Source organism: Pseudomonas sp. Z8(2022) (assembly GCF_025837155.1).
Lineage (GTDB): Bacteria > Pseudomonadota > Gammaproteobacteria > Pseudomonadales > Pseudomonadaceae > Aquipseudomonas.
On sequence record NZ_CP107549.1, the window covers coordinates 729,174 to 840,515 of the forward strand.

The following is a 111,342-nucleotide window of genomic DNA, read 5'->3' on the forward strand; positions in this document are numbered from 1 at the left end:
GCGTCATAGGCACTCTGCATGGCGTGAGCCCAGTCCTGCACGCGCATGTCGCGGTGCAGTGGCGGCAGACCGTTGGCGCTGCCGTCGAGCATGTCCAGCTTGTGCGCCAGTTCGTGAATCACCAGGTTGTAGCCTTCCCAGCCGCCGCTGGACTCGACGCCGGGCCAGGCGAGGATGACCGGGCCCTGTTGCCAGGCTTCGCCGCTGCGGGCATCGTCCCATTCATGCTCGATGCCGCTGGCGTCGCGGTGGCGCTGCGGGCTGACGAAGTCGTCCGGGTAGAGGACGATTTCGTGAAAACCCTGGTACCAGTTCAGATCACCCAGGTGCAACAGCGGCAACTGCGCCTGGGCGGCCAGCAGCAGGCGCTCGACCGGGCCCAGCTCCAGGCCGGACAGGGCAGTCAGGTGCTTGTCATGCAGGAACAGTACGGAGCGTTCGCGCAGTTGCTGCTCTTCACGTGCGTCGAGGCCATCGAGAATGGGCAGGCACCTGCGCACTTCGGCCCAGTGGACGGGATCGACTGGGTTGCGTTCGAGGGTGCGCCGACGGCGCCAGGCCTTGAGTGACCACATCAGGAGTGCTTCGCTAAGGAAAACCCGGCCACCTTAAGTGGGGTGGCCGTTCACGGCAAGCCGGCGTGAGCGCCTGTTCGGGGGCTGCGCGCGTTGGCTGTTCAGTCCCCGTTGATCGGCAGGACGTAGTTCTTGAACTGCTCGTCCTCACGGAAGCCGATGGACTCGTAAACCTTCTGCGCCACCTCGTTGTCGCGGCTGGTGGCTACGCGCATGCGCACGGCGTTGGTGTCCTTGGCCATCTGCTTGGCGGTGTGCAGCAGGCGGTCGGCGACCAGTTGGCGGCGGGCATCCTCGGCCACGTAGATGTCGTTGAGAATCCACACGCGTTTGAGCGAAAGCGAGGAGTAGCTGGGGTAGAGCTGGCAGAAACCGAGCAGCTTGTCTTCATCGTCAGCCAGGGCCAGGTAGATCACCGATTCCTTGCGCCGCAGGCGCTTCTCGAGAAACTTGCGCGACGACTCGGGGTAGGGCAGCTCGTTGTAGAACTCGCGGTACTTGACGAACAGCGGGGTCAACAGGTCCAGGTGCTCCAGGGTGGCTTGGACGATGCGCATGGTGGGCCTCGGCTTCTCTCTGTTATGGGGCAGGAGTGGCGATGCAGCTGTTGTGCCAGCGGTCAGCCGATGCTGCCTCAAAGCCAGTTGAAAGCGCAATCCAAGCAAGCGTTTGATTTGTTGTGAACGGCAACTTGGTCGGCGTGCGTCTGTCTGAGCAGGTCGCAGCAGTCGCCTGACGGGCGCTGTGCTAACCTGCCGCCATCGCTTCATGCCCCTGTGTCGGGCTTTCTCAGAGGTCATCAATGCACATCCACATTCTCGGCATCTGCGGCACCTTCATGGGTTCGCTCGCCGTTCTGGCCAAGGAACTCGGCCACCGCGTCACTGGCTCCGACGCCAATGTCTACCCGCCGATGAGCACCCAGCTCGAGGCGCAGGGCATCGAACTGATGCAGGGTTATGACCCGGCGCACCTGCAGCCGGCACCGGACCTCGTGGTGGTGGGCAACGCCATGAGCCGTGGCAATCCGGCAGTCGAGTATGTATTGAACAAGGGGTTGCCGTACGTTTCCGGTCCGCAGTGGCTGGCCGACCATGTGCTGCAGGGGCGCTGGGTGATGGCGGTGGCCGGCACCCACGGCAAGACCAGCAGCTCCAGCATGCTGGCCTGGGTGCTGGAGCACGCCGGCATGGCGCCGGGCTTTCTGATCGGCGGCGTACCTCAGAACTTCGGTATCTCTGCGCGTCTGGGTGACACGCCGTTCTTCGTGGTCGAGGCCGATGAGTACGACAGCGCCTTCTTCGACAAGCGCAGCAAGTTCGTCCACTACCGTCCGCGTACTGCCATTCTCAACAACCTCGAGTTCGACCATGCCGACATCTTCCCGGACCTGGCCGCCATCGAACGGCAGTTCCATCACCTGGTGCGGATCATCCCCAGCGAGGGCCTGGTCATTCATCCGGCCAGCGAAGCTGCGCTGGCGCGGGTGATCGAGATGGGCTGCTGGACACCGGTGCAGACCACCGGCGAAGGCGGGCAATGGCAGGCGCGCCTGCTCAGCGCCGATGGCTCGCGCTTCGAGGTGAGCTTCGACGGCAAGGTCGAGGGCGTGGTGGACTGGCAACTGACCGGTCAGCACAATGTCGCCAACGCTCTGGCGGTGCTGGCGGCAGCGCGCCACGTTGGCGTGGTGCCGGCGCTGGGCATCGAGGCGCTGGGCAAATTCATCAACGCCAAGCGGCGCATGGAAAAGGTCGCCGAGGTGAACGGCGTGACCATCTTCGATGATTTCGCTCACCACCCGACCGCCATCGCCACCACTCTGGACGGCCTGCGCAAGCGCGTCGGCGACGACACCCAGGTGATCGCCGTCATCGAACCGCGTTCCAATTCGATGAAGCTCGGTGCCCATCGCGACGGTCTGGCTGAATCCGCCGAACAGGCCGATGCGGTGTTCTGGTATGCGCCGCCGAATCTGGGCTGGGATCTGGCCGCCACCGTGGCGCAGGCGCGCAACCCGACGCGTGTGTGCGACTCGCTGGAGTCGATCATCGACGGCGTGAAGGCCCTGGCGCGCCCCGGCACCCAGGTGGTGGTGATGAGCAACGGCGGTTTCGGTGGCCTGCATGGCAAGCTGGCCGAGGCTCTGGAGGGATAGATGTCGGGACCGGAACGCATAACGCTGGCGATGACCGGCGCCTCGGGCGCGCAATACGGTCTGCGCCTGCTCGATTGCCTGGTGCAGGAAGAGCGCGAAGTGCACTTTCTGATCTCCAAGGCCGCACAGCTGGTGATGGCCACTGAAACCGACGTGGCGCTGCCGGCCAAGCCGCAGGCGATGGCGCAGTTCCTCACCGAGTACACCGGCGCTGCGCCCGGGCAGATCCGCGTCTACGGCAAGGAAGACTGGATGGCGCCGGCCGCCTCCGGCTCCGGCGCACCCACCGCGATGGTGGTGGTGCCGTGCAGCACCGGCACCTTGTCGGCTATCGCCACGGGGGCCTGCAACAATCTGATCGAGCGCGCCGCCGACGTGGCACTGAAGGAGAGGCGCCAACTGATTCTGGTGCCTCGCGAAGCGCCCTATTCGAGCATCCATCTGGAGAACATGCTCAAGCTGTCGAACCTCGGCGTGACCATCCTGCCGGCATCGCCCGGTTTCTATCACCAGCCGCAGACGCTGGATGATCTGGTGGATTTCGTGGTCGCGCGGATTCTCAACTGCCTGGGTATTCCCCAGGACATGCTGCCCCTCTGGGGCGAGCATCACATGGTGTCGGATGACTGACGGCGTGCGCCTGCTGCTATGCGCCTTGGCGCTGCTGAGCCTGGGCGGCTGTGCCACGGTGCGCACACTGGATGCGGCCAAGCCCGGTGCCCCGGTGGTCTACGCCGGTACTCGACTGGACTGGTACTCGATCAATGGCGGCTGCTGCCCGCTGGACCGTTTCGGCGCCGAGGCGCCGCGTTATCCCGGGCTGGACCTGCCGGGCAGTGCATTGCTCGATACCCTGCTGTTGCCGTTTTCGCTGGCTACCGCGCTGGGTGTAAGCCTGGGCGTCAGCGGCGGCTTGTAGCCCGCTGCCAATCGGCGCTTAGCAGGTTTCCGCTTCCACTTCCTGACACACGTCGATCCACTCGGCGCTCACCAGTTCGGCCATGCGTTGCGGGGCGATGCGCACGGCGCTGTGGGTAGCACCGGCTGCCGGCAGCACTTCGTCGAAGGCCAGGAGCGAGCGGTCGCAGTAGACGCTCAGCGGTGTGGCCAGGCCGAACGGGCAGACGCCGCCCACCGGGTGGCTGGTCAGCTCGACCACGGTCTGCGCATCGAGCATGCGCGCCTTGGCGCCGAAGCATTCCTTCATCTTGCGGTTGTCGATGCGCGCGTCACCGCGGGCAACGATCAGAACGTCGCGTTCGGCAATGCGAAAGGCCAGGGTCTTGGCGATCTGTCCCGGCGCCACGCCGTGCGCTTCGGCAGCCAGCGCCACGGTGGCGGTGCTGGTCTGCAGTTCGATGATCGAAATGTCGGGCGCCTTGGCGGCGAAGAAGGCACGTACAGAGGCCAGACTCATGAAGCGGTCCCCAGGCTGTCGGGGTGGGCACGACGCCATGGCCAGCCGGATGCTGGTCAGGTGCAGCCCCTTCTGCGGAGGCCGGCGTGGTCGTGACCACGGCAGAAACAAGCGGCCATGCTCGCGCTGCATGGCCGGCCCGTCAAGGCCCGTTGGCCTCAGTTTTCCAGCATATTTGCGGTTTTTACCGCTTCATCGAGACCGTAGCGGCCTTTTTCGTCACTCGTTACCCGGCCCATGGCCACATCCGGATCGTGGGTGAAGACCAGTCGGCCGCCGCGGGAGAACAGATCGCTGAGTAGCGCTTCCTTCTCTTCGATGAGGCCTTCGGGGAAGCGGTCGTAGCCCATGGTGATCGGCAGATGTACCCAGGGCGCACCGGGGATCAGGTCGCCCGGGAAGACCACCGGGCCGCCCGGCATGGCGACTTCCGGCAGCAGCTGGCCCGGGGTGTGGCCGTCGCTCCAGTGCAGGCGCCAGTCCGGGCCTAGCAGCTCGCAGTGGCTGCCTTCGTCGATCAGCTCCAGACGGCCGCTGGCCTCCAGCAGGTCGAGCAACTCCGGAATGTAGGAGGCACGGTCACGGGCGTGCGGCTGGCGCGCACGTAGCCATTGACGACGGCCGGTGAGAAAACGGGCGTTGGGAAACAGCAGGCGCGCCGGCTGGCCTTCTTCCCAGGCCGCGAGCAGGCCACCGGCATGATCGAAGTGCAGGTGGGTCAGCACCACGATATCGATGTCGGCATCGCTCAGGCCGAGCTTTGCCAGCTCGTCGAGCAGTACGTGATGGTCTTCCTGCACGCCGAAGCGCTGCTTCATCTCGGGGCTGAAGAAGGCGCCGATGCCGGTTTCCACCAGGATGTTGCGTTCATCCTCCTGCACCAGCAGGGCGCGGCAGCCGAGGTCGATGCGGTTCAGCTCGTCGGCCGGCATCCAGCGCTGCCAGAGCGCCTTGGGCGCGTTGCCGAACATGGCGCCGCCATCGAGTTTCTGGCTGTTGCCGGTCAGGGTGGTCAGGGTTCGCATGGGGTCTCTCTTGTTCTTGTCAGTGAAGGAAAGGGGCGGGGGATCGGCAACTGCGATCCACCCGGGTTGGCGATTGTTTCAGCGTTCGACCGCCAGTGCCACGCCCTGGCCGCCGCCGATGCACAGAGTGGCCAGGCCGCGGCGAGCGTCGCGGCGCTGCATTTCGTGGAGCAGGCTGACCAGGATGCGGCAGCCGGAGGCGCCGATGGGGTGGCCGAGGGCGATGGCACCGCCGTTGACGTTGACCTTGGCGCTGTCCCAGTGCAGTTCGCGGCCGACGGCAATGGCCTGGGCGGCGAAGGCTTCGTTGGCCTCGATCAGGTCCAGCTGCTCCAGGCTCCAGCCAGCACGCTCCAGCGCCTTGCAGCTGGCGAACACCGGGCCGATGCCCATCACCGCCGGGTCTACCCCGGCGCTGGCGTGAGCAGCGATGCGCGCGAGCACCGGCAGTTGCAGTTCGGCGGCCTTCTCGGCGCTCATCAGCAGTACGGCAGCGGCGCCGTCGTTGAGGGTCGAGGCGTTGCCGGCGGTCACCGTACCCTCACCCTTGAATGCCGGGCGCAGCTTGGCCAGGCTTTCCAGGCTGGTGCCGGCGCGCGGCTGTTCATCCCGGGCGAAGCGCAGCGGCTCGGCGCCGCGCTGGGGAATTTCCACCGGGACGATCTCGTCGGCGAAACGACCGGCCTCGATGGCGGCCTGGGCGCGCTGCTGCGAGCGCAGGGCGAAGGCGTCCTGCTCGGCGCGTGACACGCCGTACTGTTCTGCCAGGTTCTCCGCGGTGATGCCCATGTGGTAGTCGTTGAAGGCATCCCACAAGCCGTCCTGGATCATCGTATCGACCAGTTGTGCATGGCCCATGCGCAGGCCGCTGCGTGCGCCCGGCATGACGTAGGGCGACAGGCTCATGTTCTCCTGGCCACCGGCGATGACGATTTCTGCATCGCCGCCGCGAATGGCCTGGGCGCCGAGGATGACCGCCTTGAGGCCGGAGCCGCAGACCTTGTTCAGAGTCATGGCCGGCACGGTGTGCGGCAGACCGGCGAGCAGTACGCTCTGCCGCGCCGGGTTCTGCCCGCTGCCGGCGGTGAGCACCTGGCCTAGGATCACCTCGTCGACCTGTTCGCCCTCGATGCCGGTACGAGCCAGCAGTTCGCGGGTCACGGTCGCACCCAGCTGCGGTGCAGGAATACGGCTCAACGAGCCCTGGAAGCTGCCGATGGCGGTACGGCAGGCGGCGACTATCACAACTTCACGCATAACATTTCCTCGCCGATGTCCGGCGCATGCTTGGGTCGCGCGACCCACTACGGGAATAAAAAAGCGCGGCGCCGAGGCAGCCGCGCAACACGCTCAACAGTTGCTGAATCTGTTCCTGGTCTTGCGAGTCGGGGCCGACGCGCAGCTGACCATGCGCAGGTTCTCAGAATTGCTCGGCGGCCAGGCCATACAGCGGCTGGCTACCGGCACGGATGCTCGCTTCCAGGCCCAGGGTGCGTGGCAGCAGGCGGGTGAAGAAGAACTCGGCGGTGGCCAGCTTGCCGCTGTAGAAGGCTTCGTCCTCGCTCTGCTTGCTCAGCGCCACGGCGGCCATGCGCGCCCACATGTAGGCGTAGGCGACGTAACCGAACAGATGCAGGTACTCCACCGAGGCTGCGCCGACGGCATTCGGCTCGTTCCTGGCCTGTTCCAGCAGCCAGCCGCTGACGGCTTCCAGGCGCTCCAGCGCCTCGAGCAGCAGGGCGCCGTAGGGGGCTTCGTGATCATGGGCGAAGGCGCGCACCTCGGCGGCGAACAGGCGCAGCGCGGCACCGCCGTTGGCCACCACCTTGCGCCCGAGCAGGTCGAGGGCCTGGATGCCGTTGGTGCCTTCGTAGATCTGTGCGATGCGCACGTCGCGCACCAGTTGCTCCTGGCCCCATTCGCGGATGTAGCCGTGGCCGCCGAACACCTGCTGGCCATGCACGCAACTTTCCAGGCCGGTGTCGGTGAAGAAGGCCTTGGCCACAGGAGTGAGCAGGGCGACCAGTGCCTCGGAATTCTGCCGCTCGTCGGTATCGTCGGCGTACTTGGCCAGATCCAGCTGCTGGCCGACATAGCAGGCGAACGCGCGGCCGCCCTCGTTCAACGCCTTCATGGTCAGCAGCATGCGACGCACGTCGGCGTGGACGATGATCGGGTCGGCGATCTTGTCGTGGTTCACCGGCCCGGTGGCGGCGCGGCTCTGGATACGCTCGCGGGCGTAGGCCACAGCCGACTGATAGGACGCTTCGGCGCAGCCGATGCCCTGGATGCCGATGGACAGGCGTTCGTAGTTCATCATGGTGAACATCGCCGCCAGGCCGCGGTTGACCTCGCCGATCAGGTAGCCGGTGGCGCCGTCGAAGTTCATCACGCAGGTCGCCGAGGCCTTGATGCCCATCTTGTGCTCGATCGAGCCGCAGCTGACGGCGTTGCGTTCGCCGAGACTGCCGTCGGCACCCACCATCACCTTGGGCACTAGGAACAGCGAGATGCCCTTGGGACCTGCCGGGGCGTCCGGCAGTTTGGCCAGCACCAGATGGATGATGTTCTCGGTCAGATCCTGCTCGCCGCCGGTGATGAAGATCTTGCTGCCGGTGACTTTGTAGCTGCCGTCGGCCTGAGGCTCGGCGCGGGTTCTGATGATGCCCAGGTCGGTGCCGGCATGGGCCTCGGTCAGGCACATCGAGCCGGCCCAGCGGCCTTCGTACATCGGCGGCAGGTAGGTGGACTTCAGTTCCTCGCTGGCATGGGCGTCGATGGCCAGGCAGGCACCGGAACTTAGCGCCGAGTACAGCGCAAAGCTGGAGCCCGCGGCGTAGAGCATTTCCTCGAAGGCCACGGCGAGCATCTTGGGCATGCCCATGCCGCCGTACTCGGGGTTGCCGGACAGGCCCACCCAGCCGCCTTCGGTGTAGGTGGCGTAGGCCTCCTTGAAACCCTGCGGGGTGGTAACCACGCCGTCATGCCACTGCGCGCCTTCCTCGTCGCCGCTGCGGTTGAGCGGAGCGATCAGGCCGCCGGTAACCTTGGCCGCCTCTTCGAGAATGGCGTCGGCGGTGTCGGCGTCCACCGTTTCCGCCAGGGCCGGCAGGCGTGCCCACAGGTTGGGGGCCTGGAACACCTCATGGAGGACGAAGCGCATGTCGCGCAGCGGGGCGTTGAACTCGGGCATGGTGCAACCTCGACAGCTGAGGCGCCGCGACAGGCACGGCGCTGGGTGAACGGATGAACTCAGTCGGCTTCGGCCGCTTCGTTCGGTTTGTCCTTGATGCTGGTGAATTTAAGCAGATGGGTGCGCTCGACCAGGATGTACAGAGCGGCACCGGCGGCCAGGCCCCAGCCCGCGCCGTAGACGGCAAGCACTACCCCCATGGTGCCGGCGATGCCGCGCTCGGTGTTGTTGTTGAGCTGCTCGAACCCGACCATCAGGCAGATGTAACCGGTGAGGATCAGGGTCAGTGACAGGGCGATCGGCAGCACCGGCTGGAAGAAACTGACCAGCGGCAGCATGAACAGGGCGGCGAAACCGGTGATCCAGAAGGTGCCGGCGCCGCTGTAGATGGAATCCATTGCCTTGCGCCCGTACTTGTAGCGCTCGGCCATCGTCGCCGCCACTGCCGTCCACAGCGGGCCGGCCAGACCCGGGTAGGGCGCGAAGAAGGCGTGCAGGGCGTTGCGGATGGCGGTTACCAGGTGCACACGGTCGACGTTGTTTTCGATCACTTCGTCGGTACGCAGTTCATCGGCGCGCTGCATCAGCGACTGGCCGACGATGATGTCACCGAAGGCGATCACGTAGGCGATCACCGCGGTGGGAACGGCCAGCAGGAAGACATCCAGGCCGGGGAAACCGACGTTGAACGGCAGGTAGTTCCACATCTCGCCGAAGGCCGGCGCAGTGATGCCCCACTTCACGTCCGGCATCTTGTACTCGCCCACGCCGATGCCGATGAAAATGGCGATCAGCATGCCCGGCACCATGCCGTAGTTGACGATCTTGCGGGCGAAGGGAACGCGCTCGGTCAGCCCCTTGAACGACACCGAGAACATCAGGTACAGGCAGATCAGGCTGCCCAGCACCAGGGAGATCGGGGTGTTGGCCAGGCGGCCGCCGGCGCTGATCTCGCCCATCAGTGCGGCGATACCGGCACCGATGATGATGCCGCCCTTCATCGAGTTGGGGATCAGCCGTACCAGGGCGCTGCCCAGGCGGGTGACGCCAAGCACGAGGAAGATCACGAAGACCAGGAACTGCAGGGCGAACAATGCCTGGATCGCCTGCGGGCCGGGCTCGTAGTTGCCGAGAAACAGCAGTACCACGGGGATGCCGGGGGTGATCCAGCCGGGTACGAAAGGCACGCCGAGCAGCGCCGGCAGCATGAAGCCGATACCGCACACCACCACGTAGGCCAGGGCCACGTCATAGGGCAGGCCGAGGTATTTTTCCAGCAGCGGGATCATCGCCAGGCTGACCACGAACATGATCAGAGCCTGCAGCATCTCGGCGGTTTCCCAGCGGTAATGCACGAAGGGCAGGCGCACCTTGAACGGGCCGAAGGGCCAGTGCGGTTGTTCGTCGCCGTCACGGCGCTTGAAAATTTGCATGAGGGATCTCCGTCGGCCGCCTGGGCCGGTTCTTGTTGTTGTGAAAACGGTTCATTAGGCTCTCCCCCGCGAGTGGGGGAGAGCGAGAGGAGGTGTCGTTACAGCGCCTTGGCCATGTCGCGCAGGACGAACTTCTGGATCTTGCCGGTGCTGGTCTTCGGCAACTGGGTGAAGACCACGGTCTTGGGTACCTTGAACCCGGCCAGGTGTTCACGGCAGAAGGTCATGATCTCGCTGTCGCTGACCTGCTGACCGCTCTTCAGGGTGATGAAGGCGCAGGGCGTCTCGCCCCATTTCTCGTCCGGGCGGGCGACCACGGCGGCTTCCAGCACGGCAGGGTGGCGATAGAGCACGCCTTCGACCTCGATGGTGGAGATGTTCTCGCCACCGGAGATGATGATGTCCTTGAGGCGGTCGCGGATCTCCGCGTAGCCGTCCGGATGGCACACGGCCAGGTCGCCGGTATGGAACCAGCCGCCCTCGAAGGCTTCGGCGGTGGCGCTGGGGTTCTTCAGGTAGCCCTTCATCACGGTGTTGCCGCGCATGAAGATCTCGCCGATGGTCTGGCCGTCACGCGGTACCGGCTCCAGGGTTTTCGGATCGGCGACCATCACCCCTTCCAGGGTCGGGTAGCGCACGCCCTGGCGGGCCTTGATGGTGGCGCGCTCTTCCAACGGCAGTCCGTCCCATTCGGCGTGCCAGGCGCACAGGGTCACTGGGCCGTAGACTTCGGTGAGACCATAGACGTGAGTGACGTGGATGCCCATTTCCTCCACCGCGCCGATCACCTTGGCGGGTGGCGCGGCGCCAGCGACCATGGCCTTGACCGGGTGATCGATGGCCGCCTTGGCCTCCGGCGGCATGTTGACCAGGGCATTGAGCACGATGGGCGCGCCGCACAGGTGGGTGACCTGCTCGTCGCGGATCAGGGTGAGGATCTTCGCCGGGTCGACGCGGCGCAGGAACACATGCACGCCGGCCAGCGCGGTGACGGTCCAGGGGTAGCACCAGCCATTGCAGTGGAACATCGGCAGGGTCCACAGGTAGACCGGGTGGTTGCCCATGTTCCAGGTCATCTGGTTGCCCAGCGAGTTCAGGTAGGCCCCACGGTGGTGATAGACCACGCCCTTGGGATTGCCGGTGGTGCCGGAGGTGTAGTTGAGGCTGATGGCCTGCCATTCGTCTTCCGGCCACTGCCAGGCGAACTCGGGGTCACCCTCGGCGAGGAAGGCTTCGTAATCCAGGTCGCTGACCGGCTGGCCTTCGCCGTACTCGGGGTCGTCGACGTCGATCACCAGCGGCGGATGATCGAGCATGCCGATGGCGGCGTGGATTACGTCGAAGAACTCGCGGTCTGCGATCACCACCTTGGCTTCGCCATGCTGCAGCATGAAGGCGATGGCTTCGGCGTCCAGGCGTACATTCAGGGTATTGAGCACCGCGCCGATCATCGGCACGCCGAAGTGCGCTTCGAGCATGGCCGGGATGTTCGGCAGCATCACCGCCACGGTGTCGCCCTTGCCGATGCCGCGGCCGGCCAGTGCCGAGGCCAGGCGGCGGCAGCGCGCGTAGGTCTCGGCCCAGTTGCGGCGGATCGATCCATGCACCACGGCCGGGTAGTGCGGATATACCGCCGCGGTACGCTCGATGAAGCTCAGCGGGCTGAGGGCAACGTGGTTGACGGCGGCGCGGCCGAGGCCCTGTTCGTAGATCGACATGGCGGATACACCTTTGGCTGATTGTTAGCTCTGATTAATCCGGTAATGATGCAGGTATTACCGGAGCTGACTGGCGATAATGTATAGGTCATCTCTGTCATCTATGGAAGTTGTACCAAGGTTTTATAGAATAATTACTATATGGCGTTCGAAGCTCGTCTAGCCTCCGTCCCGCTGCAGTCGTGGCTGCGCATCCAGCGCGAAGCGCCGCCCGTCGGCGAGCGGGCCGTGGCATTGCGTTGTGCGCTGCTTGGCTGTCCGCAGGTACGTCAGGCCTGGTACCTGACCTGGCAGCCTGGCACCCGTACCTATGCCCAGGAAGACGACGGGCCGCGCCTGCCACCGGGCATGGGCGACCCTCTGGAGGCCAGCGACCAGGCGCTGTTCGAGGCGCTGGGCGAGCAGCCGAGTCTGTCCTTCGAGACCCTGCGCGGGCTGCCCTGCTGGCTGGCCGGACGCCTGCGCCGGGCGGCGCTGCACCATGGCCAGGCGCTGGCGCTGGAACTCGCGTCCGGCCAGCCCGGTGTGCTGCTGCTGCAGATTGAGGATAGTGCAGGGCTGGAGTGGTTGCCGTGGTTGCGCGAGCTGCTTGTCCAGATGGTCGATCTGGCCTCGGGGCTGGTGCGCAGTGCGCCGCTGCTGTCGGCCGATCCGCAGCCAACCCTGTTGCTCGACGCCGAGGCGCGTCTGCTGGAGAGCAATGCGGCGTTGCAGGGGCTGCTCGGCGAGCGCTCGCTGGCGCAGGTCGGCGAGCTGCTACCGGTCAACCACCTGCCGCTGGTGCGCGCCTGCCTGGCGCAGGGGCGGGCCGTGGAAGCCGTGGAGGCGCAGGATGGCGAGCGCATCCTGATCTGGAGTTTCATCCCCGATCTCACCGAGCGCCGGGTGCTCGCGCGCTGTCGCGAGGCCACCCGTGAGGTTCACGAGCAGCGCGAAGCCGCGCGGGCGCGGCGGTTGTACCGGCTGATCACCGAGAACACCACCGATCTGATTTCCCGGCATACGCCCGATGGCGTATTTCTCGATGCCACCCCTGCGAGCTGGACGCTGCTCGGCTACTGGCCGGAGGAGTTGCGCGGCCTGGGAGTCGACAGCCTGCTGCATCCTCAGGATCAGATGCAGCAGGCCAAGCCGGCGCGTGAGGCTCTGGAACAGGACGGTTACCACACCATGGCCTATCGCATCCGTCATCGCGATGGTCACTACCTGTGGTTCGAGACCGCCAGCCGCGCCATCCGTGAAACCTACACCGGAGCGGTGGTGGAGGTGGTCAGTGTGTCCCGTGACATTACCGCGCGCATCCAGGCCGAGGAGAACAAGCGGCGCCTGGAGGACGAACTGGCGCACACCGCACGGCTGGTCACTCTGGGCGAACTGGCCTCGGGTATCGCCCACGAGATCAACCAGCCCCTGGCGGCGGTGGTCAACTACGCCAGTGCCAGCCAGCGCTATCTGCAGAGTGTCGGCGGCGATCCGGCCGGTGTGGACAAGGTGGGTCAGGGGCTGGCGCGCATCACCGAGCACGCCAACCATGCCTCGGCGGTGATCAGGCGTCTGCGCGCGTTTCTGCGCAAGGGCCAGCGGCGCATGCAGGCGCTGGATCTGGCCGAGGTGGCGCGCGAGGCGGTGCGCCTGTGCAACTGGGAGGCCGGTTCGGCGCAGGTGGCGGTCAGTGACGGGTTGCCGGACAATCTGCCGCCGGTATTCGCTGACCGCGTACTGCTCGAGCAGGTGCTGCTCAACCTGCTGCGCAATGCCATCGATGCCAACCGCGAGCGCCACCCCGGCGCGCCGTCACAGGTGCGTCTGGAGGCCGGCGAGCGTGACGGCAGCCTGGCGATCCGGGTGATCGATCAGGGCCCGGGTGTCAGCGAGGAGCATATGAGCAAGCTGTTCACGCCCTTTTACACCAGCAAGGCGGATGGGCTGGGGCTTGGCCTGTCCATGAGTCGCAGCATCATCGAGGGTTTCGGTGGTGCGCTGGAGGCCTTTGCGGCGGAGGGTGGCGGGCTGTGCCTGGAGTGCCGCTTGCCTCTGGGCAGGGAAGAGGAACCGCTGCCGAGTGGTCGCGCCTAGCACCTTTCCCTCGTATTACCCAGGCGCTGGGCCGGGCTTTTCCCGCGACCTATGAGAGTCATAACAACAAGAGGAGCTGCACAGGGATGCAACAACGGGTTTATGTGGTCGATGACGATCAGGGCATGCTCGATTCGACGCTCTGGCTGCTGGAATCGGTGGGGCTGACCGGCGTGCCCTTTACCAGCGGTCGTGCCTTTCTCGATGCCTGCGACCCAGCGGCGAACGCCTGTGTGCTGCTCGATGTGCGCATGCCCGGCATGGGTGGGCTCAATGTGCAGGAGGAGATGCGTGCGCGCGGTATCGACCTGCCGGTGATCTTCGTCAGTGGCCACGCCGATGTGCCCATCGTGGTGCGGGCGTTCAAGGCTGGCGCGGTGGACTTCATCGAGAAGCCCTACAACGAGCAGTTATTGCTCGACAGCGTGCAACAGGCGCTGGACCGTCGCCCGGCCCGCCAGCGGCATGAGCCGCGTCTGGCCGAGGTGCAGGCGCGGCTCGATCAGCTCACCCCGCGCGAGCGCGATGTGCTGCTGCCGCTGGTGCGCGGCTACACCAACCGCGAGGTCGCCGAGCAGCTCGACATCAGCGTGAAAACCGTCGATCTCTACCGTTCACGGGTGATGAAGCGCATGCAGGCCGAGACGCTGCCGGAACTGGTGGGTATGGCGATCGCCGCCGGGCTGGTCGATCCACTGGCGCTGCGTTCCGAAGTGTGAGCGCCAGCGCACCACGCAGCGAGCCTTTCAGTCGGCCCGGCCGCGATAGACGTGGGTCATAGGCCTCGGCCCCTTTAGATAGCCGGTGGTCAATTCACGGATATGAAAGCCGCCGGCTTCGATCAGTGCCGGGATATCTCGATCCAGATGGCAGCCGCCGGCCAGCGGTTTCCACAGTGGCGTCAGGCGCTTTTGCCAGCGCACCACCGGCAGATCCGGTGCCAAGCCGTGCTCGCAGAACAGCAGGCGCCCGCCGGGCTTGAGCACGCGGCGCATCTCGCCCAGGGCGGCGGGGACATCGGGAATGGTGCACAAGGTGAAGGTGCAGACAATATCGTCGAAGCTGGCATCTGCCGCCTGAATCTGCCCCAGTTCCAGGGCAATCATCTCCACTGCTACCTGGCAACGTTCGGCCCGTTCACGGGCCAGGTCCTGCATGGCGGCGGAGGGATCGACGCCGACCACCACCTCGACCCGCCTGGCATCATAGAAGCCCAGGTTCAGACCGCTGCCAATGCCGATTTCCAGTACGCGTCCCTGCGCCATTGGCACGATCTGCGAACGCCCCTTCATCACCGCGCCCATGCCGCAGGCGAAGTCGATCAGGTGCGGCAGGATGTAGCGGTCATACAGGCCCATGGCTCAGGCTTCGTCCGGCTCTTCGTCATCCTCATCGTTGTCGCCGCGATAGGCGGCGAAACACTTGAGGGTGTGGCTCGCTTCGTTGCCTTCGATCAGCCAGCTGTCGTCCGTTTCGCTGTAGCGCGCGCCTTGCACCGACGCCAGGGAGAACGTCCACAGGCGGCGCTCGCGACCATCGATGCAATGGACCTGCAGCAGCGGTCGGGCAGCGCTGTCGCTGCCTGCCGTGCCGGCGCTGATCTGTGCCAGCAACTCGGTGTCGAGGTCGAACTGCCAGGCATACAGACCGTCGATTTCCAGCATGTCGGTGTCTTGCAGGGCCTCGATCAGGCTTGTCGGTTTCATCGTCTCATCCACGGTTTCAGCGCCCCAGGCGACGCAGGTCGGAGGACTCTATCACGCGTACGCCGTCTTCCTCTTCCAGTGCCAGACGCCAGAGGGCGCGGGCCAGGACGCAGGCGTCGATGCCGCGGTACTTGCCCGGCAGCCAGCGCAGCAGCACGGCGGCCAGGCGCTCGCCGAGGCGGAATTCACGACGTGCGCCGAGCAGCAGCGACGGACGGGCGATGGTCAGTTGTGGCCAGTCCATGGCTTTCAGGGCTTCTTCGGTTTCGCCCTTGACGCGGTTGTAGAACACCGATGAGTTCGGGTTGGCCCCCAGCGCGCTGATGACCACCAGATGCCGTGCGCCCAGCTCGCGTGCGCGGCGGGCAAAGGCCAGCACCAGATCGTGATCGACGGCGCGGAAGGCTTCCTGTGAGCCGGCGCGCTTGATGGTGCTGCCCAGGCAGCAGAACGCGGTATCGACCTGGCCGGACAACTGCGGCAGCAGGCTCTGCAGATCGCCTACCGGGTTTTCCAGATTTGGATGGGCGGCCAGTGGCCGGCGGGTCGGTGCCAGCACGCGGGCGACAGTGGGCTCGCTGAGCAGGCGGTCGAGCAGGTGTTCCCCGGTGAGTCCGGTGGCGCCAGCGAGAAGGATGTGCTGCGGAGTCAGGTACATGCAGTGCTCTCTTGTCCGTTACGGTTCAGCTTAACAGTCCGTTGAAAAAACACCTTGGCTTTGGCGTCCTCAGTCGTTTTGACGTCTGCATCCATGCAGGGTTGCCAATCTTTTCAACGCCCTGCTAGTCCCTTGCCGGGCCAATGGCCACGGCACCGAGCGCACGCTCGGCCTGGCTCTGGCGCAGTTCGCGCCAGCTCTGGAGCACGCCGCGAGGCGCCCAGATCTGCGGCTCGGAAGGTTCGAAGCCGTCGCTCTGCTCACGCTCGGCGACGCGTTCGCTGGCCAGTTCGAAGGCCCGTTCGAGGTTGTCGGTTTCACCCAGCGCCTCGGCGAACAGCGCGCGGCCGAAGTAGGTGAAGTCGTTCTCTTCGCTGCAACCGAAGGACACCCGGTCGGCGCGTGCGGCGGTCATCACCAGGGTCTTTTCGTCCTTCAGCGGCGGGATGAAGCCGCCCGAGTAGCAGGCCGAAATCACGACCACCTTGTTGCGTTGCCTGAGCGGGGCGAGCAGCGCGGCCAGCTCGCTGGCGGGCAGGTCGGCCAGTTGCAGGCGTGGCTGGTCGAGATTGAGTTCATGACGGCGCGAGCCATGGCTGGTCAGGTAGATGAAGATCAGGTCTTCCTCGCCGCTGCGCTCGGCCAGGGCCTGGACCACGCGGGTGAGGTTCTCGCGGGTGGCCAGCGGGCGGTCGGCGAGATGATCGCGGTGGTTGACCAGGCTGATGCTGCCATGGGCGCCAAAGCGCTCGCGCATCAACCGGCCGACATAGTCGGCTTCGCGCATGAACACGCTCTGCTTGCCGTCGCCCGCCAGGGTCAGTGCATAGAGTTCGCGTTCCGGTGTCGAGGCGGGGATCGCGGCGATGGCCTCGTCGAGCAATTGGCCCTGCTGCAGCAGGCCCAGTTCGAGGCTGTCCGGCAGCATTCGGCCCTGTTCGTCACGTACCAGGCGCCCGTTTTGCCAGGTGCCGGATTGACGGCTGCCGTCGGCCAGGGTCAGGGTACCCTTGCCGTTGTACTCGCCGCCGGAGAAATGCCCGCGGTATGCGCTGCCATCGGGCAGGGTAAGCAGGCCTTCGCCTTCGTACTGCCAGTCGGCGAACTCGCCGAGATAACGGGTGCCGTTGTCATCGGTATATTCACCGGGGCCCTGCATCACTCCTTCGACGAATTCGCCGGCCCAGGTCTCGCCGCCAGCACTCTGATAGCGGCCCTTGCCGTGGAACTCGTCGTTCTGAAATCCGCCGCTGTAGTTGTCGCCATCTGCATTCTGGTAGCTGCCCTGGCCGTTGAGCAGACCCTGGGCGAATACGCCGCTGAACTGGTTGCCGTAGGCATCGATACGCACGCCCTGGCCCTCTGGCTGGCCTTTGACGAACTGGCCCTGGAAGCTGCTGCCATCAGCCATTTCCAGTTTGCCCAGGCCATGAAAGCGGTCGTCGAGAAATTCCCCCTGGTAGCGCTGACCTCCCTGTTCAAGCAGCCCGACGCCGCTGAACCTGTTGCGTTCGAAACTGCCTTCGTAGCGGCTGCCATCGCTGTAGGTCAGGGTGCCCTGGCCATGGAACATGCCTTCGTGAAATTCGCCCAGGTAGTGCTCGCCGCCGGGCCCTTGCCATTCGCCGCTGCCTTCGAGCATGCCGTCCTTGAACTGGCCGATGAACCAGCTGCCATTGCGGTAGTCCAGGCGGCCCGGGCCTTGCAGCAATCCGTCGACGATCTCGCCGCGATACTGACCGCCATCGGGCAGGGTGGCGTTGGCCGGCAACAGCGGGCGTGCGTCGTCGCAACCGGCGATCAGCAGGGACAGGCAAAGAGGCAGCAGGCGCAGGGCAAGGGGATTCATGGCAGACGTCCAGGTCGGTGCTTTGCTCCGCAGTATGCCGCAAGCCTGGACGCTTGCGCTGTCGCATCGCACGCTTTGCACGATGCAGGTGCATTCCCGTTCCCGGCGCGAATGCCGGAAACGGGAACGGACGGAGGTCAGACGAAGCAGAGGGTCAGCGGTTCGGCGATGTAGGCCGGTTTCTCCTGGCCTTCGATCTCCAGTACGGCGCGTGCCTTGAGCAGCCACTGGCCGGGGTTCTTCTCGGTGGCATCGGTGAGGGTCACCACCAGGCGCACCCTGGAGTCGACCTTGACCGGCTGGATGAAGCGCACGCTGTCGAGGCCGTAGTTCACCGCCATCTTCAGGCCCTGCGGCATGATCATGATCGTTTCCATCAGCATCGGCATCAGCGACAGCGAGAGGAAACCGTGGGCGATGGTGGTGCCGAAGGGAGTCAGCCTGGCCTTTTCCGGGTCGACGTGGATGAACTGGTGGTCGCCGGTACACTCGGCGAACTGGTTGATGCGTTCCTGATCGATGGTCAGCCACTCGGACTTGCCGAGTTCCTTGCCAACATGGTCCTTGAGTTCAGCTACGGGTACGAACGGCATGGTTCCTCCTTGAGGACGCGTGTGTTTGTTCTTGTGTGCGTGAAACCGTTGCGGCCTAGATCAGCACGGGGGTGGCAACGGGTCAAGTCTGCCTAGGCGTAATGAATGACGCGGCATAGGCCAGCCTGACGAAGCAATACAGGGGCCAGCGATGGTCCATCGCGCCTATAATGGCCGACATGCCCCAACAGATGCCCGGAATCCCCTCTGGTGGGTCGCTGAAAACCGCCTGCGTTTTCAACGGCCTTTTCTTCAGGTGGTGAACGTGGCCATCGCGCGTTTTCTGGAGACTTCAAACATGCTGCTTCGCGGCCTTTCCTGGCTGGTGCTGTGCCAGTTGCTGGGCACCGTCATCAACGTCCTGCTGTTGCCGATGCTGCCCGGGCCGATCATCGGCATGCTGCTGCTGTTCGTCTTTCTCATGCTGCGTGGCGAGGTCGGCGAGTCGCTGAACGTCGCGTCCAGCAGTCTGCTCAAGTACCTGCCGCTGATTCTGGTACCGCCTGCCGTGGGCGTGATGGCCTATGCCGGTGATATCGCCGCCGATTTCTGGGCCGTGGTCGGCGCGCTGGTGCTGTCGCTGCTGGTATCGCTGGCCTTTGCCGGCTGGCTGATGCAGAAACTGATCGAGCGCCAGCAGCGCCGGGAGGACGCATGAGTCCGGATTGGCAGGGCGCCTGGCAGGCGCTGACCCATCACCCGCTGTTCGGCATCGGCATCACCCTGGGCGCCTACCAGCTGGCCATGGCTGCCTACGAACGTACCCGCTGGGTGTTCCTGCAGCCGGTACTGGTCTCGATGCTCACGGTGATCGGCATCCTGCTCCTGTGCGGTCTGGGCTTCGCCGAATATCGCAACAGCGTCGCGGCGCTGACTCTGCTGCTCGGCCCGGCTACCGTGGCCCTGGCCGTGCCGCTGTATCTGAACCTGCGACGGATCCGCCAGTTGTTCTGGCCCATCATCCTCACCCTGCTGATCGGCGGTACCGTCGCCACGCTGCTCGGGGCAGCGCTGGCCTGGCTGTTCGGCGCCGAACGGCTGATGCTGATGAGCATGGCGCCGAAGTCGGTGACCTCGCCGATCGCCATGCTGGTGGCCGACCAGATTGGCGGTATCGCGGCGCTGGCCGCGGTGTTCGTGATGATCACCGGGGTCATCGGTGCCATCGTCGGGCCGTCGATCCTGCGCCTGTGCCGGGTTCATCACCCGGCGGCGCAGGGTATGGCGCTGGGTATTACCGCACACGCCGTGGGCACGGCGCGCGCGCTGCAGGAAAGCGACGAGTGTGGCGCCTTCGCTGCGCTGGCGATGAGCCTGATGGGGGTGATCACCGCGGTGCTGTTGCCGCTGGCGATCGCCATGTTCCTGTGAGAGCCTGCCTGACCATCCCTGATGCCCCACCGGCATTGCGTCGATAACAGGCCGTGAAACCATGAAACTCCCGCTGTTCCCGCTCAACACCGTACTGTTTCCAGGCTGCATGCTCGACCTGCAGATATTCGAGGCACGCTACCTGGACATGATCAGCCGCTGCATGAAGCAGGACGCCGGGTTCGGCGTGGTGTGCATCGTCGAGGGCGAGGAAGTGGGCGAAGCCGCCAGCCGTTTTGCGGCGATTGGCTGCGAGGCCCTGGTGCGCGACTTTCAACAGCGTACCAATGGAATGCTGGGGATTCGCGTCGAGGGTGGGCGGCGTTTTCGCGTCGAGCGTGCCCAGGTTCTGCCTGATCAGCTGACCGTCGCCGATGTGCAGTGGCTGGAGGAGGGGCCAGACAGTCCGCTGCAGGCGGGGCATGCCGATCTTGCAGCGCTGCACGCCGCGTTGGCCGAACACCCATTGGTGGCGGGCCTGGCCATGGCCGGCGTGGTCACCGGCCAGCAGCAACTGGCCAATCAGCTGGCTTACCTGTTGCCGCTGGAGCCAGCGCAGAAGCTGCAGTTGCTTCAGCTTGACGATCCGGCCCAGCGCCTGGAACAGCTGCACGCGATGCTGGAAATACTTCAGGGCGATACCTGAATCAGCACGTTGGCAGGTGGTTTTCAACCGCCTGCTAGTAGGCGTAACGCAGCAGCGCGGTGGACAGCTGCCAGGTCGCCATGCCGCCCAGTACTGCAAAACAGGCAGGCAGGATGATCCACCATAGCCGCGCCGGCAGTGCCGGCAGCACCTCCTGGCGTTGGCTCAGCGCCAGGCTCAGACCGCACACGGCCGAGGCCAGCAGGGTGCCGGCGATGATGTCGCTGGGCCAGTGCACGCCCAGGTAGATCCGCGACAGGGCGATCGCAGCGGCCGGCAGGCAGGCGATCACCAGCCAGGCCAGACGCAGGCGCGCCGACTGCCCGCGTCCGGCCAGTACCCCCAGCACCAGAAAGAAGGCAAAGGCTGCCGAGCTGTGGCCGCTGGGAAAACTGTAGGTGGTCAGTGGCTCGCTCAGGACATCGGGGCGTGCCCGGGCGAAACCATACTTGAGCGCGGTGTTGCCGAGGGCCGTGATCAGCAGGGTCGATGCGGCGAACAGCAGGTGACGCCAGCGGCGTGCCAGGAGCAGCAGGGAGCACAACACCACTGCTGCCGCGAACTGGATATGAAAGTCGCCCAGTCGCGTCAGGGTGCCGATCCACTGGTCCAGGTGTGCCTGCCGTTGCTCCTGCACCAGAGTCATCAGACCCTGATCCAGCGCATCGAGATGGGGCCAGCCGATGACCATGGCTATCAGCAACGCCAGGCTGAGACCGCCGCCCAGCAGACTGGCTCGTGGTTTTTCCGCCAGGCTGGCCTGGATGGTCGGCAGCAGGACCACGCCTATGCCGGCCAGCAGTACCGCCGCCTCGGTCCAGAAACCCTCTGCCATCGGCAGGCGCAGGGCGGCGCCGGTGGCCCAGCCCGGCAGCAGATAGGCCACGGCCCAGCCGGCCGCCGCTACCAGGCTGACCAGGATGAAGCGCGGCAAGGGCATGTTCAGCATGCCGGCCACCAGCGGCAGCATCGGGCGCAACGGACCGATGAACCGACCAACCAGCAGGCTGGCGACCCCATACTGATGGAAATAGATCTCGGCGCGCAGGATCCACTGCGGGTGGTGCCGCAGCACCGGCAGACGGCCGATGTTGTGCTTGAAGCGCCTGCCCAGTGCATAGGAAAGCATGTCGCCACACAGTGCGCCGGCGTAGGCCGGCAACAGCGCCTGCCACAGCGTCAGAACGCCGCTGCCGGCGAGCAGCGCGACGCTGAACAGCAGCACCACACCGGGCAGCACGATGCCTACCAGGGCCAGGCATTCGAGCAGGGCGATAAGAAATATCGCCACGCCCAGCCATTGCGGGTTGCCGCTCAGCCAGGTGGTCAGGTCGTCCAGCCAGACGCTCATCGTTCCGCTCCCGAGACGCTCAACAATCGATAGTCACGGCCTTCGACCTGTCCACGGCGCAAAGGGTTGCGTGTGCAGTGGCGTGTGTACTGCGCGTCGACGAAGCGATACGGCAGGTGCTCATCGCGGCCTGTGGGTATGCCCAGGCGTGCGCACTGGATGATCGACTGCGCGCGTTCGCCGACGTCTTCGACGAACAGGCGCTGCAGGTCGAAGCGGCGCGCATCCCAGTCCGGCACCTTCAGCGCGAGCGCCTTGCACAGCAGCGTCTGCCCGGCGCACAGGCGTTCTGGCGCGCGGGGCTGGCCGAGGCTGTCGGGATTGTTGCGCTGCATCGCGGCGAGCGAATCGGCGCCGCTGATGGCGTCGATCCAGGGGTGAGCGGACTTGATCAGCACCGCGTTGCCAGGGCCGTGAGCGCTGAAGTTCAGCGAGTCGCCACCGCGCGCGTAGTACATGTAGATGTGTCCGCCATCGGCGAACAGCGCCCTGCGTTTCTCCGTGTAGCCGAGCGAGGCATGGCTGCCCTTGTCCGCCAGGTAGTAGGCCTCGGTCTCGATGATTCGTGCGCTCAGCCACAGCGCGCCGACGCGATGGCGAATGACCTTGCCGAGCAGCTCGCGGGCAAGCAGCTGCGCGTCACGGTCGAAGAAGGCATCCGGCAGTGGCCGGGCGCCGGGCCAGGGCAAACTGAGAGTGGATTCGGCGGGCATGATCTGTCGGAGGGGCGCAGCGATCTGATCCGGGGCTGCGAGCATAACAACAAGCGCCCTGGTTTGGGCCTGCTCTGCGGCGCTCTTCCGGCATTCTCGCGAGGTAAAGTGAACACGCCGTCTACCGCTTGCCAGACGCCGCTGGGCGCGGCCCTTCGAGATGGCTATAATCAGCCCCTTTGTCCAACTGCCAGACCTCCGCCGCCATGACCGAGTCCGTGCACGCATACATGACCCGCCTGGGCCAGGCTGCCCGCCAGGCTTCGCGGGTGCTCGCCCGCGCCAGCACCGCGCAGAAGAATCGCGCGCTGCAGGCCGCTGCCAACGCTCTCGACGCCGCTCGCGCCGAGTTGACCGCCGCCAACGAACTGGATCTGGCCGCCGCCCGCGCCAGCGGTCTGGAGCCGGCCATGGTCGACCGCCTGGCGCTGACGCCGAAGGTAATCGACAGCATGATCGAAGGCCTGCGCCAAGTGGCGACCCTGCCTGACCCGATCGGCGAGATTCAGGGCATGCGCTACCTGCCGTCCGGCATTCAGGTCGGCAAGATGCGCGTACCGCTGGGTGTGATCGGCATCATCTACGAGTCGCGTCCGAACGTGACCATCGATGCGGCCAGCCTGTGTCTGAAGTCCGGCAACGCGACCATCCTGCGTGGCGGCTCCGAGGCCATCCATTCCAATCAGGCGATTGCCCGCTGTATCCAGCAGGGCCTGGCCGAGGCCGATCTGCCGGCGGCTGCCGTGCAGGTGGTGGAAACCACCGACCGCGCTGCCGTCGGTGAGCTGATCACCATGCCGGAGTTCGTCGACGTGATCGTGCCGCGCGGCGGCAAGGGCCTGATCGAGCGCATCAGCCGCGACGCCAAGGTGCCGGTGATCAAGCATCTCGATGGTGTCTGCCACGTCTATGTCGACGTTGCCGCCGATCTCGACAAGGCCATTCGCGTCTGCGACAACGCCAAGACCCAGCGCTACTCGCCGTGCAACGCCATGGAAACCCTGCTGGTGCACCAGGCCATCGCCGCGCGCGTGCTGCCCCTGCTGGCCGCGATCTACCGCGACAAGGGCGTGGAACTGCGTGGCGATGCCGCGACCCGCGAACTGCTCGGCAGCGATGTGCTGGAAGCGAGCGAGGATGACTGGTTCGCCGAGTACAACGCGCCGATCCTGGCGATTCGCATCGTCGACTCGCTGGATGCGGCCATCGAGCACATCAATCATTACGGCTCGCAGCACACCGACTCGATCATCACCGAGAACTTCAGTGATGCGCGGCGTTTCCTTACCGAAGTGGACTCCTCCTCGGTGATGGTCAACGCTTCGACGCGCTTCGCCGATGGTTTCGAGTACGGCCTGGGGGCGGAGATCGGCATCTCCACCGACAAGCTGCACGCACGCGGCCCGGTCGGCCTGGAAGGCCTGACCAGCGAGAAGTACGTGGTCTTCGGCGACGGACACATTCGCACATAAATGAAACAGATCGGCGCCCGACGCATCGGCCTGCTCGGCGGTACCTTCAACCCGGTGCATATCGGGCATCTGCGTGCCGCGCTAGAGGTGGCCGAATTCATGCTGCTGGACGAGCTGCGGCTCATTCCCAGCGCCAGGCCGCCGCACCGCGATACGCCGCAGGCCAGCGCCGAACAGCGTCTGGCCATGGTCGAGCTGGCGGTGGCCGGCGAGGCGCGCCTGACGGTTGATGACCGCGAGCTGCGCCGCGACAAACCGTCGTACACCGTGGACACGCTGGAGTCGCTACGTGCCGAGCTGGCCGCGGGCGACCAGCTGTTCCTGCTGCTCGGCTGGGATGCCTTTTGCGGTTTGCCGAGCTGGCATCGCTGGCAGGAGTTGCTCGAGCACTGCCATCTGCTGGTATTGCAACGGCCGGATGCCGACAGCGAAGCGCCGGAGGCGCTGCGCGACCTGCTCGCCGCGCGCAGTGTCAGCGACCCGCTGAGCCTGGAAGGGCCTGGCGGACAAATCAGTTTCATCTGGCAGACTCCGTTGGCGATTTCCGCCACGCAGATTCGCCACTTGTTGGCAACTGGCCGCTCGGCGCGTTATCTGCTGCCGGACGCGGTACTGGCCTATATCCAGGCGCACGATCTTTACCGTGCGCCCAATGCTTGAAACGCCGCGCATGTGCGCTGGCGTCCATTACACGAGGCAAATGAGTTTTTATGAGCAAGCAGAACATGCCCAGCGACGAGCTGGTCAAGATCGCCGTGGCGGCGCTGGAAGAGATCAAGGCGACCGATATCACCGTGATCGACGTCAAGGACAAGACCAGCATCACCGATTTCATGGTGATCGCCAGCGGTAGCTCCAGCCGTCAGGTCAAGGCGCTGGTGGACAACGTGCTGGAAAAGGTCAAGGAGCAGGGTGTGCGCCCTATCGGTAGCGAAGGTCTGGACAGCGGCGAATGGGCCCTGCTCGACCTCGGCGACATCGTCGTTCACGTGATGCTGCCGACCGCGCGCCAGTTCTACGACCTCGAGCGCCTGTGGCAGGGCGCCGAGCAGAGCCGCGCCCAGCACTCGGCCGAGTAAGCTCCAGCCGTGCGGATCAAACTCATTGCCGTTGGCTCGCGTATGCCGCGCTGGGTCGAGGAGGGCTGGCAGGAGTACGTCAAGCGTCTGCCGGCCGAACTGCCATTGGAGTTGGTGGAAATCCCGCTCAATACCCGCGGCAAAAATGCCGATGTGGCACGGCTGATCCGCCAGGAAGGCGAGGCCATGCTCAGCAAGGTTCAGCCCGGCGAACGCATCGTCACGCTGGAGGTCCATGGCAAGCCATGGAGCACCGAGCAGCTGGCCGCGGAGCTGGATCGCTGGCGTCTCGATGCGCGCAACGTCAATCTCATGGTCGGCGGCCCGGAAGGGCTGGCGCCGGAGGTCTGTGCGCGCAGCGAACAGCGCTGGTCGCTTTCGCCGCTGACCCTGCCGCATCCGCTGGTGCGCATCCTGCTTGGCGAGCAGATCTACCGGGCCTGGACCGTATTGTCCGGCCACCCGTACCACAAGTGATCAAGTAGTCATGCCGCAGCCGATTCGCCTCAAGGATCACGAAAAGGACGCTCGCCTGGTCAAGCGCCGGGTGCTGGTCGGCGGCGTGGTGATCATCCTGCTGACCTGCGTGCTGATCATGCGCATGTATTACCTGCAGGTGATCCAGTACGAGCATCACAGCACCCTGGCGGAGAACAACCGCATCCACGTGCAGCCGCTGCCGCCGACTCGCGGGCTGATCTTCGATCGCAACGGCGTGATCATCGCCGACAACCGTCCCAGCTTCAGCCTGACCGTGACCCGTGAGCGTGCCGGTGACTGGCTCAGCGTGCTCGATACGGTGGTCGAGGTACTGGAGCTCAGCGAAGACGAGCGGGAACTGTTCGAGCGTCGTGTGCGTCAGGGGCGGCGTCCGTTCGAGCCGGTGCCGATCCTCTTCGAGCTGAGCGAGGAGCAGATCGCCCGCATTGCGGTCAACCAGTTCCGCCTGCCCGGTGTCGAAGTGGCGGCGCAGCTGGTGCGGCACTATCCGCAGAAGGAGCATTTCGCCCATTCGGTCGGTTACGTCGGACGCATCAACGAGCAGGAGCTCAAGCGCCTCGACCCGACTGACTACGCCGGCACGCACCATATCGGCAAGACCGGTATCGAGCGCTTCTACGAGGACGAACTGCACGGCGAAGTTGGCTATGAGGAAGTCGAGACCAATGCGCGCGGGCGCGTGCTGCGCGTGCTCAATCGCATCGATCCGAAGCCGGGCAAGGACATTGTCCTCAGCCTCGACGTGCATCTGCAGGAGGCCGCAGAAAACGCTCTGGGCGGCCGTCGTGGTGCGGTGGTGGCCATCGACCCGAACAATGGTGAAGTGCTGGCGATGGTCAGTCAGCCGAGTTTCGACCCCAACCCCTTCGTCACCGGCATCAGTTTCAAGGCTTACGGCGAGCTGCGCGACTCCATCGACCAGCCGCTGTACAACCGCGTGCTGCGCGGCCTTTACCCGCCCGGCTCGACCATCAAGCCGATGGTGGCGGTGGCCGGTCTGGATGCCGGGGTCGTCACTCCCACCTCGCGGGTGTTCGACCCGGGCTTCTACCAGCTGCCCAACCACAGTCACAAGTACCGCAACTGGAACCGCAACGGTGACGGCTGGGTGGATCTGAACCTGGCGATTGCCCGTTCCAACGACACCTATTTCTACGATCTGGCGCACAAGATGGGCGTCGATCGCATGCACGACTACATGAGCCGCTTCGGCCTCGGCCAGCGTGTGGCGCTGGACATGTTCGAGGAAACCGCCGGTCTGATGCCTTCGCGCGACTGGAAACGGGCGCGGTACCGCCAGCCCTGGTATCCGGGTGAGACGCTGATTCTCGGCATTGGCCAGGGCTACATGCAGACCACGCCGCTACAACTGGCGCAGGCCACCACATTGATGGCCACGCGCGGCAAATGGATTCGCCCGCATCTGGCCAAGAGTGTCGATGGCCGGCTGCCCGTGGATCCCAACCCGATGCCGGATATCGTGCTGCGTGACCCGAAATTCTGGGACTACGGCATTCATGGCATGGAAGAAGTGCTGCACGGTGCCCGTGGCACCGCGCGCAAGGTGGGTGACAGCGCGGTCTATCGCATCGCCGGCAAGAGCGGCACGGCGCAGGTGGTGGCGATCAAGCAGGGCGAGAAGTATGACCGCAACAAGGTGCAGGAGCGCCACCGCGATCACGCCCTGTTCGTCGGTTTTGCACCCGCCAATAACCCGCAGATAGCCGTCGCGGTGATGGTGGAGAACGGCGAGTCCGGCTCCGGTGTCGCGGCTCCGGTGGTCAAGCAGGTGATGGATGCCTGGCTGCTGGACGGGGAAACCGGCCAGCTCAAGACCGAGTTCGCGATGCCCAAGCCTGCCGAGGTCAGCCAACGATGATGAGCAATTTCGACCGCACCCTGTCCGACGAGGATGTACTGCGCCGTCGTGCCAGCCTGCTGCGGCGCATGCATATCGATGGCTGGTTGCTGTTGCTGCTGCTGATTCTGGGCACCGGCAGTCTGTTCATCCTCTACTCGGCCAGCGGCAAGAACATCGACCTGTTGCTCAAGCAGGCGTCCTCGTTCGGCATCGGCATGCTCGCTGTGGTGGTGATCGCCCAGTTCGACCCGCGCTTCATGGCGCGCTGGGTGCCGCTGGCCTATGTGATCGGGGTGGCACTGCTGACGGTGGTGGAGGTGATGGGACACACGGCGATGGGGGCCACGCGCTGGATCAACATCCCGGGGGTGATCCGCTTTCAGCCCTCGGAGCTGATGAAGATCATCATGCCGATGACCATCGCCTGGTACCTGTCACGACACAATCTGCCGCCGCGCTTCAAGCACATTGCCGTCAGTCTGGTGATGATCGGCATCCCCTTCGTGCTGATCGTCAAACAGCCGGACCTGGGTACCTCGCTGCTGATCCTCGCCTCCGGCGCCTTCGTCATCTTCATGGCCGGCCTGCAGTGGCGCTGGATCCTAGGCGCCGCCGCCGCCGTGGTGCCGATCGCAGTGGGCATGTGGTACTTCGTCATGCACGACTACCAGAAACGCCGGGTGCTGACCTTTCTCAACCCGGAGAGCGACCCGCTGGGGTCGGGCTGGAACATCATCCAGTCGAAGGCGGCCATCGGCTCCGGCGGGGTACTGGGCAAGGGCTGGCTGCTGGGCACCCAGTCGCACCTGGACTTTTTGCCGGAAAGCCATACCGACTTTATCATTGCCGTACTGGCCGAGGAGTTCGGCCTGGTTGGTGTCTGTTTGTTGCTGTTGATGTATCTGCTGTTGCTTGCCCGCGGCCTGGTGATTACCGTCCAGGCCCAGACGCTGTTCGGCAAGCTGCTGGCCGGGGCGCTGACCATGACCTTCTTCGTTTACGTATTCGTCAACATCGGCATGGTCAGCGGGCTGCTGCCGGTGGTTGGGGTGCCGCTACCATTCATTAGCTACGGCGGAACCCATCTGGTCACGCTGTTGTCAGGCTTCGGGATATTGATGGCGATCCACACCCACAGAAAGTGGATCGCTCAGGTTTGATTTGGGGGTTTTGAGTTAATGCATTCTTTGCGCAGTTGGGCGGCTCGTACGTTCATCGGTGTCGGTATCGCCGGCATCCTCGGCAGCAGCGCCCAGGCGTTGGCGGCTGACTACCAGAACTCTCCGCAGGTGGCCGAGTTCGTCGAGGAAATGACCCGTGACTACGGTTTCGCCAGCGAGCAGCTGTATGGCCTGTTCGCCGATGTCGAGCGCAAGCAGGCGATTCTCGATGCGATCTCGCGCCCGGCCGAGAAGGTCAAACCTTGGAAGGAATACCGGCCGATCTTCATCACCGACAAGCGCATCGCTCAGGGCGTGGAGTTCTGGAACAGGAACCAGGCTGCGCTGGAGAAGGCCGAGGCCGAGTATGGCGTCGCACCGCAGTTCATCGTCGCCATCATTGGCGTAGAGACCTTCTACGGCGCCAATACCGGTAACTGGAGAGTGATGGATGCGCTGTCCACTCTGGCCTTCGATTACCCGCCGCGTGCACCGTTCTTTCGCAAGGAGCTGCGCGAGTTTCTCATGCTGACCCGTGAGGAGCAGGTCGATCCGCTTTCGCTCAAGGGCTCCTACGCCGGTGCCATGGGCCTGCCGCAGTTCATGCCGAGCAGCTTCCGCGCCTATGCCGTGGACTTCGACGGTGACGGCCACATCAACATCTGGAGCAATCCGACCGATGCCATCGGCAGCGTCGCCAGCTATTTCAAACGTCACGGCTGGCAGGCCGGTAGCCAGGTCGCCAGTCGCGTCGAAGTCAGCGGTGCGCGGGTCGAGGAAGGCCTGACCCAGGGCCTCGATCCGGTGAAGAACGTCGCCGAATTGCGTGAGCTGGGCTGGGCGAGTCAGGACGCGCTGGCCGAGGACCTGCCGGTGACGGCGTTTCGTCTGGAGGGCGCCGAAGGCGACGAATACTGGTTCGGTTTGCCCAACTTCTTCACCATCACCCGCTACAATCGCAGCGTGATGTATGCCATGGCGGTCAACCAACTGGCTGAGCTGCTGGTCGAAGCACGGGGTAATCGATGAGTGCGTCCAAACTGCTGCCGCTGGCAGCCTGCGTAGCGGCAGCACTGTTGCTGGTGAGCTGCTCTTCCAATCGGGCACCGCAGCCTGCGGTAGTTCCCGGCCAGTCCGCCGGCATTTCCGGTCCGAATGATTTCAACCGCCCGCATCGCGATGGCGCGCCCTGGTGGGACGTCGACGTCTCGAAGATTCAGGACGCCGTTCCGATGCCGCACTACGGGCCGGTCAAGGCCAGCCCCTATGTGGTGTTCGGCAAGCAGTACTACCCGATTCAGGATGCGCGCCGCTATCAGGCAGTCGGTCCTGCCTCCTGGTACGGCACCAAGTTCCACGGTCAGGCCACGGCCAACGGCGAAACCTACGACCTGTACGGCATGACCGCGGCGCACAAGACGCTGCCGCTGCCCAGTTACGTACGGGTGACCAATCTGGAGAACGGCAAGAGTGTGATCCTGCGGGTCAACGACCGCGGCCCGTTCTACTCCGACCGCATCATCGACCTGTCCTTCGCTGCGGCGAAGAAGCTCGGCTATGCCGAGAAGGGCACCGCGCGGGTCAAGGTGGAAGGTATCGACCCCCATGAGTGGTGGGCACAGCAGGGCCGTCCGGTGCCGCTGGTGCTGGCCAACAACCAGCCAGCCAAGTCCGCCGTGGCCCAGCCCGTTGCGCAGCCGGCGCCACAGGTCGTTGAGCAGTACGCACCGCCGCCCGCCCAGCACGCCGCTGCGGTGGTGCCGGTGCAGATCGACGCAAAAAAAAACGATTCACTCGGAGCCTCTGGCCTGTATCTCCAGGTGGGAGCCTTCGCCAATCCGGACGCTGCGGAGCTGCTCAAGTCCAAGCTGACCCAGACCAGCAGTGTGCCGGTGTTCATCAGCTCAGTAGTGCGCGACCAGCAGATACTGCACCGGGTCCGAATGGGACCGATCAGCAACCAGGGCGAGGCTGAACAGCTGCAGAGCAGCGTGCGCCTGGCCAACCTCGGGCAGCCCACGCTGGTGCGCGCCGACTGATGGCAACTTAACCGGCTTTTGCCGGACTAATCCGAGACTTGCCTGCTGGCGAGTCGAAAGATGGCCCTTCGGGGCCGTACAACCCATGCAACGATTTTCGAGAGACGGATGAACATCACCAGCTTCGTGCAACGTGCTTCACTGGTTCTTACCCTTCTGGTCGCGCCGCTCGTCATGGCCAATCAGCAGGTGGTGCCTGCGGCGCCGCAACTGGCCGCCAAGTCCTACGTTCTGATGGACGCCGCCAGCGGCAATATCCTGGTCGAGAACAACGGCGACCAGCGCCTGCCGCCAGCCAGCCTGACCAAGTTGATGACCGCCTATATCGCCACCCTGGAAATCCGTAATGGCAAGATCGGCGAGCAGGATCTGGTACCAGTCAGCGAGCATGCCTGGCGTACCGGTGGTGCCGCTTCCGGTGGTTCCACCATGTTCTTGCCGCTCAACAGCCAGGCTACGGTCAGCGACCTGCTGCACGGCATCATCATCCAGTCCGGCAACGACGCCAGCATCGCCATCGCCGAATACATCGCCGGTAGCGAAGACGCCTTCGCCGACATGATGAATGCCACCGCCGAACGACTGGGCATGAAGAACAGCCACTTCATGAACGCCACCGGCCTGCCGCATCCCGAGCACTACTCCAGTGCCCATGACATGGCGATCCTGGCCCGCGCGATCATCAACGAAGACGCCGAACACTATGCGATCTACTCGCAGAAGGAGTTCCTCTGGAACAACATCAAGCAGCCCAACCGCAACCTGCTGCTGTGGCGTGACCGCACCGTCGATGGTCTGAAGACCGGCCACACCTCCGAGGCCGGCTACTGTCTGGTGGCTTCGGCCGTGCGCGATGGCGCGCGCATGATCACCTCGGTATTCGGTACCGACAGCGAACAGGCCCGTGCTGCTGAAACTCAGAAGCTGCTGACCTACGGCTTCCGCTTCTTCGAAAGCCGTACCTTCTATCAGAAGGGCACCGAGCTGGCCCAGGCCACCGTGTGGAAAGGTACCGCGAATCAGGTCAAGGCCGGCCTGGCCGAAGACCTGACCCTGACCATGCCCAAAGGCCAGTTGGAAAAGCTGCAGGCCAGCATGACGCTCAACCCGCAACTGATCGCTCCGGTCCAGCAGGGCGATGTGATCGGCAAGGTTGAAGTCAAACTGGGCGACGAGGTGGTGCGCAGCACCGACCTGGTAGCGTTGCAGTCGGTAGACGAGGGCGGCCTGCTGCGTCGCCTGTGGGACAGCATCCGTCTGTTCTTCTACGGCCTGTTCAACTGAGCGCAAATGCCGACAGCGAGCGACGTTTTCGCTGAGCATTGAAAATGGCGGAGCAGGGCCCATTTACGTACTGTAAAGGGTGCTGCTCCGCCGTTTCATTCAGCCTGCTTCGGGCTTGCCGCGCCTTGTACTGACCGCCTCGTCGAGGCGCCTGACTTATCCAGTCCGCTCCAGTCCGGGGCGGCCCTTTCTGGACGGGCCATGAGCCCGCTGATGACATGACCGATAGCGACGTTCAAGCACCCAAAATCGAGTTCCCCTGCGAGCGTTACCCGATCAAGGTAATAGGCACCGCCGGCGAAGGCTTCTCTGATCTGGTGATCGAAGTGATCCAGCGCCACGCACCGGATCTGGATGCCTCCACCCTGGTGATGCGAGACAGCCGCAACGGCAACTTCCTCTCCGTGCAGGTCCTGATCACCGCGACCAGTGTCGAACAACTGCAGGCGATTCACGTCGACCTGCGTGCGACCGGCCGCGTGCATATGGTGCTGTGATACCCATGCCCGAGCTCGTCGTCCGTCATCTCGGTCTGGTCGACTACCAGCCTACCCTGGAAGCCATGCGCACGCTGACGCGCGAGCGTGATGCGCAGACGCCGGATGAAATCTGGCTGCTGCAGCACCCCAGGGTTTTCACCCAGGGCCAGGCCGGCAAGGCTGAGCATCTGTTGGCGCCTGGTGATATTCCGGTGATTCAGGTCGAGCGTGGCGGTCAGGTGACCTATCACGGGCCAGGCCAGCTGGTGGCCTATCTGATGCTCGATCTGCGTCGCCTCGACCTTGGTGTGCGCGAACTGGTCACGGCCATGGAGCAGAGCCTGGTCGATCTGCTGGCCGGCTATGGCATCGAGGCCGCGCCCAAGGCGGATGCTCCGGGTGTTTACGTGGCAGGCGACAAGATCGCATCCCTGGGGCTGCGCGTCAGCCGTGGCTGTTCCTTCCATGGCTTGGCGCTGAACGTCGACATGGACATGACGCCCTTTCTGCGCATCAATCCGTGCGGTTACGCCGGGCTGAAGATGGTGCAGATGCGCGACCTGCTGCAAGCGCCGCCTGCATTCGACGAGGTGGCGCAAAGGCTGGAACAGACTCTGCGCCAGAGGCTGGGATATCAGTAGGCGTTAGTCCGAGGAAACAGAAAGGGGCGCCATGGCGCCCCTTTCGTTTATCCGGCAACTGTAGTCAGTTCAGATTCAGTGCCGGAATCAGGCTGGCGTCGATCTCCTGGCCAGGCACCGGTACCGGTGCGGCGAGGCCCAGGTTGTTCTTCTCGAACACGCGGTCGGCTCGGTAGCTGGAACGCACCAGCGGGCCGGCGGCGACTTCCATGAAGCCCTTCTCCAGGCCGATGTCACGCAAGCGGTTGAACTCCTCGGGGCTGACCCAGCGCTGCACCTTGAGGTGGTTGCGGGTCGGCTGCAGGTACTGGCCGAGGGTGAGGATGTCCACGCCGATGGCGCGCAGGTCATCCATGGTCTCGAAAATCTCCTCGTCGGTTTCTCCCAGGCCCAGCATCAGGCTGGTCTTGGTCAGCACGTCGGGGCGATGCTTCTTGGCGTGCTCGAGTACCTTGAGGGTTTTCTCGTAGCCGGCGCGCGGGTCGCGGACCACATGAGTGAGGCGTTTGACCGTCTCGACGTTCTGCGCGAAGACTTCCAGGCCGGAGTCGACGACGCGTTCGATGGCCTGGTGGTCGCCATCGAAGTCCGGGGTGAGAGCCTCGACCACCACATGCGGGGTGTTCTCCTTGATCGCCCGTACGCAGGCAGCGTAATGCCCGGCGCCGCCATCTTCCAGATCGTCACGGTCCACCGAGGTCAGCACGATGTAACGCAGGGCCATCAGCTCCACCGACTTGGCGGTGTTCTGCGGCTCTTCAAGGTCCAGCCAGCCATTGGGATTGCCGGTGTCCACGGCGCAGAAGCGGCAGGCGCGGGTACATACCGAACCCATCAGCATGATGGTGGCGGTACCGTTGGACCAGCACTCGCCCATGTTCGGGCAATGCGACTCCTGGCACACGGTGCTCAGGCGGTGTTCGCCAACGTTGCGCTTGACCGCCTCGAAGCGGCTGCCACCCGGCGCCTTGACCCGCAGCCACTTGGGCTTGGGCTCGAAAACCTGGGGTTCGGCCGAGGCACGGCGCTTCTGACCATCCTTGATCGCAGTGATGCCTTGGGCGGTGCGGAATTTTTCGCCGCTGGCGACGGATTTGGGCGAGGAGGTATCGGACATCGGAAATCTGGGCTCCGGTAGAGGCTCCGTGGGCAGGTGGCTTTTGGCCGCCCGCCAGTCTACCACAGAAGGTGTATGCAGACGCTGAGGCCGTCTGTCGACAAACACGGCCCTCAGCGGGTGCGCAGTTGCTGCAGCAGCTCGGCGTTCGGATAGCCGTCGGCAGGCCAGTTCAGTTGCAGCTGCAGGGCTCGGATGGCCTTGCGCGTGTTGGCGCCGATGATGCCGTCAGCCGGGCCCGGATCGAAGCCCGCCTTGGCCAGGCGCTCCTGCAGCTCGATGCGTTCGCTGCGACCCAGTTGGCGTTCGCCGCGTGGCCACTGCCCTTTGATCTCGCTCGGGCGCAGCAGATTATCGGCGAGCAGGCCGATGGCCAGCGCATAGGAGGTGGAGTTGTTGTACTTGAGAATGCTGCGGAAGTTGTCCAACAGCAGGAAGGCCGGGCCCTTGTGGCCGGCAGGTAGCTGCAGGCTGGCGCGGGCGCTGGCGGCTGCGCCGGTCGGCCCCAGCGGGCGCACGCCGAGTGCCGCCCATTCGGTGAGTGTACGGCGCTGGTCCGGGTCGGCCAGGGAGTAGTCGAAACCGGCCGGCAGATTGACCTCGAAGCCCCAGGGTTGGCCGTGCTGCCACCCTGAAGCCTGCAGGTAGTGAGCGGCCGAGGCCAGGGCGTCAGTCGAGGAGTTCCACAGGTCGCGCTTGCCGTCGCCGTCGAAATCAACCGCATGCTGGTTGTAGGTGGTCGGCATGAACTGGGTCTGCCCCATGGCGCCGGCCCAGGAGCCGATCATGCGCTCGCTGGATATGTCACCGTTCTGCAGAATCTGCAGCGCGGCCAGCAACTGAACCCGCCAGAAGCCCTGGCGGCGACCGTCGTAAGCCAGCGTCGCGAGGGAGCGGATCACGCTGTGGCTGCCGATGTTGTTGCCGAAGTTGCTTTCAAGGCCCCAGATAGCCACCAGAATCCGCGCATCGACACCATACTGCTGTTCGATGCGTTGCAGCACGCCATTGTGCTGTGCCAGCAGGACGCGACCGCGGCCAATACGGCTGGAGGAAACGGCGCCGTCGAGATATTCCCATACCGGCCGGGTGAATTCGGGCTGACTGCTGTCAGCCTTCAGTACTGCCGGGTCGAGGGTGACGCCGGCGAATACGCGATCGAACAGCGCAGCGTCGATACCGGCGGCAATCGCTTCGCTGCGCAGCGTCTGGCGCCAATCGGCGAAGCTGGGCAGCGGCGCTTCGGCCGTGGTCTGAATCGCAGCCGGAGGCATTGCGGTGGGCAGGTTCTCCGCCGGCGCCTGGGCGCAGGCCGCCAGCAGAAGGAGAGGAAGCAGAGCCAGGGCGCGACGCGGAAGCTGGTGTGGCATGTCTATCTCAAGGCGTTTAAGCATGCCGCTACCTTAGCATGCCCGGACCGGATTCTGGGCGACCTGCGCAGTGATGAAGCCCATAAAGCAAGAAGCCTCCCAATTGTGGGAGGCTTCGCGGCGGTAGCTGCCTTTGCCTTTCTGTGGTCGTTCCTGGCGGGAACGAAACAGTGGCTGGGCGACGATGGATTTGGCCTTGTTCGGCCGTTTGCCGGCTTTCTTGCTCATGGCGTTTCCTCATGCGAGTGTCTGCGCCAATGCAGACGGCGCGGACTATGCGCCGCTGTACAGAAAATGTCCAGATGGTGCCCGGCGCAGGCACTCTTGCGCAGGGCTACCCGCCGGAACCGGATTACGGATTCAGACGCAGCCGCTGACCGGCCAGTTGCAGCGTCAGCAGCGCCAGTTCACTCCACGGATCGCCGGGCGCCTGGCCCTTGATCTGCGCATCGATCAGCTGCGCCTGCTGCAGCAGTTGACCCCAGCGCTTGCTGCTGTGGCGCTGCAGGGCCTTGGAAACCAGCGGCCGGCGTTTGTCCCAGACGGGCGGGCGAGCACTGGAGAAGGCCTTGTCCAGGGGGATGCCCTGGCTCTGCTGATGGGCGATGCCGGCCAGCAGGCGAATCTCCCGGGCCAGCGCCCAGAGAATAACCGGGGTTTCCACGCCTTCGCCGCGCAGTCCTTCGAGCATGCGCAGGGCATGTGCGGCATCGCCACCCAGCGCGCAATCGATCAGGCCGAAGACGTCGAAGCGGGCACTGTCGGCCACGGCTGCCTGAACGGTTTCGGCATCGACCTGATTGCCCTCGGCGAGCAGCTTGAGCTTCTCCACTTCCTGAGCCGCGGCCAGCAGGTTGCCTTCCACCCGGGCGGCGATCATTTCCACCGCGTCGCTGCTGGCATTCAGGCCGGCCTGAGCCAGGCGCTGGCGAATCCATTGCGGCAACTGGTTGGCGTCCACTGGCCAGATCTGGATGAACTGGCTGGCCTGGCCGTCGATCAGCGCCTTGGCCCATTTGGATTTCTGCGCGCTGCCGTCGAGCTTGGGTAGGCTCAGCAGCAGGACGGTGTCCTCCGGCGGGCGGGCCAGGTACTCCAGCAGCGCTGCCGTGCCCTTGTCCCCCGGCTTGCCGGAGGGCAGGCGCAGCTCCAGCAGTCGTTTTTCGGCGAACAGCGAGAGGCTGGCGCCCGCCTGCAGCAGGTTGCCCCAGTCGAAGTTGGCTTCGGCATTGAACACCTGGCGCTCGCCAAAACCCTGCTGACGGCAGGCGTTGCGGATGGCGTCGGCGGCTTCCTGGCAGAGCAGCGGCTCGTCACCGCTGACTGCATAGACAGGCGCAAGCGAACCCTGCAGGTGTTTGCCGAGTTGCGCGGGGGCGAGCTTCATCGGGGTGCTGTCATGAGGTGAGCAGGCATGGGGCCGCAGGAGCGGCCCGGTACCTTACTGGCTCGGCAGTTCGATTGGCGATTGCTGCGGTGCGACCTGGCTCTCGCGAGCACGGCGAGCCGCTTCCAGCGCTTCTGCCTCTGCCCTGGCGCGGGCTTCGGCAGTCTGCTGCAGCTGGTCGAGTTGCTCGGGAGTGATCTGCTGCAGGTTCTGCGTGAGCTGCCGGATCATCTCGCGACGCAGTTCATTACGCAGCTGTGCTGCTTCCTGATCCGAGCCAGCCAGGTTGTTGTCATCCTGCTGATAGTAGTTCTGCACCTCGACCGTGTTGCCGGTCAGCAGCAGGTTCTGCGTGCCGCGGATCTCGTAGTCCAGCACCATGGTCAGCTCGTACTCGGCAGTGCGTGCGCCGCTGCTGAAGCTGGCGCTGCGACGGTTCTCGGTTTCACGAGTGAGCACCAGCTTGTAGGGCGCGCCGGCGTATACGCGAACACCGTTGTTCTCCAGTACTTCACGTACCTGTGTCACGGTTTCGCCGTAAGCATTGCGCGCGCTGACGTCGAGCTCCTTGAGGGCGAACTGCGCATCACCGGTGCCGCGCAGCTGGAAGCCACAGGCGCTGAGCAGGCCGGCCAGGCCGATGACCAGCAGATTCCGTTTCATCATTCTCATTTCCCCTTGGCGGATCACGGCGCCACTCTCTGTGGCGCCGAGCTTAATCAGTTGGCGACGATGTTGACCAGCTTGCCCGGTACCACGATGACCTTGCGGATGCTCAGGCCTTCGGTGAAGCGCAGCACGTTCTCGTTGGCGCGGGCGGCAGCCTCGACGTCCTCGCGGCTGGCGCTGGCCGGTACTTCGATCTGCCCGCGCAGTTTGCCGTTGACCTGCACCACCAGGGTCAGGCTGTCCTGCACCAGGGCGGACTCGTCGACCTGCGGCCACTGCGCATCGATCACCGCGTCGGTGTGACCCAGGCGCTGCCACAGCTCGTGGCTGATGTGCGGGGTGATCGGCGCCAGCAGCAGGGTGACGATCTCCAGGCCTTCGTGCACCAGTGCGCGATCCTGTTCGGTGGCGGTGGCGGCCTTCTCCAGCACGTTCATCAGGGTCATCACCTGAGCGACGGCGGTGTTGAACTTGTGGTGCTGGCCAATATCGTTGCTGGCCTGCTTGATCGCCAGGTGGATGGCGCGGCGCACGGCCTTCTGCTCGTCGTTCAGGCTGGCGACATCCAGCTTGCCCGGCAGACCGGCGCTGACGTGGCCGTGGGCCAGGCGCCAGACGCGGCGCAGGAAACGGTTGGCACCCTCGACGCCGGCGTCCGACCATTCGCAGCTCTGGTCGGGCGGCGAGGCGAACATCATGAACAGGCGGCAGGTATCGGCGCCGTACTGATCGATCATGTCCTGCGGGTCGACGCCGTTGTTCTTCGACTTGGACATCTTCTCGGTGCCGCCGATTTCCACCGGCAGCCCATCGCTCTTCAGCTTGGCGCCGATGACCTTGGCCTTGGCGTCACGCTCGACTTCCACGTCTGCCGGGTTGAACCAGTCCTTGCTGCCGTTTTCCAGGGTGCGGTAGTAGGTCTCGGCGACCACCATGCCCTGGGTCAGCAGGTTCTTGAATGGCTCATTGGATGACACCAGGCCTTCGTCGCGCATCAGCTTGTGGAAGAAGCGCGCGTAGAGCAGGTGCAGGATGGCGTGCTCGATACCGCCGATGTACTGGTCCACCGGCAGCCAGTGGTTGGCCGCTTGCGGGTCGACCATGCCCTTGTCGTAGTTCGGGCTGGCGTAGCGGGCGAAGTACCAGGACGACTCGACGAAGGTATCCATGGTGTCGGTTTCGCGCTTGGCCGGCGCGCCGCATTTCGGGCAGCTGCACTCGTAGAACTCGGGCATTTTCGCCAGCGGCGAGCCGGCGCCGTCCGGCACCACGTCTTCGGGCAGCACCACCGGTAGCTGGTCTTCCGGTACCGGAACGTCACCGCAGCTGTCGCAATGGATGATCGGGATCGGGCAGCCCCAGTAGCGCTGACGGCTGATGCCCCAGTCGCGCAGGCGGAACTGGGTCTTGCGTGCGCCATGCTCGCTGGCTTCCAGATCGCCGACGATGGTGTCGAAGGCAGCCTGGAACTCCAGACCGTCGTACTTGCCGGAATTCACGGTGGTCAGCCCGACCTTGTCGGCGTACCAGTCCTGCCACTGGCTGGCGCTGAAGTCCTTGCCTTCGGCGGCGTAGACCTGAACGATCGGCAGGTCGTACTTGCCTGCGAATTCGAAATCGCGTTCGTCATGCGCCGGCACGGCCATTACCGCACCTTCGCCGTAGCCCCACAGCACGTAGTTGGCGACGAACACCGGCAGCTTGTCGCCGGTCAGCGGGTGGATGACGAACTGGCCGGTAGCCAGACCCTTCTTCTCCATGGTGGCCATATCGGCCTCGGCCACGGAGCCGGCCTTGCATTCGGCGATAAAGGCGGCGATGGCCGGGTTGCCCTCGGCGGCGCGCTGGGCCAGCGGGTGCTCGGCAGCCACGGCCACGTAGGTGGCGCCCATCAGGGTGTCGGGACGGGTCGAGTAGACCTTGAGCTGGCCGTCGATACCGATGCTGTCGACGTCGTAGTCGAACACGATGTCGGCACCGAAGCTCTTGCCGATCCAGTTGCGCTGCATGGTCTTGACCTGTTCCGGCCAGCCATCGAGCTCATCCAGGCTGCTCAGCAGTTCTTCGGCATAAGCGGTGATCTTGAAGTAGTACATCGGGATTTCGCGCTTCTCGATCAGCGCGCCCGAACGCCAACCGCGGCCGTCGATGACCTGCTCGTTGGCCAGTACGGTCTGGTCGACCGGGTCCCAGTTCACGGTGCCGTTCTTGCGGTAGATCACGCCCTTCTCGAACAGGCGGGTGAACAGCCACTGCTCCCAGCGGTAGTAGTCCGGCTTGCAGGTGGTGACTTCGCGGGTCCAGTCGATGGCCAGGCCCAGCGATTTCAGCTGGGACTTCATGTAGGCGATGTTCTCGTAGGTCCATTTGGCCGGTGCTACCTGGTTCTTCATCGCGGCGTTTTCCGCCGGCATGCCGAAGGCGTCCCAGCCCATCGGCTGCAGGACGTTCTTGCCCTGCATGCGCTGGTAACGCGCGATCACGTCGCCGATGGTGTAGTTGCGCACGTGCCCCATGTGCAGCTTGCCGCTGGGGTAGGGGAACATCGACAGGCAGTAGAAGGTGTCCTTGCCAGGCTGTTCGCTGACGACGAAGGATTTCTGCGCGTCCCAGTGGGACTGCGCGGCGGCTTCTATTTCACGGGGCGAGTACTGTTCGTGCATGGCTCTGGCGCTGAAGGAATGGGGCTTGCGGAAAACGTCGTAGCATACATGAGCGCCGTCTATCGAGGGAAACCCAGATTGTGCGGAGGCCGCCGTTTGTCGCGGCGCCGGGCTGGGCGCATGGCCTTCGCTAAGCTTCATTCAAGGCCCGTGGTTGTCAGGGTTCGCGAGGTGGCAGATGGCGGATGCACGGCAGGCGGAACGCGGAGGTGGTCTTTACGAGCGACTGCTGCAACGGCTTGCCCTGGCGCTGGAGGAAGCCGACACCGCCAGTCGCCTGCATGCCGAACCATTGCGCGAACTGGAACTCGACGGTCTCAGCCCGGCGGAACTGGAGCTGATCCGCGCTTACCTCAACCGTGACCTGCACTGGCTGCGCGGCTGGCATGCGGCCGCCGAGGAGCTGGCCCTGATGCAGCGCCAGCCCTTGCGCGCCGGCAAAACTGCAGGGCGCAAGCCGCTGGGCAAGCTCAAGCCTTTGATGAAGCGCCGCCAGGCGCTTTGCTGCGCGCTCTGCGGTACGCCGGTCAACTGGCAGCGCGGGCAGGAGGCGCAAGCCTGTCAGGCCTGTGGTTCGAAGTTGTTTCGCTCCGGCAATTCCCGCTGATCGTACAGCCTCGGGTGGGCATTCGGTCTCACCCGGTTCTCCAGTGAGCTGATAGGCTTGGGCGCCCCGGAGGTGCCTGATGCCGATTCGCTACATCCTCAAACAACTGCTGATGCCGCCAGGCATCCTGCTTCTGCTGATGCTGCTGGGCTGGTGGCTGCGCCGCCGCTTTCCGCGTTTGGCCGGCGCCTGTTTTGCTGCCGGGTTTGGCGGGCTCTGGTTGATGAGTATGCCGGCGCTGATGCAGTGGAGCGCGGGCCTGCTCGAGCGGGAGCCGGTTCTGGACGAGGCGCAGTGGGCGACGTTGGCGCAGCGTGCCGATGCCATCGTGATCCTCGGCGCCGGGCGTGAACAGAATGATCCGGGTTGGGGCGCAACCGATCAGCCCGGGCTGCTGGCCCTGGAGCGTCTGCGCTACGCCGCCCGTCTGGCGCGCGCGTCCGGTCTGCCGCTGGCTGCCAGCGGCGGCCTGCATTATGGTCAGCCGCCCAGTGAGGCAGCGCTGATGGCCGATGCGATGAAGCGCGATTACGGTCTCGATATCCGCTGGCTGGAGGGGAAAAGTCGCACCACCTGGGAGAACGCTATGTTCAGTGCCGAGCTTCTGCAGCCGCAGGGGGTGCGTCGCGTGGTGCTGGTTACGCAGGCCTGGCACATGCCGCGTGCGCGCTGGAGTTTCGAACAGGCCGGTTTCGAGGTGATTACCGCGCCGATGGGCTATCTCAGTGCGGGCTACGAGCGCCCGCTGGGCGGCTGGCTGCCGGAGTCGCGGGTCATCTGGCAAAGCAGTCTGCTGCTCAACGAGTCCATCGGACTGCTCGCCTATCCCTGGGTATACGGCGCTGATTGAGGCTGAACGTTCGCGTAGGAGCGGCTTCAGCCGTGAACGAGGCTGGCGGAGCCTTCCTGGCTGACGCGGAGTGCCGCCCAGCCGCTCCTGCGATTCTGTGATCTGGCGGCTCGATCGCGCTTCAAGGCCTTTTCGGTGTCTCGCTCCGCTGTGTCTACAGCGTCTTGGCCATGCGGCTGGCCAGCAATGCCCAGCCGAGCAGCAGGGCGCAGAGAATCGCCAGCGGCCAGATGCGCCATTGCAGGTAGGGCGTGAGCCCCTGCATCGGCACCACTTCGCCATACAGCACGCCGCGCTCGAACTGCGGCAGCGCAGCCTGGATCCTGCCCTGCGGGTCGATCATCACGGTCATGCCGTTGTTGGTTGCACGGATCATCCAGCGACCGGCCTCCAGTGCGCGCATCTGCGCCATCTGCAGGTGTTGCAGGGGACCGATGGAGGTACCGAACCAGGCGTCATTGCTGACCGTCAGGAGAATGTCGCTGTCCGCCGCCAGCGCGGCTGCAAACTCCGGATAGACCACTTCATAGCAGATGAACGGCGCGATGCGATGACCCTTGGCCAGCAGTGGCGGCTGGTCGGCCGGGCCGCGGGCGAAGTCGGACATGGGCAGGTCGAAGAAGGCGATCAGGCCGCGCAGCAGATCCTGCAGCGGCACGTACTCACCGAACGGTACCAGCTTCTGCTTGAGATAAGTGCCCTGCGCTTCGCCGAAGCTGGTGATGGCGTTGTAATAACGAATCTCCCCGCGCTCGTTGGACTGTCGCACCGGCACTCCGGTGATCAGGGCGCTGTTGCGGTCACGGGCGAAGCGGTCCATCACGCCGATATAGCCCTGGGCCATGTCCTTGAGTACCGGGATCGCCGTTTCCGGCCATACCAGCAGGTCGACCTGTCTGGCGCTGAAGCTGAGATCGCGATACAGCGCCAGCTGCGCGTTGAGCTGGGCCGGGTCCCATTTCAAGTTCTGCTCGACATTGCCCTGTACCGCGGCGACGGTCAGGCTGTCGCCTGCTGCTCGGGTCCAATCGTGATCCTTCAGGGCCAGGCCGGCGAGCCAGGGACTCAGCAGCAGAAACAGGGCGCATAGGTAACGCGGCTTGTGCGCACGCAGGCATTCCAGGTTGATGATCAGCGCAGCCGACAGGGCAATGACGAAGGACGCCAGCCAGACGCCGCCGACCGGTACCAGACCACTCAGGGGGGCCTCGAGCTGGCTGTAGCCGGCGTAGAGCCAGGGGAAACCGGTGAGGAACCAGCCGCGAAACACTTCCTGAGCGACCCATAGCGCGGCGAACGCCAGAGCGTCGGCCAGTGGCGCTTCGCTGCGGCGTATCCAGCGCGCCCAGAGTGCGGCGGTCAGGGCGAAGAACAGACCCAGCCCGGCGACGAAGCCCAGGGTGAGGATGCCGGCCAGCGCCGGCGAGGCGGCACCATAGTCATGAATGCTGACGTACACCCAGCTGGTGCCGGCGGCGAACAGGCCGAAGCCGTAGCTCCAGCCGCGCAGCGCTGCCTGGCCTGGGCGCAGGTGACGCAGGCCGAAGTAGAACAGGGCAATGGACAGCACGGCCAGTGGCCAGAGGTCGAAGGGAGCGAGCGCCAGAGTGGTCAGGGCGCCTGCGCCACAGGCGAGCAGGTGGCCGGGCCAGCCCGGACGGGTGATCCATTGCAGCATGGGTAGATCCTTGGAGTCGGGGTGGCGCAAGGGTAGAGCGGAAACGGCGAAGGGGGAAGCGGCCGCCCTCCATCGGGAGGGCGGCAGTCCGCTAGCGGATGATCGGTGTCAGTCGCAGCAGGTGGATACGACGGCTGTCGGCGCTCAGCACGCGAAAGCGGAATTCGCCGATCTCGGTGACTTCGTTGCGCTTGGGCAGGTGGCCGAAGGCATTCATCACCAGGCCGCCGACGGTGTCGTACTCGTCGTCGGAAAAGTGGCTGTCGAAGGTTTCGTTGAAGTTGTCGATGGGCGTCAGCGCCTTGATCAGGTAGTCGCCGGACGGCAGCGGCTTGATGTAACTGTCTTCCTCGACGTCGTGCTCGTCTTCGATGTCGCCGACGATCTGCTCCAGCACGTCTTCGATGGTTACCAGACCAGCGACGCCGCCGTACTCGTCGATGACCACGGCCATGTGGTTGTGGTTGGCGCGGAACTCGCGCAGCAGTACGTTGAGGCGTTTGGACTCGGGCACGAAGGTGGCTGGACGGAGCATGTCCTTGATGTTGAAGCTGGGCTGTTCGCCCTGCAGGATCAGTGGCAGCAGATCCTTGGCCAGGAGAATGCCGATGACTTCATCGAGGCTCTCGCCGATCACCGGATAGCGCGAGTGCGCGGCGTCGATGATGGCGGGGAGGAAGTCGCGCGGGGTTTGGTTGGCCTTGATGCTGATCATCTGCGAGCGCGGCACCATGATGTCGCGGACCTGCAGGTCCGCGACCTGGATGGCACCTTCGACGATGGCCAGCGCTTCGTTGTCGAGCAGCTTGTTCTGGTGGGCTTCGCGCAGGACTTCCAGCAGTTCCTGGCGGTTTCTCGGCTCATGAGCAAAAGCCTGGGTCAGCTTGTTGAACCAGGACTTCTGCTCGTTGCTCGATCGATCTTCGCTCATGGCGTGTACTCGGGGGTTCCTTGTCAGGAGGCGTTATCAGGTCGCTGCAAGCAACCTGCGTTAATGACGGTCTGCTATTCGTCGCCTGCATAAGGGTCGGGATGACCCAGTTCGGCGAGCAATTGACGTTCCAGTTCTTCCATCTCGAGGGCTTCTTCTTCCTCGATATGGTCATAGCCAAGCAGGTGCAGGCAACCGTGGATCACCAGGTGGGCCCAGTGCGCCTCCAGTGTCTTGCCTTGCTCGGCTGCTTCGCGCTCGACCACCGGTACGCAGATCACCAGGTCGCCCAGCAGCGGAATATCCAGAATCCCGTCGGGAATCTCGGCGGGGAAGGACAGCACGTTGGTGGCGTAGTCCTTGTTCCGCCAGGTGTGGTTCAGCTCGCGGCCTTCGGCCTCGTCGACCAGGCGGATGGTCAGCTCGGAATCGGCCGTGCGCTGGCGCAGGGCCAGTTCGCACCAGCGGCGCAGTTGCGTTTCGTCCGGGTGCTGGCCGTTAGTGGCCAGTTGCAGGTCCAGTTCAAGCATCGTGGCTGTCGCCCTTGCCGTTCAGGCGTGCGTCGTGGCGCTCGTAGGCTTCGACGATGCGCTGCACCAGTGGATGGCGCACCACGTCCTTGGGCTTGAAATGGGTGAAGCTGATGCCGGGCACATCGCGCAGTACTTCGATGACGTGCGCCAGGCCGCTCCTGGTTCCGCGTGGCAGATCGACCTGGGTGATGTCGCCGGTGATCACGGCGGTGGAGCCGAAACCGATTCGGGTGAGGAACATCTTCATCTGCTCGACGGTGGTGTTCTGGCTCTCGTCGAGGATGATGAAGCTGTTGTTCAGCGTACGGCCGCGCATGTAGGCCAGCGGCGCGATCTCGATCACCTGTTTCTCGATCAGCTTGGCCACATGATCGAAGCCGAGCATTTCGTACAGGGCGTCGTACAGCGGGCGCAGGTAGGGATCGATCTTCTGCGCCAGGTCGCCAGGCAGGAAGCCCAACTTCTCGCCAGCTTCCACGGCCGGGCGTACCAGCAGAATGCGTCGTACCTGCTCGCGCTCCAGCGCATCTACCGCGCAGGCCACGGCCAGATAGGTCTTGCCGGTACCGGCCGGGCCGATGCCGAAGTTGATGTCGTTGTCGAGGATGGCCTTGACGTAGCGCTGCTGGTTGGCGCCGCGCGGCTTGATCACGCCCTTCCTGGTGCGCAGTGTCACCTGCGGCAGGTTGCTCGGATTGACCAGTTCCTCGACGCCGGACTCCTGCAGATACAGGTGCACCAGGTCGGGGGACAGCTCGGTGGCTTTGGTTTCGCGGTACAGCTTGCGCAGCAGGGTTTCGGCGGCGTGAGTCCTGTCGGCGCTGCCGAGCATCTCGAACTGGTTGCCACGGTTGCGGATTTCCAGGCCGAGGCGCTCTTCGATCAGGCGCAGGTGTTCGTCGAACTGGCCGCAGAGGTTGGCGAAACGGCGGGCCTCGAAAGGTTCGAGGGTGAAGCGATGAGGTTCTGAAGAGGCGTTCAAGGTGATGGAGTGATCGTCACTTGTCTGGGTATGGAAAAGCAGCATAACGCCGGTCGCCCACAACGCAAAGTGTGGGCGACTCAGGCTTTAGTGCAGGGTGTCGGTATCCAGCAGGGTGCCGCGCAGGGAGTGAGGCAGCGCATCGTCAATGTGCACGTCGACGAACTGGCCGATCAGGCGCGGGTTGTCGCAGCGGAAGTTGACGATGCGGTTCTGCTCGGTGCGGCCCTGGAGCATGCCCGGGTCCTTCTTCGAATAGTCGCTGACCAGTATGCGCTGCACCGTGCCGACCATGCGCCGGCTGTTCTCGAAGCCGTTCTGGTTGATGCGGTGCTGCAGCAGAGCCAGGCGCTGCTTCTTCACGTCTTCCGGGGTCTCGTCGACCAGATCGGCGGCCGGGGTGCCGGGGCGCGAGCTGTAGATGAAGGAGAAGGAGAAGTCGAAGCCGACGTCCTCGATCAGCTTCATGGTCTGCTCGAAATCCTTCTCGGTCTCGCCGGGGAAGCCGACGATGAAGTCCGAGCTGATCAGGATGTCGGGCACCGCCGCACGCAGCTTGCGAATGCGCGACTTGTATTCCAGTGCGGTGTGGTTGCGCTTCATCGCCGCGAGGATGCGGTCGGAGCCGGACTGCACCGGCAGGTGCAGGTATTTCACCAGCTGCGGAATTTCGGCATGGGCCTGGATGATCGCGTCGGAGAACTCCAGCGGGTGGCTGGTGGTGTAGCGGATGCGTTCGACGCCATCGAGGGCGGCGACGGCGTGCAGCAGTTCGGCGAAGTCGGCGATATGGCCGTCCGGGGCTTCGCCGCGATAGCCATTGACGTTCTGCCCGAGCAGGGTGATTTCCTTCACGCCCTTCTCGGTCAGGGAGGCGATCTCCATCAGCACGTCGGCCAGTGGTCGGCTGACTTCCTCGCCACGGGTATAGGGCACCACGCAGAAGGTGCAGTACTTGCTGCAGCCTTCCATCACCGAAACGAAGGCGCTGGGGCCATCGACGCGCGGCTCGGGCAGGCGGTCGAACTTCTCGATCTCGGGGAAGCTGATATCGACCTGTGCGGTCTTGGTCACGCGGGCGGCGTCGATCATTTCCGGCAGGCGGTGCAGGGTCTGCGGGCCGAATACCACGTCGACATAGGGCGCGCGATCGCGGATCGCCGCGCCTTCCTGGCTCGCTACGCAGCCGCCGACGCCGATCACCAGATCCGGGTTGGCCTGCTTCAGCTCGCGCCAGCGGCCGAGCTGGGAGAACACCTTGTCCTGCGCCTTTTCGCGAATCGAGCAGGTATTGAGCAGGATCACGTCGGCTTCTTCGGGTTTTTCCGTGACCTCCAGAGCCTGATGCTCACCCAGCAGGTCGACCATGCGCGAGCTGTCGTACTCGTTCATCTGGCAACCGTGGGTTTCGATATAGAGCTTCTTGGTCATGGCACTGTCTGAGGTGGTTAAAAAATGACCGCGCATTATAGGCGGCTGCCAAGGGCGACGCCACCGCTCGGCGTGCTCTTCAGAAAATCTGCCTGAAACCAATCCGATATCTCTCGACAGATATGGACTGTAGAACGTGCTCGCGAAGCAGTACGCCATCGACGTCTCGATAGATCGTGGTGCCGCTAGGTTCGGATGCTACAGCGCTCTGCTCGCTGCACTCGAGAGGCGGGCGCTCTGTAGGGTGACGTTTCCGGCCTTGTGCTATCCTGCGCGCCCCGTTTTTCCTGACTTCGAGTCTCCATGAGCAAGCGCGATCCCATCTACAAGGTGATTTTCCTCAACCAGGGCCAGGTATACGAGATGTATGCCAAGCAGATCTACCAGAGCGATCTGTGGGGTTTTCTGGAAGTGGAGGAGTTCGTCTTCGGCGAGCGTAGCCAACTGGTGGTCGACCCCAGCGAGGAGAAGCTCAAGGCGCAATTCGAGGGGGTTGTACGCAGCTTCGTGCCGATGCACGCGATCATCCGCATCGACGAGGTGGAGCGCCTGGGCACGGCCAAGATCAGTGAGGCCAAGGGTGGCGGCAACGTGATGCCGTTCCCCATGCCGATGCCGGAGAAGTAAGCGAACACTCGCAGGGCGTACTGGCGCCCCGGCGTTCAAGGCAGTGGCGAGAAGGGCGAGCGGCCTTCGGCGGTCTGCAGTTCCAGCAGGTAGCTGCGGAAGATCTGCCCCAGCACCTGGCTGGCAATCTCCAGTTCATCACGACGCATCTGCGCCGATACCAGATCGGCGCTGTCCATGGCTTCGTCCGAGCCATTGACCGATGCCATCTTCAGGACGATGTAGGCCTGCACGTTGTTGGCCGGTACGCCTTCACCGCGGAAGAACATGGTGCCCAGACGCAGCTGCGCTTCGGCGTGGCCCTGCAGCGAGGCGCGTTCGAACCAGGTCAGGGCCTGCTTGAAGTCGCGCGGGGTACGTTTGCCGTCGTAGTAGTACTCGCCCAGCTCAAAGGCCGCCTGCATGTTGCCGGCGCGCGCCATTTCCTGGCAGCTGGCCAGGGCGTCGGGCATTTCTTCGGGGGAGGCGTTGAGCGTGCAGCTGCCGCTGGCGGGGATCAGCAGGGAGTTGCCGCCTGCGTACGCAAACAGCGGGAGGAAAAGCAACAGGCAGCCCAGGGACAGGGTGCGGCCGGTGCGGTTCATCTGGATAACGGGACCTCGGCAGTTCAGGGCGGGTGACATGCCCGGTCGGCGCAAAGTGTGCCGACCGTCGCATTATGGAATAAACCGCCTGCCTGTTACAAAGGCTTTACCCGGCGCGCTGCGTGGCGCTGCCCGGCAGGTTCAGCAGCAGCCACGCCAGCAGCGGATAGGCTGGTGCCAGCAGCACGTGGAACAGGTCTACGCGGCGCAGTGGCCCGATCACACCTTCGGTACCGACCGCCAGGCCGGCCAGGAGAAACAGGCCGACTACCAGGGCGGCGACTGCCGCAGGTGCGCGGCGCGGCCACTGCATGGCGCCGGCATAGAGAATCAGCACCAGCGTGGCCAGATTAAGTGCCAGGCGATAGTCCTGCAGATAGCCAAGCTGGCGGAAAAGTTCAAAGAAGGCGCACAGACCAAGCAGGATGCGCCCCCAGTTCGGCCGGCTCCAGACCCAGCTCCGCCCCAGTGCCAATGCCGCGGCGCCGAGCAGCGGCAGGCCGAGAAAGCTGCTGGCCTGTGACAGCCATAGATGTGCGGCCTGCCAGCTCGGGTCGAAGCCATAGCGGACTACGCCGACGCAGGCCGCCGCAGTCGGCAGCAGGAAGCCGAGCAGGGCGCAGAACAGTGCGGGCTGATCGCTTTCGCTGTAACGCCCGCGTGCCCGGCCGATCAGCCAGACACAGGCGGCGCATGCCAGGGCCAGCAGTGCATCACTGAAGGCGGTGCTGTACTGCATCAGGCTTTTTTCAGCTCGCTGAAAGCGCGCTCGGCGGCGGCGAGGGTGATTTCCAGCTCCCTGTCGCCATGGGCGATGGAGGTGAAACCGGCCTCGAAGGCGCTCGGTGCCAGGTACACGCCGCCATCGAGCATCAGGTGGAAGAAGCGGTTGAAGCGCTCGCTGTCGCTGGCCATCACATCGGCGAAGGTGACGATGTCGTCGGCGCCGCTGAAATACAGGCCGAACATGCCGCCAGCCTGGGTGGTGACGAATGGGATGCCGGCAGCATCGGCGCGCTGTTGCAGGCCATCGAGCATGCGCGTGGTGTAGTCGGTCAGCTCGCTATGGAAGCCCGGGCGGCTGATCAGTTTCAGGGTGGTCAGCCCGGCGGCCATGGCCAGCGGGTTGCCCGACAGCGTGCCGGCCTGGTAGACCGGGCCAAGCGGGGCGATGCATTCCATGATCGCGCGCTTGCCGCCGAAGCAGCCGACCGGCATGCCGCCACCGATGATCTTGCCGAAGGTGGAAAGGTCCGGGGTGACGCCGTAGTGCGCCTGGGCCCCACCGAGGGCGACACGGAAGCCGGTCATCACTTCGTCGAAGATCAGCACCACACCGTGCTTGTCGCACTGCTCGCGCAGGCCCTGGAGAAAGCCGGGCGCCGGCGGTACGCAGTTCATGTTGCCGGCCACCGGCTCGACGATGATGCAGGCGACTTCCTGGCCGACCTGCGCCAGGCACTCGGCCACGGCGTCGATGTCGTTGAACGGCAGGGTCAGGGTGTGCTTGGCGAAGGCCGCCGGCACGCCCGCGGAATTCGGCACACCCTGGGTCAGGGCGCCGGAGCCGGCCTTGACCAGCAGGCTGTCGGAGTGGCCGTGGTAGCAGCCCTCGAACTTGATGATGCTGTCGCGGCCGGTGTAGCCGCGGGCCAGACGAATGGCGCTCATGGTCGCCTCGGTGCCGGAACTGACCATGCGCACCATTTCCATCGACGGCACCAGCGAGCAGACCAGTTCGGCCATCTCGGTTTCCAGCGCGGTCGGCGCACCGTAGGACAGACCGTGCTCCAGTTGGCGGCGTACCGAGTCGAGCACGTCCGGGTGGCTGTGGCCGAGGATCATCGGGCCCCAGGAGCCGACGTAGTCGACGTAGCGTTTGTCGTCTTCATCCAGCACGTAGGCGCCTTCGGCGTGCTTGAAGAACAGTGGCGTGCCGCCGACGCTACGGAAGGCGCGTACTGGCGAGTTGACGCCGCCGGGGATGTGCTTCTGGGCGTTGGCGAAGAGGATTTCGGAGCGGGACATGGCGGGTTCTCTCTGAAAATGGATCAATCGAACAGCGCGGCGAAGGCGCGGGCGCGGTCTTCCACCTCGAGGGCGGAGTCCGCAGCGAACAGGGCGTGGATCACGGCGACCATGCTGGCGCCGCGGGCGATCAGGCCGGGCGCGGTGTCCAGGGTCACGCCGCCGATGGCGACGATGGGCTGGGCGAAACGCGCGCGGGCCTGATCGAGCAGTTCCACGGTGGCCGCGGGCGCGCCGGGCTTGGTGTTGGAATTGAAGAAGCGCCCGAAGGCGATATAGCTGGCCCCTTCGGCGACCGCGCGTTCGGCTAGCTCGAGCTGGGCATGGCAGGTGCCGCCGATCACGACATCGCTGCCCAGGCGGGTGCGAGCAGCGGCCAGTGAGCCGTCGCTCTGCCCCAGGTGCAGGCCGACGCCCAGGCGGGCGGCCAGTTCCAGGTCGTCATTGATGATCAACGTGGCGCCGTGGCGCTGGCAGAGTTCGGCGAGCGCCTGCGCTTCATCGAAACGGCGCTGGGCATCTGCGGATTTGTCGCGGTACTGCAGCAGGCGCGCACCGCCAACCAGCGCTGCTTCGGCATAAGGCAGCAGCCTGCCGCCGGCCAGCAGCGGCGTGTCGGTGATGGCGTAGAGACCGCGCAGGTTCATGCGCCGAAGTCCAGAGGCAGGCGGCGTGGCACGTACTGGCCGTGGCCGGGTTGCTCGGCGTCGCGCAGGGTGCGCCAGGTGTAATCCAGAGCGCTCTTCACGGCACTGACCAGTTCCTCGCCGAGGGCCAGGCGCCCGGCCAGGGTGCTGGCCAGAGTGCAGCCGGAGCCGTGATAGCTGCCGGGCAGACGTGCGCAGGTGAAGGTATGACGGCTGCCGTCGCGGCTGTACAGGCGATTGTGTACCTCGGCTTCGTCGCCATGGCCCCCGGTGATCAGCAGGTGCTCGATGAAGGGCAGCAGCTTTTCCGCGCACTGGTCGGCAGTGCCTTCCGGCAGTTCGGCGAGGATGCGTGCTTCCGGCAGGTTCGGTGTGGCGATGGTGGACACGGCAAACAGTCGTTCACGCATGGCGTAACCGACATCGTTCTTGCCCAGCGAACCGCCGCCGCCGGCGCGCAGCACCGGGTCGCAGACCAGCGGTACGCCCGGCAGCCGGCTCATCACTTCGAGCACGTTCTCGACCATTTCCACCGAGCCGAGCATGCCCAGCTTGACGGCGGCCACCGGCATGTCGGCGATCACGGCGCGGGCCTGGGCCAGCACCCAGTCGCGGTCGAGCACGCGGAAGTCGGTGACGTTGACGGTATCCTGCACGGTCAGGGCGGTCACCGTCGGAGCGGCGTGGCAGCCTTGAGCCAGCAGGGCTTCGATATCGGCCTGCAGGCCGGCACCACCGCTGGGGTCGTGGCCGGACATGCAGAGCACTACGGGGCGGGAGTTTGGCGTTTTCATGGTGCGCGAGCTTATCACTAACGACCGCCTGGTCGCTGCACGGAGTAGGGTGATGGTACCGGTCTGCCGCAGTGGCGTTCGCCAGGGCTGGCCCGGATATATCGATGATGCGCGCTGCAAACTGCTGGCAGAATCTGGAAAAGCGCTTCGCCAGCCCCTAGAGTAGGGCGATTCGAATACAAGTCTGCCGTGTGTGATGACATCATCGAGGGGAAATGGGGCCCCGATGTCGTCCGATAGGGTTTGTGGGGTCGTATGTACCGGCTGCTCCTGCTCTTCGTGAGCCTCGTTTTTTCCTCGCTCGTGGGCGCCGTTACCTTCGACGAAAAAATGCGCATTCTGCCGCTGGGGCAGAGCATGTACGTCTTCGAGGACGTGCGCGGCGACGCCAGCATCGACGATGTCGCCTCGCCGGCCGTGCAGGGCAGCTTCCGTCTGCATGACAAACCCGTACTCAATGCCGGTTATTCGCGCTCGGTGTTCTGGCTGCGTCTGGACCTTGAATATCGCCCGGTGCAGGAGCAGGGCGAGCGTACCTGGCTGCTGGAGCTGGCCTACCCGCCGCTCGATCATCTCGAGCTCTACCTTCCCGGCGAAGACGGCAGTTTCTTCCTCGCGCAGCGTACCGGCGACGCACTGCCGTTCGACAGCCGGCAGATTCGCCAGAACAACTACCTGTTCGAGCTCAATCTGCAGCCGGAGCAGAGCAAGCGCATCTATCTGCGCCTGGAAAGCCAGGGGTCGATCCAGGCGCCGCTGACCCTGTGGGCGCCCACCGCCTATCTGGAAGATCAGCCCGGGCGCATCTATGTGCTCGGCATCATCTATGGCGTGCTGTTGGTGATGCTGGTCTACAACCTGTTCATCTTTCTCAGTGTCCGCGACACCAGCTACCTCTATTACATCCTCTACATCGCTTCGTTCGGCCTGTATCAGATATCGGTCAACGGTGCCGGCATCGAGTTCTTCTGGCCCGACAACCCCTGGTGGGCCAACGCTGCCACGCCGTTCCTGATCGGTTCGGCGGCCCTGTTCGGCTGCCAGTTCGCGCGCAGTTTCCTGCACACCGGCGAGCACAGCCCCTGGGTCGATCGTCTGCTGCTGCTGCTCATGGTCTGCGGCGCCGTAGTGATGATCCTGGCGCTGTGCGTCAGTTATGCAACGGCGTTGCGCCTGGCCACCTACCTGGCGCTGCTGTTCACCGTGGTGATCTTCGCTGCCGGTATTCTTGCGTGGTTGCGCGGCATGCGGGTGGCGCGCTACTTCATCTTCGCCTGGACCGCCTTTCTCGTCGGGGGAATCGTCAACACACTGATGGTGCTGGGCCATCTGCCCAACGTCTTCTTCACCATGTATGCCAGTCAGATCGGCTCGGCACTGGAGGTCGGCCTGTTGTCGCTGGCGCTGGCCGATCGTATCAACGCGATGAAGGAGGAGCGCGCGCGCATCCTTCAGGAAGCCGGACGCAAGCTCGAGGAACTGAACCAGGAGCTGGCCGACAGCAACCGTTTCAAGGACGAGTTTCTCGCCACCGTCACCCATGAACTGCGCACGCCGATGAATGGCGTGATCGGCTCGCTGGAACTGATGCAGACGGTGAGGATGGACGTCGAACTGGAGCAGTATCAGAAGACTGCCGCCGCCTCGGCGCGCGACATGATGCGCATGGTCAACGACATTCTCGTCCTGACCGAGCTGCAGGCCGGCAAGCTCTACCCGCGGCACGAGGCGTTCAGCCTGCGCGGCCTCTTCGACGGCCTGCGTGCGCAGTACGCACCACGCGCAGCGGACAAGGGGCTTGCCTTCACCCTGGAGCTGGACGACAGCCTGCCCGACATCCTCGAGGGCGACGCCGGCAAACTGGCCCAGGCGCTGGGCTATCTGCTGGACAACGCCATCAAGTTCACCAGCGAGGGCGGTGTAACGCTGCAGGTCGGGCGTGTCGGCAATCAGGGCAGTCATCTGCCACTGCGCGTCGAGGTCCGAGACACCGGCATCGGTTTCGCTCACGGAGAGGTCGATCTGTATCAGCGCTTCCGCCAGCTCGACAGTTCCATGACCCGCAAGTACGGCGGCCTGGGCATCGGTCTGGCGATCTGTCGGCAACTGGTCGATCTGCTTGGCGGCAGTCTCAGTCACGAGTCGCAGCCCGATGTTGGCAGCTGCTTTCGCCTCAACGTGCCGCTGACCCTGCCGGAGCAGCAACCGGCATCGGTCGTGCGTCTGCCCCAGCATTCGCCAAGTGGCGTTGCCCAGCGCCAGGCGCAGCAGTGCACGGTGCTGATCGTCGAGGACAACGCGATCAACCAGCTGGTGACGCGCGGCATGCTGCTCAAGCTCGGCTACCGTGTACGCACCGCCGACAACGGCGCCGAGGCGCTGGCGCTGTTGCGTGAAGAAAGCGTCGATGCCGTGCTGCTGGACTGCCAAATGCCGGTAATGGACGGCTTCGCCACCTGTCGCGCGATTCGCGCGCTGCCCGGTTGCGCCGAGCTGCCGGTGCTGGCGATTACCGCGCACAGTCATAGCGGTGACCGCGAGCGTTGTCTGGCCGCAGGCATGAGCGACTACCTGGCCAAGCCGGTCAAGTTCGAAGCGCTCCGCGTGCTGCTGCACGACTGGGTGCTGTGCCGCCCCGCATTGGTATCCGGCAGCGCGGCGCCCATCTGACGACGGGCACCCTGGCCCTCCTGATTCCCGATTCGGCGGCAGATTTGGCCGGATCGTCCCTTTAGCCATGGTCTGAATCCTGATTCACTGCATGTCAGTGAACCAGGATTCAGACCATGGCCTACCGTACTACCGACGCTCGCATAGACCGCGACCAGGCCCAGCGTCAGCGCATTCTTGCCTGTGCCCTGGAGCGGGTCAGCTCTGGCGGTTTCGCGGCGCTGACCATGCAGGCGCTGGCCGAGGATGTCGGAATTGCCACCGGCAGCCTGTATCGCCACTTTCGCAGCAAGGGTGACCTGGCCGCCGAAGTCTTCGCCGCCGCCAGCCAGCGTGAAGTGGACGCACTGGCCGCTACCTTGCGCGGGGCAGGCCGTGCCAGCGAGCGTCTGCGCGCCGGTCTGGAACAATTCGCCGCCCGTGCCTGGCATAGCCGTCGCCTGGCGTTCGCGCTGATCGCCGAGCCGGTCGATCCGGAAGTCGACGAGCAGCGCCTGCTCTATCGCGAAGCCTATGCCGAACTGTTCAGCGACCTGCTGGAGGAGGGCGCCGCTGCCGGCGACTTTGATGTCGAGCACATCGGTCTGATGGCGGCCTGCCTGGTCGGCGCCATCGCCGAGGCGCTGGTCGGCCCCCTGTCACCACCTGCTCGCGCAGCCCGCGAAGCCGGGCAACCCACCCTGGAGCTGGAACAGGTCAGTGCCAGCCTTGCCACTTTCTGCCTGCGCGCCGTCGGCGCCAAGGAGCCCAAGCGATGAAACCCAGCCTGCACGCCGAAACCCACGAGGTGTTCAACCAGGTACCGAGCCTGGACGGCGCCAATCTCTATCGTCTCGACCTGCCGCTGCAGGAGTGGATTCGCCGCTACGACGGTGCCTGGGGGGATGACCGCCTGAGCGCCTATGGTGCATTGAGCGGTGGTGCGCTGATGCAGGCCGGTTTTCTTGCCAACGAGAACAAACCGGTATTCAAGAGCCATGACCGCTATGGCAAGCGCATCGACCTGGTGGAGTTTCATCCGGCCTATCACGAGCTGATGCGCACGGCCATCGAACACGGCCTGCCGTCGCTGCCCTGGACCGACCCGCGCGCCGGCGCCCATGTCGTGCGCGCCGGTCTGACCTACCTGCACAGCCAGGCCGAGGCCGCCAGCGGCTGTCCGCTGACCATGACCTTTGCCGCGGTGCCGGCCATTCGTCTGCAGCCCAACGTGGCCGAGCAATGGCTGCCGAAGATCCTTGCCACCGAGTACGACCCGCGCAACCTGCCGATGGAGCAGAAGGCAGGCGTCACCATCGGCATGGCTATGACCGAGAAACAGGGCGGCACCGACGTGCGCGCCAACACCACCCGTGCCTACCCTGTCGGCCTCGGCGGGCCCGGGCAGGCCTACGAGCTGGTTGGCCACAAGTGGTTCTGCTCGGCACCGATGTGCGATGCCTTCCTCACCCTGGCCTACACCGACAAGGGCCTGTCGTGCTTCCTGCTGCCGCGCCACCGCCCGGACGGCACGCGCAACGCATTCTATATCCAGCGTCTGAAGAACAAGCTGGGCAACTGGGCCAATGCCTCCAGCGAGGTGGAGTACCGCGGTGCCTTCGCCTGGATGGTCGGTGAGGAAGGGCGCGGCGTGCCGACCATCATCGAGATGGTAGCCATGACCCGCTTCGACTGCATGGTCGGCTCCAGCAGCCTGATGCGCCAGGCGCTGACCCAGGCCACGCACCACTGTGCGCATCGGCAGGTGGGCGGCAAGTTCCTCGCCGACCAGCCGCTGATGCAGAACGTGCTGGGCGACCTGGCGCTGGAGAGCGAAGCCGCGCTGGCACTGACCATGCGCATGGGCCGCGCACTGGATCGCCAGCATGATGAACAGGAAGAGAAGTTCGCCCGCCTGGTCACGGCCGTGGGCAAGTACTGGATCTGCAAGCGTGCCCCGGAAATGATCTACGAGGCCAGTGAATGCATGGGGGGCGCCGGTTACGTCGAGGAAACCATCCTGCCGCGCCTGTACCGCGAAGCGCCGGTCAACTCGATCTGGGAAGGCTCCGGCAACGTGCAGTGCCTGGACGTGCTGCGTGCCCTGTCCAAGGAGCCGGGCGTGCTCGATGCGCTGTTCGCCGAATTGGGCGACGGCCATGGCGATGCCCGTCTCAGGGCGCATATCCAGCGCCTGAAGGCCGACTTCAGCGACACCGCTGATATCCAGTACCGCGCCCGCCAGCTGACCGAGGACATGGCCGTGGCGCTGCAGGCCAAACTGCTGCTGGAGGCGGGCAATGCCACCGTTTCCGATGCCTTTATCGCCAGCCGCCTAGAGGGCCGTGGCCGTGTCTACGGTACGCTGGGGCGTGGTGTCGATGTTGAGGCGCTGCTGGCGCGCAGCACGCCCCACCTGGCCTGAAGGAGAGCGCCATGCAGGCTCATCCGCGCTATCGCGAACTGGTCGAGCGGGGTTTCGCCGATGCCAACTTCATCAATGATCTGGGTATTCGGGCGACCGCGGCCCGGGTTGGGTCGAAGCGGAGCTGGAGATCCTGCCACGTCACCTGCAGCAGAACGGCTACATCCATGCCGGCGTGCAGACCACTCTGGCCGATCATGCTGCCGGCGCCGCAGCCGCTACGCTGGTGGCCGAAGGGCAGACGGTGCTGACCCTGGAGTTCAAGGTCAACCTGCTGCGCCCGGCGCGCAGCGCCCACCTGTTCTGCCGCGCCGAGGTGCTCAAGGCCGGACGCCAGGCGACCGTGGTCGAAGCCGAGGTGTTCGGCGTCGAGAACGATCAGAGGCATCTGTGCAGCAAGGCATCGGTTACCATGGCTGTGGTGACGCCGGCGGATCGTGCCTGAGCCCGTCTCGAGGTGCCTGCCGTGCTTGAAGGCTTGCCTGGAAGTTGTTGGGGGCGCGATTGGACTGCCCGAGATATCTTGATCTTTAACAAGGAAAAGTTGGTAGATTTTTAGCGGCCAGTTTTCCCCTTTTGGAACAGGTGGTTACGCAATGTGTGTTCCCCGCGCCAGCGGGGATGAACCGTGCTGAGCACTACAGCGAGCTTGACCGGCTACGTGTTCCCCGCGCCAGCGGGGATGAACCGAACAAACGTGCGTCTGCTTCAGACAGCCTGAGCCACTCGTTCAGCGTCGGCGCTGCCAGATCACCTTGCCGGTATTGCTCTCGGTGAGCAGCTTCACCGGCCTGAGCGGCGAGGCCGAACAGGGCAAGCAGCAATGGAACGATGGCGCGGAGCATGAGGCGACCCTCTAGCGGGCTGGCTGCCATAAGCCTAGCCGGCCGGGCGTCGTGCGCTATGTTTTCGTCATCGTATGCAGGCAAGATAGGCGCGTACGTTCAGCCAGGAATATGCGCCGTGAAAGCCTGCTCAGATGATTTCGTCATTGCCTACACACCCGAAGAGGCGGTCGACCGCCTTGCCGCGCTGTATCAGGAGGCCACCGCTGCCCTTGGCCAGGCGCTCAAACGCTACCTCAAGGAGCGCATTCGCCCCGATACCAGCGAGCACTGCCTGTTCCGTTATCCGGAATTGCGCCTGACCTACCTGTGCCAGGGTGAGGTGCCGACCACCGTGCGCGCCTACGCCAAGGTGCAGGTGCCGGGTACCTACGCCATCACCGTGACCCAGCCGGCGGCCTTCCGCAAGTACCTGCTGGAACAGCTGCGCCCGCTGATGAACGACTTCACCCTGCGCGTGGAAGTCGGCCGCAGCCAGCAGAACATTCCCTATCCGTACGTGGTCGAGGGTGGTGACGAGCTGGCCGGCAGTGGGGTGACTGCCGCCGAGCTGGCGCGGGTATTCCCCAGTACCGACCTGTCCGCCGCTACCGACGGCACCGCCGACGGCCTGTACGACTGGGAGAACATCGACCCGCTGCCGCTGGCGCTGTTCGACGCCGCGCGTACCGATTTCTCGCTCAAGCGCATCCAGCATTACACCGGCAGCGACTGGCGCCATGTGCAGCCGTGGATTCTGCTGACCAACTATCACCGTTACGTCGATCAGTTCATCCGCCATGGCCTGGACATGTTGGTGGGCGATTCGCGTTTCATCCGCATGGTGCTGCCGGGCAACGTGGTGGTCGAGCGCGGCATGGCCGAAGGCGAGATGCAGGCGATCATCGAGAACGTGGTCTGGCACCGCTACCAGATGCCGGCCTACCACCTGCAGGCCGAGGATGGCCACGGCATCACCCTGGTCAACATCGGCGTCGGTCCTTCCAATGCCAAGAACATCACCGACCACCTCGCCGTGCTGCGCCCGCACTGCTGGCTGATGATCGGTCACTGCGGCGGCCTGCGCCAATCACAGACCATAGGCGACTACGTGCTGGCCCACGCCTACATGCGCCGCGACGGCATTCTCGATCGCGTGCTGCCACCGCATATTCCGCTGCCGGCGCTGGCCGAGGTGCAGCAGGCGTTGCAGGAGGCCGCCCGACTGGTCACCGGCGAGCAGGGCGACGAGCTGAAGAAGCGTCTGCGTACCGGCACCGTACTGACCTACGACGACCGCAACTGGGAGTTGCGCTGGGCGCAGGAGCGGCCGTTGATCAACCTGTCGCGCGCGGTGGCGGTGGATATGGAAAGCGGCACCATCGCCGCCCAAGGCTATCGCCTGCGGGTGCCGTACGGCACGCTGCTGTGCGTATCGGACAAGCCGCTGCACAGCGAGATCAAATTGCCCGGAGCGGCCGGCGCTTTCTACGAGCGTGCGGTGACCCAGCATCTGCATATCGGCATCGCGGCGCTGGAGCTGATGCGCAGCCAGCTCAACTCGTTGCATTCGCGCAAGTTGCGCAGCTTCGACGAACCACCGTTCCGCTGAGGTTGCGAGGTGCCGGCGTGGCCTGACGCACAGTCTGGCCACGCGCTGGCGGTACGCTGCTGTGCTCTGGTTTACACTCGCGCCCGTCATGGATGAACGAGGCAGCTCGCATGGAACAGGCACGTCTACTGCTCACGGCATTGTGGGACCCCTTCAGCTTCTTCAGTCTTTTCCTCTACGCCGGTCTGGCGCTTGTGCTGGGTGCGGTTGCCGGCCTGTTGCTGGCGCTGAAGCTGCACCGCCTGGACTGGCTGGTACGCAACAAGCGCTGGCACCACTGGCTGCTCAATCTCTACTTTCTGCTGTTGCCACTGGCTGGCGGGGTTCTCGGCTTTCAGGGCGGGCTGATGTATGGCAGCCAGCAGCAGATCAATCGCCATCTCGATAGCTACGCGCCTTTGGTACAGGAACTGGCCGACGACATCTGGAGCGACTTCCAGGTCTATGTCGAGGCGCAGGAGCAGCAGGGGTTGCTGGTGTCTGTGCGTGATGTCAGCGTGCAGGAACTGCTCAATCAGCTGGCGCTGGACTATGTCCGTAACGAGCGGCTGCTGGAAGCTGCCGAGCGTGCCGAGGCTTCGACCATGGAGCGCATCGCCTTCGATCTGCTCGACCGGCTGCGTGCCAGTCTGCTGGGCAAGGCCATTGGCGAAATGGCGGTAGAGAAAACCGCGCGTTACAGCGGGCTCGACGAGAAGGTGCTGAATCAGGTACTGGATGCCCGTATCGAGCAGCTGTTTCGCGCCGAGTTTTTGCTGGGGCTGCTCAAGCAGCAGATTGGCCACATCTTCAAACCGCTCTATATCGCGCTGTTGATCCAGCTTGGCCTGTTACTGGCGTTGGTCGCGGCAGAGTGGGGCGTATCGCGCTGGCTGCGGCAGACGCCCGGGCGCCTGCCTGCCGAAGTTGTGCCGCTGGCCTGAGTCTCAGGCCGCGATTGGCGCATCGTCACGCAGCAGTTTGGCCAGCGCCGCGCGGTCGATATTGGCGCCGCTGAGCACCACGGCCACGCGCTGGCCGGCATTGAGCTCGCGCTCCTGCATCAGGGCAGCCAGTGCCGCTGCGCCGGCGCCCTCGGCGAGGTTGTGGGTGTCTTCATGATAGGCGCGGATGGCGGCGCGGATTTCCCCATCGTCGACCCGCAGGATGCGCGCCACGCCGGCGCGGATCATGTCCAGCGCCAGTTGCTGCGGTTGGCGACAGGCCATGCCGTCGGCCAGGGTCTCGGCGCGTTCGGTCTGCACCAGCCGGCCCTGCTCGAAGCTTTGTGCATAAGCGTCCGCACCAGTGGCGACCACACCGACGATTTCGGTGTCGAGGCCTAGCAGGTCGCGGGTACGAATCATCCCGCAGATGCCCGAGCCGAGGCCGATGGGTACGTACACCCGACGCAGATTCGGCACCGCCTCCAGCAGTTCCAGGGCATAGGTGGCCACGCCGCGCACCAGATCCTCATGCAGTGACGGCACCCAGTGCAGACCGTCGCGTCCGGCCAGGCGCGCGGCCTCTGCGCGGGCTTCGTCGAAGTCGCGGCCATGCTCGATCACCTCGGCGCCAAGGGCACGCATCGCCGCGTTCTTCTCGCGGGCATTGCCGTGTGGCACCAGGATGCGGATGCTCAGGCCCGCCTGACGCGCAGCCAGTGCGAGGCTCTGGCCATGGTTGCCGCGGGTGGCCGTAACCAGCCCGCGCACCTGCGGCTCACGGCGCAGCAGCGCGTCGATATAGACCAGCCCGCCGCGCACCTTGAAGGCCGCAGTGGGAGCGTGGTTCTCGTGCTTGACCCACAGATCGCAACCGGTGCGCTCGCACAGCAGCGGCCAGCTCAGCTGTGGTGTGGGCGTCATATGGCGATGAACCAGTTGCGCGCTCTGGCGCAGTTGGGCGAGGTCGAACATGGGGCGTACTCCGGGTGGCGTTGACCCCGATGCTAGTGCGGCGCATTGTATGGGTAAATATTTATATTGCATGGCAAACAATGTGGCTTCCTGATCTGCAAGACGGCTCCCTGCCGACTTATCTGGCCTTGGTCGAGGCCATCGCCACGGCCATTGGCCGTGGTGAACTCAAGCCCGGTGAACGCCTGCCGCCGCAGCGCCGCCTGGCCTGGACGCTGGGCATCAACCCGAGCACGGTGATGCTCGCCTACCGCGAGGCGGCGCGTCGGCATCTGGTTTCCGGCGAGGTCGGGCGCGGTACCTACGTGCTGGCTGGCAGCCGCGAGGCGAGCCTGTTCCGGCTCAAGCAGCCGGCCGCGCAAGGCGAGCTGATCGACCTGTCGACCAATGTGCCGGTGCATGATCCGGACAATGGTGATTTGTCCGCCAGTCTCGCCGAGCTGGCCAGGCGCGGTGAACTGGATGTGTTGCAGGCTTATCCGTCGGCAGCACTGGTCGAACGGGCGCATCTGGCGGGTGCCACCTGGCTGCGCCGTCGTGGCCTGGAGCTGGCGCCCGGTGGCCTGCTGCTCTGCGCCGGTGCCCAGCAGGGCGTTTCCGCGGCGTTGCTGGCGCTGTGCGAGGCGGGTGAGCCGATCCTGGTGGAGCGCTACACCGCGCCGGGCATCAAGGCCGCCGCACGCCAGTTGCGCCTGCCGCTGCACGGTGTGGCAATGGATGGACGCGGCATCCTGCCTGATGACCTCGACCGCCAGGCGCGTGCAACCGGTGCTCGTGTCGCGGTGCTTACGCCCTGCCTGCAGAACCCCACTGGTGCCAGCCTGGACGCCGAACGCCGCGCGGCCATTGCCGAGGTGGCGCGGCGTCGTGGCTTGTGGATCATCGAGGACGATGTCTATGGCGTACTGGGCAACGAGGCGCCGCTGGCGGTGCAGGTGCCCGAACGCTGCCTGCTGATCAGCAGCCTGTCCAAGAGTGTCGCGCCCGGATTGCGTCTGGGCTTTATCGCCGGCGCGCCGGAGCTGCTCGAACGCATCGATCCGGAAGCCCAGGCCACCCGCTGGGCGGTAACGCCGCTGGGCCTGGCACTGGCCAGTGAATGGATCGAAAGCGGAGTCGCCCAGCAGCGTCTGGCCTGGCAGATCGAGGAACTGCAGCAGCGCTGGCGCCTGGCCGCGCGGGTGCTCGGTTCGCGTATGCCGCAGGGCAGGGCGGTAGCGCCACATCTGTGGCTCGATGGTGTAGTGCCAGCGGGGCTGGCCGAGGCCTGTCGGCAGCATGGCGTCGAGGTGGTGCCGGCCGAGGTGTTCGCGGTCGAGGCCAACCCTGGGTATGCCATACGCATCAGCCTCGCCGCGGCAGCCAGCCGGGTCGAACTCAAGCAGGCACTGGAAGGAATCGTGGCGGCCTGGCCGATTTAGCTGAGTGCCATATGCAGGATTGGGAAGGGCCTCCCACCGCCATCCAGGCGCGAGCGATCGGTCACGACGAAGCCCAGGTGCTGGTAGAAACCGACGGCCTGCGGGTTCTGCTCGTTGACGTCGACCCGGGTGGCGCCCAGCTCGTCGATGGCATGGCGCATCAGCTGTCTGCCGACGCCCTGGCCGTGGCAGGCCGGATCGACGAAGAGCATTTCCACCATGCCTTCGCTGGTGCCGAGAAAGCCCAGAATCCGCCCCGACTCATCGCGTGCGCAGGTCAACTGCACGGCCGGGAAGTACTGTTCGCGCAGCAGCGGCTTGATCACCTGCAGGTCGCTTTCCGGCAGGAAGTGATGGGTGGCGCGCACGGCGGCCTCCCAGATTCCCACCAGAGTGGGCAGTTCGGCATCGGTAGGGGCGTCGAGTATCGGCGACATGGCGGCAGCATCCTGGATGAGGCGGGCGCAGAGCATGCCAGCTCTGCGCTCGTGCTGTCATTTGCCGGCGTCGAGCACCACGCGATAGCGCGCCTTGCCGCTGCGCAGATGGTCGATGGCCGCGTTCACCTGGCTCATGGGGAAGTGCTCGACCTGCGGCAGGATCTGGTGCCGTGCGCAGAACTCGAGCATGGTCGCCATGGTTTTCGGCGAGCCCACCGGCGAGCCGGACAGGCTCTTCTGCTGCGGGATCAGGTTGAATACATGCACCGGGATGGCGCTGGGCACGATGCCGACGAAGTGCAGGCGCCCCTTGCCGCGCAGGGTGCCGAGCAGGGCGAGCCAGTCGAGATCGGCGCTGGCGGTGACCAGGAGGAAATCCAGGGTGCCGGCGATCGTCTTCATCGCCGCGCTGTCGGTGGAGGCCACCACCTTGTGCGCGCCCAGGCGCCGGGCTTCGTCCTGCTTGTTCAGCGACGAGGTGAAGGCTGTCACCTCGCAGCCCCAGGCATTGAGAAAGCGCAGCGCCAGGTGGCCGAGGCCGCCGATGCCGACCACTCCGACGCGGTCGGTGGGCTTGACGTCGAACTCCAGCAGCGGGCTGAACACCGTGGAACCGGCGCAGAACAGCGGGCCGACCAGCGCCGGGTCGAGGCCGTCGGGCAGCGGCACGGCCCAGGCCCAGTGCGAGCGCAGGCGATCGGCAAAGCCGCCGTGGCTGCCGACGATGGTTGGCTGCACCGACCGGCACAGCTGATGCGAGCCTTCCATGCACGAGCCGCAGTGCATGCAGCTGCCCTTGTACCAGCCGATGCCGACACGCTGGCCCAGCTTGAGCCCGCGCGCCTGCTCGCCGAGACGGACGATGGTGCCGACCACCTCATGGCCGGGGATGAAGGGGTAGCGGGCATTGCCCCATTCGTTGTCGATCATCGACTGGTCGGAATGGCAGATGCCGCAATATTCCACCGCCACTTCCGCCTCTTCGGCGCCTAGCGGGCCGGGATCGTAGCTCAGGCGTTCCAGTGGTGCCTTGGGGGCGGTGGCGGCCCAGCCGGTAAAGGTGGCGAGTTCGGGGCTGTTGCTCATGGACGGCTCCTCGATGCTGGGGTGAATCAGCAGCTTAGCCTGTCTGGCGGGGCGTGTAAGAACCATCAGCGTCGCTTATCGTGAGTTACACTGCGCAGCCCAGTTCCGCCGAAGCTCGCCGCATGTCTCGCCCTCGTCCTCCCGCCAATCGCCGTCCTGCGGTACCTCGCCGCGTGGCCAAGGCGCCGCCTGCGCAGCCGCGCCTGCTGCTGCTGAACAAGCCATTCGATGTGCTCACCCAGTTCAACGACGAGCAGGGCCGCGCCACGCTCAAGGATTTTGTCGATGTGTCTGGCGTCTACCCGGCCGGGCGCCTGGATCGCGACAGCGAGGGTCTGTTGCTGCTGACCAACGACGGGCGCCTGCAGGCGCGTATCGCCGATCCCAGGCACAAGTTGCCTAAGACCTACTGGGTGCAGGTAGAGGGTGAGCCGAGCGACGAACAGCTGCAGCAGCTGCGCGATGGTGTGAAGCTCAATGATGGCCCGACGCTGCCGGCCGAGGCGCGGCGCCTGGACGAGCCCGAGCTGTGGGAGCGCAACCCGCCGGTGCGCTTTCGCAAGAGCGTGCCGACCGCCTGGCTGGAGCTGGTGATCCGCGAGGGACGCAACCGCCAGGTGCGGCGCATGACCGCCGCCGTCGGCCTGCCCACACTGCGCCTGGTGCGCGTGGCCATCGGCCCCTGGCGCCTGGACGGGCTGCCGCCGGGGCAGTGGCGCGAGTTACCGCCCCGGTTGGACTGATATCGGGCGATTTGTCGCAGAGGCAGCCCGGGCGAGCATGATCTGAGTCAATAACCGGCCTTGATCACGGCGATACCTTTGTTCAGCACCTCGCGCCAGGCCTGACGCACATCCGCGTTGCACTCCTTGTCGTGTTCGCTGATGGTCAGCAGCAGCGCGTCGAGCCACAGGTCGTACAGTTCAGGGCGGATGTCCAGATGCTGGCGCGAGTGCGACTCGCCGAGGGCGCGCAGCTTGGTGTCGGGCATGCCGCGCGCGTGCATCACCAGGTTCATGATGCCCTGGCGCAGCAGCTGCTTTTGCGCGCTCATGTCGGTGTCGGTGAATTTTTCGCGGATCAGCGGCGAGCTGGCGAGGAAGTGGCGGTAGAAATCGTCGAAGAAGGTGACGCTGGCGCAGCAGCGTCCATAGCTCTGCATCACCAGATTGGCGGCGCTCATGTGTAACTCCTTGAGTGGGCAGCCGGACGCATCGAGGCGGCGGCCTGGAGGGAATCAGACGTTCTGTGCGGAAGCGGGGGTACGGTGATCGCTCAACCGTGAATGCCGCGTGCGGTCTCGATGATGTAGGTGATGATCGGTTTGGCCAGGAAGGCGAACAGGCACAGACCCAGGCCAAGGAACAGGATCGCGGTTCCCAGGCGGCCTGCCTTGGACTTCTTCGCCAGATCCCAGATGATGAAGAACATGAACAGGATCAGTCCGCCCACCAGGACGTACATCATCAACGCTTCGAATTGTTCGGTTTCCATGGTGCCTCGGGATTCGGACGGAAAACGCAGGGCGGGGATTATACGCGCCCTGGCTTTGACCGCAGCATGAACCGTTCAATCCTGCGACTATCAGTCGCGCAGATGCTGCAACGGCAACTGCGTGCTGGACAGAATCTGCTGCAGCACGAAGCTTGAACGTACGCTGGAGACGCCTTCGATTCGGGTCAGGGTGCCGAGTAGCAGTTTCTGGTAATGATCCATGTCCGGCACCACCACCTTGAGCTGATAGTCGGCGTCCATCCCGGTCACCAGGCAGCATTCCAGCACCTCCGGGCATTTGCGTATCTCTTCCTGGAAATGTTCGAAGCGCTCCGGCGTATGTCGGTCCATGCCGATCAGTACGTAGGCGGTCAGGCTCAGGCCGAGCTTCTTTCGGTCGAGCAGGGCGACCTGTCCGATGATGTAGCCATCGTCCTCCAGCTGCTTGACGCGACGCGAGCAGGGCGAGGGCGACAGGCCGATGCGCTCGGCCAGTTCCTGATTGGACAGGGCGGCGTTGCGCTGCAATTCGCCGAGAATGTTCAGGTCGTAACGGTCGAGTTTGTCCATTTTTTCACTTGGCCTTTATTGGGTTGCTGTAAATAGTGATCCTTTGGTGATTAATTGCGCAAGAGGTTGAATGGAAAGCAATATTCGCAATCTTATTTCAGCGCGGCAGGCGTAAGCTTTCTCTCAGTTTCACGGCCCGGACGAAAAGTCCTACCGGCCTCGCCCAACCAGGTGAGCCAGCGCCGACGGTCCTACCGGATCGCACCGGCACCCGGGTCCGCACTGCCCAACCAGGCAGGCGACGAAAGCGGCGACAACATCGCCAGCACCGGACAGATTCCCGAAGGGGGCCGCAAGGCCCCTTTTTTATTGCCCGACGCTTTTGCTCGAGTGCAGAAGGGCCCGAGCCGGTTGGTCAGTGTCGGACCACTTCCTGCGGGTCGGCATGTACCAGCACTTCGGCACGTGGATAGTGCTCATGGATGGCCTTTTCCACTTCGACGCAATGGGCGTGAGCCACGGACAGGCTCATGTCGCCCGGCAGTTCCAGGTGCAGCTGGACGAACCAGCGCGTTCCGGAAATGCGCGTGCGCAGATCGTGCGCGCCGAGAACGCCCGGCACCGATGTGGCCAGCACGTACATGTGCTGGGTGGTTTCGCCGGGCAGTTCTTCGTCCATCAGCACGGCAATCGCGCCGCGCACGATGCTGATGGCACTCCAGAAGATGTAGAGGGCGATGCCGATGGCGAAGATCGCATCCATCTGTTGCCAGCCGAAGTGGGTCAGCAGGAGGGCCAGCAGGATGCTGCTGTTGAGCAGGATGTCGGAGCGGTAGTGCAGCGAGTCGGCGTGGACGGCGGTGGAGCCGGTTTCGCGCACCACCTTGCGCTGGAACATCAGCAGGGCGACGGTCAGCGCCAGCGACAGCAGCATGACGGCGATGCCGACACCTTCGGCTTCCAGTGGTTGCGGTGATTGCAGACGTTCGATGCCCTGCAGGCCGATGAGCACGGCGCTGACACCGATGAACAGTGCCTGGCCCAGACCTGCCAGCGCTTCAGCCTTGCCATGGCCGTAGCGGTGATCTTCGTCAGCCGGGCGCAGGGCGAAGTGCACGGCGATCAGGTTGATCAGCGAGGCGGCACTGTCGAGCAATGAATCGGTAAGGCCCGCCAGTAGGCTGACCGAGCCACTCAGCCACCAGGCGATCGCCTTGGCCAGCACCAGCGTCAGCGCCACGGCCAGCGCTGCGCGGGTGGCCAGGCGCATCAGCCTGGCATGCTGCGCGCTGTGCATCGGTTCAGGCAGCCGGGCGCAGGCCGTAGGCGGCCAGTTGCTCGGCGCTGCCGCTGTGCTGGATCAGGCGTGGATCGTCGAGCGGCAACTGATGGCCGGTGCTGGTTTCGATCAGGGTCTTGAGCGCGTACTGATCGACCTTGCCGTCATTGCCGATCAGCTGCTTGAGCTGTTGCGGATCGACCTGCGCGGTCTGGCCTTCGGGCAGGTAGATGGCGCCGGTGGCGAAGTCCACGGCAAAGGCGATCAGTCCGGGGATCACGTAGAAGAGAATGCCGATGGCGTTGGCCCCGGCGATTACCGGGTCGATCCGGCCTTCGATCTGGCCCCGGCGATCCGGGTAGAAGATCGAGCCGCAGGCGGTCAGTTGGGTAAGCAGAGTAGCGGCCATGACGCCGGCAATTACGCGGGATTTCGTGCGCATGAGCACCTCCAGAAAAAGTGGCGCAACTATAGCAGTTCGCCATTGCAAAGCCCCAAGTGGCGGGCGGTTGTCAATAAGACCTGCGGCGGCGCAGGCGGTTCTGCAGATGGAGGCTGCTCTATAATCGCCGGCCTGCTGTGGAGAAATGATGAACACCCTGCCGATCGACGCCCTGTTACCCGCCCTGCGCGACGCCTTGAGCGAGCGCCACGAAGTCGTACTCGAGGCACCGCCGGGGGCGGGCAAGACCACCCGTGTACCGCTGGCATTGCTCGATGCGCCCTGGCTGGCCGGACAGAAGATCCTCATGCTCGAACCACGCCGGCTGGCGGCGCGCGCTGCGGCCGAGCGCCTGGCCAGCGAGCTGGGCGAGCGGGTCGGCGAGACGGTCGGCTATCGCATTCGTCTGGACAGCAAGGTAGGGCCGAACACCCGTATCGAGGTGGTCACCGAGGGCATCCTGGCCCGGCGTCTGCAGGACGACCCGTCGCTGGACGGCGTCGGTCTGGTGATCTTCGACGAATTCCACGAACGCAGCCTGGATGCCGATCTGGCCCTGGCGCTGACGCTCAACGGGCGAGCCATGTTCCGCGGCTCGGACAGTGGCGAGGCGCCGCTCAAGGTGCTGCTGATGTCGGCCACTCTGGAGGGCGAACGCCTGGCCGCGTTGCTCGACGATGCTCCGGTGCTGCGCAGCGAAGGGCGCATGTTCCCGGTGGATATCCGCTGGGGAGCGCCGTTTCAGCCGGGGGAGTGGATCGAATCGCGTGTGCTGCAGACGGTGCAGCAGGCGTTGGCCGACGAGCCCGGCAGCGTGCTGGTGTTCCTGCCGGGCCAGGCGGAGATTCGCCGCGTGGCCGAGCAGCTGGGCGAGGTGCTGGCCGGCCGTGATGACATCCTGCTCTGCCCGCTGCATGGCGAGCTGGAACTGTCCGCCCAGCGTGCGGCCATCGAGCTGGCGCCAGCGGGCAAACGCAAGGTGGTGCTGGCTACCAATATTGCCGAGACCAGCCTGACCATCGACGGTGTACGTGTGGTGGTCGATGCCGGCCTGGCGCGGGTGCCGCGCTTCGATCCGGCCAGCGGCATGACTCGCCTCGATACCCAGCGTATTTCCCGCGCCTCCGCCACCCAGCGCGCCGGGCGTGCGGGACGTCTGGCGCCGGGCGTGTGCTACCGCTTGTGGTCGCAGGTGCAGCACGATCAGCTCAGTGCCTATTCCGCTGCGGAGATCCTTCAGGCCGACCTGGCCGGGCTGGCCCTGCAGCTGCTGCGCTGGGGCGTCACGCCGCAGGAGCTGAGCTGGCTCGACATACCGCCGCCGGCCGCCTATGCCCAGGCCGTCGATCTGCTCGGCCGCCTCGGCGCGCTGGATGAGCGTGGTGCACTGAATGCTCATGGCCAGGCCATGGCCGAGCTGCCGAGCCATCCGCGTATCGCCCATCTGCTGCTGCGCGGTCAGATGCTGGGCCTCGGTGCGCTGGCCTGCGACCTGGCGGCGCTGCTCTCGGAACGTGACATCCTGCGTGGTGGCGGTGCCGACCTGCACAGTCGTCTGGCCTTGCTTGGCGGTGAAAGCCGCGCCGGGCGTTCGGCTCACGGTGGCGTGCAGCGCGCCCGGCAGCTGGCGTGGCAATTCCAGGGGCTGCTCAAGGGGCGGGCGGTGACCCAGGCCGTCGGCGATCCCGAGCACCCGCGCTGGCTCGGCTGCCTGCTGGCGTTCGCCTACCCCGACCGCATCGCGCAGCAGCGTCGTGCCGGCGGCGCCGACTACCGCCTGGCCAACGGCCGTGCGGCGCAGTTCGCCGAGGCCGATGCGCTGATGAAACACGAATGGCTGGTAGTGGCCGACCTGGGCAGTCGCCAGGGCCAGCGCGAAGAGCGCATCTATCTCGCGGCTGACCTCGATCCGGCGCTGTTCGGGCGTGAGCTGGCCGAACAGGTGGAAACGCTGGATGTGCTCGACTGGGACGAGCGCGAGGGCGTGTTGCGTGCCGAACGCCAGCGCAAGGTCGGTGAACTGGTGCTGGAGCGCCAGGCGCTGGCCGCGCTGGACGAGGATGCCCGCTGTCGGGCGCTGGTCGGCCTGGTGCGGCGCAAGGGGCTGGAGCTGCTGCCCTGGACGCCGGCACTGCGCCAGTGGCAGGCGCGCGTGGCGCTGCTGCGCGAGCTGGACCTGCAGCAGCAGGGCCGGAGCGAATGGCCGGATCTGTCCGATGCAGCGCTGCTGGCCGGTCTGGAGCAGTGGCTGACGCCCTATCTGGGCAAGGTCAGCCGCCTCAGCCATTTCGCCAGCCTCGACCTGCCGTCGATCCTGCAGACGCTGCTGCCCTGGCCGTTGCCGCAACGTCTCGACGAGCTGGCGCCCACGCATCTGCAGGTGCCGTCCGGCTCGCGCATCGCCATCGACTACACGGAGAACCCGCCGGTGCTTGCGGTGCGCCTGCAGGAGCTGTTCAGCCTGGCCGCCACGCCACGTATTGCCGGCGGCCGTCTCGGCCTCAAGTTGCACCTGCTGTCACCAGCGCGCAGGCCGGTGCAGGTGACTCAGGATCTGGCCAGCTTCTGGGCCAACACCTATGCCGAGGTGAAGAAGGATCTCAAGGGCCGTTACCCCAAGCATTACTGGCCGGACGACCCGCTGATCGCCGAACCCACCGCGCGGGCCAAGCCGAGAAAGTGAGGCGCTGAGCCTGAACCTCGGGCCGTTGCCCCCGGGCGATACTCATGTGCTGCGCATTGGCAGCCGGGGGCGAGCGCTGGCCTGGTTGTGCGGCGATTGAGGTTCAGTTCAGCCAGAGCGTCTCGCCGGAACCCTTCAACTGCTGATAGGCCCGGTCGAGGTCATCACGCAGGCGTTCGGCCCCTGGTGCCTGGCGCGAGTAGATCAGCCGCAGCGGCAGGCGCTGTATCTCGACGAAGGGCAGTTCGCCCATGCCCAGCGTATACCTGGCTTGCTCGATGGGTGCCTGGTAGTCCAGCAGATAATCCCCGCGGCGGCGCTGCAGCATTTGCAGTGCGGAGGTATGGCTGGAGGTGTGGTGGCGGGTGATATTGCGCGCCGGATCTTCCAGCCATTGGTTGACGTCCTGCCAGTAGCTGTAGCCGGTGATCAGGATCACCTCCCGATTGTTGAGGCCGTCCGGAATGCGCGGTGTCGGCGTGTCGCGGCGAAAGTACAGGTTGAGTGGGATTTCCCCCAGCAGGTATCTGCCTTCGAGTGTATGCCCGGCCAACTCCGGCTTGCCTGATGCGCCAGCCCAGAGCTGTATGCTGCCGTCGAGCAGACCGTTGTAGAGGCGGGCGCCGGGGTAGGAGCGGAATTCGGCCTCGTAGCCTGCGGCATCGAGCAGACGCGCGGTGAGCTCGAGGCCCGAGCCACTGGCGCGCCCCTGATCGTCGGTATAGGCATAGGGCGGAAACTCGTAGTAACCGACATGAATGCGTTGCCTGGCCTCGGTCGCGTGAGCGGCCTGCAGGCAGAGCAGGGTGATGAATATCAGGCAGAAGAGTCTTGGCATGTGAGGCGCGGCCATGTGCCGTCTTTTCATACTTGCATGGAGCCCGGTCTATTCCTGGCTGGGCAGGAAGAAGCGGCCGATCACCGGCAGATGGTCGGAAATGGTCAGGGTATCGTGCTGGCGCACCTGGCTGGCGAGCGGGGTCAGGCGCGGGCTGTAGAACAGATAGTCGAGGGTGCGATCCGGGCCGCTGGCGGCCGGGTCGTTGGGGAAGTGGGTGTACCACTGCGCCTGTTCTGCACCGCTGGCCTGCTGCAGGCTGGGGATCATCGGGTAGCGCTGGGCCAGGTTCTGCAGTTCGCTGTCGGCGGCGTACCAGCTGCGCTGATCTTCCTGCAGGTGCTCGAACTGACCAGGTGGCAGCAGATTGAGGTCGCCGCCCAGTACCCAGGTCTTGCCGGCGCCTTGCAGTTGCCGGAGCAGGCCGTCGGTCATCTCCACCTGGCGCTGCATGGTGTCCTGCCCCTGGGCGAAGGCATCGAAATGGGTGTTGATCGCCACCAGTTCCTCGTTGCTGCCGCGAACCGGCAGGTAGCTGACCAGCAATGCCCGCTTGAGCTGGAACTGCCGGCTCAGCAGATCGGCGTCGAGCATGGGCAATTGCAGGCGTTCGGCGCGGGCGATCTGGAAGCGGCTGAGGGTACCCAGTTTCATGCCGACGCTGCCGAGAATGCGCGGATGCGGGACGAATGCGGCCTTCCAGTAGAAGGCCTGGGCGCTGCACGGATAGAGGTCGCTCAGGCGCGCCTGGAGCAGGGCCAGCTGGTCCTGATGGTCGCTGGCACTGGCGTTGTCGTGCAGTTCCTGCAGCAGTACCACGTCGGGCTGCTCGGCGCGCAGCACGCGCACCACCTCGCCCAGCGTCATCGCCAGATCCTCGCTGCTCGGGCGCTCGTCCGGGCCATCGCCGCCAGGCAGGTCGTACCAGAACACGTAGCGCTTGCCGGCCAGGTATTGCACGTTCCAGGTCATTACCTTGAGTGCCTGGCCCGGTTGCAGCTGCGCTACCTGACCGTTGCAGGCCACGGCCGCGTCTTCGCGTGGCAGCGGCCGCCAGGTCAGGCTGTAGATCAGTGCGCTCAGCACGGCGAAAACCGTCAGCGCGATGAGCAGGAGCAGGCGAAGTGGGCGAGGCAGCGACATGGCGAAGCGGGCGGCTATGCTGGGAACAGGCGAGGATACCCGAGTGCGCCGCGTAGTCCCAGGCATGGCGTGGGACAGTGGCAATGGGCTGCAGTACCATGCCGAAAGATTCGACAGGCCGGACGATTGGCGGGCTTGTCGCTGACACTGGGCTTATGGGGGCCGCGCATGTATCGCAAGGTGTTTGCCAACAAGGTATTCGACCGCAAGGTGGTGCTGATCACGGGCGGTTGCGCGGGGATCGGCAGGGCGCTGGCCATGCGTCTGGCGCAGGCCGGGGCACGGCTGGTGATTCTCGATCTGCAGCAGGCGGCGCTAGATGGCCTGGTGCAGCACCTGGCCGATCATCACAACGCCGAGGCGCTGGGGCTGGTCTGTGACGTTGCCGATGCCGAGGCGGTGCAGCGCGCCGTGGCTCTCGCCATGGAGCGTTTCGGCGGAATCGACGTGCTGGTCAACAACGCCGGCATCACCCATCGCAGTACCTTCGCCGAGACCAGCCTGGAGGTGTTCCAGCGGGTCATGGCGGTCAACTATTTCGGTGCCCTGCACTGCACCAAGGCGGCGCTGCCCAGTCTGATCGCCCGGCGCGGGCAGATCATCGTGCTCAGCTCGCTGTCAGGCATCGCCCCGTTGCTCTATCGCAGCGCCTACAACGCCAGCAAACATGCGCTTCACGGCCTGTTCGAGACGCTGCGCTACGAGCTCAAGGGCTCGGGTGTGAACGTGATGCTGGTGTGTCCCGGCTTCACCGCTACCGACCTGCGCAAGAACGCCCTGGTCGGCGACGGTTCGGTGGCCGCGCAGGCGCCGCTGGCAATGGGCAAGGTCGCCTCGCCGCAGGATGTCGCAGAGGCCATCTACCGGGGCGCACTCAAGCGTCGGCGCCTGCTGGTGCTGTCGAACGTCGATTGGCGCGCACGGGTGCTGGCGCGCTTCTTCCCGCGGCTGTTCGAGCGGGTGCTGCTGCCGCGCCTGTCCGGGCTGCGGCCGCAGGGTTCGGGGCGACGCTGATGCGCCTCAGCCGTGCTCGTGTTGCACGGTACCAGCCTGCATCAGTTCCATGTCCCAGAAGGCGGCCTCGATCTTGTGGCCGTCGAGGTCTCTGACGAAGCAGCCGTAGTAGGGCTCGCCGTAGTCCGGGCGCGGCCCCGGCTGGCCTTCGTCCTGGCCGCCGGCTGCCAGTGCCGCCTCATGAAAGGCATGCACCGAAGCCTTGTCCGGGGCGACGAAGCCGAAATGGCTGCCGTTGCCGAGGGTCGCCGGCTGGCCGTTGATCGGCGTCTGCACCCAGAATTCCGGATACTCGCGGCCGAAGGCCACGGCTCCGGGGTGGCGCATGATCTCGCGGCAACCAAGAGTGGCCAGTACCTTGGCGTAAAACGCGCTGGCGGCCTCGAAGTCGTTGGTGCCGATGGACACGTGGGAAAGGATGCTGGGGTTGGTTTCGCTCATGGCGCTCTCCTTGCTCTGGCCAAAACTGCAAGCCTAGTCACTATTTTCGCCATTGGCCGCCTGTTGTGGCTCCAGCAGCATGTACAGGCGGAACAGCACCACGACGGCGAACAGCTGCAGGAAGCCGTTGCCGGTCTGATGCAGCACCCACAACAGGGTGTCGCTGTGGTTCGGCTGCGTCCACCAGTCGAGCAGCCACAGCGGCACCAGCACGCCGGCCAGGCAGGAGAACACCGGCCAGAAGCGGCCCTCGGTCAGTGCGAAGCTGGCCTGCAGGGCTCGCATGGGCGTTTCCTGGCGCAGCACCAGAATCAGTTCGGAGAAGGCCAGACGCATCATGATCCAGATGCCCGGCACGATGAACAGCGACAGGCCGAGCATGGTCGCCAGGGTACTCAGCCCGGTCAACAGGGCGAAGGTTGGCCACAGCTGCAGGCCGGCGGCGAACAGCTGCGCGTTGCCGGGTGCCTGGCCGATGCTGCGGGCATGCAGGAAGAGAATCAGCGGCGCGGCATAAAGCGGGTAGACGAGAATGCCGAGCAGCACGCTGTAGGCTGGATTGGCGTCCTCGCCGAGCTGGGCGGCAAGCATCGTCTGGGCAATGGCTTCGAGCAGCAACAGCGGCAGGGTCAGACGGGCAATGGCAGCGAGGTTGTGGCTGGAGAAGAACCAGGCGTCACGCAATACGGAAAATGGGCTCATCGGCAGGTTACCAAGGGTCGGGGCGCCAGCACTGTGGCCGGTTGCCGGGATAGGTTCAAGGGTACTCCAGCTGCGTATTGGGCATCGCGGCGAGCAGGCGCGGCAGTTCGGAGCCTGGCACTTCCAGGGTCAGTTGCGGCGGGCCGGGCGAGTACAGGAGAAAGTCGCAGGCCAGCACCGCGCGGTCGATCAGCAGGGTGATGGCGGCATCATGGCCGAACGGACAGGCGCACATCGGCACGCAGCCGGTATGCTCGGTCAGTTCCTCGTCGCTGGCGATGCGCGGACGGCTGCCGAGCAGCGTCTTGAGCCGGGTCCAGTCGGCGCGGGCACCTTCGAGGGTGACCAGCATGGCGTAGCGCTGCGCCCCGCTGCGCAGGAACAGGCTCTTGCTCTCCACGCCGCGCAGGCCGAAACGCTCACGCACGGCGTGGGCAGTGGGGTAGTCCAGCACGGGCTCGTGTTCGACCAGGCGATGGCTGATTTGCAGGCGCTGGAGCAGGTCGAGGTTGCGCTGGCGGAGGCGGTCTAGAGACGTCATGGCGGCAAGGATAGGGGCTGCCTCGCGTTCCGACCAGTCCGGACGCAGGATGCCACCGCCTCTGGCATACTGGCGCCTTCGTCACTCCCGAGGGCTCCCGGTGAAGAAGATCGCCGTATTCGCCGATGTGCAGAACCTCTACTACACGGTGCGCCAGGTCCATGGCTGCCATTTCGACTACAGCGTGTTGTGGGCCGAGGTCAGCCGCCGTGGCGTGATCGTCGAGGCCTACGCCTACGCCATCGATCGTGGTGACGCCAAACAGCAGCAGTTTCAGCAGATCCTGCGCAAGCTGGGTTTCACCGTGAAGCTCAAACCCTATATCCAGCGTGCCGACGGCTCGGCCAAGGGCGACTGGGACGTGGGCATCACCATCGACGTACTCGACGCGGTCGAGCGCGTCGACGAGATCGTCCTGGCCTCCGGCGACGGCGACTTCGACCTGTTGCTCGAACGTGTGCGCAGCCGTGGCGTGGAAGCCATCGCCTTCGGCGCGCCGGGGCTGACGGCGCAGTCGCTGATCCGTGCCGCGAGTCTGTATGTGCCCATCGAGGGCGATCTGTTGCTTCACAAGTTCTGAGGTTTTGCGTGGAATCCATCGCCGTCATCGACTTCGAAACCACCGGCGTGTCGCCGAGCCAGGCGCGCGCCACCGAGATCGGCGTGGCGATCATCGAGGACGGGCGCATCGTCGACCGTTACCAGAGCCTGATGAACAGTGGCGCCTGGGTGCCGCCGTTCATCGAACAGCTGACCGGCATCAGCAACGCCATGCTGCGTCAGGCGCCACCGTCCGAGCAGGTGATGAACGAAGTGGCCGACTTCATCGGCGAGCGGCCGCTGCTGGCGCATAACGCCTCCTTCGACCAGAAGTTCTGGGACGCCGAGCTGGCGCGCGTGCGTCGCCGTCGCTTGCAGCCTTTTGCCTGTTCGCTACTGTTGTCGCGTCGCCTGCTGCCCGAGGCACCGAGCCACAAGCTGGGTAACCTCAACGCCTGGGCCGGGCTGCCGGATACCGGCCGCGCTCACCGTGCCCTGGCCGACGCCGAGATGGCGGCGAACCTGACCCTGCATCTGTTCGGCCTGCTGCGCGAGCGCCATGGCCGGCACCAGGCCGATCATGCCTTTCTCTGCCAGCTGCAGAGCCTCTCGGCGGCCAAGGTGCGGGCGTTGCTGGCCACTGCCAGCTGAGCTTGTCTCGTACTGCTGTCGCGGCTAAAGCCCCTCCCACGGTTTGTCATGTGCGAGGGGATTGCTGCGGCTATAGCTGCTGCGGGTTGGTAGCCCGGATGCAATCCGGGGAGGCGGTGACAATGGTCCCGGATTTCATCCGGGCTACGTGGGGTCAAAGTCCGCGGTGTGGCTGGACGCTGTGGGAGGCGCTTTCGACTCGGGCATCCTGCTTCGTTCTACCTCCTGCATCCATGCAGTCGCAGCGGCGATCTTTACCGAGGTTGAAGGCGCTCGGCAGGGGGACAGGTTAAACTGCGCATCTGTTTTCTTTCCGATCCGGTTACCCCATGACCTTCGCTTCCCTCGGTTTGATCGAGCCGCTGCTGCGCACCCTCGCCGATCTCGACTACCAGACCCCGACTCCGGTGCAGAGCCAGGCCATTCCCGCCGTACTCAAGGGCCGCGATCTGATGGCCGCGGCGCAGACCGGCACCGGCAAGACCGCCAGTTTCGCCTTGCCGCTGTTGCAGCGTCTGACCCTGGAAGGCCCGCAGGTGGCGAGCAATTCGGTGCGTGCGCTGGTGCTGGTGCCGACCCGTGAACTGGCCGAACAGGTGCTGCAGAGCTTCCTGGCCTACGGTCAGAACCTGCCGCTTTCCAGCTATGCGGTGTACGGCGGCGTCAGCATCAACTCGCAGATGATGAAGCTGCGCAAGGGCGTCGATGTACTGGTGGCGACGCCGGGGCGACTGCTCGACCTGTACCGGCAGAACGCGGTGAAGTTCTCCCAGTTGCAGACCCTGATCCTCGATGAAGCCGACCGCATGCTAGACTTGGGCTTCGCCCGGGAACTGGACGAGCTGTTCAGCGCACTGCCGAAGAAGCGTCAGACTCTGCTGTTCTCCGCCACCTTCTCCGACGCCATCCGGCAGATGGCCGGTGAGTTGCTGCGTGACCCGCTGTCGGTGGAAGTCAGCCCGCGCAATGCCGCCGCCAAAAGCGTCAGGCAGTGGCTGATCCCGGTGGACAAGAAGCGCAAGAACGAGCTGTTCCTGCATCTGTTGCAGGAAAGACGCTGGGGGCAGGTGCTGGTATTCGCCAAGACGCGCAAGGGCGTCGACCAGCTGGAGCAGGAACTGCTGGCCATGGGGGTGGCGGCCGACTCGATTCATGGCGACAAGCCGCAGCCGAGTCGCCTGCGTGCGCTGGAACGCTTCAAGGCCGGCGAGGTGCAGATTCTGGTGGCCACCGATGTGGCCGCACGCGGTCTGGATATCGACGACCTGCCGCTGGTGGTCAACCTCGACCTGCCGATCAACGCCGAAGACTACGTGCACCGCATCGGACGCACCGGCCGCGCCGGCAGCACCGGTGAGGCGATCTCGCTGGTCTGCGCCGACGAGGTGGATCAACTGGCGGCGATCGAGAATCTTACCCAGCAACTGATCAAGCGGGCCGACGAACCGGACTTCATCCCCGATCACCGTGTACCGCTGACGGCGGTGGGTGGCCAGGTGCTGAAGAAACCCAAGAAGCCCAAGCAGAAGCTGATTCCCGGCGCGGGCAAGGCAGGCGGCAAGGGCAATATCCACCTTGGCCGCTGGTTCGAGGAAGAAGACGCCAAACCCAAGGTCAAGGCGGTGCGCAAGGTGCCGAGCTTCGGCAGTAAGCCCAGGGGCGGCAAGAAGTAGGGAGGCTTGCTGCAGGCGGCGGACAAGGCGAAGCTTGTCCGCCGATCAGGCTTGGATGTTCTGGCCGATTCGCCAGAGCACGCCGCTGGGGTCGAACACCATGAATTCGCGTATGCCCCAGGGCTGGTCCTGCGGTGCGATCAGCCGCGTACCGAAACGCTCGTCAAGACGCGCTGTCTGGATCTGCTGCCACCAGGCATCGACTTCCTCCACCAGCATGTGCATGACGAAGTTCTCCGCCTGCTCCTTGACGTAGAAGTTCTGCAGCAGAAAGGCGCAGTGATCGCCGTGGCTGAAGTAGGCCATCTGATCGTCCGACCAGCCGGGCTTGAAGCCCATGGCCCGGTAGAAATCCATACTCAGGGTGAAGTCCCGTGCCGGGACGAAGGTTTTCAGTTCGACGCTGCGCAGCATGTAGATCCCTTTCCTTGGAGCCGTCGCTCGAATGCGATCAGGGCATTGTATCCGGCCTGAACCGGATTGCACCCGGACCACCACGGTCTCAACTCGTCGATTGCGCCCGTTCCGCCACCGCAGCAGCGGTCATGTCGTAGATCACCAGACACACATGTTCCACCGGCTGACCCGCCAGCGGCAGCAGGGTGACGTTCTGGTACATGAAGTCGGCCTGGCCGGTGATCGGCTGGTAGCTCTTGAAACGCATCAGGTACGGGCGCTGCTGCCACAGGCTGAATGCACGGGTGCCCAGTTGCACCACGCTTTCCACCTTGCGCTGAAGCCAGGGGCGGTCGATGTCCGGGAACAGCTCGAACAGCGAGCGGCCCTGTACCTGATCCGGCCCCAGACCCGAGTGGTTCTCCATGAAGGCGTTCCACACCTCGACGCGGTACTGGCGGTCGAGCACCACCACGCCGACGTCGATGCATTGCACGATATCCAGCAGCCAGTGAACTTCCTTGATGTCGATCTGCGCGGGCATGGCCTCACTCCATCAGGTAGCCGATCTTGGCGGTCAGGCGTTTGATCGAGTCTTCGGTGAATAACAGCAGCAGGTCGAAGTGGATGGCGTGGCCCTCCAGGTTGTAGCTGATCTCCACGGCCAGGGTCTTGCGCCAGCGTTGCCTGTTGACCTGGATGAGCTGGTCGAGGCTGGCATGCTGGCCCAGTAGCTGCGGATGGCCCTGTGAGAAACGCAGATCGAGCTGCTCGGCGATGCCGGCAAGGCAGGCGCCGATCAGGATGCTGGCCAGATCCAGCAGCATCTCCGAGGTTTCGCCTTCGCTCTTCGGCTGCCATCCGAGCAGGCGCGCCATGTCGTCCACTTCCGAGTCGTGAAACAGCAGCAGTGCCTCGCCGGCGATGGCCTCGCCGATAAAACCCTGGCAGATGGCGCTGAAGCGCTCGCCACGCTGGGCGTCGAGCAGAGTCATGTGCAGTTCGCTGACCTCGAAGAGGTTCACCTGCGGCACCGGCAGCTGCACGAATACGCCCAGCACCTTGGCCAGCAGTGCGGCGGCGCGGCCCATGGCGACGTTGCTCACCTCGCGCAGGGCATCACGGAAGCTGACCTTGAGCTGCGACAAAGCCGCAGCCTGGGCCTGCGCGGCCGGTGTGGTCCGAGGGTCGAACAGTTTCAGCTCGATCAGCGTCTGGCGCAGGATCTCGGGATCGGCGGGTTTTCTGATGAACGCCAGGGCCCCCAGTTCACGTACGCGACGCACGGCTTCTTCCTGCACGTCGCCGGACACCACGATGACCTGGCTCTTGAGCCCTTCGGCGCGCAGCGCCGCGAGAGTTTGATAGCCGTCGAGCAGCGGCATGGTCAGGTCGAGCAGCATGACCTGACCCAGGCCCTGGCGGATCAACGCCAAGGCTTCTTCGCCATTGCTCGCCTGGCTGAGGGAAACCGGCCAGTCGACCGGCAGGGCGCGGATCAGTTGCTTGCGCGCCATGTTGGAGTCGTCGCAGACCAGCAGCGGGATCACGGCAGAGAATTACCTGTGTGGGTTGCGCTGAATTTGAGCATAGCCGCAGCCGACGTGGCGTCACTGGGACTCAGCGGTTTTTCACACCGGCAGTCTGCGCAACCAGTTCAGCGCACCTTGCGCTGCCACCCGCCCGCTGGCAAAGCAGGCGGTGAGCAGGTAGCCGCCGGTAGGCGCTTCCCAGTCGAGCATTTCGCCGGCGCAGAACACGCCGGGCAGCGCCTTGAGCATCAGGCCGTCATCCAGCGCTGCGAAAGGCACGCCGCCGGCGCTGCTGATCGCCTCGTCCAGCGGCCGGGTTCGCAGCAGGGTGATCGGCAATGCCTTGATCCAGGGCGCCAGAGCGGCTGGCTCGGCGAAGGCTTCGGCAGGCGCCAGCTCGCGCAGCAGCGCGGCCTTCACACCGTCGAGACCGGCCTGGCGGTGCAGGTGCTTGGCCATCGAGTGCTTGCCGCGCGGCTTGGCCAGCGCCTGTTGCAGTCTGGCCAGCGGCATCTGCGGCAGCAGGTCGAGGTGAATCACCGCCTGGCCAGCGGTTTCGATGGCGCGGCGGATGTCGGCGGAAAAGGCATACACCAAGCTGCCCTCGATGCCGCCAGCGGTGAGCACGAACTCACCAATACGAGCGGGCTGCCCGGGGAGGGCGAGGGCGACGTTCTTCAACGGCGCACCGGCGAATTTTTCCCTGAGGTATTCGCTCCAGCCAGCCACCTCGAAACCGCAGTTGCTCGGTTTCAGTTCCGCCACGTCGATGCCGCGCGCCTGCAGCAGCGGCACCCAGGCACCGTCCGAGCCCAGGCGGGCCCAGCTGCCGCCACCCAGGGCCAGCAGGCAGGCGTCCGCGGCATGAGCACGTTCGCCGTCCGGGCCGGCGATACGCAGGCTGCCGTTCTCGTTCCAGCCCAGCCAGCGACTGCGCGTGTGGATCACCACGCCCAGCTCGCGCAGGCGCTTGAGCCAGGCGCGCAACAGCGGTGCGGCCTTCATGTCGCTGGGAAAGACGCGGCCGGAGGTGCCGACGAAGGTGTCGATACCTAGGTCATGGATCCAGGCACGCAGGGCGTCGGCGTCGAACTCACGGAGCAGCGCCGCGACCTCGGCCTGGCGTTCGCCGTAGCGGCCGATAAAGGCGTCCCAGGGCTCGGAGTGGGTGATGTTCATGCCGCCGACGCCGGCCAGCAGGAACTTGCGACCGACCGAGGGCATGGCGTCGAACAGCTCCACGCGCACGCCGCCCTGGGCCAGTACTTCGGCAGCCATCAGCCCGGCAGGGCCGCCGCCGATGATGGCGACGTGAGGAGCGGTGGACGGGCAGGCTGTGGTCATGGCGGCGGGATGGCTGGAGAATGCTGCGCATTTTACCCGAGTGCTCCCCGGCCTTGTCATTTGTCCGGGGTTCGGGCAGGTTCTGAGCGAACCTTTTGGCTGGAGCCCGTTATGTCCCAGATCTGCCCCGACATCGATCCCGATGGCCTGATCGAATATTCGGTGGTCTACACCGACCGCTCGCTGAACCATATGTCGCACTCTTTCCAGGGTGTCATGCGCGATATCTCCGTTACCCTGAAGCAGGTGTACAACGCTCATGCCGTGGCGGTGGTGCCGGGCAGCGGCACCTATGGCATGGAAGCGGTGGCGCGCCAGCTGGCAACCGGGCAGAAGTGTCTGGTGATCCGCAACGGCTGGTTCAGCTATCGCTGGACGCAGATCTTCGACATGGGCCGGATTCCCGCCGAGGCCAAGGTGCTCAAGGCGCGCCCGGTCGCTGACGGCCCGCAGGCCGCCTTCGCCCCGGCGCCGCTGGACGAGGTACTGGCCACCATCGCCGCCGAGAAGCCGCAGCTGGTGTTCGCCCCGCACGTGGAAACCTCTTCGGGCATGATCCTGCCGGACGACTACCTGCGCGCGGTGAGCGACGCGGTGCACGCCGTCGGCGGTTTGTTCGTGCTCGACTGCATTGCCTCGGGCACCCTCTGGGTGGACATGCAGGCCTGCGGCATCGACGTGCTGATCAGCGCTCCGCAGAAGGGTTGGAGCGCCTCGCCGTGCTGCGCTTTGGTGATGATGAGCGAGGCAGCCCAGGCGCGCGTCGAGGCCACGCAGAGCACCAGCTTCGCCTGCGACCTGAAGAAGTGGCTGCAGATCATGCAGGCCTATGAACAGGGTGGCCATGCCTACCACGCCACCATGCCCAGCGATGCCCTGGCGCGCTTCCGCGATGCCATGTTGGAGGCCAAGGGCATTGGTTTTGCCAAAGTGCGTGAGCAACAGCAGGAGCTTGGCGACCGGGTGCGCGCCCTGCTGGCTGCGCGTGGCTTCAGGAGCGTCGCGGCCAAGGGCTTCGAGGCGCCTGGCGTGGTGGTCTGCTACACCGACGACGGGCAGATCAGGACTGGCGCCAAGTTCGCCGCCGTCGGCCTGCAGATCGCCGCCGGCGTTCCGCTGCAGTGCGACGAGCCGGCGGATTTCCAGACCTTCCGCCTCGGTCTGTTCGGGCTGGACAAGCTGGGCAATATCGAACGCACGGTGGCTACGCTGGAGCAGGCGCTGGACAAGGTGCTGGGCTGATCCTCAGCGCAATCCCCGCGCCGCCCACACCCTCGCGGCGCTGTGATGCAGGATGCCGTGGCGGCGGGCGAGGGCGGCGTGATCCTTCGAGTAACCTCCGCCGATCACCCCAAGCACCGGAATGTCGCGGCCCAGACAGTGCTGCAGCACGGCTTCGTCGCGGGCGGCGAGGCCGGCGTCGGTGAGTTGCAGGTAGCCCAGCGCGTCGTCCTTGTGTACATCGACACCGGCGTCGTAGAGCACCAGATCCGGCTGGTAGATGGGCAGCAGGTAGTTCAGGGTGTCGTCCACCACCTTCAGGTAATCGGCGTCGCCCATGCCGCGCGGCAGGGGAATGTCCCAGTCGCTCTGCGCCTTGCGTGCCGGGAAGTTCTGTTCGCAATGCAGCGATACGGTGATCGCATCCGGCTCGTTTTCCAGCAGTCGAGCGGTGCCGTCGCCCTGGTGCACGTCGCAATCGAAGATCAGCACGCGGTGCACGCGGCCGGCTTCGAGCAGGTAACGGGCGATCACCGCCAGGTCGTTGAAGATGCAGAAACCAGAGGGAAAGTCGTAGTGCGCATGGTGCGTGCCGCCGGCCAGGTGGCAGGCCAGGCCGTGACGCAGCGCCAGTTCGGCCGTCAGCAGCGAGCCGCCGACGGCGCGCACGGTACGCTGCGCCAGTGCCGGGCTCCAGGGCAGGCCGAGGCGGCGCTGATCTTCATGGGACAACTCGCCATCCATGTAGCGGGCGATATAGTCTGGGCAGTGAACCAGGGCGAGGATCTCGGCCGGGCACAGTTCCGGACGTCGCAGTTCGGGATCGCTGGTCAGACCGACCTCGACCAGGTGATCGCGCAGCAGGCGGAACTTCTCCATGGGAAAACGATGCCCGCTGGGGAAGGGCGGGCTGTAGTCGTCGTGGTAGACCAGTGGCAGCATGAGAGGCCCGGATTGAACGCATGGCAGGCCAGTATATGACGACCCCTCTGTGTAGCGCGCGGCTGATCCTGCGGCCCTGGCGCGACGACGACCTGGACGATTTGGCGCGGCTGTGTGCCGATCCCGAGGTGATGGCGCACTTTCCTGCGCCGCTGGATCGCGCCGGCAGTGAGACGTTGTTGCGCCGCTTGCAGGCGCATCAGGACGAACACGGTTTCACCTTCTGGTATCTGCAGCGGCAGGATGACGGTGAGTTCGTCGGCTTCACCGGCCTGGCGCGGGTCGGCTTCGCGGCGCGCTTTACTCCAGCAGTGGAGATCGGCTGGCGTCTGGCTCGTTCGTGCTGGGGCCTGGGTTATGCGCGTGAAGCCGCGCAGCAGGCGCTGCATCATGCCTTCACGACGCTGGCGCTGGACGAGGTGGTGGCCTTCACCGCGCCGGCCAACCGGCGTTCCTGGGGGCTGATGGAACGTCTCGGCATGCGCCGTGACGGCGGCTTCGAGCACCCGGGACTGCCGTCCGGGCATCCGCTGCGTGCGCACCTGCTCTATCGTCTGGAGCGGGCGCGCTGGGCGGAACAGGCGCTCAGTCCCTAAGGGTCTGCAGCCAGGCTTCCAGATCGGCAGCCGACAGCGGCCGGGAGAACAGGTAGCCCTGACCCACGTGGTAACCCTGCTGACGGAGGATGTCCTGCTGTCCGCTGGTCTCCACGCCCTCGGCGACTACCGTCAGGCGCAGGCTTTCGCCGAGGCGGATCACCGCTTCGCTGAGCGCCTGGTTGGTGGCGTCCTGCTCGAGGTCGAGGACGAAGCTACGATCGAGCTTGAGCTCCTGAATCGGCAGACGGCGCAGGTAGCTGAGGCTCGAGTAGCCGGTGCCGAAGTCGTCCATGGACAGGCGGATGCCCTTCTCATGTACTTCGTCGAGGGTCTTCAGCGTGCTGGGGTTGGTGTCCATCAGCACGCTCTCGGTGATCTCCAGGGTCAGATCGTCCGGCCGCAGCTGGTTCTGCTCTAGCGTGACGGCGATCATTCCCGGCAGGTCGAGGTTGTGGAAGTTGGTCGGTGACAGGTTCACCGACACCGCCGGGATCTTCAGGCCCTTGCGCCGCCACTGGGCGAGCTGACGGCAGGCTTCGCGCACGGCCCACAGACCGAGCTGATTGATCAGGCCACACTCTTCGGCCAGCGGGATGAAGCGCGCCGGCGAGATGTCGCCGAACTGCGGATGATGCCAGCGCGCCAGGGCCTCGACGCCATACAGCAGGCCGTCGTTCATGCGCACCTGCGGCTGGTAGTGCAGGCTCAGCTGGCCCTGTTCAAGGGCTTCGCGCAGGGCGCTTTCCAGGGCCAGACGCTCCTGGGCCAGCTGGTTCAGCTCGTGGCTGAAGAAGCTGTAGCGGCCGCGGCCGGCGCTCTTGGCCTGGTACATGGCCATGTCGGCGCGATGCACCAGCGTGCCCATGTCGTGGCCGTCGGCGGGGAACATGGCGATGCCGATGCTGGCCGACGGGCACAGCGTCGCTCCGGCGATCTGGCAGGGCTGGCTGAGGGTCAGGCGCAGCTGCTCGATCACCTCGGCGATCTGCTGGCTGCCGCATTGCGGCAGCACCAGGACGAATTCGTCGCCGGACAGCCGGCCGACGATATCGCTGGCCCGGCGGTTGTCGCTCAGGCGCTGGGCAACCAGACGCAGCAGCTCGTCGCCGGCCGGGTGGCCGAGCGAGTCGTTGACCTGCTTGAAGCGGTCGAGGTCGACGAACAGCACGCTCAATGGCTGCTTGTTGCGTGCGGCCTCGGCCAGGGCCTGGTCGGCTCTGGCGTGCAGCAGGCTGCGGTTGGGCAGCTGGGTCAGGCTGTCGTAGAACGCCAGCTGGCGGATCTGCGCGCGATTTTCCTCGCGCTGCAGGGCCAGCGAGCAGAGGTGTACCAGCACCTTCAGCAGGCGCTGGTGAAATTCGCTGGGGCCACGCGGGTCGCGGTAGTAGAAGGCGAAGGTGCCGAACACGCGGCCGCGGTTGTCCTTGATCGGCGTCGACCAGCAGGCACGCAGGCCGGCGGATAGCGCCAGCTCCCTGTAATCGGCCCACAGCGGATCGCTTTCGATGTCCTCGACCAGCACGGCCTCGCCGCTGTAGGCAGCCGTACCGCAAGAACCGACACCGGGGCCAATGGCGACGCCTTCGAGCGCGGCACTGTAGCTTGGCGGCAGCTTCGGCCCAGCCAGCGGTTGCAACAGGCCGTCCTCGCTGACGCGCAGGATCGAGGCGGTGATCTCCGGTGCGATCCGTTCGACCTCGCGGCAGGCCTTGTCCATCAGCGCTTCCAGCGGCTCCTCGCGGGCCATGGCTTCGAGGATGCGATGCTGCAGGACCTCATGCATCTTCGACTGGGTGATGTCGGTGAGCACGGCCACCGCGTTGGTCATCACGCCGTTGTCATCGAGGACCGGGTTGATCGCCATGTGACACCAGATGCGCTGGCCGTTGGCGCAGTAGATCAGATCGTCGCCGCTATAGGGGCGGCCGGCATTGAGCTGGGCGTGGAGGGCAGTGATGCGCTCGGTTGGTATGTAGGGCGTCAGCAGTTCCAGTGGCGGGCGGTTGCCGAGCTGCTCCTGGCTGTAGCCGAACAGATGGGTGAAACCGTCGTTGACATAGAGCGTGCGCCAGTCCCCATCAACGATGAGAATGGCGCTGTCGGTACGGTCGACCACCAGCGAGAGCATGCGCAGCTTCTCGTTCTGCAGGTGCTGCTCGGTGATGTCCTTGACGAAGGCGGTGTAGAGCACCTCGCCGTCGGCCTCGATCCTGGAGATGGACAACGATGCCCAGCGGTAGCTGCCGTCGGAACGTTCGACCTGCAGGGTACGGCTGCCGCCGACGATCTTGTTGATGCCGGTGCGCCGGTTGGCTTCTATGTAGCCGTCGTGGGCGGCCCGCATCTCCATCGGCACCAGCTTGCTGACGTTGTGGCCGATCACCTCGCTGCGGTCCAGACCCCAGAGTCGTTCGGCGGCCCGGTTGAACAGCAGCACGTGGTTGTTCCGGTCGATCACCACCACGCTGTCGACAGCCTGTTCCAGGGTTTGCACGAAGATTTCAGAGAGATTGCGCGTTTGCATGCAGATCGGCCGCGAAGACTGGGAGGGGCACGTCTCTTGGGACGCTTGTTCGGGTCACTCAGACGGTAGTCAAATGGCGAGTGGCCAGCAAGCGCGGAAGCCACTAATTTGCTTTCTTCTGCCGTGGATCAATGAATCGCGATTGCTCTATCGATGGAAAGGGAGGCGGCGGTTTGCCAGCTGATCCTTTACCATTGCCCCCTTGGGGCCGCCGTGTTGTGAGGACATATTGATGAGTCGTGTGCTGGATGATCTGGTTTCTCTGCTGAGCCTGGAACAGATCGAGGAAAACCTGTTCCGTGGCCGCAGCCAGGATCTCGGCTTTCGTCAGCTGTTCGGCGGCCAGGTGCTTGGCCAGTGCATTTCCGCCGCCAGCCAGACGGTCGAGGAGGCGCGCCATGTGCATTCCATGCACGGTTACTTCCTGCGCCCGGGCGATGCCAGCCTGCCGGTGGTCTATCAGGTCGAGCGCACCCGCGATGGCGGCAGCTTCAGCACCCGCCGCGTGGTGGCGGTGCAGAAGGGCAAGCCGATCTTCTTCTGCAGTGCCTCGTTTCAGTACGACGAGGAAGGCTTTCACCATCAGAGCGAGATGCCGGATGTCCCCGGCCCCGAGAACCTGAAATCGGAAACGGAGCTGGCGCGCATGGTGGCGCCGATGATTCCCGAGCGCATGCGCGAGCGTGCGATCAGCGACAAGCCCATCGAGATCCGCCCGGTCACCCTGATCAACCCCTTTGCCCCGCAGCCCTGCGAACCGGTCAAGTACGTGTGGTTCCGCGCGGCCGGCGAGCTGCCGGACGACCCGCAACTGCACAAGTACCTGCTGGCTTACGCCAGTGACTTCAACCTGCTGACCACCTCGATGCAGCCGCATGGCGTGTCGGTGTTCCAGAAATTCATGCAGGTGGCCAGCCTGGACCATTCGCTGTGGTTCCACCGCAACCTGCGTATGGATGACTGGCTGCTGTACGCCATGGACAGCCCCTGGGCTGGCAACGCCCGTGGTTTCTCCCGTGCCAGCATCTACAACCGCCAGGGCGAGCTGGTCGCGTCGGTGGCTCAGGAGGGGCTGACGCGCGTGCGCGAGGACTGGAAGTGAAGGTACTGCGCGAAGCACGTCACTGGGTGTTCGACATGGACGGCACCTTGACCCTGGCGGTGCATGATTTCCCGGCGATCAAGCGGGCGCTGGGCATTCCTCAGGAAGACGACATCCTCCACCACCTGGCGGCGCTGCCGGCAGACGAGGCAGCGGCCAAGCATGCCTGGCTGCTGGAGCACGAACGCGAGCTGGCAGTGGCCTCACGCCCGGCACCAGGGGCCATCGAGCTGGTGAGGGCGCTGTGCGAGCGCGGCTGCCAGCTCGGCATTCTTACCCGCAATGCTCACCCGCTGGCGTTGCTGACCCTGCAGGCAATTGGCCTGGATGACTGCTTTGCCACGGCCGATATCCTTGGCCGCGACGAGGCGCCGCCCAAACCGCACCCGGGCGGTTTGCTGCATCTGGCCGAGCGCTGGGCGGTCAAACCGCAGGAACTGGTGATGGTCGGCGACTACCGCTTCGACCTCGAATGCGCCCAGGCTGCGGGCGCGCGCGGCGTACTGGTCAACCTGCCGGACAACCCCTGGCCGGAGCTGACCGAGCTGCATGCGCAGGATTGCGCGCAGCTGCTGGCTGCGTTGGCCTGAGTGGCGGCACGGCGCTCTTAGGGCGAAATCGGGGCGAGCGGATCGCGAATGAATTCGCTCCTACAGAGAGGGCACTGCGCAGCAGTCGCCTTCAACGTTCTCTGAGGCCTCGGGTGTCTGCCACTGAATAAGGCGGCTTCAGGTTCTGTAGCAGCGAATTCATTCGCGAAAGCGAACTTCAGGCCGCATCCGAATTGCCGCCATACCGCTATCGCCAAGCCTCAGGGTCCCGGATTTCATCCGGGCTACGGTGCGGCGTCAGTCCGTCAGAACTCCCACAAAAAAACGCCCCCGCAAAGACTGCGGGAGCGGCGCGTCGGATAAGGTCGTCCTTGAAGCGGGTTACGCGCGGTCAACCTTGTGGAGCATTGCTCCCCGTATCGCTCCAGCCACCACCCAGGGCCTTGTACAGCTCGACTTCGCTGCTGAGCTGGGCCAGGCGGTCGGTGATCAGCTGCTGGCGCACGCTGAACAGCTGGCGCTGGGCATCGAGCAGGGTCAGATAGCTGTCCACACCCGTGCGGTAGCGGCGCTCGGCCAGGTCGTAGTAGGTCTCGGTGGTCTCCAGCAGGGCGCGTTGGGCGTCCAGCTGTTGGCGATAGGTGGTGCGTGCGGCGAGGCGGTCGGCGACTTCCTGGAAGGCAGTCTGGATGGCCTTCTCGTACTGGGCCACCTGGATGTCCTTCTGCAGCTCGGCATAGTCGAGGTTGGCGCGCAGACGCCCGGCGTTGAAGATCGGCAGGCTGATCTGCGGCTGGAACAGCCAGGTGCCCGAGCCGCTGTCGAACAGGCCGGACAGCTGGCTGCTGGCGGTGCCGGCATTGGCGGTCAGGCTGATGCTGGGGAAGAACGCCGCACGCGCCGCGCCGATATTGGCGTTGGCGGCCTTGAGCTGGTACTCGGCCTGCAGCAGGTCGGGGCGACGCTGCAGCAGGTCGGCGGGCAGACCGGCCGGAACCTGTTCCAGCAGTTCTGCATTGAGCTTCAGCCCCTGCGGCAGGTCGGCCGGCAGGCCGGTGCCGAGCAACTGGGTCAGGGCGTTGCGGTCCTGAGCGACCAGGCGTTGGTACTGCGCCAGGCTGACGCGGGCGCTGTCCACCGAGCTGCGCGCCTGGCTCAGGGCCAGGGCGTCGGCGACGCCGACGTCGAAGCTGCGCTGGGTCAGCTGGTAGCTTTCCTCGAAGGTCTTCAGGGTGTCCTGGGTCAGTTGCAGCAGCGCCTGATCCGCCTGCCATTGCAGGTAGGCGTTGGCGACGCTGGCGACCAGGCTGATTTGCGTGCTGCGCGCGGCCTGTTCGGTGGCCAGGTATTGCTGCAGGGCCTGCTCGCTGAGGCTGCGGATACGACCGAAGAAATCCAGCTCCCAGGCGTTGACGCCCAGGGTGGCGCTGTACTGGCCGCTGGTGCGGGCTTCACCGGTCTGGCTCAGGTCGGCCGGCAGGCGCTGGCGAGTGCCGGCACCATCGGCGGAGACCGAAGGCAGCAGGTCGGCGCGCTGGATGCGATACAGCGCACGGTATGCCTCGACGTTCAGCGCGGCGACACGCAGGTCGCGGTTGTTTTCCAGCGCCACCTGTACCAGTTGCTGCAGCGCTGGGTCGCGGAAGAACTCGCGCCATTGCAGGTCTTCTGCGGAGCGGCTGCCCTCGCTGGCGGCGTTGCCATAGGCCTCGCCTTGCGGCCAGTCGGCGGCCACCGGGGCTTCGGGGCGCTGATAGTCGGGAATCAGGCTGCAGCCGCTGAGCAGAGCGGCGGCCACGGCCAGGGACAACAGGGACTGCCTCATTGCAGTGCCTCCTTCTCGTTTTCACGGGCCGGCTCGGGGCGCTTTTTCTCGAACAGCGAGCAGACCACGACGTAGAACAGCGGAATCCAGAAGATCGCCAGAACCATCGCGCTGAGCATGCCGCCGATCACCCCGGTGCCGATGGCGTGCTTGCTGCCGGCGCCGGCACCCGTGGCGATGGCCAGCGGCAGGCAGCCGAGGATGAAGGCCAGCGAGGTCATGATGATCGGCCGCAGGCGCATACGACAGGCTTCGATGGCCGCTTCGGCGAAGGTCATGCCCTGTTCGTACTGTGCCTTGGCGAATTCGACGATGAGGATCGCGTTACGCGCCGACAGACCAATGGTGGTGAGCAGGCCGACCTTGAAGAACACGTCGTTGGACAGCCCGCGCAGCTCGGTGAACAGCAGCGCGCCGATGATCCCCAGCGGCACCACCAGCATGACCGAGAACGGGATCGACCAGCTCTCGTACAGCGCTGCCAGACAGAGGAACACGACGATGGCGGAAATCACGAACAGCGCCGTGGTCTGCGAGCCGGCCAGGCGTTCCTCGTAGGACAGGCCCGTCCAGGAGTAGCCGACGCCCTGTGGCAGCTGCGAGGCGATTTCCTCGACCGCGGCCATGGCATCACCGGTACTGTAGCCGGGCGCCGGGGCACCGAGGATTTCCACCGCCGAGACGCCGTTGTAGCGCGCCAGCTTGGGCGGGCCGTAGGTCCACTCGCCGCTGGCGAAGGCGCTGAACGGCACCATCCGGCCCTGGTCGTTGCGCACGTACCATTTGTTCAGGTCTTCCGGAGCCATGCGCGCTTCGGACACACCCTGCAGGTAGACCTTCTTCACCCGGCCGCGGTCGATGAAGTCGTTGACGTAACTGGCACCCCAGGCGATCGACAGCGTGCTGTTGATGTCCGACAGCGACAGGCCGAGGGCACGGGCGCGTTCGTCGTCGATCAGCAGCTGGTACTGGGCCTCGTCGCGCAAACCGTTGGCTCGCACGCTGCTGAGTACCGGATGCTGGTTGGCCAGCTGCAGGAACTTATCGCGTGCCTCGTTCATCACCTGATGGCCGACACCCGCCTGGTCCTGGAGGAAGAAGTTGAAGCCGGTGGCGTTACCCATCTCCATCACCGCCGGCGGGGCGAAGGCGAACACCATCGCATCGCGGAAGCTGAAGAAGTGCTGCTGTGCGCGCTGCGCCAGCGCGGCTACACCATTCTCCGCCCCCGGACGTTGGTCCCAGGGCTTGAGCATGATGAAGGCCATACCGGAGCTCTGGCCGCGGCCGGCGAAGTTGAAGCCGGTAACGGTGAACACCGACTGGACTGTGCTCGCCTGGTCTTCCAGCAGGTACTGGCGCATTTCGTCGACCACCACCTGGGTACGCTCGGCACTGGAGCCCGCCGGCGTCTGCACCTGGGCGAACAGCACGCCCTGATCTTCCTCGGGGAGGAAGGCGGTGGGGATGCGGGTGAACATCCAGGCCATGATGGCGACGATCACCAGATACAGGATCAGGTACGGTGCCTTGCGCTTGAGCATGCCGGCGACGCCGCGCTGGTAGGCATTGCTGCCCCGCTCGAAGGTGCGGTTGAACCAGCCGAAGAAACCGCGCTTGGCCTCGTGGTGCCCGCCATCGATGGGCTTGAGCAGGGTGGAGCAAAGCGCCGGAGTGAAGATCAGCGCCACCAGCACCGACAGACTCATGGCCGAGACGATGGTGATGGAGAACTGCCGGTAGATCACCCCGGTGGAGCCGCCGAAGAACGCCATCGGCAGGAACACCGCCGACAGCACCAGGGCGATGCCGACCAGCGCGCCCTGGATCTGGCCCATGGATTTCTTGGTCGCTTCCTTGGGCGACAGGCCGTCCTCGCGCATCACCCGTTCGACGTTCTCCACCACCACGATGGCGTCGTCCACCAGCAGACCGATGGCCAGCACCATGGCGAACATGGTCAGGGTGTTGATGGAGAAGCCGAACGCGGCGAGCACGCCGAAGGTACCGAGCAGTACCACCGGCACCGCCATGGTCGGGATGATGGTGGCGCGCAGGTTCTGCAGGAACAGGAACATCACCAGGAACACCAGCACGATGGCCTCGAACAGGGTGTGTACCACCCCTTCGATGGAGGCCGAGATGACCGGCGTGGTGTCGTAGGGGAAGACCACCTCCATGCCGGCCGGGAAGAACGGCTCGAGTCTGGAAATGGTCTCGCGCACCGCCTTGGCGGTGTCCAGGGCGTTGGCGCCGGTAGCCAGGCGAATCGCCAGGCCGGAGGCCGGCATGCCGTTGAACTGCGCATTGATGGCGTAGTTCTCGCCGCCCAGCTCGACCCTGGCGACGTCGCGCAGACGTACCTGGGAGCCGTCAGGCTGCACCTTGAGCAGAATCTTGCGGAACTCGTCCGGAGTCTGCAGGCGGGTCTTGCCGATGATGGTGGCGTTGAGCTGGTTGCCCGGTGCTGCCGGCAGGCCGCCAAACTGGCCGGAGGAAATCTGCACGTTCTGCGCCTGGATCGCGCTCTTCACGTCCACCGGGGTCAGCTGGAAGCTGTTGAGCTTGGCCGGGTCGAGCCAGATGCGCATGGCGTACTGCGCACCGAACACCTGGAAGTCGCCGACACCCTTGGTCCGCGAGATCGGGTCCTGCATGTTGGAAACGATGTAGTCGGACAGGTCCTCACGGGTCAGGCTGCCGTCTTTCGACACCACGCCGATGACCATGAGGAAGTTGCGCACCGACTTGGTCACGCGGATGCCCTGTTGCTGCACTTCCTGCGGCAGCAGGGGGGTGGCCAGCTGCAGCTTGTTCTGCACCTGAACCTGGGCGATATCCGGGTTAACCCCCTGTTCGAAGGTAACGATGATCTCCATGCTGCCGTCGGAGTTGCTCGACGAACTGACATAGCGCAGGCCGTCGAGGCCGTTGAGCTGTTGTTCGATCACCTGCACTACGGTGTCCTGCACCGTCTGCGCCGAGGCGCCCGGGTAGCTGACCTGAATGGCGACGGCAGGCGGCGCGATGCTCGGATACTGGTTGATCGGCAGCTTGAGCACGGACAGGCCGCCGGCCAGCATGATCACCAGGGCGATCACCCAGGCAAAGATCGGCCGGTCGATAAAGAATCTGGACATTCAGTACTTCTCCGTTAGTCCTGGCCGTTGGCTTGTTCAGCGTCTTGGGCAGGCTGTTCGGTCTTGACGTTGCTCGCCGGCACGGCCTTCACCTCGACGCCCGGCTGCACGAACTGCAGGCCTTCGGTGATCAGGCGGTCGCCTTCCTTCAGGCCGTCCTCGACCAGCCAGGCACTGCCGGCGGTACGGTCGGCCTTGAGCACGCGCTGTTCCACCTTGTTCTCGGCATTGACCACCATCGCCGTCGGCTCGCCACGCGGGTTGCGGGTCACGCCCTGCTGCGGGGCGAGGATGGCGTTCTGCTTGACCCCGGAAAGCAGCTCGGCATGCACGAACATGCCCGGCAGCAGCAGGTGATCGGGGTTGGGGAACACCGCGCGCAGAGTCACCGAACCGGTGCTTTCGTCCACCGCGACTTCGGAGAATTCCAGGGTGCCTTCATGGGCGTAGCGGCTGCCGTCTTCCAGCTTCAGGGCAACCTTGGCGGCACTCTCGCCGGCCTTCTGCAAGCGACCCTCGGCCAGATCGCGGCGCAGACGCAGCAGCTCCTTGCTCGACTGGGTGACGTCGACGTAGATCGGATCGAGCTGCTGGATGGTGGCCATGGCGCCCGCCTGGCCGTTGCTGACCAGGGCGCCTTCGGTTACTGCGGAACGGCCGATGCGACCGCTGATCGGTGCCAGCACCTTGGTGTAACGCAGGTCGATGCGCGCCTGCTCCAGCGCAGCGTCGGCCTGCAGGCTGGCGGCGCGGGCTTCGTCGTAGGCCTGCTGGCTGACGGCCTTGTCATTGACCAGCAGCTTGTAACGGTCAGCCAGGGACTTGGCGGAAAGCTGCGTGGCCTGGGCGCTCTTGAAGGCTGCCTCGTAGGTGGCCGGGTCGATCTGATACAGCTGCTGGCCTGCCTTGACCTCGCTGCCTTCGGTGAACAGACGCTTCTGGATGATGCCGTTGACCTGCGGGCGTACTTCGGCGATGCGATAGGCGCTGGTACGGCCCGGCACTTCGCTGGTCAGGGCATAGGGTTTGGCTTCGAGCGTGACAACTCCGACCTGGGGCGTTTGCTGAGTCTGGGGGGCGCTGGATTCCTGGCAACCGGTAAGACCGAGCGTTGCCACGGCGATGGCGGAAACCAAGACAGCGAAGGCTGGCTTCGAGTGCATCTGAGACCTCGTTTTTATCGAATCATGGCCCAAAGGGCGAAGGGGGCGAAGGCAGGGAAAAAGCGATGCGGGAATATACTTACGTACGTGAATGTTTGTAAATGCCTAAACCTGCCTGCATACTCTCGCCCTTGCTCCCTGACGGGAGAGTTACAGCGAGGCGAAACCAGGTAGCGAGATGGCCAGAAGAACCAAAGAGGAAGCGCAGGCGACACGGGTACAGATACTCGACGCCGCCGAGCGGGTATTCCATGCCCAGGGCGTTTCCCGTGCGTCTCTGGCCGAAGTGGCGAAGGAAGCCGGCGTCAGCCGCGGCGCCATCTACTGGCATTTCGAGAACAAGATAGACCTGTTTCAGGCCATGCTCGATCGCCTGCGCCTGCCGCTGGAGGAACTGGCGCGTGCCAGTGAGAGTGAGGATGAACCAGATCCGCTGGGCTGCATGCGTGAGCTGCTGGTCAAGGCGCTGACCCGACTGGCGCAGGATTCTCAGAGCCAGCGCATTCACGACATCCTGCGTTACAAATGCGAGTACACCGGCGAGCTGCTGGGCCTGCGTGAACGCATGCAGGAACTTAGCCTTGACTGCGACCTGCGTATCGCCAAGGCGCTGGGTAATGCGGTCAACAAGGGCCAGTTGCCGAGCGACCTGGATTGCGCGCGCGCAGCCATGTGCCTGCACGCCTACATGGAAGGCATCGAGGCCAACTGGCTGCTGGTGCCCAACTTCGACCTGGCGCAACAGGCGCCCGCGCTGGTCGATACCGTGCTGGACATGCTGCGCAGCCCGGCCTTGCGCCTGCTCTCGGTCAAGCCTCAGGCAGACGCTTGAGAGCGGAGCGACTCAGAACCCTTCAAGCACTATCTTGCCTTTCGCCTTGCCGCTTTCCAGCAGTGCATGGGCGCGGCGCAGGTTGGCGGCCTCGATGCGGCCGAAATGCTCACCGAGGGTGGTCCTGATCACGCCGCTGTCGACCAGTTCGGAGACCCGTTGCAGCAGGCGATGCTGCTCGATCATGTCGTCGGTCTGGTACAGCGAGCGGGTGAACATCAGTTCCCAGTGCAGCGACAGGCTCTTGCGCTTGAGCTGCATCACGTCCAGCGGTAGCAGCGGGTCATCGATCAGCGCCAGGCGGCCCTGCGGCAGCAGACACTCGATCAGTTGAGCGTAGTGCTGGTCGGTCTGGGTCAGGCTGGCGACATGGGTGACCTGGCCGACACCGACGCGCGCCAGTTCCTCGCTCAGCGGCTTGCTGTGATCGATCACGTGATGCGCACCCAGCTCGCGGACCCAGGCCTGGGTTTCCGGACGCGAGGCGGTGCCGATCACGGTCAGGCCGGTCAGGCGCCGCGCCAGTTGAGTGAGGATCGAACCGACACCCCCGGCGGCACCGACGATCAGCAGGCTCTGGCCCTGATCGGCCGAACCTTCGGCGATCTGCAGACGCTCGAACAGCAGTTCCCAGGCGGTGATGGCCGTCAGCGGCAGCGCTGCCGCTTCGGCGAACGACAGGCTGGCGGGCATGGCGCCGACGATGCGTTCATCGACCAGGTGCAGCTCGCTGTTGGCCCCGGCACGGTCGATGGCACCGGCATAGAACACCCGGTCGCCGGGGTGGAACAGGCTCACTGCACTGCCCACCGCCTTGACCACACCGGCAGCGTCCCAGCCGAGTACCTTGGCTGCGCCGTTCTCCGGGGTGACGCCCAGGCGGATCTTGGTGTCGACCGGGTTGACCGAAATCGCCCGAACCTCCACCAGCAGGTCGTGCGGCCCAGGGGAGGGGGCATCCAGTTGCACGTCCAGCAAGGCTTCGGGATGGTCGGCCGGAAGGGATTGGTAGTAGGCGACGGCTTTCATGCTAGGGCTCCTCTAGTGGATTCAGGCAACGTATTCATGGTCATCCGTTCTGCTGGTTGAAAAAAGCGCCTGCCGGTAGAGTCTCTTTCATCATTATTTTGAAAGTGAGTCGCCCCATGCTGCGTTTCGATGACCTACAACTCTTCGTGCGCACTGCCGAAACCGGCAGCCTGTCGGCTGCGGCGCGGCTACTCGACGTATCGCCGGCGGTGGCCAGCGCCGCGCTCAAGCGTCTCGAGCAACAACTGCAGGTGCGTCTGCTGGCGCGCTCGACGCGCAGCCTGCGCCTGACGCCCGAGGGTGAGCTGTATCTGGTCCACGCCCGCCTGGCCTTGCAGAGCCTGGAGGAGGGGCGCCAGCAACTGGCCGGCAGCCAGGACGGCATTCGTGGCGTGTTGCAGCTGTCGGCACCCTCGGACTTCGGCCGCAACACGTTGCTGTCCTGGCTGGACGAGTTCCAGGGCGAGCATCCGCAACTGCAGCTGCGCCTGCTGCTCGCCGACCGTGTCGCCGATCTGTTCCGCGAGCCGGTGGATATCGCCCTGCGCTATGGCGCGCCGGAAGACTCCAGTCTGGTGGCCCTGCCGGTGGCGCCGGACAACCGCCGGGTTCTTTGCGCTTCGCCGGCCTATCTGGCCAAGCACGGCGCGCCGCATACGGTGGAGGATCTGCGCCAGCACAACTGCCTGCTGTACATGCTGCACGGTCGCGTGCATGACCGCTGGCGCTTTCAGGACGGCAAGCGCGAGGTGGTCATGAGCGTTGCCGGCAACCGGGTGTGCGACGATGCCGATGTCACCCGGCGCTGGGCCGTGGGCGGGCAGGGCGTGGTGTACAAGTCCTGGCTGGACGTGGCCGACGACGTGCGCGAGGGGGGGCTGCAGGTGCTGCTGCCCGCCTGGCTGGGCGAGCCGACGCCGCTGTATCTGGTCTGTGCGCACCGCGCTCAGCTGAGCAAGGCGGTGCATCTGCTGCGCGAGTTCCTCCAGTTGCGCTGCGGGACCCTGCTGGCGGTGGCGCCCTGGCGTTGACGATAAAGTGCCAAGCGCCTGCTAGACTCTCGTACCAGGCTTCTGCGGCAACGTACCGCAGTGTTGCGTTGCCATCCTCTGTTTAGAGTCACGCCCCATGAAAATGGCCCGCAAAGACCGCTCACTGACCGCCTGGGTGCTGTACTTCAGCATTCTGTTCAGTGCGTTCGTCTGCGCCATCAGCCACGGTCAGATGGCCGGCTTGCAGCTTAGTGGTCTGGACGGTCAGTACTGTTCGTTCGAGGGCAACTTCGGCGCAGGGGCTGATCTGGACGGCTCCGGCATCGTCGCCTCGAACCCGGCCACCGGCTCCAACTGCGCTCTGGCCAGCCTGTTCAGCGCAATCATTCTCGCGGCCTTCTTCGGTCTGTTCGGACGGCTGGCCGGCGAGTGCGGCTGGCCGTTGTCCGTGCTGCATCTGCCGCGCATCACCCGTTATCGCTGGCCTCCGGCCAATCCCCGCGCTTCTCCTTTGTTCGCCTGATCCGTCCGCCCGTTCCGGGCGTCCCTATCATGCGAATGCCTGACCGCGCGTCGACGACCGCGGCGGGCTGGAGAAAGCTTCATGGCGTCTTCCCCCGATTGCACAGCACCTGCTCGTGCGGCACCGTCTTTCTACAACCTGGCCTGGCGCTGGCATTTCTATGCCGGGTTGTTCGTCATCCCGTTCATGATCCTGTTGCCGATCACCGGGATGATCTATCTATTCAAACCGCAGCTCGACACCTGGCTGTACCCGCAACTGATGCTGGTACCGGCGGCCGAGCAGCGCGTCAGCGCCGACCAGCAGCTGGCCTTGGTCGAGCAGTTGTATCCCGGTGCCTCGGTGAGTAAGTACCTGCCACCGGTCGGCGAGGGACGCAGCGCGCAGTTCGTCATCGAGCATGATGGCCGCCCGCTCAACCTGTTCGTCGATCCCTACCGCGGCACGCTGCTCGGCGAGCAGGACGGACATTGGAACCTGCAGGCCGTGGCGCGCACCCTGCACGGCGACCTGATGATCGGCACCCTGGGCGATCGGCTGATCGAACTGGCTGCCGGCTGGGGCATCGTGCTGGTGGTGTCCGGCCTGTACCTGTGGTGGCCGCGCGGCAACAACCCGGCCGGCATACTCTGGCCGCGCCTGCATGCCCGAGGGCGCCTGCTGTGGCGTGACCTGCATGCAGTGACCGGGTTCTGGGGCTCCCTGCTGCTGTTGTTCATGTTGCTCACCGGGATGACCTGGACCGGCTTCTGGGGCGCCCAGTTCGCCGGTGCCTGGAACCAGTTTCCTGCGGCGATGTGGGATGACGTGCCGAAGTCCGGGCAGCTTGCCGGCAGCCTCAACAGCAGCCGCGAGCAGACCGTTTCCTGGGCAGCAGAGGTTACGCCGCTGCCGACATCCGATGCGCATGCCGCGCATCGCGGCCATGCCGGTCACGACCAGGGTCCGGCGGCGCCACGCATCAGCCTGCAGCAGGTGGTCGATAGCGCCGATGCGCGTGGTGTGCAGCGCGGCTACAGCATCAGCTTCCCGCAGGGCGCCAGCGGCGTATACAGCGTCGCGTTGTTCGCCGATGACCCGCGCAACGACGCCACCCTGCATCTGGACCAATACAGCGGCGAGGTGCTGGCCGATGTGCGCTGGGCGGACTACGGCATGGTGGCGCGGGCAGTGGAGAGCGGGGTGAAGCTGCACGAGGGCAAGATGTTCGGCCTGGCCAACCAGATCCTGATGGCGCTGGTCTGCCTGCTGATCCTCTTCAGCGCGTTCAGCGGCTTGGTGATCTGGTGGAAGCGCCGCCCGGCCGGTCGCCTCGGTGTGCCGCCGCTGCGCCATGACCTGCCGCGCTGGAAGGCCGCCATCGGCGTGATGATCCTGCTGGGCATGGTCTTTCCACTGGTGGGCGCCTCGCTGTTGCTGATGTGGGCGCTCGACCGTTCCTTGGGCCTGCTGCCCGGAACCCGACTCACCAACTGAAGACGTGCCATGTTTTTCAACGATACCAACCCGGAGACAACTCATATGAACCTGCGCAAAACCCTGCTGGGCCTTGCTCTGATCCTGCCCGCAACGCTGGCCCAGGCCCACGAGTACGAAGTCGGCCAGCTGCATGTCGATCACCCCTGGTCGCGCGAGATGCCACCGGTGGCACCGACCGCCGCGGCCTATTTCGTGGTGCACAACAAGGGCAACGAGGCCGATCGCCTGCTCGGCGCCAGTACCCCGGCGGCCGGCAAGGCCGAGCTGCACGAGCACGTACACGCAGATGGCGTGATGAAGATGCAGCAGGTCCAGGACGTTGCCATCCCTGCGGGTGGCGAAGTGAAGTTCGAGCCCATGGGCTACCACGTCATGCTGTTCAACCTGAAGCAGCAGGCCAGGGATGGTGAGCGCTTCCCGCTGACCCTGACGTTCGAGAAGGCCGGCAGCGTAGAGGTGGAGGTGGCCGTGCAGCGAGAGGCGCCGACCGGCCATGACCATGCTGCCGGTCACGGCGCGGGCAAGCACCAGCACTGATGATCACGGCGCGCAGACGGACCTTCGCTGCCCATCTCCGGCTGCTGGCGTTCGTCCTGCATCGGCGAACCAGGGCGTACGCTTTGGGCCAAGGTCGATTTCGACTTCTGAGGCAGGTGGGACCATGCCCGGCAGGATCGCCCTGCCGGGCATGCTTCAGGCCAGGCGCGCGTCCATACTGTTTTGCGCCAGACGCCTGGCCTGATCCTCGGTCATGCCCAGGTGCTCATGCAGGGCGGCGAAATTCTCGCTGACGTAACCGCCGAAGTAGGCCGGATCGTCCGAGTTCACCGTTACCTTCACGCCGCGCTCGAGCATTTCCAGGATGTTGTGCTGGCTCATGTGCTCGAACACGCACAGCTTGATGTTGGACAGCGGGCAGACGGTCAGCGGGATCTGCTCGTCGATGATGCGCTGCATCAGGCGTTCATCCTCGATGGCGCGCACGCCGTGGTCGATGCGCTTGATCTTGAGCAGGTCCAGCGCCTCCCAGATGTATTCGGGCGGGCCCTCTTCACCGGCGTGCGCCACCGCGTGCAGGCCTTCGCTGCGCGCCTTGGCGAATACCCGCTCGAACAGGCGCGGCGGGAAGCCTTTCTCCGAACTGTCGAGGCCAACGCCGATAAAGGCATCGCGAAACGGCATGGCCTGTTCCAGAGTCTTGAACGCCTCTTCCTCGGGCAGATGGCGCAGGAAGCTGAGGATCAGCCCGTGACTGATGCCCAGCTGCTTCTCGCCGTCACGCAGCGCCTGCTGGATGCCGCGCAGCACCACCTCGAAGGGAATGCCGCGGTCGGTGTGGGTTTGCGGATCGAAGAACGGCTCGACATGGATGACGTTCTGTTCCTTGCACCTGAGCAGATAGGCCCAGGTCAGGTCGTAGAAGTCCTGCTCGGTGCGCAGCACGTTGGCGCCCTGGTAGTAGAGGTCGAGAAATTCCTGCAGGTTGTTGAAGGCATACGCCGCGCGCAGGGTTTCGACATCGCTCCAGGGCAGGGCGATCCGGTTGCGTTCGGCCAGGGTGAACAGCAGCTCGGGCTCCAGCGAACCCTCCAGATGCAGGTGCAGTTCCGCCTTGGGCAGGGCATTGAGCCATTCGGGCATGGTCGGTTCTCGTTGTCAGGCTTGGGATCGGCAAAGTTTAACTGCTCGGACAGGATCACGCTGCGCCACCTGGCCTGCCGTGTGGGTGGTTATCGTTTTTCATGTCCACCGATTAGGGATGCTGCGGTGTCGAAATGGTGGATGAAAAAAGCGTCATACACCCCAGGCGGCTGTTCTCCCGCTCGGGGCGTGGGAGTCATCATCATGCCGGTTGTGTCTTGAGTATCCTGTAGGAGCGGATTCATCCGCGAATTTCGAGACTGAAGTCGCTCCTACAGTTGGCAGCGACGGCGGCTTCAGCCCTGCGTTTGCACACGCCGATAGGCATAGGTATCGGCGAAGCGCGACAACAGGTACTCGGCGCTGGTGACCGGCGGATATTTGGCCGGGTTGTCCGCGCTGGAGCAGTTCGGCAAACAGTCGATCAGTGTGTCCGGATGCGGTTCGGCGAAGAACGGCATGGAGTAGCGATCCACCCCCAGCGGGCTGATCACCCGGTGCGGCGTCGAGGTGTAACGGTCATTGCTCCAGCGCGCCATCATGTCGCCGATGTTGACCACGAAACTGCCGGCAATCGGCGGCGCGTCGATCCACTCGCCGTTGCGCGCGCGCACCTGCAGGCCGCCGGCGTCATCCTGGTAGAGCAGGGTGATGCAGCCGTAATCGGTATGCGCGCCGGCGCCCTGCTGCTCGGCACTGCTGGCGGTGTGGCGAGGCGGGTAGTGGATCATGCGCAGCACGCTGATCGGCTCGTGGAAGCGTGCATCGAAGAAGTCGTGCTCGATGTCCAGGGCCATGGCCATGGCGCGCAGCAGGGTCCTGGCCAGGGCCTGCATGTCGGCGTAATGGGTTTCCATCAGCTCGGCCCAGCCCGGCAGGTCTGGGTGCCGGTTAGGCCCACGCAGCGGTTTGCCGGCCAATACCTCCGGATGGTCGGCAGGCATATGGAAACCCATGTCGAAGGTTTCCTTCAGATCGCTCGGCTTGCTCGGGTCGAGCTGCTCGGTGGCGATGGCGCCGTAGCCACGGTGGTGGATGGTCTGTGTGATGTCGATCCTGAGTTTTTCTTCGGCGGGCAGGGCGAAGAAGCTCTTCGCGGCATCGAGCAAGGCGTCGATGCGTTCTGCGCCGATCGGATGGCCGATGATGTAGAAGAAGCCCCAGTCGCGGCAGGCGCGGTCGATCTGCTGAGCCACGGCGGGCCAGGCGGATGCGTCGTTGGCGTAGAGCGGGGCGATGTCGATGATGGGCAGTGCGTTCATATTGAGCCTCGGGCGGGCGGTGCTGCGAGTCTTCTCGTACCCAGGGCAGCGGAAAGAGACCTCGGATGAGATCCCCTTGATGCGGTTCTGCCGGTAGCAGGGACGGCATCGGTGGTTTTGGGTCATCGCGGCTGAAGCGGAGTGCCGCCCAGCCGCTCCCACGGAGGTAGGAGCGGCTTCAGCCGCAAGGCTATGCGCTTACTTCGGCAGCTCGGCTTTCACGTTTTCCACGTAGTAGTTCATCGAGGCCAGTTCGGCGGTGGTCGCGCTCACGCCTTCGGCGATACGCACTGCGCCGCTCTGATCCTTGATCGGGCCGGTGAAGGGGTGGAACTTGCCGCTGCGAATGTCGGCGATGATCTGCTCGGCCTCGCTCTTCACATCGGCCGGCACCAGGTCGCTGATCGGCAGGGCGATGGTGTCTTCGGCCAGGCCACCCCAGAAATCCTCAGGCTGCCAGGTACCGTCGATCAGCGCCTGGGTGGATTTCACGTAGTGGGGGCCCCAGTCGTTGACGATGGAGGTGAGCACGGCCTTCGGCCCGAAATGGGCCATGTCCGAGGCGTAGCCGATGGAGTAGATGCCGCGACGCTCGGCGGTCTGGATCGGCGCCGGGCTGTCGGTGTGCTGGAACATCACGTCCACGCCCTGATCGATCAGCGCATTGGCAGCATCGGATTCCTTGCCCGGATCGAACCAGGTGTTGACCCACACCACCTTGATCTCGGTGCCGGGATTGTATTTGTCCAGGGCCAGCTGGATGGCGTTGATGTCGCGGATCACTTCCGGGATCGGGAACGACGCGACATAGCCGACCTTCTTGGTCTTGGTCATCTTCGCCGCGAGGAAACCGCCAACGTAGCGGCCTTCATAGGAGCGTGACAGGTAGGTGCCGACGTTCTTGTCCTGCTTGTAGCCGGTGGCGTGTTCGAAGGTGACCTTGGGGAATTGCTTGGCCACCTTGAGGGTCGGGTTCATGTAGCCGAAGGAGGTGGTGAAGATCAGGTCGAAGCCGCTCTTGGCCATGTTGCGGATCACCCGCTCGGCGTCGGCACCTTCCGGCACGTTCTCGACGAAGCTGGTACTGACCTTGTCGCCCATTTCCTTGACCAGCATCTGCCGGCCCTGTTCGTGCTGGTAAGTCCAGCCATGGTCGCCGATGGGGCCGATGTAGACGAAGCCGACCTTCAGCGGATCGGCGGCGGAGGCGCTGAACATGGCGCCAAAGCCCAGGGCGGCGACAAGGGTGCGCAGCAGCGGTTTCTTGCTCTTCTCGAACATGGTGGATGCAACTCCAGTCTTGGTATTGGGATGGCCTTTGGTTGGCTGATCCCATGACTGCAAAAAGCTGACCAACAAGACAGATAGGCGCGCTGCTGCCGTTCTGGCTACTGGTCTGGCTCGATGCTGGAGCTGGATTGGTGCGCGGTGTTGTGACGTGTCGTGTTGTGGTGCATAGAGACTCGTCAATGGCGGTCGCGGCTAAAGCCCCTCCCACAAGAACAGCGCCAACAGGTGGATGGGCTTTTGTGGGAGGGGCTTCAGCCGCGACTCAGGCAGTTAGCGGATGTCAGCCGTTGATCAGCTCACGCGCCGCCTGACGGTGGTCGGCGATCAGCTGCGCCACATCCAGGCCTTCGATCTGCCCGTCGATGACGCGCCAGGTGCCGCCGATCATCATCCGGTCGGCGCGGTCGGCACCGCACAGCAGCAGCGCCGAGAGTGGGTCGTGACTGCCGGAGAAACGCAGCTCATCGAGTTTGAACAGCGCCAGGTCGGCCTGCTTGCCCACCGCCAGCTCGCCGATGTCGTCGCGGCCCAGTAACTTCGCCGAGCCCTTGCTGGCCCAGCCAAGCACGCGGTGCGGGGTGATCTGCTCGGCGCCGTAGCGCAGGCGCTGGATATACAGGGCCTGGCGCGCTTCGAGGATCATGTTCGAGGCATCGTTGGAGGCCGAGCCGTCGACGCCCAGACCCAGCGGCGCACCGGCGGCCTCCAGCTCGACGCTGGGGCAGATGCCGGAGGCCAGGCGCATGTTGGAGCTGGGGCAATGGCAGATGCCGGTGCCGGCGGCGCCCAGACGGGTGATTTCGTCCGGATTGAAGTGGATGCCATGGGCCAGCCAGGTGCGCGGGCCGAGCCAGCCGACGCTGTCCAGGTAATCCACGGTGCGCAGGCCGAAACGCTGCAGGCAGAAGTCTTCCTCGTCGAGGGTTTCGGCCAGGTGGGTGTGCAGGCGTACGTCCAGTTCCTCGGCCAGCTCGGCGCTCTGGCGCATGATTTCCTGAGTCACCGAGAAGGGTGAGCAGGGCGCCAGGGCGATCTGGATCTGCGCCCCGTCGCCACGCTGGTGGTACTGGCCGATCAGGCGCTGGCTGTCCGCCAGGATCACCTCACCCTGCTGCACCGTCTGCTGCGGTGGCAGGCCGCCGTCGGCTTCGCCCAGGCTCATCGAGCCGCGCGTGAGCATGGCGCGCATGCCCAGTTCGCGTACTGCCTCGACCTGCACGTCGATGGCATTCTCCAGGCCGCCCGGGAACAGGTAATGATGATCGGCCGCCGTGCTGCAGCCGGACAGCAGCAGTTCGGCCAGCGCCACCTTGCTGGCCAGGGCCAGTTTCTCCGGGGTGAGGCGTGCCCAGACCGGGTAAAGCGTCTTCAGCCAGGGGAACAGCGGCTGGTTGACCACCGGCGCCCAGGCGCGGGTGAGGGTCTGGTAGAAGTGATGGTGGGTGTTGACCAGGCCCGGCAGCACCACGTGCTCGCGCGCATCGAACACCTGCTGGCAGGGCGCGGCAGGCTGCTGGCCGGCGCCGAGCACTTCGGCGATACGGCCGCCCTCGATCACCAGACCGCCGGAGGCGTCCAGGTCGTTGGCAGTGAAGATGGCGAGGGGGTTCTTGATCCAGATACGGGTAGCTGCCATGAGCAGGCTCCTCTGAGGTTGATGTCAGGTAAGCCAGCTCAGTGTTGACCCTGTCTGCTGATCCAGGTGCGCCGGAATCGACGTGCGGCGAAGGTAACTGACCTCGGGGTCAGCATGCAACCGTGTCAGGCGCGCAGTGGGCAGCTGGTGGCCAGGCGCTGCAGCAACTCGTTGCGCAGTTGTTGCAGCTCGTCGATGCGGCTCTCGATCAGCGCCAGCTTGTTCTGCAGCAATCGAGTCACGGCCTGATCCGGGTCGCTGGCCTGCCACAGGCCGCCGATATGCCCGCTGATCTCGCCGAGGCTGAAACCCAGGCGCTGCGCGGTCTTGATGTAGGTGACCAGTTGCACCATCTCGACGGGGTAGTCGCGGTAGCCGTTGGCGCTGCGCCGCGCGGCGATCAGCCCGCGCTGCTCGTAGAAGCGCAGGGTGTCGCGGCTTACTTCACAGGCCTCGGCCAGTTCTCCGATTCGCATCTTTTTGCCCGGTGGGGGTGTTGACCCTGGAGCATACTCCAGGGCTTAGCCTGAGTGCTCCTTCAATGACTGGAGCAACACCCATGTGGAGTCCCGAACACTATCGTCGCCTGGTGCGGGCCAGCGGCTGGTACGACCTGCTGGTGACCGCCGCCTTCGTCACGCCCTGGAGTTTCATGGCCTTGCACGGCCTGCTGCTGAGTCTGCACCAGAGCCTGGGCTTGCCGGGCACGTTGCCGCCGTTCGAGCCGATGCACCTGCTGCTGGCCAACCTGATGGGTTCGATCGTCTGCGTCTGGTCGGTGCTGCGCATCCGCGACCCGCAAGCCGTGTTCGGCCGCTATGACGCGGCCGCTCGCCTGCTGTTCGCCACTTGGCAGATCTACGCGCTGATGCATGGCGCGACGCCGTTGATCGCGATCTTTCTGGTCTTCGAACTGGCCTGGGCTGTGGCGCAGTTGTGGCCGGTCAGATTGACGCAACAGACTTTTCGCGGCTGAAGCCGATCCCACGGTGATATGTGACACCGTGGGATCGGCTTTTGTGGGAGGGGCTTCAGCCGCGACCCTCTCAAGCTCAGAGCCACACCGAATCCCACAATGGATAATCGCCAATCCGGCTGACCAGACCTGCCCTTAAGGGATTGGCGACGATGTACCGCGCGGCGGGCAGAACATCTTCTTCGCGGCGTAGCGCTCGGTCATGAAACCCGTCCTGCCAGAGCTTTCCTTGGCGACCTGACAATGTGTTGATTTGCTTGGCACTGCGCCCTTTGATGCGCCGCATCAAGTTGCTGATCGAGCCTTGCTCTAAGGTAATCAGCCAGTGAAGGTGATCCGGCATGAGCGCCCAGGCCAGTGATTCGGCCAGACCTTCTTGCTGGGCAGTTTTCAGTTCCGCGACGACGAGTCGACCCACAGTGAAGCCCGAAAACAGCATTTCGCGGTTTTCGGTCGTCGTGGTGAGGAGATAGATGCGCTGCGTTTCCGAGAAACGTCCGGCACGCAAGCTGGCTGAGTGGGGCATTCCTTTGCCTACCGATCAGGGTGTGACAAAGGTATAGCCTAAAAAGGCTTGTCGCGGCTAAAGCCCCTCCCACGGTGCTATGTGACGCCGTGGGGTGGGCTTCTGTGGGAGGGGCTTCAGCCGCGACTAGTAACGGTTGAACCTCAATGCCCCGGCTGCCACGGCTGACCCAGCGACACCGGCGCATACAGCCGGGTCTTGATTGCGTCGCGCGAGAGCAGCACCAGCACCACGATGGTGGCGACGTAGGGCAGCATGGCCAGCAGATTCGACGGGATCGACAGGCCGATGCCCTGCGCCACCAGATGGAGAATGCTGGCCAGGCCGAACAGGTAGGCACCAAGCAGTACGCGGAAGACGCGCCAGCTGGCGAACACTACCAGCGCCAGGGCGATCCAGCCGCGTCCGGCGGTCATGTTCTCCGCCCACATCGGCGTGTAGGCCAGCGACAGGTAGCCGCCCGCGAGGCCGGCCATGGCGCCGCCGAACAGCACCGCCAGGGTGCGCACGCGTAGCACCGGCAGGCCCATGGCGCTGGCGGCGTCCGGGTTCTCGCCGACGGCCTGGATGATCAGACCGATGCGGCTTTTCAGCAGCACCCAGGCCACCAGGGCGAACAGGGCGAAGGACAGATAGATCAGCACGTCCTGGGCGAACAGCATGCGTCCGATCAGCGGGATATCGGCCAGCAGCGGGATGACGATGGGCTCGAAACCGGCCAGCGGCTTGCCGACCCAGGCGGCGCCGACGAAGGTGGACAGACCGACGCCGAAGATGGTCAGGGCCAGGCCGGTAGCCACCTGGTTGGCGTTGAAACCCAGCGCCACGGCGGCGAACAGCAGCGACAGCAGCATGCCGGCGACGATGGCCAGCAGCACACCCAGCCACAGGCTGCCGGTGCTGAAGGCGACGATAAAGCCGATTACCGCGCCGAACAGCATCATGCCTTCCTGGCCGAGGTTGAGTACGCCGCTCTTTTCGCACACCAGTTCGCCAAGGGCGACCAGCAGTAGCGGCGTGCCGGTGCGCACCATGGCGTAGAAGATGTTGGTCAACAGATCGAGATCCATGGGGTTTCCTTTGCAGTCAGGCTCTTTGTGGGAGGCGCTTCAGCGGCGAGCTTTTGTCGCGGCTAAAGCGGAGTGCCGCCCAGCCACTCCCGCAGTCAGTTGGTTGCCTCGGTGAGCTTCTCGCGCTTCGTCCATTTCCACTTCAGCCTTGGTCGGTAGAGGATCAGTACGTCACAGGCCAGCAGGTAGAACAGCATCATTCCCTGGAACAGCTGGGTGATCGCCTGTGGCAGATTGAGGTTCATCTGTGCGTTCTCGCCGCCCAGGTAGAGCAGCGCCATCAGCAGGCTGGCGGCAACGATGCCGAGCGGATTGAGGCGGCCGAGAAACGCCACGGTGATCGCCGCGTAGCCATAGCCGGGCGACACCTGCGGTACCAGTTGGCCAATTGGCCCGGCCACTTCGCCGACGCCCGCCATGCCGGCCAGCGCGCCGCTGACCAGCAGGGCGAACCACACCAGACGCTTCTCGCGAAAGCCCACGAAGCCGGCGGCACGGCTGTCCAGGCCCAGCACCCTGATCTGGAAGCCGAGAAAACTCTTGTGCAGCAGCACCCACACCGCCACCAGGGCCAGCAGCGCCAGGTACAGGCCGCCATGCAGGCGCCCGTCCTCGCTGACCAGCGGCAGGCGGCTGGCATCGCCGAACATCGCCGACTCGGGGAAGTTGAAACCGGCCGGGTCTTTCAGCGGGCCATGCACGAAGAACAGCAGCAGGTTCAGCGCGATGTAATTGAGCATGATGCTGGTGAGGATTTCGTTGGCGTTGAACTGCGTGCGCAGCCAGGCGGTGAGCCCGGCCCAGGCCGCACCGGCGCCGGTACCGGCCAGCACCACCCAGGCCAGTGCCCAGCGGCTTTCCCAGTCGATCAGTTGCAGCGCCATGGCGCTGCCGGCCAGCGCGCCGATCAGCAACTGGCCTTCGGCGCCGATGTTCCAGATACGCGCCTGGTAGGCCACCGCCAGGCCCAGGGCGCAGAGCAAAATTGGCAGCGCCTTGACCAGCAGTTCGGAGACACCATACCAGTCGCTGACCGGGGCGATCAGCAGAGTGTGCAGGGTTTCCAGCGGGTCATGACCGAGCAGGGTGAACAGCAGTACGCCGCTGACCAGGGTCAGTACGGCGGCCAACAGCGGCGACAGCCAGAGCATGGGGCGCGACTCCTGGCCGCGCGGTTCCAGGGATAACAACATGACGGCTCCGTCAGCAGGCCGCAGCGGCGGCGGGTTGATCGAATTCACCGGCCATCCAGCGGCCGACTTCCACGGTGGACACCTGCGCCGTCTCGGCCAGCGGTGACAGCCGTCCGCTGCATAGCGCGCCGATTCGGTCGCTGATCTGGAACAGCTCGTCGAGGTCTTCGGAGATCACCAGAATCGCCGCGCCGGCATCGCGCAGGGCGATCAGTGCACGGTGAATGGCGGCGGCCGCGCCGACGTCCACGCCCCAGGTCGGGTGCGCGGCCACCAGCAGTTTCGGCTTCTGCAGGATCTCGCGGCCGAGGATGAATTTCTGCAGATTGCCGCCTGACAGGCTGCGCGCGGCGGTATCGGCATCCGGGGTCTTCACCGCGAAGCGGCGGATGATCTCGTCGGCCAGCGCGCGCACCTTGCCGCGCTGCACCAGGCCGCCCTTGACCAGACCCTGACCGAAGGCGGTGAGCAGGGCGTTATCGGCCAGGCTCATCTCCGGCACCGCGCCGTGGCCGAGGCGCTCGGCGGGGACGAAGGCCAGGCCAAGCTGGCGCCGCGCATCGGGATGCAGGTTGGCTACCGGGGCGGTATCGAGGCTGACCCGCTCGCGTTCGCCGCGGGGCAGGCGGGTTTCGCCGCTGAGCAGGGCGAGCAGTTCGTCCTGGCCATTGCCGGCCACCCCGGCGATGCCGACGATCTCGCCACTGCGTACTTCCAGGCGAATACGTTCGAGCGAGCAGCCGAAGGGATCGGGGTTGTGCCAGCTCAGATCATCGACGCGCAGCCGCGGCAGACTGCCGCTGACCTTCGGGTAGCTGTTCTCCAGGCCTTCGGCATCGCCGACCATCAGCCGTGCCAGCTCAAGGTCCGAGCACTCGGCCGGCACGCAGTGGCCGGAAACCTGCCCGCCGCGCAGAACCGTGGCGCTCTGGCACAGTGCGCGCACCTCGCCGAGCTTGTGGCTGATGAAGAGGATGCTGCAGCTCTCGGCAGCCAGGCGGCGCAGGGTGACGAACAGCTCGTCGGCCTCCTGCGGGGTGAGTACCGAGGTGGGTTCGTCGAGGATCAGCAGCTTGATGTCCTGCATCAGGCAGCGCACGATCTCCACCCGCTGACGTTCGCCGATGGACAGGCTGTGCACCAGGCGGGTCGGCTCCAGCGCCATGCCGTAGCGCTGCGACACCTCGCGAATCTTCGGCTCCAGCTGCTTCGGCGTGCCGGCAGCCGCGCCCATGGCCAGGGCGATGTTCTCGGCCACACTCAGGGTCTCGAACAGCGAGAAATGCTGGAACACCATGCCGATGCCCAGGCTGCGGGCCATGGCCGGGTCACGCATCGTAAGCCGCTCGCCCTGCCAGCGAATCTCGCCGCTGCTGGGCTGGGTGACGCCGTAGATGATCTTCATCAGCGTGCTCTTGCCGGCGCCGTTCTCGCCGAGCAGGGCGCGGATCTCGCCGGGAGCGATGGTCAGGTCGATACGATCGTTGGCCAGGCAGCCGGGATATTGCTTGCTGATGGCGGTCAGCTGCAGCCGTGGGGAATCGGATGAGGCAGGCATGGAAGGCGCTCGTTGCAATAACTGAGCGTGGCTAAAGCAAAAACTTGGCCATGAGGTCAGAAAAGCTGGCGGCAGGCGTTTGCGTCGGCCGCCTGTTGCGCTTTGTGCGCAGGATTGGTGCGAGTCGTCGCATAGGGTGCGCGGTGCGCACTGCATTCGGGCGCAACTGCTGCGAGGTGCGGATGATCCCTGCGCTCGCTATCAGTGCCTGGTCTGGCGCTGTACGGCCCGCAGCGCGCGGGCCGATAGCCGATGGCGACAGCCCTTACCAGGGCAGCGGATTGCCCTGGTAGTCGAGGTAGCGCAGGCCGGGCTGACCGATGGCGGCACTGACCTGTTCGACCATGCCCTTGCAGCTGCTGGCGATATCCAGCGGGGCATCGGCGCCGCCCATGTCGGTGCGTACCCAGCCCGGGTGCATCAGCAGCACGCCGAGCTGCGGGTTGTCCTGATTGCGTACGAAGCACTGTGCGAGGTGGTTGAGCGCGGCCTTGCTGGCGCCGTACAGCGGCATGCCCAGGCCGGCGCCGGCCTCGATGCTGCCGAGGATCGAACTCATGAACACGATCAGCCCGTGCTCGGGCGAGAGTTGCGGCAGCAGGCGTTCGGCCACCCGCAGCGGGGCGACGGCGTTGGTCAGGAACAGGTGGCCCATTTCTTCGGCGCTGGCCTGTGCGGTGCTGTGGTGCGCGGGGCCGGCCACTCCGGCGTTGACGAAGATGACGTCGAACTGCTGGCCGTTCAGGCGCTCGGCCAGTTGTTCCAGACTGTCCGCGTCGGTCATCTCCAGCTGT

At 65.0% G+C, this 111,342-nt stretch carries 107 protein-coding genes and 2 pseudogenes (2 of these 109 running past the window's edge); 45 read left to right on the forward strand and 64 right to left on the reverse strand.

Annotation, left to right across the window (positions count from 1 at the left end; all coding sequences use genetic code 11):
- A protein-coding gene (locus OEG79_RS03465) for a zinc-dependent peptidase (RefSeq protein ID WP_264147446.1) crosses the window boundary here: on the reverse strand, nt 1-575 show its 5' portion. The gene continues 253 nt to the left of window position 1, outside the view; 575 of the gene's 828 nt are visible here — the first part of the coding sequence; the start codon lies at nt 573-575; the stop codon falls past the left edge of the window.
- Between the two features lie 101 nt (nt 576-676).
- Nucleotides 677-1,132: a GNAT family N-acetyltransferase gene (locus OEG79_RS03470; RefSeq protein WP_264147447.1), complete on the reverse strand. Its 456-nt coding sequence runs from the start codon at nt 1,130-1,132 to the stop codon at nt 677-679.
- A gap of 245 nt (nt 1,133-1,377) precedes the next feature.
- Here OEG79_RS03470 and mpl point away from each other — a divergent pair, with 245 nt between their 5' ends.
- The 3 genes from mpl to OEG79_RS03485 are packed head-to-tail and all read left to right on the forward strand — an operon-like array spanning nt 1,378 to nt 3,652.
- Nucleotides 1,378-2,733: a UDP-N-acetylmuramate:L-alanyl-gamma-D-glutamyl-meso-diaminopimelate ligase gene (gene mpl, locus OEG79_RS03475; protein WP_264147448.1), complete on the forward strand. Its 1,356-nt coding sequence runs from the start codon at nt 1,378-1,380 to the stop codon at nt 2,731-2,733.
- Nucleotides 2,734-3,363 carry a flavin prenyltransferase UbiX gene (gene ubiX, locus OEG79_RS03480; RefSeq protein ID WP_264147449.1) on the forward strand — a complete coding sequence of 210 codons (630 nt, stop codon included), beginning with the start codon at nt 2,734-2,736 and terminating at the stop codon, nt 3,361-3,363.
- Complete coding sequence (locus OEG79_RS03485) at nt 3,356-3,652, forward strand: YceK/YidQ family lipoprotein (RefSeq protein WP_264147450.1); 297 nt, start codon at nt 3,356-3,358, stop codon at nt 3,650-3,652. The genes ubiX and OEG79_RS03485 overlap by 8 nt, the downstream gene beginning before the upstream one ends.
- An 18-nt stretch (nt 3,653-3,670) precedes the next feature.
- Here the strand turns inward: OEG79_RS03485 and OEG79_RS03490 are convergent, their stop codons facing one another.
- The 6 genes from OEG79_RS03490 to OEG79_RS03515 all read right to left on the reverse strand — a co-directional run bounded on the left by OEG79_RS03490 (nt 3,671) and on the right by OEG79_RS03515 (nt 11,519).
- Entirely contained in the window at nt 3,671-4,150 is a 480-nt protein-coding gene (locus OEG79_RS03490; RefSeq protein ID WP_264147451.1) for a YbaK/EbsC family protein, read from the reverse strand.
- Nucleotides 4,151-4,308: 158 nt separating this feature from the next.
- Nucleotides 4,309-5,175, reverse strand: a complete 867-nt coding sequence (locus tag OEG79_RS03495; protein WP_264147452.1) for an MBL fold metallo-hydrolase — start codon at nt 5,173-5,175, stop codon at nt 4,309-4,311.
- 78 nt (nt 5,176-5,253) lie between these two features.
- Nucleotides 5,254-6,432 carry an acetyl-CoA C-acetyltransferase gene (locus OEG79_RS03500; RefSeq protein ID WP_264147453.1) on the reverse strand — a complete coding sequence of 393 codons (1,179 nt, stop codon included), beginning with the start codon at nt 6,430-6,432 and terminating at the stop codon, nt 5,254-5,256.
- A 163-nt stretch (nt 6,433-6,595) separates the two neighbouring features.
- Nucleotides 6,596-8,368, reverse strand: coding sequence for an acyl-CoA dehydrogenase C-terminal domain-containing protein (locus OEG79_RS03505; RefSeq protein ID WP_264147454.1), 1,773 nt, complete (start codon nt 8,366-8,368; stop codon nt 6,596-6,598).
- Between the two features lie 59 nt (nt 8,369-8,427).
- Nucleotides 8,428-9,801: a solute carrier family 23 protein gene (locus OEG79_RS03510; protein WP_220803690.1), complete on the reverse strand. Its 1,374-nt coding sequence runs from the start codon at nt 9,799-9,801 to the stop codon at nt 8,428-8,430.
- A gap of 98 nt (nt 9,802-9,899) precedes the next feature.
- Entirely contained in the window at nt 9,900-11,519 is a 1,620-nt protein-coding gene (locus OEG79_RS03515) for an acyl-CoA synthetase (protein ID WP_264147455.1), read from the reverse strand.
- Nucleotides 11,520-11,660: 141 nt separating this feature from the next.
- Here OEG79_RS03515 and OEG79_RS03520 point away from each other — a divergent pair, with 141 nt between their 5' ends.
- Together OEG79_RS03520 and OEG79_RS03525 are read left to right on the forward strand one after the other, a co-directional pair.
- Nucleotides 11,661-13,595: an ATP-binding protein gene (locus tag OEG79_RS03520; RefSeq protein ID WP_264147456.1), complete on the forward strand. Its 1,935-nt coding sequence runs from the start codon at nt 11,661-11,663 to the stop codon at nt 13,593-13,595.
- Nucleotides 13,596-13,681: 86 nt separating this feature from the next.
- On the forward strand, nt 13,682-14,314 hold the full coding sequence (locus OEG79_RS03525) for a response regulator transcription factor (protein ID WP_264147457.1): 633 nt from the start codon (nt 13,682-13,684) through the stop codon (nt 14,312-14,314).
- A 27-nt stretch (nt 14,315-14,341) separates the two neighbouring features.
- Here the strand turns inward: OEG79_RS03525 and OEG79_RS03530 are convergent, their stop codons facing one another.
- The 5 genes from OEG79_RS03530 to OEG79_RS03550 all read right to left on the reverse strand — a co-directional run bounded on the left by OEG79_RS03530 (nt 14,342) and on the right by OEG79_RS03550 (nt 18,401).
- The gene (locus OEG79_RS03530) at nt 14,342-14,953 is read right to left on the reverse strand and encodes a class I SAM-dependent methyltransferase (protein ID WP_264147458.1); all 612 of its coding nucleotides are present in this window, start codon (nt 14,951-14,953) and stop codon (nt 14,342-14,344) included.
- Between the two features lie 3 nt (nt 14,954-14,956).
- Nucleotides 14,957-15,301 (reverse strand): DUF5629 family protein, encoded by a 345-nt coding sequence (locus tag OEG79_RS03535; RefSeq protein WP_264147459.1) that lies wholly within the window; start codon nt 15,299-15,301, stop codon nt 14,957-14,959.
- A gap of 16 nt (nt 15,302-15,317) precedes the next feature.
- Nucleotides 15,318-15,959: an oxidoreductase gene (locus tag OEG79_RS03540; protein WP_264147460.1), complete on the reverse strand. Its 642-nt coding sequence runs from the start codon at nt 15,957-15,959 to the stop codon at nt 15,318-15,320.
- 124 nt (nt 15,960-16,083) lie between these two features.
- Complete coding sequence (locus OEG79_RS03545; protein ID WP_264147461.1) at nt 16,084-17,808, reverse strand: C13 family peptidase; 1,725 nt, start codon at nt 17,806-17,808, stop codon at nt 16,084-16,086.
- Nucleotides 17,809-17,945: 137 nt separating this feature from the next.
- On the reverse strand, nt 17,946-18,401 hold the full coding sequence (locus OEG79_RS03550; protein WP_264147462.1) for a MaoC family dehydratase: 456 nt from the start codon (nt 18,399-18,401) through the stop codon (nt 17,946-17,948).
- A gap of 298 nt (nt 18,402-18,699) precedes the next feature.
- Here OEG79_RS03550 and OEG79_RS03555 point away from each other — a divergent pair, with 298 nt between their 5' ends.
- The 3 genes from OEG79_RS03555 to OEG79_RS03565 all read left to right on the forward strand — a co-directional run bounded on the left by OEG79_RS03555 (nt 18,700) and on the right by OEG79_RS03565 (nt 20,418).
- Complete coding sequence (locus tag OEG79_RS03555) at nt 18,700-19,059, forward strand: CidA/LrgA family protein (protein WP_264147463.1); 360 nt, start codon at nt 18,700-18,702, stop codon at nt 19,057-19,059.
- Nucleotides 19,056-19,772: an LrgB family protein gene (locus tag OEG79_RS03560; RefSeq protein WP_264147464.1), complete on the forward strand. Its 717-nt coding sequence runs from the start codon at nt 19,056-19,058 to the stop codon at nt 19,770-19,772. The genes OEG79_RS03555 and OEG79_RS03560 overlap by 4 nt, the downstream gene beginning before the upstream one ends.
- A gap of 61 nt (nt 19,773-19,833) precedes the next feature.
- On the forward strand, nt 19,834-20,418 hold the full coding sequence (locus OEG79_RS03565; protein WP_264147465.1) for an LON peptidase substrate-binding domain-containing protein: 585 nt from the start codon (nt 19,834-19,836) through the stop codon (nt 20,416-20,418).
- A 34-nt stretch (nt 20,419-20,452) separates the two neighbouring features.
- On the opposite strand, the gene OEG79_RS03570 is transcribed toward OEG79_RS03565, so the two are convergent.
- Both OEG79_RS03570 and OEG79_RS03575 read right to left on the reverse strand, forming a co-directional pair.
- The gene (locus OEG79_RS03570; RefSeq protein ID WP_264147466.1) at nt 20,453-21,769 is read right to left on the reverse strand and encodes a bifunctional DedA family/phosphatase PAP2 family protein; all 1,317 of its coding nucleotides are present in this window, start codon (nt 21,767-21,769) and stop codon (nt 20,453-20,455) included.
- Nucleotides 21,766-22,482, reverse strand: a complete 717-nt coding sequence (locus OEG79_RS03575) for a DNA-3-methyladenine glycosylase (protein ID WP_264147467.1) — start codon at nt 22,480-22,482, stop codon at nt 21,766-21,768. Before OEG79_RS03575 ends, OEG79_RS03570 begins: the two co-directional genes overlap by 4 nt.
- Before the next feature lie 206 nt (nt 22,483-22,688).
- On the opposite strand from OEG79_RS03575, the gene OEG79_RS03580 reads away from it, so the two are divergent.
- The 11 genes from OEG79_RS03580 (at nt 22,689) to lipB (ending at nt 32,998) form a co-directional block, all read left to right on the forward strand.
- On the forward strand, nt 22,689-23,954 hold the full coding sequence (locus tag OEG79_RS03580; protein ID WP_264147468.1) for a glutamate-5-semialdehyde dehydrogenase: 1,266 nt from the start codon (nt 22,689-22,691) through the stop codon (nt 23,952-23,954).
- Complete coding sequence (gene nadD, locus OEG79_RS03585; RefSeq protein ID WP_264147469.1) at nt 23,955-24,614, forward strand: nicotinate-nucleotide adenylyltransferase; 660 nt, start codon at nt 23,955-23,957, stop codon at nt 24,612-24,614.
- A 65-nt stretch (nt 24,615-24,679) separates the two neighbouring features.
- Nucleotides 24,680-25,033, forward strand: a complete 354-nt coding sequence (rsfS, locus tag OEG79_RS03590) for a ribosome silencing factor (protein ID WP_264148665.1) — start codon at nt 24,680-24,682, stop codon at nt 25,031-25,033.
- A gap of 9 nt (nt 25,034-25,042) precedes the next feature.
- On the forward strand, nt 25,043-25,510 hold the full coding sequence (rlmH, locus tag OEG79_RS03595) for a 23S rRNA (pseudouridine(1915)-N(3))-methyltransferase RlmH (protein ID WP_013717179.1): 468 nt from the start codon (nt 25,043-25,045) through the stop codon (nt 25,508-25,510).
- Between the two features lie 10 nt (nt 25,511-25,520).
- Complete coding sequence (mrdA, locus tag OEG79_RS03600) at nt 25,521-27,413, forward strand: penicillin-binding protein 2 (RefSeq protein ID WP_264147470.1); 1,893 nt, start codon at nt 25,521-25,523, stop codon at nt 27,411-27,413.
- A 38-nt stretch (nt 27,414-27,451) separates the two neighbouring features.
- Entirely contained in the window at nt 27,452-28,555 is a 1,104-nt protein-coding gene (gene rodA / locus OEG79_RS03605; RefSeq protein ID WP_264148666.1) for a rod shape-determining protein RodA, read from the forward strand.
- An 18-nt stretch (nt 28,556-28,573) separates the two neighbouring features.
- A complete protein-coding gene (gene mltB / locus OEG79_RS03610; RefSeq protein ID WP_264147471.1) occupies nt 28,574-29,584 on the forward strand; it encodes a lytic murein transglycosylase B in 1,011 nt (336 codons plus the stop codon).
- Complete coding sequence (locus tag OEG79_RS03615) at nt 29,581-30,594, forward strand: septal ring lytic transglycosylase RlpA family protein (protein WP_264147472.1); 1,014 nt, start codon at nt 29,581-29,583, stop codon at nt 30,592-30,594. Before mltB ends, OEG79_RS03615 begins: the two co-directional genes overlap by 4 nt.
- A 108-nt stretch (nt 30,595-30,702) precedes the next feature.
- Nucleotides 30,703-31,878: a D-alanyl-D-alanine carboxypeptidase family protein gene (locus tag OEG79_RS03620; protein WP_264147473.1), complete on the forward strand. Its 1,176-nt coding sequence runs from the start codon at nt 30,703-30,705 to the stop codon at nt 31,876-31,878.
- A gap of 218 nt (nt 31,879-32,096) precedes the next feature.
- Nucleotides 32,097-32,375 (forward strand): DUF493 domain-containing protein, encoded by a 279-nt coding sequence (locus OEG79_RS03625; protein ID WP_021441829.1) that lies wholly within the window; start codon nt 32,097-32,099, stop codon nt 32,373-32,375.
- A 5-nt stretch (nt 32,376-32,380) separates the two neighbouring features.
- Complete coding sequence (gene lipB, locus OEG79_RS03630; protein WP_264147474.1) at nt 32,381-32,998, forward strand: lipoyl(octanoyl) transferase LipB; 618 nt, start codon at nt 32,381-32,383, stop codon at nt 32,996-32,998.
- 64 nt (nt 32,999-33,062) lie between these two features.
- Here the strand turns inward: lipB and lipA are convergent, their stop codons facing one another.
- From lipA to leuS, 6 genes and pseudogenes are all read right to left on the reverse strand, one after another.
- Nucleotides 33,063-34,115: a lipoyl synthase gene (gene lipA, locus OEG79_RS03635; protein ID WP_264147475.1), complete on the reverse strand. Its 1,053-nt coding sequence runs from the start codon at nt 34,113-34,115 to the stop codon at nt 33,063-33,065.
- A gap of 113 nt (nt 34,116-34,228) precedes the next feature.
- Nucleotides 34,229-35,485: a lytic murein transglycosylase gene (locus OEG79_RS03640; protein WP_264147476.1), complete on the reverse strand. Its 1,257-nt coding sequence runs from the start codon at nt 35,483-35,485 to the stop codon at nt 34,229-34,231.
- A gap of 81 nt (nt 35,486-35,566) precedes the next feature.
- Nucleotides 35,567-35,713 (reverse strand): annotated as a pseudogene (arfA, locus tag OEG79_RS03645) (alternative ribosome rescue factor ArfA); the annotation flags it as partial.
- 124 nt (nt 35,714-35,837) lie between these two features.
- Nucleotides 35,838-36,872 (reverse strand): DNA polymerase III subunit delta, encoded by a 1,035-nt coding sequence (gene holA / locus OEG79_RS03650; protein WP_264147477.1) that lies wholly within the window; start codon nt 36,870-36,872, stop codon nt 35,838-35,840.
- Between the two features lie 54 nt (nt 36,873-36,926).
- Nucleotides 36,927-37,538 carry an LPS assembly lipoprotein LptE gene (gene lptE, locus OEG79_RS03655; RefSeq protein WP_264147478.1) on the reverse strand — a complete coding sequence of 204 codons (612 nt, stop codon included), beginning with the start codon at nt 37,536-37,538 and terminating at the stop codon, nt 36,927-36,929.
- Between the two features lie 53 nt (nt 37,539-37,591).
- Nucleotides 37,592-40,204, reverse strand: coding sequence for a leucine--tRNA ligase (gene leuS / locus OEG79_RS03660; RefSeq protein WP_264147479.1), 2,613 nt, complete (start codon nt 40,202-40,204; stop codon nt 37,592-37,594).
- Between the two features lie 178 nt (nt 40,205-40,382).
- Here leuS and OEG79_RS03665 point away from each other — a divergent pair, with 178 nt between their 5' ends.
- Nucleotides 40,383-40,811 (forward strand): hypothetical protein, encoded by a 429-nt coding sequence (locus OEG79_RS03665; RefSeq protein ID WP_264147480.1) that lies wholly within the window; start codon nt 40,383-40,385, stop codon nt 40,809-40,811.
- Nucleotides 40,812-40,890: 79 nt separating this feature from the next.
- Nucleotides 40,891-41,661 carry a YdcF family protein gene (locus OEG79_RS03670; RefSeq protein ID WP_264147481.1) on the forward strand — a complete coding sequence of 257 codons (771 nt, stop codon included), beginning with the start codon at nt 40,891-40,893 and terminating at the stop codon, nt 41,659-41,661.
- A gap of 154 nt (nt 41,662-41,815) precedes the next feature.
- Here the strand turns inward: OEG79_RS03670 and lnt are convergent, their stop codons facing one another.
- The 5 genes from lnt to miaB all read right to left on the reverse strand — a co-directional run bounded on the left by lnt (nt 41,816) and on the right by miaB (nt 47,216).
- Complete coding sequence (gene lnt, locus OEG79_RS03675; protein ID WP_264147482.1) at nt 41,816-43,339, reverse strand: apolipoprotein N-acyltransferase; 1,524 nt, start codon at nt 43,337-43,339, stop codon at nt 41,816-41,818.
- Nucleotides 43,340-43,430: 91 nt separating this feature from the next.
- On the reverse strand, nt 43,431-44,270 hold the full coding sequence (locus tag OEG79_RS03680) for an HlyC/CorC family transporter (RefSeq protein ID WP_264147483.1): 840 nt from the start codon (nt 44,268-44,270) through the stop codon (nt 43,431-43,433).
- A 74-nt stretch (nt 44,271-44,344) separates the two neighbouring features.
- Nucleotides 44,345-44,800 (reverse strand): rRNA maturation RNase YbeY, encoded by a 456-nt coding sequence (ybeY, locus tag OEG79_RS03685; RefSeq protein ID WP_264147484.1) that lies wholly within the window; start codon nt 44,798-44,800, stop codon nt 44,345-44,347.
- Complete coding sequence (locus tag OEG79_RS03690) at nt 44,793-45,785, reverse strand: PhoH family protein (protein WP_264148667.1); 993 nt, start codon at nt 45,783-45,785, stop codon at nt 44,793-44,795. Before OEG79_RS03690 ends, ybeY begins: the two co-directional genes overlap by 8 nt.
- Before the next feature lie 87 nt (nt 45,786-45,872).
- Complete coding sequence (gene miaB / locus OEG79_RS03695; protein ID WP_264147485.1) at nt 45,873-47,216, reverse strand: tRNA (N6-isopentenyl adenosine(37)-C2)-methylthiotransferase MiaB; 1,344 nt, start codon at nt 47,214-47,216, stop codon at nt 45,873-45,875.
- 303 nt (nt 47,217-47,519) lie between these two features.
- Between miaB and OEG79_RS03700 the strand changes: the two genes are divergently transcribed.
- A complete protein-coding gene (locus OEG79_RS03700; protein ID WP_106738865.1) occupies nt 47,520-47,843 on the forward strand; it encodes a DUF1820 family protein in 324 nt (107 codons plus the stop codon).
- Nucleotides 47,844-47,878: 35 nt separating this feature from the next.
- On the opposite strand, the gene OEG79_RS03705 is transcribed toward OEG79_RS03700, so the two are convergent.
- The 5 genes from OEG79_RS03705 to OEG79_RS03725 form a co-directional block, all read right to left on the reverse strand.
- Nucleotides 47,879-48,427 (reverse strand): tetratricopeptide repeat protein, encoded by a 549-nt coding sequence (locus tag OEG79_RS03705; RefSeq protein WP_264147486.1) that lies wholly within the window; start codon nt 48,425-48,427, stop codon nt 47,879-47,881.
- A gap of 106 nt (nt 48,428-48,533) precedes the next feature.
- A complete protein-coding gene (locus OEG79_RS03710) occupies nt 48,534-49,166 on the reverse strand; it encodes a DUF6962 family protein (protein WP_264147487.1) in 633 nt (210 codons plus the stop codon).
- Nucleotides 49,166-50,455, reverse strand: coding sequence for a glutamate-1-semialdehyde 2,1-aminomutase (gene hemL, locus OEG79_RS03715; RefSeq protein WP_264147488.1), 1,290 nt, complete (start codon nt 50,453-50,455; stop codon nt 49,166-49,168). Before hemL ends, OEG79_RS03710 begins: the two co-directional genes overlap by 1 nt.
- Nucleotides 50,456-50,478: 23 nt before the next feature.
- Nucleotides 50,479-51,102: a thiamine phosphate synthase gene (thiE, locus tag OEG79_RS03720; protein WP_264147489.1), complete on the reverse strand. Its 624-nt coding sequence runs from the start codon at nt 51,100-51,102 to the stop codon at nt 50,479-50,481.
- On the reverse strand, nt 51,099-51,896 hold the full coding sequence (locus tag OEG79_RS03725; RefSeq protein ID WP_264147490.1) for a hydroxymethylpyrimidine/phosphomethylpyrimidine kinase: 798 nt from the start codon (nt 51,894-51,896) through the stop codon (nt 51,099-51,101). The genes thiE and OEG79_RS03725 overlap by 4 nt, the downstream gene beginning before the upstream one ends.
- Before the next feature lie 255 nt (nt 51,897-52,151).
- On the opposite strand from OEG79_RS03725, the gene OEG79_RS03730 reads away from it, so the two are divergent.
- From OEG79_RS03730 to OEG79_RS03755, 6 genes and pseudogenes are all read left to right on the forward strand, one after another.
- On the forward strand, nt 52,152-54,566 hold the full coding sequence (locus tag OEG79_RS03730; RefSeq protein ID WP_264147491.1) for a hybrid sensor histidine kinase/response regulator: 2,415 nt from the start codon (nt 52,152-52,154) through the stop codon (nt 54,564-54,566).
- Nucleotides 54,567-54,682: 116 nt separating this feature from the next.
- Entirely contained in the window at nt 54,683-55,324 is a 642-nt protein-coding gene (locus OEG79_RS03735) for a TetR/AcrR family transcriptional regulator (protein WP_264147492.1), read from the forward strand.
- Nucleotides 55,321-56,970 (forward strand): acyl-CoA dehydrogenase family protein, encoded by a 1,650-nt coding sequence (locus OEG79_RS03740; protein ID WP_264147493.1) that lies wholly within the window; start codon nt 55,321-55,323, stop codon nt 56,968-56,970. Before OEG79_RS03735 ends, OEG79_RS03740 begins: the two co-directional genes overlap by 4 nt.
- Nucleotides 56,971-56,981: 11 nt before the next feature.
- Nucleotides 56,982-57,415, forward strand: a pseudogene (locus OEG79_RS03745) (PaaI family thioesterase).
- A 518-nt stretch (nt 57,416-57,933) separates the two neighbouring features.
- Nucleotides 57,934-59,406 (forward strand): AMP nucleosidase, encoded by a 1,473-nt coding sequence (gene amn / locus OEG79_RS03750; RefSeq protein ID WP_264147494.1) that lies wholly within the window; start codon nt 57,934-57,936, stop codon nt 59,404-59,406.
- Between the two features lie 110 nt (nt 59,407-59,516).
- The gene (locus OEG79_RS03755; protein ID WP_264147495.1) at nt 59,517-60,329 is read left to right on the forward strand and encodes a hypothetical protein; all 813 of its coding nucleotides are present in this window, start codon (nt 59,517-59,519) and stop codon (nt 60,327-60,329) included.
- A 3-nt stretch (nt 60,330-60,332) separates the two neighbouring features.
- On the opposite strand, the gene OEG79_RS03760 is transcribed toward OEG79_RS03755, so the two are convergent.
- Entirely contained in the window at nt 60,333-61,304 is a 972-nt protein-coding gene (locus tag OEG79_RS03760) for a threonine dehydratase (RefSeq protein ID WP_264147496.1), read from the reverse strand.
- Nucleotides 61,305-61,384: 80 nt separating this feature from the next.
- On the opposite strand from OEG79_RS03760, the gene OEG79_RS03765 reads away from it, so the two are divergent.
- A complete protein-coding gene (locus OEG79_RS03765; RefSeq protein WP_264147497.1) occupies nt 61,385-62,725 on the forward strand; it encodes a PLP-dependent aminotransferase family protein in 1,341 nt (446 codons plus the stop codon).
- Here the strand turns inward: OEG79_RS03765 and OEG79_RS03770 are convergent.
- Entirely contained in the window at nt 62,722-63,162 is a 441-nt protein-coding gene (locus OEG79_RS03770; RefSeq protein ID WP_264147498.1) for an acetyltransferase, read from the reverse strand. The genes OEG79_RS03765 and OEG79_RS03770 overlap by 4 nt on opposite strands.
- 57 nt (nt 63,163-63,219) lie before the next feature.
- Nucleotides 63,220-64,251 carry an NADPH-dependent aldehyde reductase Ahr gene (ahr, locus tag OEG79_RS03775; RefSeq protein ID WP_264147499.1) on the reverse strand — a complete coding sequence of 344 codons (1,032 nt, stop codon included), beginning with the start codon at nt 64,249-64,251 and terminating at the stop codon, nt 63,220-63,222.
- A 173-nt stretch (nt 64,252-64,424) separates the two neighbouring features.
- Here ahr and OEG79_RS03780 point away from each other — a divergent pair, with 173 nt between their 5' ends.
- Nucleotides 64,425-64,994, forward strand: coding sequence for a pseudouridine synthase (locus OEG79_RS03780; RefSeq protein WP_264148668.1), 570 nt, complete (start codon nt 64,425-64,427; stop codon nt 64,992-64,994).
- A gap of 47 nt (nt 64,995-65,041) precedes the next feature.
- On the opposite strand, the gene OEG79_RS03785 is transcribed toward OEG79_RS03780, so the two are convergent.
- The 5 genes from OEG79_RS03785 to OEG79_RS03805 form a co-directional block, all read right to left on the reverse strand.
- Nucleotides 65,042-65,434, reverse strand: a complete 393-nt coding sequence (locus OEG79_RS03785; RefSeq protein WP_264147500.1) for a globin — start codon at nt 65,432-65,434, stop codon at nt 65,042-65,044.
- Between the two features lie 92 nt (nt 65,435-65,526).
- Complete coding sequence (locus tag OEG79_RS03790; RefSeq protein WP_037051671.1) at nt 65,527-65,745, reverse strand: DUF2788 domain-containing protein; 219 nt, start codon at nt 65,743-65,745, stop codon at nt 65,527-65,529.
- A 90-nt stretch (nt 65,746-65,835) separates the two neighbouring features.
- Nucleotides 65,836-66,315 carry an Lrp/AsnC family transcriptional regulator gene (locus tag OEG79_RS03795; RefSeq protein WP_264147501.1) on the reverse strand — a complete coding sequence of 160 codons (480 nt, stop codon included), beginning with the start codon at nt 66,313-66,315 and terminating at the stop codon, nt 65,836-65,838.
- 355 nt (nt 66,316-66,670) lie between these two features.
- A complete protein-coding gene (locus OEG79_RS03800) occupies nt 66,671-67,552 on the reverse strand; it encodes a cation diffusion facilitator family transporter (RefSeq protein ID WP_264147502.1) in 882 nt (293 codons plus the stop codon).
- A 4-nt stretch (nt 67,553-67,556) separates the two neighbouring features.
- Entirely contained in the window at nt 67,557-67,976 is a 420-nt protein-coding gene (locus tag OEG79_RS03805; protein WP_264147503.1) for a polyribonucleotide nucleotidyltransferase, read from the reverse strand.
- Nucleotides 67,977-68,124: 148 nt separating this feature from the next.
- Here OEG79_RS03805 and hrpB point away from each other — a divergent pair, with 148 nt between their 5' ends.
- Nucleotides 68,125-70,659 carry an ATP-dependent helicase HrpB gene (gene hrpB, locus OEG79_RS03810; RefSeq protein ID WP_264147504.1) on the forward strand — a complete coding sequence of 845 codons (2,535 nt, stop codon included), beginning with the start codon at nt 68,125-68,127 and terminating at the stop codon, nt 70,657-70,659.
- A gap of 103 nt (nt 70,660-70,762) precedes the next feature.
- Here hrpB and OEG79_RS03815 read toward each other — a convergent pair whose 3' ends face one another.
- Nucleotides 70,763-71,497 (reverse strand): substrate-binding periplasmic protein, encoded by a 735-nt coding sequence (locus OEG79_RS03815; protein ID WP_264147505.1) that lies wholly within the window; start codon nt 71,495-71,497, stop codon nt 70,763-70,765.
- Nucleotides 71,498-71,545: 48 nt separating this feature from the next.
- A complete protein-coding gene (locus tag OEG79_RS03820; protein ID WP_264147506.1) occupies nt 71,546-72,640 on the reverse strand; it encodes an endonuclease/exonuclease/phosphatase family protein in 1,095 nt (364 codons plus the stop codon).
- Between the two features lie 168 nt (nt 72,641-72,808).
- Between OEG79_RS03820 and OEG79_RS03825 the strand changes: the two genes are divergently transcribed.
- Nucleotides 72,809-73,654: an SDR family oxidoreductase gene (locus OEG79_RS03825; RefSeq protein ID WP_264147507.1), complete on the forward strand. Its 846-nt coding sequence runs from the start codon at nt 72,809-72,811 to the stop codon at nt 73,652-73,654.
- A gap of 6 nt (nt 73,655-73,660) precedes the next feature.
- On the opposite strand, the gene OEG79_RS03830 is transcribed toward OEG79_RS03825, so the two are convergent.
- From OEG79_RS03830 to OEG79_RS03840, 3 genes are read right to left on the reverse strand one after another with little or no spacing between them, the layout of a single operon-like run.
- Nucleotides 73,661-74,095: a VOC family protein gene (locus tag OEG79_RS03830; protein WP_264147508.1), complete on the reverse strand. Its 435-nt coding sequence runs from the start codon at nt 74,093-74,095 to the stop codon at nt 73,661-73,663.
- 33 nt (nt 74,096-74,128) lie between these two features.
- Nucleotides 74,129-74,797 carry a YciC family protein gene (locus tag OEG79_RS03835; RefSeq protein ID WP_264147509.1) on the reverse strand — a complete coding sequence of 223 codons (669 nt, stop codon included), beginning with the start codon at nt 74,795-74,797 and terminating at the stop codon, nt 74,129-74,131.
- 55 nt (nt 74,798-74,852) lie between these two features.
- Entirely contained in the window at nt 74,853-75,338 is a 486-nt protein-coding gene (locus tag OEG79_RS03840) for a YbaK/EbsC family protein (RefSeq protein ID WP_264147510.1), read from the reverse strand.
- 49 nt (nt 75,339-75,387) lie between these two features.
- Here OEG79_RS03840 and OEG79_RS03845 point away from each other — a divergent pair, with 49 nt between their 5' ends.
- From OEG79_RS03845 to OEG79_RS03855, 3 genes are all read left to right on the forward strand, one after another.
- Nucleotides 75,388-75,918, forward strand: coding sequence for an NYN domain-containing protein (locus OEG79_RS03845; protein ID WP_264147511.1), 531 nt, complete (start codon nt 75,388-75,390; stop codon nt 75,916-75,918).
- 8 nt (nt 75,919-75,926) lie between these two features.
- Nucleotides 75,927-76,529, forward strand: coding sequence for a PolC-type DNA polymerase III (locus OEG79_RS03850; RefSeq protein ID WP_264147512.1), 603 nt, complete (start codon nt 75,927-75,929; stop codon nt 76,527-76,529).
- 329 nt (nt 76,530-76,858) lie between these two features.
- Entirely contained in the window at nt 76,859-78,202 is a 1,344-nt protein-coding gene (locus OEG79_RS03855) for a DEAD/DEAH box helicase (RefSeq protein WP_264147513.1), read from the forward strand.
- A 45-nt stretch (nt 78,203-78,247) separates the two neighbouring features.
- Here OEG79_RS03855 and OEG79_RS03860 read toward each other — a convergent pair whose 3' ends face one another.
- The 4 genes from OEG79_RS03860 to OEG79_RS03875 form a co-directional block, all read right to left on the reverse strand.
- A complete protein-coding gene (locus OEG79_RS03860; RefSeq protein ID WP_264147514.1) occupies nt 78,248-78,616 on the reverse strand; it encodes a VOC family protein in 369 nt (122 codons plus the stop codon).
- A gap of 88 nt (nt 78,617-78,704) precedes the next feature.
- Nucleotides 78,705-79,142 (reverse strand): PAS domain-containing protein, encoded by a 438-nt coding sequence (locus tag OEG79_RS03865; RefSeq protein ID WP_264147515.1) that lies wholly within the window; start codon nt 79,140-79,142, stop codon nt 78,705-78,707.
- 4 nt (nt 79,143-79,146) lie between these two features.
- Complete coding sequence (locus tag OEG79_RS03870) at nt 79,147-80,148, reverse strand: response regulator (RefSeq protein ID WP_264147516.1); 1,002 nt, start codon at nt 80,146-80,148, stop codon at nt 79,147-79,149.
- Nucleotides 80,149-80,229: 81 nt separating this feature from the next.
- Nucleotides 80,230-81,474, reverse strand: coding sequence for a TIGR03862 family flavoprotein (locus OEG79_RS03875; protein WP_264147517.1), 1,245 nt, complete (start codon nt 81,472-81,474; stop codon nt 80,230-80,232).
- Nucleotides 81,475-81,585: 111 nt separating this feature from the next.
- Here OEG79_RS03875 and OEG79_RS03880 point away from each other — a divergent pair, with 111 nt between their 5' ends.
- Nucleotides 81,586-82,716: an aminotransferase class V-fold PLP-dependent enzyme gene (locus OEG79_RS03880; protein WP_264147518.1), complete on the forward strand. Its 1,131-nt coding sequence runs from the start codon at nt 81,586-81,588 to the stop codon at nt 82,714-82,716.
- 3 nt (nt 82,717-82,719) lie between these two features.
- On the opposite strand, the gene OEG79_RS03885 is transcribed toward OEG79_RS03880, so the two are convergent.
- Entirely contained in the window at nt 82,720-83,637 is a 918-nt protein-coding gene (locus OEG79_RS03885; protein ID WP_264147519.1) for a histone deacetylase, read from the reverse strand.
- A gap of 35 nt (nt 83,638-83,672) precedes the next feature.
- Between OEG79_RS03885 and OEG79_RS03890 the strand changes: the two genes are divergently transcribed.
- Complete coding sequence (locus tag OEG79_RS03890; protein ID WP_264147520.1) at nt 83,673-84,233, forward strand: GNAT family N-acetyltransferase; 561 nt, start codon at nt 83,673-83,675, stop codon at nt 84,231-84,233.
- Here the strand turns inward: OEG79_RS03890 and OEG79_RS03895 are convergent.
- A complete protein-coding gene (locus tag OEG79_RS03895; RefSeq protein ID WP_264147521.1) occupies nt 84,223-86,760 on the reverse strand; it encodes an EAL domain-containing protein in 2,538 nt (845 codons plus the stop codon). The two genes, OEG79_RS03890 and OEG79_RS03895, sit on opposite strands and share 11 nt — an antisense overlap.
- A gap of 232 nt (nt 86,761-86,992) precedes the next feature.
- Between OEG79_RS03895 and tesB the strand changes: the two genes are divergently transcribed.
- Both tesB and OEG79_RS03905 read left to right on the forward strand, forming a co-directional pair.
- Nucleotides 86,993-87,862, forward strand: coding sequence for an acyl-CoA thioesterase II (gene tesB / locus OEG79_RS03900; RefSeq protein WP_264147522.1), 870 nt, complete (start codon nt 86,993-86,995; stop codon nt 87,860-87,862).
- The gene (locus OEG79_RS03905) at nt 87,859-88,452 is read left to right on the forward strand and encodes an HAD family hydrolase (protein ID WP_143504695.1); all 594 of its coding nucleotides are present in this window, start codon (nt 87,859-87,861) and stop codon (nt 88,450-88,452) included. Before tesB ends, OEG79_RS03905 begins: the two co-directional genes overlap by 4 nt.
- A gap of 352 nt (nt 88,453-88,804) precedes the next feature.
- Here the strand turns inward: OEG79_RS03905 and adeC are convergent, their stop codons facing one another.
- Genes adeC through OEG79_RS03920 form a run of 3 tightly spaced genes read right to left on the reverse strand, consistent with a single transcriptional unit; the run spans nt 88,805 to nt 94,541 of the window.
- Entirely contained in the window at nt 88,805-90,238 is a 1,434-nt protein-coding gene (gene adeC / locus OEG79_RS03910; protein WP_264147523.1) for an AdeC/AdeK/OprM family multidrug efflux complex outer membrane factor, read from the reverse strand.
- The gene (locus OEG79_RS03915; RefSeq protein ID WP_264147524.1) at nt 90,235-93,378 is read right to left on the reverse strand and encodes an efflux RND transporter permease subunit; all 3,144 of its coding nucleotides are present in this window, start codon (nt 93,376-93,378) and stop codon (nt 90,235-90,237) included. The genes adeC and OEG79_RS03915 overlap by 4 nt, the downstream gene beginning before the upstream one ends.
- Before the next feature lie 14 nt (nt 93,379-93,392).
- Nucleotides 93,393-94,541: an efflux RND transporter periplasmic adaptor subunit gene (locus tag OEG79_RS03920; protein ID WP_264147525.1), complete on the reverse strand. Its 1,149-nt coding sequence runs from the start codon at nt 94,539-94,541 to the stop codon at nt 93,393-93,395.
- 178 nt (nt 94,542-94,719) lie between these two features.
- On the opposite strand from OEG79_RS03920, the gene OEG79_RS03925 reads away from it, so the two are divergent.
- Complete coding sequence (locus tag OEG79_RS03925; RefSeq protein ID WP_264147526.1) at nt 94,720-95,373, forward strand: TetR family transcriptional regulator; 654 nt, start codon at nt 94,720-94,722, stop codon at nt 95,371-95,373.
- 12 nt (nt 95,374-95,385) lie between these two features.
- Here the strand turns inward: OEG79_RS03925 and OEG79_RS03930 are convergent, their stop codons facing one another.
- A complete protein-coding gene (locus tag OEG79_RS03930; protein WP_264147527.1) occupies nt 95,386-96,402 on the reverse strand; it encodes a zinc-binding alcohol dehydrogenase family protein in 1,017 nt (338 codons plus the stop codon).
- A gap of 116 nt (nt 96,403-96,518) precedes the next feature.
- Here OEG79_RS03930 and OEG79_RS03935 point away from each other — a divergent pair, with 116 nt between their 5' ends.
- From OEG79_RS03935 to OEG79_RS03950, 4 genes are all read left to right on the forward strand, one after another.
- A complete protein-coding gene (locus OEG79_RS03935) occupies nt 96,519-97,433 on the forward strand; it encodes a LysR family transcriptional regulator (protein ID WP_264147528.1) in 915 nt (304 codons plus the stop codon).
- Between the two features lie 97 nt (nt 97,434-97,530).
- Nucleotides 97,531-97,917: a DUF2946 domain-containing protein gene (locus tag OEG79_RS03940; protein WP_264147529.1), complete on the forward strand. Its 387-nt coding sequence runs from the start codon at nt 97,531-97,533 to the stop codon at nt 97,915-97,917.
- Between the two features lie 81 nt (nt 97,918-97,998).
- The gene (locus tag OEG79_RS03945) at nt 97,999-99,393 is read left to right on the forward strand and encodes a PepSY-associated TM helix domain-containing protein (RefSeq protein ID WP_264147530.1); all 1,395 of its coding nucleotides are present in this window, start codon (nt 97,999-98,001) and stop codon (nt 99,391-99,393) included.
- Between the two features lie 45 nt (nt 99,394-99,438).
- A complete protein-coding gene (locus OEG79_RS03950; protein WP_264147531.1) occupies nt 99,439-99,933 on the forward strand; it encodes a copper chaperone PCu(A)C in 495 nt (164 codons plus the stop codon).
- A gap of 156 nt (nt 99,934-100,089) precedes the next feature.
- On the opposite strand, the gene OEG79_RS03955 is transcribed toward OEG79_RS03950, so the two are convergent.
- The 5 genes from OEG79_RS03955 to OEG79_RS03975 form a co-directional block, all read right to left on the reverse strand.
- Complete coding sequence (locus OEG79_RS03955) at nt 100,090-101,037, reverse strand: adenosine deaminase (protein ID WP_264147532.1); 948 nt, start codon at nt 101,035-101,037, stop codon at nt 100,090-100,092.
- Between the two features lie 296 nt (nt 101,038-101,333).
- Nucleotides 101,334-102,299: a 2-oxoglutarate and iron-dependent oxygenase domain-containing protein gene (locus OEG79_RS03960; protein WP_264147533.1), complete on the reverse strand. Its 966-nt coding sequence runs from the start codon at nt 102,297-102,299 to the stop codon at nt 101,334-101,336.
- Nucleotides 102,300-102,497: 198 nt separating this feature from the next.
- On the reverse strand, nt 102,498-103,580 hold the full coding sequence (locus tag OEG79_RS03965) for a BMP family ABC transporter substrate-binding protein (protein ID WP_264147534.1): 1,083 nt from the start codon (nt 103,578-103,580) through the stop codon (nt 102,498-102,500).
- Between the two features lie 289 nt (nt 103,581-103,869).
- A complete protein-coding gene (locus OEG79_RS03970) occupies nt 103,870-105,225 on the reverse strand; it encodes an 8-oxoguanine deaminase (protein WP_264147535.1) in 1,356 nt (451 codons plus the stop codon).
- Nucleotides 105,226-105,350: 125 nt separating this feature from the next.
- Nucleotides 105,351-105,701 (reverse strand): MerR family transcriptional regulator, encoded by a 351-nt coding sequence (locus OEG79_RS03975; RefSeq protein WP_264147536.1) that lies wholly within the window; start codon nt 105,699-105,701, stop codon nt 105,351-105,353.
- A gap of 83 nt (nt 105,702-105,784) precedes the next feature.
- Here OEG79_RS03975 and OEG79_RS03980 point away from each other — a divergent pair, with 83 nt between their 5' ends.
- A complete protein-coding gene (locus OEG79_RS03980) occupies nt 105,785-106,201 on the forward strand; it encodes a hypothetical protein (RefSeq protein ID WP_264147537.1) in 417 nt (138 codons plus the stop codon).
- Nucleotides 106,202-106,277: 76 nt separating this feature from the next.
- Here the strand turns inward: OEG79_RS03980 and OEG79_RS03985 are convergent, their stop codons facing one another.
- From OEG79_RS03985 to OEG79_RS04005, 5 genes are all read right to left on the reverse strand, one after another.
- Nucleotides 106,278-106,727, reverse strand: a complete 450-nt coding sequence (locus OEG79_RS03985) for an REP-associated tyrosine transposase (RefSeq protein ID WP_264147538.1) — start codon at nt 106,725-106,727, stop codon at nt 106,278-106,280.
- Nucleotides 106,728-106,870: 143 nt separating this feature from the next.
- Nucleotides 106,871-107,797, reverse strand: a complete 927-nt coding sequence (locus OEG79_RS03990; protein ID WP_264147539.1) for an ABC transporter permease — start codon at nt 107,795-107,797, stop codon at nt 106,871-106,873.
- Between the two features lie 95 nt (nt 107,798-107,892).
- Nucleotides 107,893-108,990: an ABC transporter permease gene (locus OEG79_RS03995; RefSeq protein WP_264147540.1), complete on the reverse strand. Its 1,098-nt coding sequence runs from the start codon at nt 108,988-108,990 to the stop codon at nt 107,893-107,895.
- Nucleotides 108,991-109,000: 10 nt separating this feature from the next.
- Nucleotides 109,001-110,548, reverse strand: a complete 1,548-nt coding sequence (locus tag OEG79_RS04000) for an ABC transporter ATP-binding protein (protein ID WP_264147541.1) — start codon at nt 110,546-110,548, stop codon at nt 109,001-109,003.
- A gap of 265 nt (nt 110,549-110,813) precedes the next feature.
- Nucleotides 110,814-111,342 carry the 3' portion of an SDR family oxidoreductase gene (locus OEG79_RS04005; RefSeq protein WP_264147542.1) on the reverse strand. 158 nt of this gene lie beyond the right edge of the window, so 529 of the gene's 687 nt are visible here — the last part of the coding sequence; its start codon lies beyond the right edge, outside the window — the gene reads right to left on this strand; its stop codon occupies nt 110,814-110,816.

Bases quoted from the DNA above. Each gene is read 5' to 3' on its own strand.
- OEG79_RS03470 (WP_264147447.1), bottom strand. From the start codon at position 1,132: ATGCGCATCGTCCAAGCCACCCTGGAGCACCTGGACCTGTTGACCCCG.
- mpl (WP_264147448.1), top strand. From the start codon at position 1,378: ATGCACATCCACATTCTCGGCATCTGCGGCACCTTCATGGGTTCGCTC.
- ubiX (WP_264147449.1), top strand. From the start codon at position 2,734: ATGTCGGGACCGGAACGCATAACGCTGGCGATGACCGGCGCCTCGGGC.
- OEG79_RS03485 (WP_264147450.1), top strand. From the start codon at position 3,356: ATGACTGACGGCGTGCGCCTGCTGCTATGCGCCTTGGCGCTGCTGAGC.
- OEG79_RS03490 (WP_264147451.1), bottom strand. From the start codon at position 4,150: ATGAGTCTGGCCTCTGTACGTGCCTTCTTCGCCGCCAAGGCGCCCGAC.
- OEG79_RS03495 (WP_264147452.1), bottom strand. From the start codon at position 5,175: ATGCGAACCCTGACCACCCTGACCGGCAACAGCCAGAAACTCGATGGC.
- OEG79_RS03500 (WP_264147453.1), bottom strand. From the start codon at position 6,432: ATGCGTGAAGTTGTGATAGTCGCCGCCTGCCGTACCGCCATCGGCAGC.
- OEG79_RS03505 (WP_264147454.1), bottom strand. From the start codon at position 8,368: ATGCCCGAGTTCAACGCCCCGCTGCGCGACATGCGCTTCGTCCTCCAT.
- OEG79_RS03510 (WP_220803690.1), bottom strand. From the start codon at position 9,801: ATGCAAATTTTCAAGCGCCGTGACGGCGACGAACAACCGCACTGGCCC.
- OEG79_RS03515 (WP_264147455.1), bottom strand. From the start codon at position 11,519: ATGTCGATCTACGAACAGGGCCTCGGCCGCGCCGCCGTCAACCACGTT.
- OEG79_RS03520 (WP_264147456.1), top strand. From the start codon at position 11,661: ATGGCGTTCGAAGCTCGTCTAGCCTCCGTCCCGCTGCAGTCGTGGCTG.
- OEG79_RS03525 (WP_264147457.1), top strand. From the start codon at position 13,682: ATGCAACAACGGGTTTATGTGGTCGATGACGATCAGGGCATGCTCGAT.
- OEG79_RS03530 (WP_264147458.1), bottom strand. From the start codon at position 14,953: ATGGGCCTGTATGACCGCTACATCCTGCCGCACCTGATCGACTTCGCC.
- OEG79_RS03535 (WP_264147459.1), bottom strand. From the start codon at position 15,301: ATGAAACCGACAAGCCTGATCGAGGCCCTGCAAGACACCGACATGCTG.
- OEG79_RS03540 (WP_264147460.1), bottom strand. From the start codon at position 15,959: ATGTACCTGACTCCGCAGCACATCCTTCTCGCTGGCGCCACCGGACTC.
- OEG79_RS03545 (WP_264147461.1), bottom strand. From the start codon at position 17,808: ATGAATCCCCTTGCCCTGCGCCTGCTGCCTCTTTGCCTGTCCCTGCTG.
- OEG79_RS03550 (WP_264147462.1), bottom strand. From the start codon at position 18,401: ATGCCGTTCGTACCCGTAGCTGAACTCAAGGACCATGTTGGCAAGGAA.
- OEG79_RS03555 (WP_264147463.1), top strand. From the start codon at position 18,700: ATGCTGCTTCGCGGCCTTTCCTGGCTGGTGCTGTGCCAGTTGCTGGGC.
- OEG79_RS03560 (WP_264147464.1), top strand. From the start codon at position 19,056: ATGAGTCCGGATTGGCAGGGCGCCTGGCAGGCGCTGACCCATCACCCG.
- OEG79_RS03565 (WP_264147465.1), top strand. From the start codon at position 19,834: ATGAAACTCCCGCTGTTCCCGCTCAACACCGTACTGTTTCCAGGCTGC.
- OEG79_RS03570 (WP_264147466.1), bottom strand. From the start codon at position 21,769: ATGAGCGTCTGGCTGGACGACCTGACCACCTGGCTGAGCGGCAACCCG.
- OEG79_RS03575 (WP_264147467.1), bottom strand. From the start codon at position 22,482: ATGCCCGCCGAATCCACTCTCAGTTTGCCCTGGCCCGGCGCCCGGCCA.
- OEG79_RS03580 (WP_264147468.1), top strand. From the start codon at position 22,689: ATGACCGAGTCCGTGCACGCATACATGACCCGCCTGGGCCAGGCTGCC.
- nadD (WP_264147469.1), top strand. From the start codon at position 23,955: ATGAAACAGATCGGCGCCCGACGCATCGGCCTGCTCGGCGGTACCTTC.
- rsfS (WP_264148665.1), top strand. From the start codon at position 24,680: ATGCCCAGCGACGAGCTGGTCAAGATCGCCGTGGCGGCGCTGGAAGAG.
- mrdA (WP_264147470.1), top strand. From the start codon at position 25,521: ATGCCGCAGCCGATTCGCCTCAAGGATCACGAAAAGGACGCTCGCCTG.
- mltB (WP_264147471.1), top strand. From the start codon at position 28,574: ATGCATTCTTTGCGCAGTTGGGCGGCTCGTACGTTCATCGGTGTCGGT.
- OEG79_RS03615 (WP_264147472.1), top strand. From the start codon at position 29,581: ATGAGTGCGTCCAAACTGCTGCCGCTGGCAGCCTGCGTAGCGGCAGCA.
- OEG79_RS03620 (WP_264147473.1), top strand. From the start codon at position 30,703: ATGAACATCACCAGCTTCGTGCAACGTGCTTCACTGGTTCTTACCCTT.
- OEG79_RS03625 (WP_021441829.1), top strand. From the start codon at position 32,097: ATGACCGATAGCGACGTTCAAGCACCCAAAATCGAGTTCCCCTGCGAG.
- lipB (WP_264147474.1), top strand. From the start codon at position 32,381: ATGCCCGAGCTCGTCGTCCGTCATCTCGGTCTGGTCGACTACCAGCCT.
- lipA (WP_264147475.1), bottom strand. From the start codon at position 34,115: ATGTCCGATACCTCCTCGCCCAAATCCGTCGCCAGCGGCGAAAAATTC.
- OEG79_RS03640 (WP_264147476.1), bottom strand. From the start codon at position 35,485: ATGCCACACCAGCTTCCGCGTCGCGCCCTGGCTCTGCTTCCTCTCCTT.
- holA (WP_264147477.1), bottom strand. From the start codon at position 36,872: ATGAAGCTCGCCCCCGCGCAACTCGGCAAACACCTGCAGGGTTCGCTT.
- lptE (WP_264147478.1), bottom strand. From the start codon at position 37,538: ATGATGAAACGGAATCTGCTGGTCATCGGCCTGGCCGGCCTGCTCAGC.
- leuS (WP_264147479.1), bottom strand. From the start codon at position 40,204: ATGCACGAACAGTACTCGCCCCGTGAAATAGAAGCCGCCGCGCAGTCC.
- OEG79_RS03665 (WP_264147480.1), top strand. From the start codon at position 40,383: ATGGCGGATGCACGGCAGGCGGAACGCGGAGGTGGTCTTTACGAGCGA.
- OEG79_RS03670 (WP_264147481.1), top strand. From the start codon at position 40,891: ATGCCGATTCGCTACATCCTCAAACAACTGCTGATGCCGCCAGGCATC.
- lnt (WP_264147482.1), bottom strand. From the start codon at position 43,339: ATGCTGCAATGGATCACCCGTCCGGGCTGGCCCGGCCACCTGCTCGCC.
- OEG79_RS03680 (WP_264147483.1), bottom strand. From the start codon at position 44,270: ATGAGCGAAGATCGATCGAGCAACGAGCAGAAGTCCTGGTTCAACAAG.
- ybeY (WP_264147484.1), bottom strand. From the start codon at position 44,800: ATGCTTGAACTGGACCTGCAACTGGCCACTAACGGCCAGCACCCGGAC.
- miaB (WP_264147485.1), bottom strand. From the start codon at position 47,216: ATGACCAAGAAGCTCTATATCGAAACCCACGGTTGCCAGATGAACGAG.
- OEG79_RS03700 (WP_106738865.1), top strand. From the start codon at position 47,520: ATGAGCAAGCGCGATCCCATCTACAAGGTGATTTTCCTCAACCAGGGC.
- OEG79_RS03705 (WP_264147486.1), bottom strand. From the start codon at position 48,427: ATGAACCGCACCGGCCGCACCCTGTCCCTGGGCTGCCTGTTGCTTTTC.
- OEG79_RS03710 (WP_264147487.1), bottom strand. From the start codon at position 49,166: ATGCAGTACAGCACCGCCTTCAGTGATGCACTGCTGGCCCTGGCATGC.
- hemL (WP_264147488.1), bottom strand. From the start codon at position 50,455: ATGTCCCGCTCCGAAATCCTCTTCGCCAACGCCCAGAAGCACATCCCC.
- thiE (WP_264147489.1), bottom strand. From the start codon at position 51,102: ATGAACCTGCGCGGTCTCTACGCCATCACCGACACGCCGCTGCTGGCC.
- OEG79_RS03725 (WP_264147490.1), bottom strand. From the start codon at position 51,896: ATGAAAACGCCAAACTCCCGCCCCGTAGTGCTCTGCATGTCCGGCCAC.
- OEG79_RS03730 (WP_264147491.1), top strand. From the start codon at position 52,152: ATGTACCGGCTGCTCCTGCTCTTCGTGAGCCTCGTTTTTTCCTCGCTC.
- OEG79_RS03735 (WP_264147492.1), top strand. From the start codon at position 54,683: ATGGCCTACCGTACTACCGACGCTCGCATAGACCGCGACCAGGCCCAG.
- OEG79_RS03740 (WP_264147493.1), top strand. From the start codon at position 55,321: ATGAAACCCAGCCTGCACGCCGAAACCCACGAGGTGTTCAACCAGGTA.
- OEG79_RS03755 (WP_264147495.1), top strand. From the start codon at position 59,517: ATGGAACAGGCACGTCTACTGCTCACGGCATTGTGGGACCCCTTCAGC.
- OEG79_RS03760 (WP_264147496.1), bottom strand. From the start codon at position 61,304: ATGTTCGACCTCGCCCAACTGCGCCAGAGCGCGCAACTGGTTCATCGC.
- OEG79_RS03765 (WP_264147497.1), top strand. From the start codon at position 61,385: ATGTGGCTTCCTGATCTGCAAGACGGCTCCCTGCCGACTTATCTGGCC.
- OEG79_RS03770 (WP_264147498.1), bottom strand. From the start codon at position 63,162: ATGTCGCCGATACTCGACGCCCCTACCGATGCCGAACTGCCCACTCTG.
- ahr (WP_264147499.1), bottom strand. From the start codon at position 64,251: ATGAGCAACAGCCCCGAACTCGCCACCTTTACCGGCTGGGCCGCCACC.
- OEG79_RS03785 (WP_264147500.1), bottom strand. From the start codon at position 65,434: ATGAGCGCCGCCAATCTGGTGATGCAGAGCTATGGACGCTGCTGCGCC.
- OEG79_RS03790 (WP_037051671.1), bottom strand. From the start codon at position 65,745: ATGGAAACCGAACAATTCGAAGCGTTGATGATGTACGTCCTGGTGGGC.
- OEG79_RS03795 (WP_264147501.1), bottom strand. From the start codon at position 66,315: ATGGACAAACTCGACCGTTACGACCTGAACATTCTCGGCGAATTGCAG.
- OEG79_RS03800 (WP_264147502.1), bottom strand. From the start codon at position 67,552: ATGCACAGCGCGCAGCATGCCAGGCTGATGCGCCTGGCCACCCGCGCA.
- OEG79_RS03805 (WP_264147503.1), bottom strand. From the start codon at position 67,976: ATGCGCACGAAATCCCGCGTAATTGCCGGCGTCATGGCCGCTACTCTG.
- hrpB (WP_264147504.1), top strand. From the start codon at position 68,125: ATGAACACCCTGCCGATCGACGCCCTGTTACCCGCCCTGCGCGACGCC.
- OEG79_RS03815 (WP_264147505.1), bottom strand. From the start codon at position 71,497: ATGCCAAGACTCTTCTGCCTGATATTCATCACCCTGCTCTGCCTGCAG.
- OEG79_RS03820 (WP_264147506.1), bottom strand. From the start codon at position 72,640: ATGTCGCTGCCTCGCCCACTTCGCCTGCTCCTGCTCATCGCGCTGACG.
- OEG79_RS03825 (WP_264147507.1), top strand. From the start codon at position 72,809: ATGTATCGCAAGGTGTTTGCCAACAAGGTATTCGACCGCAAGGTGGTG.
- OEG79_RS03830 (WP_264147508.1), bottom strand. From the start codon at position 74,095: ATGAGCGAAACCAACCCCAGCATCCTTTCCCACGTGTCCATCGGCACC.
- OEG79_RS03835 (WP_264147509.1), bottom strand. From the start codon at position 74,797: ATGAGCCCATTTTCCGTATTGCGTGACGCCTGGTTCTTCTCCAGCCAC.
- OEG79_RS03840 (WP_264147510.1), bottom strand. From the start codon at position 75,338: ATGACGTCTCTAGACCGCCTCCGCCAGCGCAACCTCGACCTGCTCCAG.
- OEG79_RS03845 (WP_264147511.1), top strand. From the start codon at position 75,388: ATGCCACCGCCTCTGGCATACTGGCGCCTTCGTCACTCCCGAGGGCTC.
- OEG79_RS03855 (WP_264147513.1), top strand. From the start codon at position 76,859: ATGACCTTCGCTTCCCTCGGTTTGATCGAGCCGCTGCTGCGCACCCTC.
- OEG79_RS03860 (WP_264147514.1), bottom strand. From the start codon at position 78,616: ATGCTGCGCAGCGTCGAACTGAAAACCTTCGTCCCGGCACGGGACTTC.
- OEG79_RS03865 (WP_264147515.1), bottom strand. From the start codon at position 79,142: ATGCCCGCGCAGATCGACATCAAGGAAGTTCACTGGCTGCTGGATATC.
- OEG79_RS03875 (WP_264147517.1), bottom strand. From the start codon at position 81,474: ATGACCACAGCCTGCCCGTCCACCGCTCCTCACGTCGCCATCATCGGC.
- OEG79_RS03880 (WP_264147518.1), top strand. From the start codon at position 81,586: ATGTCCCAGATCTGCCCCGACATCGATCCCGATGGCCTGATCGAATAT.
- OEG79_RS03885 (WP_264147519.1), bottom strand. From the start codon at position 83,637: ATGCTGCCACTGGTCTACCACGACGACTACAGCCCGCCCTTCCCCAGC.
- OEG79_RS03890 (WP_264147520.1), top strand. From the start codon at position 83,673: ATGACGACCCCTCTGTGTAGCGCGCGGCTGATCCTGCGGCCCTGGCGC.
- OEG79_RS03895 (WP_264147521.1), bottom strand. From the start codon at position 86,760: ATGCAAACGCGCAATCTCTCTGAAATCTTCGTGCAAACCCTGGAACAG.
- tesB (WP_264147522.1), top strand. From the start codon at position 86,993: ATGAGTCGTGTGCTGGATGATCTGGTTTCTCTGCTGAGCCTGGAACAG.
- adeC (WP_264147523.1), bottom strand. From the start codon at position 90,238: ATGAGGCAGTCCCTGTTGTCCCTGGCCGTGGCCGCCGCTCTGCTCAGC.
- OEG79_RS03915 (WP_264147524.1), bottom strand. From the start codon at position 93,378: ATGTCCAGATTCTTTATCGACCGGCCGATCTTTGCCTGGGTGATCGCC.
- OEG79_RS03920 (WP_264147525.1), bottom strand. From the start codon at position 94,541: ATGCACTCGAAGCCAGCCTTCGCTGTCTTGGTTTCCGCCATCGCCGTG.
- OEG79_RS03925 (WP_264147526.1), top strand. From the start codon at position 94,720: ATGGCCAGAAGAACCAAAGAGGAAGCGCAGGCGACACGGGTACAGATA.
- OEG79_RS03930 (WP_264147527.1), bottom strand. From the start codon at position 96,402: ATGAAAGCCGTCGCCTACTACCAATCCCTTCCGGCCGACCATCCCGAA.
- OEG79_RS03935 (WP_264147528.1), top strand. From the start codon at position 96,519: ATGCTGCGTTTCGATGACCTACAACTCTTCGTGCGCACTGCCGAAACC.
- OEG79_RS03940 (WP_264147529.1), top strand. From the start codon at position 97,531: ATGAAAATGGCCCGCAAAGACCGCTCACTGACCGCCTGGGTGCTGTAC.
- OEG79_RS03945 (WP_264147530.1), top strand. From the start codon at position 97,999: ATGGCGTCTTCCCCCGATTGCACAGCACCTGCTCGTGCGGCACCGTCT.
- OEG79_RS03950 (WP_264147531.1), top strand. From the start codon at position 99,439: ATGAACCTGCGCAAAACCCTGCTGGGCCTTGCTCTGATCCTGCCCGCA.
- OEG79_RS03955 (WP_264147532.1), bottom strand. From the start codon at position 101,037: ATGCCCGAATGGCTCAATGCCCTGCCCAAGGCGGAACTGCACCTGCAT.
- OEG79_RS03960 (WP_264147533.1), bottom strand. From the start codon at position 102,299: ATGAACGCACTGCCCATCATCGACATCGCCCCGCTCTACGCCAACGAC.
- OEG79_RS03965 (WP_264147534.1), bottom strand. From the start codon at position 103,580: ATGTTCGAGAAGAGCAAGAAACCGCTGCTGCGCACCCTTGTCGCCGCC.
- OEG79_RS03970 (WP_264147535.1), bottom strand. From the start codon at position 105,225: ATGGCAGCTACCCGTATCTGGATCAAGAACCCCCTCGCCATCTTCACT.
- OEG79_RS03975 (WP_264147536.1), bottom strand. From the start codon at position 105,701: ATGCGAATCGGAGAACTGGCCGAGGCCTGTGAAGTAAGCCGCGACACC.
- OEG79_RS03980 (WP_264147537.1), top strand. From the start codon at position 105,785: ATGTGGAGTCCCGAACACTATCGTCGCCTGGTGCGGGCCAGCGGCTGG.
- OEG79_RS03985 (WP_264147538.1), bottom strand. From the start codon at position 106,727: ATGCCCCACTCAGCCAGCTTGCGTGCCGGACGTTTCTCGGAAACGCAG.
- OEG79_RS03990 (WP_264147539.1), bottom strand. From the start codon at position 107,797: ATGGATCTCGATCTGTTGACCAACATCTTCTACGCCATGGTGCGCACC.
- OEG79_RS03995 (WP_264147540.1), bottom strand. From the start codon at position 108,990: ATGTTGTTATCCCTGGAACCGCGCGGCCAGGAGTCGCGCCCCATGCTC.
- OEG79_RS04000 (WP_264147541.1), bottom strand. From the start codon at position 110,548: ATGCCTGCCTCATCCGATTCCCCACGGCTGCAGCTGACCGCCATCAGC.